Origin of the sequence: Micromonospora vulcania (assembly GCF_042658605.1) — a bacterium.
GTDB lineage: Bacteria > Actinomycetota > Actinomycetes > Mycobacteriales > Micromonosporaceae > Micromonospora > Micromonospora vulcania.
Genome location: NZ_JBHSQS010000005.1, coordinates 339,884 through 455,226, shown reverse-complemented (window position 1 = coordinate 455,226; position 115,343 = coordinate 339,884). Strand labels below are relative to the sequence as shown.

The window sequence follows — 115,343 nt, the reverse complement described above, 5'->3', positions numbered from 1 at the left end:
GAGCCGGCCCGCGCACTGGGCGTCATCCACCTCAAGGACGTCGTCAAGTCCGGCATGCGGGAGCGGTTCGACGAGATGCGCCGAATGGGCATCCGGACCGTGATGATCACCGGCGACAACCCGCGTACCGCCAAGGCGATCGCGGACGAGGCCGGCGTGGACGACTTCCTGGCCGAGGCGACGCCCGAGGACAAGCTCGCGCTGATCAAGAAGGAGCAGGAGGGCGGCCGGCTGGTCGCGATGACCGGTGACGGTACGAACGACGCTCCGGCGCTCGCTCAGGCCGACGTCGGGGTGGCGATGAACACCGGTACGTCGGCCGCCAAGGAGGCCGGCAACATGGTCGACCTCGACTCCGACCCGACCAAGCTGATCGAGATCGTGGAGATCGGCAAGCAGTTGCTGATCACCCGTGGTGCGCTGACCACGTTCAGCATCTCCAACGACATCGCGAAGTACTTCGCGATCATTCCGGCCATGTTCGCCGGCCTCTACCCGAGCCTGGACGCGCTGAACATCATGCGGCTGGCCAGCCCGGAATCGGCGATCCTGTCCGCGGTCATCTTCAACGCCCTGGTGATCATCGCGCTGATCCCGCTCGCCCTGCGCGGCGTGCGGTACCGGCCGGCCGCCGCGTCGAAGCTGCTCAGCCGCAACCTGCTGGTGTACGGACTGGGTGGCATCATCGTCCCGTTCATCGGGATCAAGCTCATCGACCTGCTCATCCAGTTCATCCCGGGGATTTCGTGATGCGCCTACCCAACTGGCTCGCCCAACACCTCGCCGCCCTGCGTGCCGTACTCGTCTTCACGGTGCTGCTCGGGCTGGTCTACCCGCTGGCCCTGGTCGCCGTCGGCAAGCTGCCCGGCCTGAACGACAAGGCCGATGGTTCGCTCGTCAACGCGGGCGGGACGACGGTCGGCAGCTCGCTGATCGGTCAGCTCTTCACCGACGCCGACGGCAACGCCGTCCCGCAGTACTTCCAGTCCCGGCCGTCCGCAGCCGGCGACGGCTACGACCCGACCTCCACCTCGGCCAGCAACCTGGGCCCGGAGAGCGTGGTGGACACCATCGCCAGCGACCCGGAGGAGTCCAGCGAGAGCCTGCTCACCCAGGTCTGTGGGCGCAGCAAGGCGGTCGGCGAGTTGGACGGCGTCGACGGCCGACGGCCCTTCTGCACCACCGACGGGGTGGGCGCCGTGCTCGCGGTGTTCCGCGCCGACGGGCTGACCGGCCCGGTCACCCGGGTGGTCAGCGTCAACCAGGTCGCCCCGGCCACCCCGTTCGTCGCTTCCTACCAGGGCGTGCCGGTGGAGCTGGCCAAGGCCGACGAGGACTACGTCGCCGCCGGTGGGGTGGTCACCCCGATCCGTGGCGACGCCCCCGCCGACCCGGCCGTGCCGGCCGACGCGGTCACCGCCAGCGGTAGCGGTCTCGACCCGCAGATCAGCCCGGCGTACGCCGAGCTGCAGGTCAACCGGGTCGCGCGTGAACGCGGCGCGGACCCGGCGGCGGTCCGTCGGCTGGTGAACGAGCACACCATCGGACGAGGGCTCGGCTTCATGGGCGAGCCGGGGGTCAACGTGCTGGAGCTGAACCTCGCGCTGGACAAGCAGTTCCCGAAGCGCTGATCGGTTAGGAAGGGCCCCTTTACCCGCACCAGGCGTTAAGAAGGGGCCCTTCCTTTCGCCGACCAGGAAGGATGTTTCCGTGTCACGCGGAGAACTGCGCATCTATCTCGGAGCCGCCCCCGGCGTCGGCAAGACGTACGCCATGTTGGAGGAGGCCCAGCGGCGCGCTGCGCGCGGCACCGACGTGGTGATCGGCTTCGTGGAGACCCACGGCCGCCAGCACACCGCGGCGATGCTCGGTGACCTGGAGCAGGTCCCCCGCCGCACGGTGAGTTACCGGGGTGCCGAGTTCACCGAGATGGACCTGGACGCGGTGCTGGCCCGTCGGCCGGAGATCGCGGTGGTCGACGAGCTGGCGCACACCAACGTGCCGGGATCGCGACACGACAAGCGCTGGCAGGACGTCCAGGAGTTGCTCGACGCGGGCATCGACGTGCTCTCCACGGTCAACGTGCAGCACCTCGAGTCGGTCAACGACGTCGTCGCGCAGATCACCGGCACCACGCAGCGGGAGACCGTGCCGGACGAGATCGTCCGCGCCGCCGAGCAGGTCGAGCTGGTCGACATGACCCCCGAGGCGCTGCGTCGGCGGATGGCCCACGGCAACATCTACCGCCCTGACAAGATCGATGCCGCGCTGGGCAACTACTTCCGGGTCGGCAACCTCACCGCGCTGCGCGAGTTGGCGCTGCTCTGGCTGGCGGACAAGGTCGACGAACAGCTCGACCGGTACCGCAGCCAACAGGGCATCGCCGCTACCTGGGAGGCCCGGGAGCGGGTCGTGGTGGCGCTGACCGGTGGCCCGGAGGGCGAGACGCTGATCCGCCGGGCCGCGCGGGTCGCCGCCCGCAGCAAGGGTGCCGACCTGCTCGCCGTGCACGTCGCTCGCAGCGACGGGCTGGCCGGCGCGGACCCGGCGCAACTGGCCCGTCAGCGGGTGCTGGTGGAGAGCCTCGGCGGCACCTACCACCAGGTGCTCGGTACGGACGTGCCGGCCGCGCTGCTGGACTTCGCCCGTGGCGTGAACGCCACCCAGTTGGTGCTCGGCGCCAGCCGGCGGGGGCGCTTCGCGCAGATCTTCGCCCGTGGCGTCGGGGTGACCACCACCGCGCTGTCCGGTGCGATCGACGTGCACCTGGTCAACCACACCGAGGCCGGGCGGGGCCGGCGGGTGGCGATGCCCGCGGCGCTATCCCGGCGTCGCCGACTGCTCGGCTTCGCCCTGGCCGGGTTCGGTATGCCGCTGCTGACCCTGTTGCTGCTGACGGCGCCCGATCTGACCCTGACCAGCGACATCCTGCTGTTCCTCGCGGGAGTGGTCGGGGTCGCGCTGGTCGGCGGGCTGTGGCCGGCCCTGGTCGCCGCACTCGGCGGGTCGCTGCTGCTCAACTGGTTCTTCACCCCGCCACACCACACGTTGACCATCGCCGAGTTGGACAACCTGCTCGCCCTGGCCGTCTTCGTCGGAGTGGCCGTCGCGGTGAGCTGGGTCGTCGACGTGGCGGCCCGGCGTACCCGGGAGGCCGCTCGCGCCGCCGCCGACGCGCAGACCCTCGCCGCCGTCGCTGGCGGCGTGTTGCGCGGCGAACGGCCGCTGCCGGCGCTGCTCGACCAGCTCCGGGAGACCTTCGGGCTGCGCGCGGTGAGCGTGCTGGAGTTGGCCGAAGAGGCCAGTGGGCGGCCGGCCCGAGCCCGGGAGGAGCACGCCTGGTGCGTGGTGGCCAGCGTCGGCGACCGGCCGGCCTGCACGCCCGACGACGGCGAGACCGCGGTGCCGGTGGACGAGCGGATCACTGTCGTGCTCAGTGGCCGGCGACTGGAGGCGGCCGACCGGCGGATCGTCGAGGCGTTCGCCGCCCAGGCCGCCGTCGCGCTGCGCCAGGAACGGCTCGCCGAGGAGGCGGCCACGGCCCGGCCGCTCGCCGCGGCGGACCGGATGCGTACCGCGCTGCTCGCCGCGGTCAGCCACGATCTGCGTACGCCGTTGGCCTCGGCGAAGGCGGCGGTGACCAGCCTGCGCAGCCAAGACATCGAGTTCGACGAGCAGGATCGTGAGGAGTTGCTGGAGACGGCCGAGGAGTCGTTGGACCGGCTCGCGCGACTGGTCGGCAACCTGCTGGACATGAGTCGGCTCCAGGCCGGTGTCCTCGGCATCACGGCGACCGCGATCGGCCTGGAGGACGTCGTACCCCGGGCGCTGGACGAACTCGGGCCGCCCGCCGCCACCGTCGGTACCGACATCCCGGCCGACCTGCCCGAGGCCACCGCGGACCCCGGCCTGCTGGAACGGGTACTGGTCAACGTCATCGCCAACGCGCTGCGCTACAGCCCACCCGGGCAGCCGCCGACCATCACGGCGAGCACGCACGCCGGTCAGGTCGAGCTGCGGGTCATCGACCGTGGGCCGGGCATCCCCGAGGACCAGTGGGAGCATGTCTTCCTGCCGTTCCAGCGACTCGGCGACCGGGACAACCAGACCGGTGTCGGCCTCGGTCTCGCGCTGTCCCGAGGTCTGGCCGAGGCGATGGGTGGCAGCATCACCCCGGAGACCACCCCCGGTGGAGGGCTCACCATGGTGCTGCGGCTGCCCGCCGCCGCGCAGACCAGCTCGGAGGGGCCGCAGGAATGACGCGCATCCTGGTCGTCGACGACGAACCGCAGATCCTGCGTGCTCTGCGGATCAACCTGCGCGCCCGCCGGTACGACGTGGACGTCGCCGACACCGGTGCCGGCGCGCTGAAGGCCGCTGCCAGTCATCCGCCCGACCTGGTGGTGCTCGACCTCGGCCTGCCCGACATCGACGGGGTGGAGGTGATCCGTGGCCTGCGTGGCTGGACCGCCGTGCCGATCATCGTGCTCTCCGGCCGGGCCGGCAGCGAGGACAAGGTCGCCGCGCTCGACGCCGGCGCGGACGACTACGTCACCAAGCCGTTCGGGGTGGAGGAGCTGCTGGCCCGGATCCGCGCGGTGACCCGGCGGCTGGGCGCCCCCAGTGAGGCGGTGGCCGCGCTGCGGATCGGCCAGCACACCGTCGACCTGGCCGACCACAGCGTGCGGCGGGACGACGGCACCGAGGTCAAGTTGACCCCGACCCAGTGGAGCGTGCTGGAGAAGCTGCTGCGCCACCCCGGCAAGCTGGTCAGCCAGCGCCAGCTCCTGCAGGACGTGTGGGGGCCGGAGTATCAGAACGAGACCAACTACCTGCGGCAGTACCTGGCCCAGCTGCGACGCAAGCTGGAGGACGACCCGGCCCGCCCCCGGCACCTGATCACCGAACCCGGGATGGGCTACCGCTACCGCCCCTGAGCGAACGTGTCCGACCTGGTCAGTCCGCGGCGACCCCCTCAGTCCGCGGCGACTCGGAGCCGCTCGGTCTCGTCCAGCCGGTAGCCGACGCCGTGCACGGTGGTGATGACCGGACCACGTCCGGCCAGCTTTTCCCGGAGCCGACGCACGTGCACGTCGACAGTCCGCGCACCCCGGCACATCTCGTAGCCCCAGACCTCGCGTAGCAGTTGTCCCCGGGTGAGCACCTGGTGCGGGTGGCGGGCCAGGTGGAGCAGCAGGTCGTACTCGCGCCGGGTGAACGTCACCGGCTCGCCACGGAGTTGGGCGGTCCGGCGTACCGGTCGCAGCAGCAGCTCGGGCCGGGCCGGCTGCGGGGCGGTCACCAACCGGCGCGGTGCGGCGGCGTCGTCGCCGAAGGACGCGTCGCTCCAGTTGGCCGGACCGCACTCCTGGTGGAGCACGCCAGCGGCGAGCGCCGAGAGCCGTTCGGTGAACTCGGCCACCTGCTCCGTGGCGGCCACACCGGATCTGATCACGATGGAGATCTCGACCGTGATGACCTGCGGATCGGGTTCGGCAGCGGCCGACGAGCGGCGCGGCGTCGTCGGCAGCACGGTGACCGGGGACAGCATCTGGAGACCTCCGCGGATACGGGCCCGGGTCGACCGGGGGCGGCGGATCCGACGCTACGTCGACCGGCGCGCTCGTGAGCGTTTCGCTACGCGATCGTCACGGCGAAGCCGCCATCAGGTACGCGCCTTTGACGCGACCGATCCGCCGGACCCGATCATCGGCACGGCTCCCCGGTTGACACCCGCCGACGGAGATTGAAGAATTTCGTTCGCAGTCGCAGCGGCGTGCCTCTGTAACCGTCCCGTTCCGGTTACCCCTGGGGAGTCGCCGTGTCCCTGCCCCTGTCCCGCCGTCGCCTGCTGACCGCCGGCGGTTCCGGCCTCGTCCTGGCCGGTCTCGCCGACCCGTTCCGGGCCGGCCCCGCACGGGCCGCCGTCACCACCGCCGACCTGGTCGTCTACGGCGCCACCTCCGGTGGGCTGGCCGCCGCGATCACCATGCGTCGTCTCGGGCGGACCGCCGTCGTACTGGAGCCGACCAGCCACGTCGGCGGGTTGAGCACCGCCGGGCTGGGCGCCACCGACACCGGCGTCCAGGCGTCCATCGGCGGTCTGGCCGCCGAGTTCTACCGCCGGGTGTACGTGAAGTACCACGGCGGGACCCTCACGCCGACCTCGCCACTGCGGATGACCTTCGAGCCACACGTCGCCGCCGCCGTCTTCGCCGACCTGCTGGCCGAGGCGGGCGTGCCGGTGATCAGCAACGCCCGCCTCGCCGGCCTCGGCCGCAGCGGAAACCGCATCACCGAGCTGCGTACCGAGGACGGCTCGATCTACCGGGGCGGGGTGTTCGTCGACGCGACCTACGAGGGTGACCTGCTGGCGATGGCCGGGGTGGGGTTCACCGTCGGCCGGGAGTCCAACGACACCTACGGCGAGACGATCAACGGGGTGCAGTCCCGCAACACCCACCAGTTCGCCTACCCGGTCGACCCGTACGTTACCGCCGGCTCGCCCGGCAGTGGCCTGCTGCCAGGGATCTCCGCGACCCCACTCGCGCCGCAGGGCAGCGGTGACGACCGGATCCAGGCGTACTGCTTCCGGATGTGCCTGACCCAGGCGGCCAACCGGATCCCGTTCGCCAGGCCGTCGGGCTACGACCCGATGCAGTACGAGCTGCTGCTGCGGCACATCCAGGCGGGCTACACCGGCCCGTACTTCACCACCCACTCGATCGGCGGTGGGAAGACCGACTCGAACAACAACGGCGCGGTCTCCACCGATCACATCGGCTTCAACTACGCGTACCCGACGGCGAGCTGGGCCGCGCGGGAGAGCATCATCGCCGAGCACCGCAGCTACCAGCAGGGGCTGATGTGGTTCCTGGCCAACGACACCCGGCTACCGGTCTCGGTACGCGACTCGACCGCGCGGTGGGGGCTGCCGGTCGACGAGTTCACCACCACCGGCGGCTGGCCGCCACTGCTCTACATCCGCGAGGCTCGCCGGATGGTCTCCGGGTACGTGATGACCGAGCACGACTGCCGGGGCCAGGTACGCGTCACCGACTCGGTGGGGCTGGCCAGCTACACGATGGATTCGCACAACTGCCAGCGGGTGGTGGTCGACGGCAGGGTCCGCAACGAGGGAGACGTGCAGATCGGGGTTCCCGCGCCGTACCCGGTGAGCTACCGCTCGATCGTTCCGCTCCAGGCCCAGTGCGCCAACCTGCTGGTGCCGGTCTGCCTCTCGGCGAGCCACATCGCGTACGGGTCGATCCGGATGGAGCCGGTGTTCATGATCCTCGGGCAGGCGGCGGCCACCGCGGCGTCGCTGGCGCTCGCCGGGAACCTGGCCGTGCAGGCGGTGTCCGTGCCGACCCTGCAGGCCCGGCTGCGTCAGGACGGCGCGGTGCTGGAGTGGGGGTCGACCGGCGAGGTGATCCTGGACAACGCGGCGGCCAGCGGGATCACCCGGGCCGGGACGTGGCTGCGCAGCAGCAGCATCGGCGGCTACTACGGCCCGGACTACGAGCACGACGGCAACGTCGGCAAGGGGGTCAACCGGCTGCGGTTCCGCCCGACGTTGCCCAGCTCCGGGTCGTGGACGGTGCAGCTGCGCTGGACGGCGCACGAGAACCGGGCGACCAACGTGCCGGTGGACATCACGTACTCCGGCGGGTTGGCCACCCGGACCGTGGACCAGCGGCAGGCCGGCGGTCAGTGGGTGTCGCTGGGCACCTACCCCTTCATGGCGGGCACCGACGGGAGCGTGCTGATCCGTACCGAGGACACCGACGGCCACGTGGTCGCCGACGCGGTCCGCTTCGTCCGGGCCTGACCGGCGCCGGGTGCGGTGCCGACCGGAACGGTCGGTGCCGCCCGGTCGCCGACGCTCGGGTCGAGCGGCGGGGCCACCAGCAGGGGGTCGACCTGGATCCGGTCGATGCCGAGGGGGCGCAGCATGCCGCGCAACGCGGACTCGCACAGCTCTTCCCACGGCTGGTCGGCGCCCATCGCGGCGACCAGCAGCTCCGGTCGGGTGAAGGCGATGCCCACTCGCTGACCCTGTGGTGACCGGCCGGTCCGTACCGTCCCCATCATCCGTCCCGGCAGTTCGCGCACCGGAACGGCGTAGATTATCGGGGCCTCGTCCATGGTCGGGGCGATCCTTTCCGTTCGTGCCGCCGCTCTGGCGGCGAATCCGACGCTACGGCGGGACCACCCGCCGTAGCGGAGTCCGTGACGCGATCATCACGCCGATGCCGCCGATCGCTACGCGCCTTTGACGGGCACCGGGGAACGGCGGCGGTGGTCACCGGCTGAACCGTTCGAGGTCGCGGGAGAAGCGGCGGATCGCCGCGGCCCGGGCCCAGGACGGCGCCGGCACCGCGACGACCGGTACGGCCGCCCGGGTCACGCAGTACCGGGTGACGTGGCCGTGTGAGCTGCCGAACCGGCCGCGTTCCGGGCTGCCGACGACGAGCAGGTCGGAGTCCCGGTGTGCGTGGTCGACCAGCACCTGACCGGCGTAGCCCTGCGTCACCACCAGTCGTACGGCCACGTCCCGGGGCAGCCCACCGAGCGCCGCGTCGAAGACGCCCTTCAGATAGACCTGGGCAGCCCGGTCGCACTCGTCCTGCCAGCGCCAGGTCAGCGTGCCGGGCCGCCACGTCGGTGCGAAGACCCAGGCGCGTACCGCGTCCAGTTGGGCGTGCTCGCGGCGGGCCAACTGGACGGCGCGGCGCAACGCCTGCATGCCGGCGAACGACCGGTCGACGCCCACCACGATCCGTGGGGCGGTGCACGGGCGGCTCATGCTGCGGGCGCGACCCACGCCGGCGCGGCCGGCGTGGTCAGGTCGAGCGCACGGAGGATGGAGTGTGCGACCACCACTTCCACTCCGGCGCGGCGGCGCAGATCCGCCACGGCGCGGTGCAGCACGGTCATGCTGTCGGCGGAGAGCCGCACCACGGCGTCGACGTCGGCGGCGATCCACCACGCGGCGACCGCACAGGGCTCGTGCCGCAGGTACTCCACCAGGTGACTGCCGGGTGCCGACGGGCCGAGCCGGACGCTGACCAGCGCCTCGTGCCGTCGTTCGGGCTCGGCCGTCCTGGTCGCGCGTGGTTCCGCAGGCTCACCGGCGCTGCCGTCACGCACCGATGGTGCGCCGTCCCAGGCCGGCGGTGTGTCGATGCCGGGCGACAGGTCTCCCCGCTCCCAGCGCGTCATCCGCCAAGGGCTCATCGGCCCATCGTCGCCGCACCATGTCGGCGGATCACCCGTCGATACGCCGTTCTGACGGGCCACGGTCGATTCTTCACGCCCCGTTCACGCGGTCCCGGTCCGGTCTTGCGGCGGGGGTCGCCGGCGCGGCGGGTAGCGTTCCGGACGGACCAACGACTGGCGTACGAGGAGAACCTGGTGCAGACGACGACGGTGGACATCCCGACCGACGACGGGATAGCGGACGCGCGCCTCACCCGGCCGGACGGCGACGGTCCGTTTCCGGCGGTCCTGCTCTTCCAGGACGCCTTCGGCCTGCGCCCGCGCCTGGTGGAGATGGCCGAGCGGATCGCCGCTCAGGGCTACCTCGTGCTGATTCCCAACCTGTTCCACCGGGCCGGCCGGGCACCGCTGTTCGACCTGTCCGGGCTCGCTGATCCGGCCCAGCGCGGCGCGATCTTCGAGAAGATCATGCCGCTGATCGGGTCGCTGACGGCCGACGTGATCAGCCGGGACACCGCCGCGTACCTGGACTTCCTGGCCGCTCGCGACGACGTCCGGCCCGGCCCGGTCGCGATCACCGGCTACTGCATGGGCGGGACGAACGCGCTGCGGGCCATCGAGGCGCACCCGGACCGGATCGCCGCGGTGGCCAGCTTCCACGGCGGCCGGATCGTCACCGACGCGCCGGACAGCCCGCACCTGGGCGTCGGCTCGATCACCGGTGAGGTGTACTTCGGGCACGCCGATGCGGACCAGTCGATGACGGCCGAGCAGATCGCGACGTTGGAGAAGGCGCTCGACGCCGCCGGCGTGCGCTACGGCTCCGAGGTGTACGAGGGCGCGCACCACGGCTTCACCATGGCCGACACCGCGGCCTACGACGAGAGGGCCACCGAGCGGCACTGGACGGCCCTGTTCGACCTGCTGGCCCGGGCCCTGCCGACCGGCTGACCCGCGCTGGCGGGACGGGTCGTCAGCCCAGGCCGCCCGCGTCCCGGTCGGTGCGGGACCGGCCGGGCGTACGGGTGGTGACGCTGAACCGTCCGTCGGCCTCCATCCGCACCTCACGGACGTCCGCGAGGTCGGCGACACCCTGCTCGCGCAGCAGAGTGTGCAGCTCCTCGTTGGTGATCAACTCTCGACGCATGTTGCGGCGCATGATCTGCCCGTCCCGCATCAGCACCAGCGACTCCGGCCGGATCAGCCGGGCGACGACGTGCCAGCGGTAGGCGACGGCGTTCAGCAGGTACGACCAGCCGATGATCACCCCGACCAGCAGCACCCCGTCGGTGACCGAGGTGTAGCCGCCCGACAGGCCGTTCTGCGCCGCGTCCGCGAGCAGCACGATCACCAGCAGGTCGGTGACACCGGTGGTGCCGCTCTCCCGCTTGAGGATGAGCCGCAGGAGAGCGAAGAGCGCGAGGTACATGACGCTGCCCCGGATCGCGATCTCCAGCAGCGGAGTGTCCGGGACGAACACCTCTCTCCAGTCGGCCACCTGACGGGCTACCCGCCGGCCGAGCCGCCATGCCTCCGTTCAGCTGGCGAAGGCGTACGCGATCGGCAGACCGGGGACCGGGACGTCCACCGCGAACAGCGCGCCGTCCGCCGGTCCGGCCGGCGACAGCCCGTGCCGGGCGGTGCCGACGAAGAGCCGGCGCAGGTCGGGGCCCCCGAGACAGATGCCGGCCGGTTGCCTGGCCGGTAGCCGGATCTCCCGGTCCAGCGTGCCGTCCGGCCGGTAGCGGCGTACCGCAGAGCCGCCCCACAGCGCGACCCAGAGGTGACCGGCCGCGTCGACCGTCATGCCGTCCGGGCCACCGTCGGCGGCGGGCAGCCGCAGGAACGGCTCCCGTCCGAGCAGTTCCCCGGTGCGGGGGTCGACGGTGAACCGGTCGACCTCGCCGCGCGGCGAGTCGGCCAGGTACATGGTGGTGCCGGGGGCATCGAACGCCGGACCGTTCGGCACGGTCAGCCCGGTCACCGCCGGCACCGGTGCCGCGCCCGGAGCCAGCCGGTACAGCGTGCCGCCGCCGGGCACCCCGGCGTACGTCATGCTGCCGGCCCAGAACCGGCCGTGCGGATCGGCGACCGCGTCGTTCATCCGAGCCGGCTCGGGATCGTCGGCGACCAGCTCGGCGACCGGCCGGGGCTCACCGTGGGCGGGCAGCAGGGCGACGCCGGTCCCGGCGGCGGCCAGCCAGTCGCCGGGACTCCCGGCCACCGGTGCGACCGCGCCCAATGGGACGTCCAGCCGGCGCGTCTCGCGCAGCGGGCCCGGCCGGTCGCCATCGGTCTCCAACAGGCGCCCGGCCAGCAGGTCGACCAGGACCAGCCGGTCGCCCACCCAGCGCAGCCCCTCGCCGAGCTCCAGACGGTCCCCGCTCCACACGGTGGGTTCGGTCAGCTCCATCTCGCTCCTCCCAGAGTTGTCAGCCCGGCGGTCAGCGCACGGTGCCGCCGGGCCCGTGGTCGAGCAGTGCCAGCTCGGCCCGGTCGGGCAGGCCCTCCCAGTCGCCCCGGGTGGCCACCGCGAACGCGCCGGTGGTGACCGCCCGGTCCAGCCGAGCCGGCACGTCGGCGCCGTCGAGCCAGCCGGAGAGCAGCCCGGCCACGAACGCGTCGCCGGCACCGACGGTGTCCACCACCGGCACCGTGCGCGCCGGGCGGTGCACCGTGCCGAACGCGCTGTGGCTGGTCGCGCCGTCGGCCCCGTGCTTCACGACGACCTCGGTCACGCCGGCCGCGCGCAGTGCCTCGACCGGGTCGGCCGCGTCGGTCAGTACGGCCAGCTCGTCGTCGGACGCCACCACCAGGTCGATCGAGGGCAGCAGCGGCCGCAGTGCCGTGGCGGCGTCGGCGATCGACCAGAGCCGGTGCCGGTGGTTGACGTCCAGGCAGACCGTGCTGCCCGCCGCTCGGGCGAGCCGTACCGCCGCCACCACCGCCTGGTACGGCTCGGCGCCCAGCGCGCAGGTGATGCCGGTGACGTGCACCAGGCGGGGTGGTGGCCCGGGTGCGTCGAAGGCGCGGTTCACGTCGGCCGGGCGCAGCCTTGAGCCGGCCGATCCGGCGCGGTGGTAGGTAACCCGGTTGATGTCGGCGACCCGGGACTCGAAGAGGATCAGCCCGGTCGGAGCCGCCGCGTCGACCCGGGACCAGGTCAGGTCGACACCCTCGGCGCGCAGCGTACGGCGGATCAGCTCGCCGGGCTCGTCGGCGCCGGTCACCCCGACCCAGGCGGCCCGGTGGCCGAGCCGGGCCAACCCGATCGCCACCGTCGACTCGGACCCGGCGACCGAGATGCCGGCGGTGCCGCCCAGCCGCAGCGGACCGGTGGTGCGGAAGGCCGCCATCGTCTCGCCGAGGGTCAGCAGGTCGGTCACGGCGCGACCGCCGCGAGGAAGCCGGCGGCACGTTCGCGCAGGCCCGCCGGGTCGCCGCCCCGGACGGCGTCGCCCAGCAGCGGGGATCCGACGCCGACCGCGACCGCTCCCCGGTCGAGGTAACGCCGCGCGCTGTCCGCGTCGACGCCGCCGACCGGTACGAAGGCGGTGCCGGGGAACGGGTCGCGCAGCGCGCCGAGATAGTCGGGCCCGCCGAGGGAGGCCGGGAAGAGCTTGACCGCGGTGGCCCCGCCACTGCTGGCCTGCACCACCTCGGTGGGGGTCAGCGCGCCGGCGAGCACCGGCAGCCCGAGATTGCCGGCCTCGGCGAGGCTCGGTGCCAGCGCCGGGGTGACCAGGAAGCCGGCACCGGCGTCGGCCGCCGCCCGGGCGTCCCCGACGCTGAGTACGGTGCCCGCGCCCAGGGCGAAGTCCGGCCCGAGCGCGGCCCGGGCACTGCGGATGATGCCGAGTGCATCCGTGCTGGTCAGCGAGACCTCCACCAGCGCGACGCCGCTCTCGGCGAGGGTGAGCACCGCGGTCAGCGCCGCGGCCGGGTCGGGGCCGCGCACGATGGCCAGCAGTCGGTGGGTACGCAGCTCGTCGAGCAGGTTCATCGCGGGCGTCCTCAGTGGAAGCGGTGGGCGGAGATGATAAGCCGCCAGGCGACCTCGCCGGCGGGTGGGACCACTGCCGCGTCGGCCGGGCCGGCGTCGGCCAGGTCGAAGGCGGCGCCGAGCATCGGCTCGACACCGACGCTGCGGTAGGGGGCGGCGGTCGGCCAGCCGCCCAGGTTGCGCCAGAGCGCGGTGCTCCGGGGCTGGTCGGCGCACTCCAGCTCCAGGGTCAACCGGTCGGCACCGTCGATCACCCGTACCCGGGGACAGTCGAGCAGCACCGCCCCGAGTGCCGTCCCGTCGTCCGGGCCGAAGGTGTCCAGCGTCAGCCCGGCCGGGGCCGGCCATGGCCCGGTCAGCCAGGGCTGGTCGGTGGGCCAGCTGCCCGGCGGCAGGAGTACGGCGGCCTCCGGATGCAGCCGGGTCGGCGTGCCGGCGGACGCGTCCAGCCGGGCCGCCGGGGACAGGTCGAGCAGGGCGTGCGCCGCCCAGACGAAGCGATGACCGGGTGCGGCGGCGAGCAGGTAGTCGGCCACCACCGCGCCGGCCTGGTCGCTGATCCGCCTGGTCAGCGTGAAGTCGGGGCGCTCGATGACGCCGGTGCCGGTGCCGGCCACCCGCCACGGCCGGGACCAGACCTCGCCGTGGTCCGGTCGGCCGCGCACCGTGGGCAGGCACTCCTCCAGCCCGCCGGCGTCGACGAAGGCGTCGTCCGGGCGTACCTCGTGTCGGCCGGGCTCCGGGCCGTGCCAGAGCCATTCCCGGCCGCCGCCGTGCAGGCTGGTCCACCGGCCGCCGTGCGCCGCGTCGTACGTCGCCCGCAGCGGCGCCGGCTCCGGCCCGGTCACCATTCGGCGAACGACCCGTCGCGGTGCTGCCAGACCGGGTTGCGCCAGGCGTGCGGCGTACGGGCGGCCTTGCGGACCGCGCCCTCGTCCACCGTGATGCCCAGCCCCGGCCGGTCGAACCGGGCGATGTGCCCGTCCACGAACCGGAACGGCTCCGGGTCGACCACGTAGTCCAGCAACTCGGAGCCGGCGTGGTAGTGGATGCCGATGCTCTGCTCCTGGATCAGGAAGTTCGGCGTCGCGAAGGCCACCTGGAGGCTGGCCGCCAGCGAGATCGGGCCGAGCGGGCAGTGCGGGGCGAGCAGCGCGCCGTACGTCTCGGCCAGCGCGGCGATCCGGCGGACCTCGGAGATTCCGCCGGCGTGCGACAGGTCCGGCTGGACGACGGCGACCCCGGCCTGCAACGGGCCGAGGAACTCGGAGCGGCCGTAGAGGCGTTCGCCGGTGGCCACCGGGATCGGTGTGCCGGCGACGATGTCCCGCAGGTGGTGGGCCTGGTCGGGCAGGACCGGCTCCTCCACGAAGAACGGCCGCAGCGGGGCCAACTCGGGCAGGATCCGGCGCACCGCGGCCAGCCCGGCCCGACCGTGGAAGTCCAGGGCGATGTCCCGGTCGGCGCCGAGCACCTCGCGGGCGGCGGCGACCCGACCGATCACGGCGTCCACCTCGGCGGAGGTGGGGATGGGGGAGAGCCGCCCACAGGCGTTCATCTTGACCCCGGTGAGACCGGCGGCGACCTGCGCGGCGGCGGCGTCGGCGACCTCGTCCGGCTCGTCGCCGCCGATCCAGGAGTAGATCCGGACCTCATCGCGTACGGGGCCGCCGAGCAGCGCGTGCACCGGCGCACCGTACGCCTGCCCGGCGATGTCCCAGAGTGCCTGGTCGAGGCCGGCGACCGCGCTGGAGAGCACCGGGCCGCCACGGTAGAAGCCACCCTTGGTGAGCACCTGCCAGTGCTGCTCGATCCGCAGTGGATCCGCACCGATCAGATACTCGGAGAGCACCTCCACGGCACTGCGCACCACCTCGGCGCGCCCCTCCACCACCGGTTCACCCCACCCGACCAGTCCGTCGTCGGTCTCCACCCGGCAGAACAACCACCGTGGCGCGACCAGGAAGGTCTCGATCCGCTCGATCTTCACCGACTGCCCCTCTGTCCCCGTGCCTTCTCGACGTCCCGGACGGCCTTGTCCAGCAACTCACGCATGGCGGTCTCGGCCGCCGTCTCGTCCCGCGCCCGGAGCGCGTCGACCACCGCGCGGTGGCTGGGTACCGGGTCGTCGTGCGCGGCGCCGCCGTGCACCAGCCGGTCCCGTTCGGCGAGCCCGGTCTCCATCACCACCTCCATCCGCTCCAACAGCTCGTTGTGGGTGGCGGCGAGCAGGGCGCGGTGGAAGGCGAGGTCGGCGGCGACGGCGGCCGCCGGGTCGCCGTTGGCCCCAGCCATCTCGGCCAGCGCCCGGTCCAGGGCGGCCACGTCGTCGTCGGTGGCCCGGCTGGCGGCCAGCCGCGCGGCGGCCGGCTCGATGATGGCGCGTACCTCGTGCAGCTTTTCGAGGAGGTGCTCGTCGGCGCCCTCGGCGAACTGCCACCGGATCACGTCGCCGTCGAGCAGGTTCCAGTCCGCCCGGGGGCGGACGAACGTGCCGCGCTTCTGCCGGGCGTCGACGATGCCCTTGGCCGAGAGCACCTTCAGCGCCTCGCGCAGCGCCGTCAGGCTGACGTCGAACTCCTCCTGCAACGCGGCGATGTTCAGGGTCGCCCCGGCGGCGATCTCACCGGTGAGGATGCGACGGGCGATGGCCTCGACGGTCTGCCCGTGGACGCCGCGGCGTGCGTACTGTGCCAATGCTCTCCTGGCCTTCTCGCTGGTCGGGATCGATCTCTCAGGCCGAGGCTTTCACCGCGGTCCAGCCACCGTCCACCACCAGGCTCGCGCCGGTGACGAATGCGGCGTCCGGTGAGGCGAGGAAGGCCACCGTGGCCGCCACCTCGTCGGGTGTGCCGAACCGCTTCGCCACCGTCTCCGCGACGCTGCGTTGACGGTCCTCTTCGGAGACATCGGCCCAGGCGCCGGTGAGGATCGGCCCGGGCAGCACGGTGTTGACCCGTACCTGTGGGCCGTATTCCACCGCGAGTTGGCGGCCGAGCGCGACCAGACCGCCCTTGGCCGCCGCGTACGCGGGTCGGCCGGGCAGCCCAACCAGCGCGTGCACCGAGGACACCAGCACCACGGCACCGGCCCGGGCACGAAGGTCGTCCAGGCAGGCCCGGACGCCGAGGAACGAGCCGGTGAGGTTGACCCCGATCTGGTGGTCCCAGGACTGCCGGCTGGTCTCGTGCGCCGGCGCGACCTGCACCGCGTACGCGTTGCTGACGAGGATGTCCACCGGGCCGAGACTGTTGCGTACCGCCGTCACGGCGGCGGCCCAGTCGTCCTCCTCGCTGACGTCCGCCACTACGGACAGTGCTCGGTGGCCCTGCGCGTTCAGCTCCTCGGCCAGGGGGCTCGGGTCAGACACGTCGAGCAGCGCGACGGCTGCTCCCTCGGCGGCCAGCCGCCGCGCGACGGCCGCACCGATCCCGCCCATCGCGCCGGTGACCAGCGCGCTCTTGCCTTCAAGTCGGCGCACAGGCTGATCCATCTGACCCTCGCCCTGGTCTCATCTAATCATTAATTACGAAGATATCTTGACAGCCGGCGAGGGCCGATGCAACCTTCTGGTCACACCATTCACATGGCCGACACATTGCGCCGTGACGCTACGTGTCGTAGAGGAAGGACACCTCCGTGAGCGACTTCGACCCCGGTCGCCGGCGATTCCTTGGCCACCTCGGGCTCGCCGGCCTGGGCGCAGTCGGCGCCAGCTCGTTCCTCAGCGCGTGCGCCAGTTCCGCCAGCGGGCCGACGACGGGCAAGGGCTCCGGCGCGGTCACCATCCAGTCCAACCTCTCCTCGCCGCAGGCCAAGGCGGCGATGGAGAAGCTGATCTCGAACTTCAACGGGCAGGGCAAGGGCACGGCGAGCCTCAACACGATCGCCTCGGAGACCTTCCGGACCCAGCTGCCGACCTACCTGACCTCGGCCAACCCGCCGGATCTCTACACCTGGTACGCGGGCTCGGTCGCCAACGACTACGCCGGACGCAATCTGCTGCTGGACGTCTCCGACGTCTGGAAGTCGCTGGGCGACTACCCCCAGTCGCTGCGGACCCTCTCCACCGACGCCAGCGGCAAGCAGATCTTCGTGCCGATGAACAACTACTGGTGGGGCTTCTTCTACCGCAAGTCCAACTTCGCCAAGTGGGGCGTGCAGGAGCCGAAGACCTGGACCGAGTTCCTGGCGCTGTGCGAGACCCTGAAGAGCAAGGGCGTCCCGCCGATCGGCATCGGTCTCGGCGACACCCCGTGGGTGGCCTCGGCCTGGTTCGACTACCTCAACATCCGGATCAACGGCGCCCAGTTCCACCGGGAGCTGCTCGCCGGCAAGCAGCGCTTCGACGACCCCAAGGTCAAGGCGGTCTTCACCCGCTGGCGCGAGGCCCTGCCCTACTTCGACCCCAAGGGCAAGGCGTACCCGTTCCAGGAGGCGACCACCGCGCTGCTGGCCGGCAAGACCGGCATGTTCCTGATCGGCACCTTCTTCGCCGACGCGGCACCCAAGGACGCCCTCGGCGACCTGGACTTCTTCCGCTTCCCGATCATCGACCCGGCGGTGCCGCTGGCCGAGGAGGCCCCGACCGACGGCTTCTTCGCCAGCGCGAAGACCGCCAACCCGACCGGCACCAAGGCCCTGCTCAGCTACCTGGCCTCGGTCGAGGCGCAGGAGGCGTACGTCAAGGCCAGCTCCGGCATCGTGCTGCCGGCCAACCCCAGGGCCAAGGCATCCGACTCACCGTTGGTGGTCAAGGGCAAGGCGATGCTGGACGAGGCCAAGGAGCTGACCCAGTTCTTCAACCGCGACTCCAGCGACGCGCTCCAGCCGACCGCGGACACCGCGCTGACCAAGTTCATCGACAAGCCGGACCAGATCGACGCGATCCTGCGGGAGTGGCAGACCAGCGCCGAGAAGGTCTTCAAGGGCTGACGTGACAGCAACGATCTCCACGACTCCGGTCACCCCCACCCGGCGGCGGCGACGGTCGGCCCGACTGTCGCCGCTGCTGGTGGCGTTCGTCCTGGTGCCGTTCGCGGTCGAGAGCGTCTGGGTCTTCTGGCCGGCGCTACAGGGCTTCTGGTTCTCCCTCACCAAGTGGGACGGGATGTCGCCGCCGGCCTTCGTCGGCGTCGACAACTACGTCGAGCTGGCCGGTGACGCCACCTTCCGGGGCGCGCTGCTCAACACGGTGATCTGGCTGGTGCTCTTCGGCGGCCTCTCCGTGTTGGGCGGCTTCGGCATGGCGCTGGTCCTGCAACGGGAACGGCGCGGGGTCGGCTTCTACCGGGCCGCGCTGTTCACCCCGGTGGTCTTCTCGCTGGTGGTGACGGCGCTGGTCTGGCGGGTCTTCTACCAGCCCGACGGCGTCGCCGACACGCTGCTGCGCGCCGTCGGCCTGGAGCAGCTGATCCGGCCCTGGCTGGCCGACCCGGAGACCGCGCTGTACGCGGTGATCCTGCCCGCGCTGTGGCGGCAGATCGGCTACGTGATGGTGCTGTACCTGGCCGGGCTCAAGGCGATCGACCCAGCCCTGCACGAGGCGGCCCGGATGGACGGCGCCAACTCCTGGCAGCGGCTGCGACACGTGACCATTCCGCAGCTCCGGGGGGTCAACGCGGTGGTGCTCTCGGTCATCGTGATCGACTCGCTGCGCTCGTTCGACATCGTCTGGTCGCTCACCAAGGGCGGGCCGTACCACTCGTCGGAGCTGCTCAGCACCTACATGTACTCGACCGCGTTCCAGAGTCTGCGGCTGGGCTACGCCTCCGCGATCGCAGTGGTGATCTTCCTGCTCGCGCTGGCGGTCATCCTCGGCTACCTCGTGCGCGCGTTCCGGGAGGAAGCGTGATGAACAAGCTCCGCACCGGGGGCTTCCACACCGGCATGATCCTGCTCTCGCTGCTCTGGCTGGCACCGGTGCTCTGGGTCGTGGTGATGTCCACCCGGTCGTTCGACGACATCGCCGCGCACGGCGTCGGCAGCCTGCCCCGGTCGTTCACCCTGGACACCTACCGGCAGGCGTGGACCGACGGCGGCGAGCTACGGGCCCTGGTCAACAGCCTGCTGGTCACCATCCCGTCGGTGGCGCTGAGCCTGGCGCTGGCCGCGGTCGCCGCGTTCGCACTGAGCCGCTACCGGATCCCCGGCCGGCGCACCATCCTGCTGCTGATGCTCGCCGGCAACCTGCTGCCACCGCAGATCCTGCTGATCCCGGTGGCCAAGTTCAGCGAGCTGACCGGCCTGTACGACACGCTCTGGGCGTTGATCGCGGTGCAGGTCGGCTTCGGGCTCGGCTTCTACACCTTCGTCCTGCACGGCTTCATGCGGGACCTGCCGGGCGAGATCCAGGAGGCGGCCACGATCGACGGTGCCGGCCCGGCGCAGATCTTCACCCGGGTGATGCTGCCGCTGACCCGACCCGCGCTCGCCGCTCTCGGCGCGCTCTCCTTCACCTGGATCTTCAACGACCTGCTCTGGGCGATCACCGTGCTGCGTACCGACGACCACATGCCGGTCACCCCGGCGCTGCTCGGGCTCCAGGGGCAGTTCGTCTCGTCCTGGAACGTCATCGCCGCCGGTACGGTCATCGCGGCCGTTCCCACGGTGGCCGTCTTCCTGCGCTTCCAACGGCACTTCGTCTCCGGCCTGGCGCTCGGAGCGGTCAAGTGAGCGCCCCGACGACGGCCGGGCAGCGCTGGACGTTGCGCGGCACGCACACCGAGTACACCGTCACCGTCCCGGCGCACGGGCGCTGGCTGGAGCTGGTCGCGTGGGGCCCGCACGGTGTCTCCGACGGGCCGTCCCCGGTCGCGTACGACGGCCCGGTGCCGTTCCTCACCACCGGTGACGCCGCCCCGATCGAGTACGCCACCGACGCGGACCGGCCGTTCACCGGCGCCGATCTGGTGGTGGAGACCCCCGCCGGGCAGCGCCGGGTGGGTTTCGGTCACACCGACGTGCTGGCCGACGCCGACCAGCGGGAACTGGCCGTCGGCTTCGCCGACCCGGTCACCGGGCTGCGCGCCACCGTGCACTACCGGGTGCCGGTCGGGACCGACGTGGTGCAGCGGTGGGTCGAGCTGACCAACGCCGGCACCGGCCCGCTGCGGGTGGTCCGGGCCGGGTCGGCCGGGTTCTGCGTACCGACGCCGCACGGCGCGCTGCTCAGCCACCAGTGGGGGCAGTGGGCGCAGGAGTTCCAGCTCTCTCACGTCGAGCTGGGTCACGGCACCTTCAGCATCGGCAGCACCCAGGGCGTACCCGGGCACCTGCACGTGCCCTGGTTGGCCGTACGGGACACCGCCGAGCCGGCCGGCCCGACCTGGGGAGTGGCGCTGGCCTGGACCGGCTCGTGGGAGATCAGCGCCGAACGGGACACCGGCGGGCTGACCCGGCTCCGCGTGGGTCGTCAGCTGGTCGACGGCCCGTTGGAGTTGGCTCCCGGCGACCGGCTGACCCTGCCGGTGGTCACCGGTGCCTACAGCCCGGACGGGCTGGACGGTCTGGCCCGCGTCTGGCACACCCATCAGCGCCTGCTCGCCGGTACGCGGCTCACCCCTCGCCCGGTGCTCTACAACTCCTGGGAGGCCACCTACTTCGCGGTCGAGGCGGAGAGCCAGTTGGCGCTCGCCAAGATCGCGGCGGACCTGGGCGTGGAAACGTTCGTGGTCGACGACGGCTGGTTCGTCGGCCGCGGCGACGACACCGCCGGGCTGGGTGACTGGACGCCCGATCCGGCCAAGTTCCCGGCCGGGTTCGACGCGTTCATCGCCGAGGTCCGCGGGCTCGGGCTGAACTTCGGGCTCTGGGTCGAACCGGAGTGCGTCAACCCACGCTCCCGGCTCTACGCCGAGCATCCGGACTGGGTGTACGCCGTCGATGGCCGCCCGCTCACCCCGGTGCGTAACCAGTACCTGCTCGACCTGGGCCGGCCCGAGGTCGCCGACTTCGTGCACTCCACCGTGGACGGGCTGCTCCGGCGGTACGACATCGACTACCTGAAGTGGGACTTCAACCGTCCGCGTACCGAGCCGGGACGGCCGGGCGGGGTCGCGCCGCTGGATCTGGACGGCGCCCACGTGGCCAACCTGCACCGGATCTACGAGCGGCTGCGCCGGGACCACCCCGGCGTGCTGATCGAGGCGTGCGCCGGCGGAGGTGCGCGTACCGACCTGGCGATGGCCGCCCGGGCCGACGTCTTCTGGCCGAGCGACAACACCGGCCCACTGGACCGACTGGCTATCCAGCACGGCTTCCTGCACGCCAATGCCCCGCACCTGCTCAGCTCCTGGGTCACCGACGCGCCCGGCCTGTTCGACCAGCGCCCTCGGACGCTGGCGTTCCGGTTCGTGCTCGCGATGGCCGGTGTGCTCGGCATCGGCGCGGACATCCGGGCCTGGACTCCGGCCCAACGGTCCGAGGCCGCCGGCTGGATCGCCCGCTACAAGGAGATCCGGGACGTCGTCACGCACGGCGAGGCGTACCTCATCGGCGGCCCCGACCAGGCTCGCTGCGCGGTGCAGTACGTCGCGCCGGACGAGCGTCGGGTGGTCGTGCTGGCCTGGCACACCGGCCGGCTGGACGGCGCCGGCTCGCTGCCGGCCCGTCCGGTCCGGCTGCCGCTGCGGGGGCTCGACCCGGCCGCCCGTTACCGGCACGGCGACCAGCACTACTCCGGCAGCCACCTGAGCGCGGTCGGCCTGCCGGTGCAGTGGAGCCCGACCCATGACGCCGACCTCATCGTGCTGCACCGCGACTGAGGCCGGGAGCACCACCGCACCCCACCATCGAGGGACAGGAGTACCCCCCATGCGCCTGAACCGTCCGCTGACCGTCGCTTTGGCCGTGCTCGGCCTGGGCCTGGTCAACCCGCTGCCGGCCCAGGCCGGTCCACCGCACGCCGGCCCGCCGCCGGCCGTCGGCCACGGTGGCCCCGGTCATGGTCACGGTGGCCCCGGTCACGCCCCGGCCGCCACCGGGGCGGAGGACCAGGGGGCCCCGACATACTTCAACAGCGGGCTCGCCCCGACGCCCTATCAGGGCTGGAATACCTACTTCGGCCTCGGTGGCGATCCCACCGAGGCCGAGGTCAGGTCGGTCACCGACTACCTGGTGAGCAGCGGCCTCCGAGACGCCGGCTACACGTACGTCTGGATCGACGGGAACTGGGCCGCGCCCACCCCGCGTGACGAGGCCGGCCGGCTCGTCGCCGACCCGGCCCGGTTCCCCGGCGGGATGACCGCGCTGGCCGCGTACATCCACAGCAAGGGACTGAAGGCCGGCATCTACACCGACGCCGGACCGTACCTGCCGGGGCAGTGCGGACTGGGCAGCAACGGCCACTACCAGGCCGACATCGCCCTGTTCGCCAGCTGGGGCTTCGACGCGCTCAAGGCCGACTGGCTCTGCGGCCGGGCCGCCGGCCTGGACCCGGAGACCACCTTCCGCGAGCTGGCCGACGCGGTACGCCGGTCGCCGCGGCCGATGCTGCTCAACATCTGCAACCCGGTCAGCTCCGACTGGGGCGGTGGTCCGTACACCCCGGAGCAGCTCTCCACCTGGAGCTACACCTACGCGCCCACGGTCGCCGACTCGTGGCGGACCTACACCGACGTCGGGCTCACCGACCCGACGCCGCAGTGGGCGTTCCCGTGGGTGCTGCGCAACATGGACGTCAACGCGTACCACCCGGCGGCCACCGGGCCGGGGCACTACAACGACCCGGACTACCTGCTGCCGATGCGCCCGCTGGCCGACGGCGGGTACGAGCTGAGCCTGGAGGAGTCCAAGACGCAGCTCGGCATGTGGGCCATCATGGCCGCGCCGCTGGTGATCGGCTCCGACCCGCGCGGCCTGCCGAGCGAGATGGTCTCGGCGCTGACCAACCCGGAGATCATCGCGGTGGACCAGGACCCGCTGGTCCGGCAGGGCATCAAGGTCGCCGACACCGGCGTCGACGCGCAGGTCTGGAGCAAGGTGCTCACCGGCTCCGGTCGGCGGGCCGTCGCGCTGCTCAACCGGCACGACACCGCCCAGGAGATCACCGTCAACTTCGCCGACGTCGCGCTCGGCGGCTCGGTCGCGGTCCGCGATCTGTGGTCCCGTAGCACCGTCGACGCGCAGCCGGGCACCGCTGGCGTCCAGCCGTTCACCGGCTCGTACACCGTCCAGGTCGCGGCGCACGGGGTGGCCATGCTCGGTCTGACCGGCACCGACCAGGTGGCCGGCGACAGCCTCGGCGGCACCGCCAGCGCCAGCCCGGCGCTGGTCCGGGTGGACGACACCCACGCCGCGGCCTTCGTCCGTACCGCGCAGGGCGCACTGGCGGTGAACACCCGCACCGGTACGACGTGGGGGACCGGCTGGACCTCGCTCGGCGGCCCGGTCGGCGGCAAGATCCTCGGGCAACCGGCGGCGTACGCCTCGCCGGACGGTCGGCTCGACGTCTTCGTCCGGGGCACCGACAACGCGGCCTGGCAGCGCAGCTACATCGGCGGGTCGTGGCGACCGTGGCGCAGCCTCGGCGGCACGCTGACCGACGGGCCCACGGTGGCCTGGACCAGCCCGACCCAATGGACGCTCGTCGTGCGCGGTGCCGACGGCAAGCTCTGGTCACGCACCCCGAACACCGGCTGGACCGGGATCGGCGCACCCGAGGACCGGCCGATCTACGGTCGGCCGAGCGCGGTCGTCGACGACGCCGGGGTGCTGCACGTGGCGGTCCGCAGCCGGACCGACGAGGTGTGGTGGCGCAGCCGTACCGGCACCACCTGGTCGGCCTGGACCAGCCTGGGCGGCACCACCAGCGGCAGCCCGACCCTGCTGGCCACCTCCGGGCGGGTCTACCTGTTCGCGCTGGCCGCCGACAACCGGCTCTGGCAGCGCAACTTCACCGATGGCGCGTGGGGCGGTTGGTTCCGCCGTGGCGAGTTCGCCACCGACGCGTTCCGAGGCGCACCGGGGGCCGCCGCCGGCGCCAACGGCAGCGCCTGGCTGGCGGTACGCGGCGTGGACGATCGGGTGCACCAGATCGTCCTGTGATCCACCGGTGGCGGGCCGCCGCATCGGCGGCCCGCCACCCACCTCAGCTCAGGCCGGAACGAGTTCCCGGCACCGGCGCAGGACGGCCAGCGCTAGCGGCGCGTCCCGGCCCTCGATACCGGCCGCCAGTTCGGCCACCGCGGCCGCGGCCCGCGCCGGATCGCCCGCCGCCCCGGCGGCCTCGGCCAGCACCAGGACCGCCTCGGCGGCCCACGCCAGGATGCCCTTGCCGCGTACCAGCGTCAGCGCGTCGGTCGCGTGCCGGACGGCCTCGTCCGGCTGCCCGGCCAGGGTCAGCCGGGCCAGGGCCGAGAGCGCCTGCACCAGCGGCCAGATCGCGCCGACCCGTCGGGCGTCGGCCACCACCTCGCGCAGTGCCCGTTCCGCCGTCTCCACCTGGTCGTCGGAGGCGGTGCGGGCCAGCACCGTGGCCAGCTCGGAGCGCGCGTCGAGCAGGGTGACCGGCATCCGCCCGGCGTCGGCCACCAGCCGGGTGAGCCGCCCGGTCAGCCCGTCCAACCGTCCGGCGGCCCGGTCCAACGACAACGCGGTCGCCTCCACCAGCGGGGCCAGCCGCTCGTAGCCGGACTCGTCGACCAGTTCCCGGCCGGCATCGAGGAGCGCCGCGGCCTGGTCCAGGTGCCCTGCGTGCAGCGCACCCTGCGCCCAGTTTAGGCAGGCGCGGGCATGCTCGCGGGGCCGGTCGGCCAACTCGGCGGAGGCACGCAGCTCCGCGATGATCGCCCAGGCCGCCGGGTCGCCCAGCTCCAGCAGCAGCGAGGCGCGGGCGATGCGGACAGCGAGATGCGCCGCCGGGTCGCCGCTGGCCGCCGCGGCGGCCTCCGCCTCGGCGCACCGGGCCAGGTGGTCGTCGACGTGCCGGCCGACCACCGTGTCCGGGGCCGCCAGCACCGCGAGGGCCGGGGCCCGGCGACGCGGCGCACGCAGGTACTGCACGGCACGCTCGATCTCGGCGTACCCGCGCAGTGCCTCGCCCTGCTGGCGCAGCATCCGTCCGAGCACCAGGCCCAGTTCGCCCCGGGCTCCCGGGGGCAGTCGCCGGTCGGCCAACAACCGCTCCAGCACGGGGATCGCCGCCGCCTGGCTGAGCCCGTCGATGGCCGACCGGCCGAGTTTGCCGGCCAGCCGTGCCCGGACCGGTCGGGGCAGTTCGGCGACGTCCATGGTCTGGAGCAGGAAGCTGGCGGCGGTCGCGTCGTCGCCGCGCTCGGTGGCCAGGTCGGCGGCCGCCTCGGCGTTGCGGACGAAGTCCGCGCCGCTGCCGGCCAGCCGGTAGTGGTGCGCCAACTGGGCCACCGGGCGGGGCAACTCCTGCTCCAACACCCGGGCGACACGCAGGTGCAGCCACTCTCGGGTCTCCCGGGGCACCAGGTCGTACACCACCTGTCGGGCCAGGTCGTGGCGGAACCGCAGCCCGTCGTCGGCGTCGTGCAGCAGCCCCGCCCGGTGGGCTGCGGCCAACGCCGTGCTCACCGTCGCCCGGTCGGTGCCGAGCACGGCGGCGAGGACGCGCTGGTCCGGCGCCAGACCCAGGACGGCGGCCGCACCGAGCACCTCCCGGGTGGCCTCGTCGAGCGGGCGCAGTCGCCAGAGCAGCACGTCCCGCAGTACGAAGGGGACACTGTCGTCGGCCAGTGGGTCGCCGCCCCGTTCGGCGAGGGTGCGCAGCACCTCCTCGACCACGAACGGGATGCCGGCGGTGCGCTCCAGCAGGGTGGCGGTGAGCCGTGGCGGCGGCTCGTCCAGTCGCAGCGTCCGGGCGGCAAGTCGGCGTACGTCATCGGCGTCGAGCGGGCCGAGCGGTACGCGGGCGATCGCCCCCGGCGGGGTACGCGCCAGCGTCTCGTGGATCGGCGTACTGCCGCCCGGCGTCGGTGCGCGTGCGGTCAGCACCACGGCGAGTCCGTCCACCGGATGGGTGCTCAGGTAGCCGACGAATTCGCAGGTCGCCGGATCGGCCCAGTGCAGGTCCTCGAGCAGCAGCGTGGCGGGGCTCAACGCGGTCAGGACCGCGGCGACCGCTCGGAGCAGCCGGTGCCGTTCGGCCGCTGGATCGGCCAGCGGCGGCGGTACGGCGGGCAGCGCGGCGGCGAGCTCGGGCAGCAGTGGTGCCAGGGCGCCGGCCACCGGACTGAGTGGACCGAGCCGGTCGCCGCCCGCCCGGATGGCGTCCAGCAGCACGCCCAGCGGGAACGGTTCCGGTACGTCGTCGCACTCGCCGACGAGGTGGCGTCCGGGCAGTTCGGCGAGCAGTTCGGCCACCAGTCGGCTCTTGCCGATGCCGGGCTCACCCTCCAGCAGGACCAGGCACGGAGGAGCCGCGGTGAGTCGGCGCAGCTGGGCAAGCTCCGTCGTACGTCCGACGAACTGGACGGGTCCGCGCAGGCGCGCGGGGCGGGCGGGAGATGAACCCCCGCCGCCCCGCGTCGTGTTCCCGCTGCCGTCGATCACCGTGGGGCGAGCAGATCACCCCTGCGTCGACGGACGGCCGGCCGGCGGACCGATGGTGACCTGAGTCACACACCGGTCCGTCGACCTGGTGTCACCGTCAGGACTGGACGGTGACCGGCACGGTCTTGAGCGAACCGTTGCCGTTGCGGAACTCCAGCACACCGACGTAGCGCTGTCCGGGGGCCAGCCCGAACCAGCGCAGCGTCAGATTCGCCGTCGCGCCCGCCTGTACGCTGCGCTGCTTCGGGTCGATGACGGTCCGGCCAACGGAGGTGCCCGGCGCGCCCGGCAGGTAGGTGGTGACGGTGTACGCGTTGTCCTCGTGCCCCTTTGGCAGGTTCTCGGTGAACTCCTGCTCGACGACGACGATGTAGTCGCCGGGGCCGTCCGGCAGCGTCACCTTGGCGCCGATCCGGGTGCTGGCCGTCGCGGTGACGAACTTACCGGTGGTGTCGTACACGTCGAGGCTGAACTCCGTGCACTCCATCACCCCCTCCTCGTCCTCCCAGTCGATGTGCGAGCAGGTGGGCCGCTCCGACGTCACATGGATCTGCGGGCTACGGGTGCCGGCCGGTACGTGCAGCGTGGTCTTGCTGATCGACGTCGGCAGTGGCACCGGCAGGTTGTTCGACGAGCTCCAGTCCCAGGAGGGGCCGTCGCCGTGCAGGGTGACCGTGCTGGCGGTGCCGGCGGTCAGACCGGAGAGCTGCGAGATCAGCTGACCCTGGTAGCCGACCTCGGCGGCGATCCGGACGCTGCCGAAGGTGCCCGTGCCGGTGATGGCGTCCGGCGCGACCAGCCCGGAGTTGTGCACGACAAGCGGGGTACGCACCTGGTGGTGGAACTGGTCGCGCCAGGTCAACGCGCCGTCGGCCCAGGTGTCGAACGCGGCGCCGGTGTTGGTGACCTCCACCGTGAAGCGGGCGCTCTGGCCGGCACGAACCGTCAGCTTGGCCGGGGTGACCTTGACCTTGTAGCCCTTCGGTGCCTGCACCGACGAGGTGTAGGTGCTGGTCCTGCCGCTGACGTTGGTGACGGTCCGGGTGACCTTCTGCTTGCCGACCATCCGGCCCAGCGCGATCGACGGGTAGTTCAGCTGGGCGGTGTCGATGGCGCCGATCGTGTCGCAGCCCTCCAACTCGCCGAGCCCGAAGTCGCTGCCGCGGTCGGCGGAGACCCCGCACAGATAGCGCAGCCAGTCCTGCCCGTTGGAGTCGTAGACCAGGCCCGGGTCGAAGGCGCTGCCCGGCTTGACCTGCCCGGCTCCGTAGTTCAGCGGGGTGGCGTCGTACGTGCCGATCTTGATCGGCTTGCCCTTGCCGGTGGTGTCCTGCGCGCTGGTCATCAGCGCCGAGCGGACCGCCGCCGGCGACCAGTCGGGGTGCTTGGCCAGCAGCAGGGCGGCGAGGCCGGCGATGTGTGGCGCCGCCATCGACGTACCCGACTCCAGGGCGAAGTCGTTGCCACCCTGCGACGGGGAGAACGCGGCGACGATGTCCTGCCCGGGCGCGCTGATGTCCGGCTTGAGCAGCTCACCGGCGTTGAGGTTCGACGGGCCGGCCGAGGAGAACGCGGCGACCGAGGGGGCGTCGACGATCTCCAGCTTGCTCGGCGAGATGCTCGCCGTGGCGTTGCCGGCCGCGACGTACGCGGTGACCGTGGCCAGGTCGACCTCGTTGATGTGCACGGTCGGGACGGTCTGCACGTCGGCGTTGAGCGAGTTCAGCGAGTCGTTGAACAGCACCATGCCGACTCCGCCGGCCCGGGCCACCTCGATGCTCTTGTCGGTACGCGGGATCTCGCCCCGCAGGCAGAGCACGATCGCGCCCTTGACCTTGGCTGGGTCCAGGGTGTCGTCGGCGCAGAGGTTGGCGCCGTACGTGTCGTTCGGGTCGAGCGCGCTGTCCTTCGCGAAGACCAGCCGCGTCGACCCGACGCCGGTGTCACCCATGCCCGCACCGGTGATGGTGGTGCCGTTGCCGAGGGTCAGCTTCCGGCTGTTCTCCTGGTCGGTGGTGCTCGCGGCCACCGTGGTCACCCACGGGGTGGAGTTGTCGACGGTGTTGGCGTACGGGCCGGAGTTGCCGGCGGCTGCGGACACGAAGACCCCGGCGGCAGCGGCGTTGAAGAACGTCGCGTCGATCGCGCCGAAGTACTCGCTGTCGTCACCGATCGAGTAGTTGATCACGTCGACACCATCGGCGACCGCGTCGTCGATGGCGTGCACGATGTCGATCTCGCTGCCGCTCGCGGAGCCGGCGCCGTTGTCGTACAGCGCCTTGTAGATCGACAGCCGGGCGGCCGGCGCCATGCCGGAGATCTTGCCGAGGTCCTTGCCGGCCTGCTGCGCCGGAACGCCGTGGTTACCGGCGGCGGTGCTGGCCGTGTGGGTGCCGTGACCGTTGCGGTCACGCGGCGAGAGGTAGTCGTCCGGGAAGGCGTCGGCGATTCCGCTGTCGTTGTACCAGCGCGCACCGATCACCTTGTTGTTGCAGGTGACCGGCGCCTCGGTGCCGGCGTCGCAGGTGCCCTTCCACTTGGCGTCGATGATCGCCTGGTCCGGACGCGGAGTGGGCAGCGGGGCGAAGCTCGCGCTCTCCGGCCAGTAGCCACTGTCGATGACCCCGACGATGATGCCCTCGCCGGCGTGCGAGTCTCCGCCGAACTCCTGCTTCCACACTCCACCCTTGCCGGTCAGGCCCAGGTAGTCCGGAGTGTGCGAGGTGGTGGCGTGCACCGTGCGGTTCTCGTACACCGCCCGTACGCCCTTCGTGGCGCGTAGCCGGGCCGCCTGCGGGCCGGTCAGATCGGCGGCGAAGCCGTTGAACGCGGTCTCCAGGGTGACCCGGGTACGGTCGGCCGGCACGCCGACAGCGTCGAGCACCGACGTGCGCTTCTGGCGCAGGTGCTCCCGGTAGGCGTTGGCGCTGCCGGAGGCCCGGTTCAGCTTCCCCCCGGGGGTCGGCTTGGTCGCCGCGATGCCGGGGACGCCGCCGGTGTAGGTGGCCAGCGGCTCCTCGTCGAGCTGGACCAGGTAGCGGGCGGTCGGTCCGCTGCTGGCCGGGGCGGCTGCGGCGCTGCCCGGCAGGCTCGTCAGGCCGGCTGCGGCCAGCGCGAGGGTGGCCAGCATGCTGACCCCGCGTCTGGTCCGTCCGGGCCGATGTGCGTTCGGTTGTGGCACGTCGTTGCCTCCACGTTCGGTGCCGGCCGCCACGGCTGATGACGGTGGCCGAAACGTAGGATCGACATCGATCAAGCAGAAGAACTCGTAACCTGTACGTAATCTTGGAAACAAGCTCGTAACGCAACGGGTACTTTGCGCGTCATTTTGGCCCGCGTTCGGGCCCGCCCCACGCTCTCGGCGACCGGTGACTCGGTGACTCGGTGACTCGGCGACTCGGCGACTCGGCCACCCGGCGACTCGGCGACCGGGCGACCGGGCGACCCGGCGACCGGTGATCGTCGGTTCAGTGCGGATCGTCCGAGCACCCGTCCGGCCGGCGAACCTCTGCATGGATCGTCCGGGGGGCCTGGCGGTCCGAGGCTCCGCCCGCTCCTGCGCGGATCGTCCGGGCAAGGCCGCCGGTCCGAGGTTTCGCCAACTTGTGCGCGGCGGACGGGCATTCCGGTCATCGCGTCGCCCGCCGCCCTGTCCGGACCATCTCCGCACGCCGAGGGTGCCCGACGGCGGCTTGCGAACCCGATCCGAGACGTGGTGCTCGGGTTCGTCGGCGTGATCCGTACTCGATCCAGGATCCAGTGGCATCGCCGTGGCGTTGACGCCACTAGATCCTGGATCGAGCGCGATCACGACGGGGTCTCGGCCGATCACGATCGCGCCGGGCCTCGGTCGGGCGCGATCGCGCCGGGTGTCGGCCGAGCGCGATCACGACGGGTCTCGGCCGATCACGATCGCGCCGGGCCTCGGCCGATCACGATCGCGCCGGGCTTCGGCCGAGCGCGATCACGACGGGCTTCGGCCGATCACGATCGCGCCGGGCCTCGGTCGGGCGCGATCGCACCGGGTATCGGCCCAGCCCGACCGCCGCTGGGTCGCGGTCGAGCTTGAGCATGGCCGGGTCTCGGCCGCCAAGATCCGGACAATTTCCGGGAAAGTGCTGCTTGCGGCGGGTCGGAGGCAGCAACTTCCGGGAAGTTGCTGCCGACAACATGAGTTGTCTTGACAAGAAAAGTTGTCGGTGACAAAGTGGGGGCATGTTCGACATCGCAGTGATCGAGGATCCGGCGGCGGCCGAGGCGTCGCTGGACCCGACGCGGGCCCGCCTGCTCGCCGCGCTCGCCGAGCCGGCCTCGGCGACGATGCTCGCCGCCCGGGTCGGCCTGCCCCGCCAAAAGATCAACTATCACCTGCGGGCGCTTGAGCAGCACGGCCTGATCGAGCTGGTCGAGGAGCGCCGCAAGGGCAACGTCACCGAGCGCGTCATGCGGGCCACCGCAGCGTCGTACGTGATCTCGCCGGTGGCTCTCGCGGCCGTGCGGCCCAACCCGTCCCAGTCGCCCGACCGGCTCTCGGCGCGGTGGCTGCTCGCGCTCGCCGCCCGGCTGGTGCAGGACGTCGGCGCGCTGATCACCGGTGCCGAGCGGGCCCGCAAGCCGGTGGCGACCTTCGCCGTCGACGCCACCGTCCGGTTCGCTTCCGCGAGCGACCGGGCCGCGTTCGCCGAGGAGTTGGCGGCAACGGTCGCCAAGCTCGTCGGCCGCTACCACGACGACCAGGCCCCCGGCGGCCGTGAGCACCGGGTGGTGCTCGCCCTGCACCCCAGCGTCAACCCGAGCGTCAACCCCAGCACCGACACCGCAGCGAAGGAGTCCTGAGATGACCGCCATGACAAGCACGGCCACCGCCCCGATCCACTCGACGGCCCAGGCCCGGAGCACCGCGACCCTGCGCCGTCGGCAGCGCGCCCTTGGCGTGGGTGCCGCGGTGGTCGCGAACAGCGTGCTCTACCTGGCCGCCCGGGCAGCCGGCACGGACTTCACCCTCACCGATCCGGGCGCGGCCCAGTCGCACCCGCTGATCCTGCCGGAGATCGCCGTCTTCAGCCTGGTCTTCGCGCTGCTCGGCTGGGGGGCTCTGGCGTTGCTCGAGCGGACCACCCGGCACGCGCGGGTGATCTGGAGCGTGCTGGCCGGCACCGTGCTGCTGGCCTCCTTTGTCCCGATCTTCATCGAGCAGGCCACCACGGGCACCCGAATCATGCTCTGCGTGCTGCACCTCACCGTGGCCGCGGCGCTGCTGCCGATGCTGCGTCACCGCGCTGACGCGCGTACCCGCTGACGCGGGTACCCACTGACGCGCGTACCCGCTGACGCGGGTACCCACTGACGCGCGTACCCGCTGACCTGACGAGACCGACACCTCACCGACCGAAGGGCACCACCAGACATGGGACACCAATTCGAGCTGCACAAGGACATCGAGCTCGCCGCCACCCCCGAGCAGGTGTGGGAGGCGATCGCCACCGGGCCGGGAATCGACTCCTGGTTCATGGGCCGTAACGAGGTCGAGCCGGGCGAGGGTGGTCGTACCCGGATGACCATCGCCGGGCACACCGAGGAGGCCACGGTCACCGGGTGGGAGCCGGGGAAGCGGTTCAGCTACGGCACCCAGCCCGGGCCGGATGGTACCTTCCTGGCCTTCGAATACCTCATCGAGGGGCGCGCGCAGGGCGGCACCGTGCTGCGGCTGGTGCAGAGCGGCGTCCTCGGCGACAACTGGGAGACCGAGTACGAGGCGATGCAGGTCGGCTGGAACATGTACATCGAGACGCTGGCCGCGTACCTTGCCCACTTCCCCGGCCGGAGTGCCATCCCGGTCACGGTGTTCCGCCCCGGTGCCGGTGCGCCGGAGCAGGTCTGGGCGGCGGTGACCGCTGCCTTCGGCATCACCGGCCCGGTCGCCGAGGGGCAGCCGGCCCGGATCACCGTCGACGGTCTGCCGCCGATCGAGGGCATCGTCGACCTGGTCGCCCTGCCCGCCTACTTCGGCGTACGCACCGACGACGCGCTCTACCGGTTCGTCCACTCCGGCAGTGACCGGGGTGACGCCCTGATGCTCGGGCACCACATCTTCGCCGCCGACGAGGACCCGGCCGCGACCGAGCGAGCCTGGCAGGCCTGGCTGAGTGAGCTGCCGGTCAGCTGACCCGCTCATGCGACCGTGGCCGCTCTCCCGAACGGGGAGCGGCCACGCCGTCGCGTGTCACACGCGTCGGATCAGGCCCGGGCCGGCGGTGATGTCGATGTCGCCGCTGTCGACGTCGTGGCCGGCCGCGCAGCGGAGCACTGCCCGGATCGGCTGGCCGCAGTCGCGGTGCTCGGCGATCACGGAGGGGCCGGTGTCGTCGGCGGCCCAGGTGTCGCCCCAGTTGCGGAGTGCGGTGAGGACGGGCATCAGGTCCCGGCCCTTGCGGGTGAGCTGGTACTCGTGGCGGGTGCGCTGCCCCGGCTCCCGGTAGGGGATCCGTTCGAGCAGGTCGGCGGCGACCATCTCCTTGAGGCGGGCCGCCATGGCGGGCTCACCGACTCCGACTCGGCGCACGAAATCGTCGAAACGGCGCGTACCGAGCAGGGCCTCGCGTAGGACGAGCACGGTCGACCTGCTGCCCACGATGTCCATGGCCCGGGCGATCGAGCAGTTCGCCGACGACCAGGAGTCGCGGTCCTCCCGTAGGTCCTCCATGCCCCCAGCGTACGACCTGACTTGCGCAGACGCTAGCTAGGTGCTTCACTGGGCGGCAGCCTGACTTCGTTATGGATAAGTCAGCCTCCGATGTCAGCCGCCTCTCCGCACGTCGCCGACGCTCGCCGCGTCGGCGTCCGCGTGGATCGACTCCGAGGAAGCCTCGTGAAAGACCAGCTCGCCACGGCCCCGAACGGGCCAGTACGGCCACAGCGTGCAAGCGCGCCGGGGCCGGTCGTGCGCTCATCCGCCCGCGGCTCCCGCGCGGTGACCCTGGTCGCCATGTGCCTGGGCGCGATGATCACGTTCCTGCAGATCACCGCGACCGTCTCCGCGCTGACCACCATCCAGCGGGACCTGCGCGTCGACCCGACCACCCTGATCTGGATCCCCAGCGCCTACACCCTGGCGGTGGCGAGCCTGGTGCTGTCCGCCGCCACGCTGGGCAACCGGTACGGGCCCAAGCGGATGTTCGGTGCCGGCGTGGTCGCCATGATCGTCGGAGGGGCGGTCGTGGCCGGGGCGCCCAGCGTTGCCTGGGTGATCGTCGGGCAGTTGCTCGCCGGTCTCGGCGGGGCCCTGATCCTGCCCAACAGTCTGGCGATCCTCGGCGCGACCTTCACCGATCCGCACCGACGTACCGAGGTCATCACCGCGTGGTCGGCCGCGTCCGGTGTCGGCCTGGCGGTCGGCCCGCTCATCGCCGGAGCCTTGCTGCGGCACTATTCGTGGCACAGCGTCTATGTCTCGACGATCGTTCTGGGCGTGGTCACCCTCGTCGTCGCCGCGATCGGGGTTGCCGAGATCCGGCCCAGCGCGGGCCGACTCGACGTACCCGGCCTGCTGCTCGGCACCCTCGCCATCGCCGCCGCCGTCTACGCCCTGATCCGGGGCGGCCGGGACGGCTACGCCAGCCCGTTGGTGGCCACGACCTGGGTCGTCTCGGCCGCCGCACTGGTCGGGTTCGTGCTGGTCGAATTGCGTTCCAGTGCGCCGATGCTCGACGTACGGCTGCTCCGGTCCGCATCCTTCAGCGCCGTCATGGTCATCGCCGCGGTGTCGCTGTTCGGCTTCACCGGCGTCGCGATCCTGCTCGTCCTGTTCCACGAGCGCGCTCAGGCGCTCAGCCCGCTGGACACCGGCTGGCGGATGGCGGTGCTCTTCGGCGCGTACGTGCTGGTCGCCTCCGCCGCCGGTCGCATGATCCGCCTGACCGGATTCAAGGCGCCCCTCACCGTCGGTCTGGTCCTCGGTGCCGTGGCCAGCTTCGGGCTGGCGGCCCAGGGGCCGACCACCGCGTTCGGTCACCGCTGGCCGCTACTCGCGTTGTTCGGTGCCGCGGCCGGCCTGGTCGTGGCACCGGCGACCGCGGCGGCACTGGCCAGCGTCGCGCCCGCCCAGGCGGCCATGGCCTCGGGTGCGGTCAACGCCGCCCGGCAGGTCGGCTCGGTGCTCGGCTCGTCCCTGTTGGGCACGCTGCTCACCACCACGATGCTGGCCGACCTGCCCGCTCGGCTCGCCGCCCACCAGGTGGGCGAGCCGACCCGTACCGCCGTGCAGGCCGCGGCGGCCGCCGGCGCGACCGGCGGCCAGCCGCTGCCCGGTCCGGTCCGGTCGGCGCTCGCCGAGGCCCTGACCTCCGGCGTGCAGGCGGGGCTGCGGGTCACCGGCATCGTCTTCCTCGTCACCGCCGTGCTGGCGCTCGCGTTCGTCCGCAACCGGCCGCACCGGCGGTGACGGCCGCCCTCACCCGGTGCGCACGGCGGCGGTGACCTCGACCTCCAGCACCGCGCCGTCGAGGAAGAGGCGGCTCACCTCGACCGTGGTGCTGGCGGGCTTGGCGTCCGGGAAACACCGGTCGCGCACGGCCGCGTAGCCCGCCAGGTCGCCGAGGTCGGTCATGAACGTCCGGATGTGCAGCACGTCGGCGAAGGTGGCGCCGTGCGCGGCGAGCAGCCCACCGACCAACTCGAAGATCCGCTCGGACTGTGCCCGCACGTCACCGGGTGCCACCACCGCGCCGGCGTCGTCCACCCCGACCTGGCCGGAGAGCATCAGCAGCGCGCCGCCGGGCAGGTCGAGGCGGGCGACGTGCGCGAACCGGTCGCCGAACGGCGCGGCGACGGTCGTCGGGTTGTCCAGGGTCAGGTTCATCTCTGCTCCTCAGGCGCGGCGTCGGTGAGGCGGGCGATGTCGTCGTGTGGGCGGGGCGCCGCCGCCAGGGCCGAGGCGGCGGCGCGCAGCACGGGCGCCGGCACGTCGCCCAGCACGTCGAGCGCGAGGCGGGCGTCCTTGGCGGCCAGGGCCACGGCGAACGCGGCGTCCGTGGCAGTCGCCCGGGTGACCGCGCCGCCGAGCGGCCCGGTGCCGAGCGCGTCGATCGCCGTACGCCGGTCCACGCCCACGGCGTCCGCGACGGCGAGCGCGTCGGCGACCGCCGTGACCGCGGTGACCAGGGCGGTGTTGAGCACCAGCTTCAGCGCGGCACCGCGGCCGGAGTCGCCGCAGCGGCGTACCGTGCCCAGCGCCTCCAGCAGCGGGGCGACCCGGTCCACGGCCGCGTCCGCGCCGCCGGCCAGCACCACGAGCCGGCCCGCCTCGGCCGCGCCGGCGCTGCCCGCCACCGGTGCGTCCACCAGCGGTACGGCCGATGGCAGCAACCCGGCCAACTCCGCCACGGCCTGTGGGCCGATCGTGGACATCTCGATCACGGCGGTCCCCGGGCGCAGTGTGGACGCGGCGCCGGATTCGACCAGCGCGTCCCGGACCGCGGCCGCGTCGGTGAGCATGGTGATCACCACGTCGGCGTCCTGGACCGCCTCGGTCGGGGTACGGGCGGCTCGGGCCCCGGCGTCGACGAGCGACGCGGTCCTGGCGGCGGTGCGGTTCCAGACGGTGAGCCGGTGGCCCGTGGCCAGCAGGCGGAGGCCGATCGCCGTGCCCATCGTGCCGGTACCCAGCAGTGCGGTCTTTTGCATGGTGCCGACGCTAGGCGGCACCGACCCATGTCACCAACGAATGTTCCGCATCACTGCCATGCTGGGGGAGCATGGCGGCATGCAGCTGAACGCGCTCCAGGTCTTCCGTACCGTCGCCGAGCAGGGCTCCATCACGGCCGCCGCCCGGACCCTGCGTTACACCCAGTCGGCGGTGTCGCGGCAGATCGCCGCGTTGGAGGCCGAGGCCGGGTCACCGCTGCTGGATCGGCTGCCCCGCGGTGTCACCCTGACCGAGCAGGGCCGTTGCCTGCTCGGCCATGCCGAAGCGGTGCTCGATCGACTCGACGTCGCCCAGCGGGATCTGGCCGCGCTGCGCGACGTCACCGCCGGGCGGCTGCGGGTCGGGGCGTTCCCCACCGCGGTCGCCGCGCTCGTGCCGCGTGCCCTGGCGTCCTTCCGGTCCGACCATCCCGGGGTGGCCCTGTCGCTGGTCGAAGGGCTGACGCCGGGCCTGCTGGAGCGCCTGCTCGACGGCGACGCCGATGTCGCCGTGGTGAGCGCCGCCCCCGACCAGCCGTTCGACGGTGACCGCTTCGACCTGCACCACCTCGTCGACGAGGCGCTGCTGGTGGCCGTCCCACGGGAGCACCGACTCGCCCGTCGGCGTACCGTCCGGCTGCGCGACCTGGCCGACGAGGCGTTCATCGCCGGCTCGGCCACCGCCGAGGAGACCCTGCTGCGGGCCACACTCCCGGCGGGTTTCCGACCCCGGATCGACATCGTGGCCGCCGAGTGGACCGGCAAGTTGGGCTGTGTCGCCGCCGGCCTGGGCGTTGCGTTGGTGCCGGCGCTGGCGGTCCGGGCCGCCCCGCCGGACCTGACCCTTCTCCGCCTGCACCCCGACGATGTCCCGGTCCGGCGGGTCTTCGCCGCCACCGTCGCCGGCCGGAGCCGACCTCCGGCGGTACGGCAGTTCCTCACCCACCTCGAACGGGCGACGGACGGGTTGGGCTGACGGTGGCGGGCGTCAGCCGCCGATGGTGTTCAGGTCCTCGATCGCGTCGGCCGGCAGCTTCAAGTCGGCCGCCGCGACGTTCTCCCGCAGGTGCGCCAGGGTCGAGGTGCCGGGGATCAGCACGGTGGTGGGGGAGCGCTGGAGCAGCCAGGCGAGGGCGACCTGCTGCGGCGAGGCGCCCAGCCGGGCGGCCACCGCGTCGAGGGTGTCGGACTGCAGCGGGGTGAACCCACCGAGCGGGAAGTACGAGGCGTACGCGATGTTCTCCGCCGCGCACCGGTCGACCAGGGCGTCGTCCTGCCGGTTGGCGAGGTTGTAGAGGTTCTGCACGGTGACCACCGGTGCGATGGCCTGGGCCTCGGTGAGTTGCGCGGAAGTGACGCCGCTCAGGCCGAGGTGCCGGATGAGGCCCTCCTGGCGCAGCTCGGCCAGGGCGCCGAACTGCTCACCGAGGGGCGCGTCGCCGGTGCCCTCCGCCGAGCCCACCCGCAGGTTGACCACGTCGAGGACGTCCAGGCCGAGGTGCTGGAGGTTCTCCCGGACCTGCGCCTTGAGGTCGCTCGGCTCCAGCGACGGGATCCAGGAGCCGTCGTCGCCGCGGCGCGCGCCGACCTTGGTGACGAGGTGCAGATCGTCGGCGTACGGGTGCAGCGCCTCACGGATCAGCTCGTTGACCACCACTGGGCCGTAGAAGTCGCTGGTGTCGATGTGCCGGACGCCCAGGGTGACCGCCTCGCGGAGTACGGCCAGGGCCTGCTCACGGTCACGAGGGGGGCCGAAGACGTGTGGCCCGGTCAGCTGCATCGCGCCGTAGCCCATCCGGCTCAGGGTGAGGCCCTCGGCGAGGGTCAGGGCACCGCCGGGAACGATCGTGGTCATGTCGTCGTCCTCAAATCCGTTGGTCGAAGGGATTTGCGGCGGTCCGGGGAATCCGGTTGGCCGCGCTCTGACGACTGTGCGTCGTGATCGGCTCGACCGGCAGGGTGAGATGTTCCTGGTAGCGACACACCCAGGCACGGCACCCGTCAGGGCCGGTGCTGGTTCGGGACCGCCGCCGTCGGGATGTGCTCGTAGCGCTTGCGCATGATCTCGCTGGCGGCCGGACCGGCGGCGAAGACGAAGTCGCTGTCGTCGAGCGGGCGTCCGGTGCGGCGATCGACGACGATCGGGTCGGCCTCCACGCCGGTGTGCCGGTCGACCAGGATCATGCTGCGTTCGCTCGGGTCCAGGCGGGAGTTTCCCCAGGCCGCCAGGGCGACGACGACGGGGCGCAGGCTGCGCCCGAGGTCGGTGAGGACGTACTCGTAGCGGTCCGGCCTGGTCTGGTAGCGGCGTCGTTCGAGCAGCCCCTGACCGGTGAGGGTCTTGAGGCGGCTGGTCAGGATGCTGGATGAGACACCCAGATTGGCCTGGAACTGATCGAATCGGGTGTAGCCGTCAAAGGCGTCATGCAAGATCAGGAGCGTCCACCACTCGCCCACGTAGCCCAGTGCGGTGGACAGCGGGCATTCGCGGTCCTCCAACCGGATCTTCCCTGCCACGAATCAGCCCTCTCCCGAGTAGGTGCTAGTGTCGAAGTCAGTAAGTGCTGTTTCAGAAGCAACTATACGGCGTCTCGACGACGCCCGCTTCACGCTGCGACGACAGGAGTAATCGATGGCCGAGACGGTGCCCGCGCGGGACTCACTGCGGGGCCGGCGCGCCCTGGTCACCGGTGGCACGAAGGGTGCCGGCGGGGCGATCGCCGCCCGGCTGCGCGAGGTCGGCGCGGACGTGTGGGTCAGCGCCCGCAGCGAGCCCGAAGGGATCGAGTTCACCGACCGCTTCATCGCCGCCGACACGTCGAGCGTCGACGGCGCGGAGGTGGTGGCGGAGCGGCTGCTCGCCGCCGGCGGTGCCGACATCATCGTGCACGTCGTCGGTGGGTCGCACGCCCCGGCGGGTGGCTTCGCCGCGCTGACCGAGCAGGACTGGATGCAGGAGCTGAACCTCAACCTGCTCGGCGCGGTACGGCTCGACCGGCGACTCCTTCCGTCCATGATCGAGAAGCGGTCGGGCGCGATCGTGCACGTCTCCTCGATCCAGCGCCGCAAGCCGATGTACGAGGCCACCCTGGGGTACGCGGCCGCGAAGGCGGCGCTGACCGCGTACAGCAAGGGTCTGGCCAACGAGGTCGCGCCACACGGCGTCCGGGTCAACAGTGTCGCGCCCGGCTTCATCCAGACCGCCGCCGCCGACGCGCTGGTCGACCGCCTGGCCGCCGGGCAGGGCGTCGACCGCGACGCCGCCCTCGCGGGCCTCATGGACTCGTTGGGTGGGATCCCGCTGGGTCGCCCGTCGCTGCCGGCCGAGGTTGCCGACCTGGTGGCCTTCCTGGTCTCCGACCGCGCCTCGGCGATCGTCGGCGCGGAGCACGTCATCGACGGCGGCACCATCCCGACCGTCTGACCCGACACCGACCGCCCATCCCGGAAAGGACGCCGACCATGACCGACATGCAGACCACGCCGGCCATCATCCGCCGCTACTTCGAGCTGGCCGGCCAGCCCGACAACGAGGACTACTTCGCTCTCTTCGCCGACGACGCCGTCGTCGAGGACGAGTCGACCGAGTACCGCGGCATCGAGGCCATCCGCCGGTGGCGCCGCGAGGTGCCGCTGGTGTCGTACGAGATCACCGAGGTCGAGGACACGCCCGCCGGCACCATCGTGACCGCGACGATCACCGGCGACTTTCCCGGCAGCCCGTTCCCGGGGCTCCGGTACCGCTTCGGCGATTACGACGACGCCCAGATCCGCACCCTGCGCATCGCACCCTGACCGGGAACGTGGCCCGGCGGCCTTGACGGCGAAAGTATGTGAGTGGACACTTACAAACATGCGATCGACCGCCGAGGCCCGCCGGGTCACCGTCCTGAACGCCGCCGTCTCGGCGTTCGCCCGCACCGGCTTCCACGCCACCCCGGTCACCGCCGTGGCCGCCTCCGCAGGCATCTCCGAGGCGTACGTGTTCCGGCTCTTCGCCGGCAAGCTCGGCCTGTTCGTCGCGGCCGCCGGGGCCTGCTTCGAGCGGATCGTCGAGGCGCTCGAAGCGGGGGCGGAGCGTGCCGACGGCACCAGCCCGCAGGAGGTCCTGGACGCGATGGGCGGCGCCTACGCGGAGCTGATCGCCGATCGGGACCTCCTGCTGTTCCAGGTGCAGGCGCAGGCGGTCACCGACATCCCCGAGATCGGCGAGGCGGTACGGGCCGGCTACGGCCGCGTCGCCACCTTCGTGCAAGACCGGTCCGGCGCGAGCGACGGGCAGGTCCAGCAGTTCTTCGCGTACGGCCAGCTCTGCCACCTGATCGTGACCGCGGGCCTGGAGTCGGTGCCCGAGCCCTGGGCTCGGGCGTTGACCGCCGGCATCCGCCACCCCTGACCCCACTCCCACCTCGGGCCGCCAATGGCGGCCCACTTTTCGAACCGACTAAGTGTGTGAGTGCGCACTTACAAACAAAGGAGCGACCATGACGACCGACCTGCTCACCGAAGTGGTGCTGCCCGGCGTGGTGGAGCCGGACGGACTCCGGATCCACCAACGCTCCATGCCCCTCCCCGCCAGCGGAGAGGCGCTCGTCGAGATCGAGGCCACCGGCATCTCCTACGCCGAGCAGGCCATGCGGCGAAACCTGTACCCCGGCCAGCCGAAGTTCCCGTTCGTGCCCGGCTACGACCTCGTGGGTACGGTGCGTGCCGTTGGAAGGGGCGGCGACGACTCGCTGGTCGGCACCCGGGTGGCAGCGGTCACCAAGACCGGCGCCTGGGCCTCGCACGCGGTCGTCGGCGTCGACGAGCTGACCCCCGTACCCGAGGGTCTGGACCCGGCCGCGGCCGAGACCGTCGTCGTCAACGGGGTGACCGCCTGGCAACTGCTGCAACGCGCCGACCTGCGGGCCGGGCAGACCATCCTCGTGCACGGCGCGAACGGCGGGGTCGGGACCGTGCTCGTCCAACTCGGACGCCACCTCGGGCTCCGGGTCATCGGCACCGCCGCCGCACGGCACCACGACGCGCTGCGCGCCCTCGGCGTCGAACCGCTGGACTACCGGGACCCTGGCATGGCCGCACGCATCCGCGAGCTGTCGCCGCGCGGCGTGGACGCCGTCTTCGACCCGGTCGCGGGGCCGGGCGTACGCACGTCGTACCGGCTGCTCGCTCCCGGCGGCAAGCTGATCGTCTACGGCAACGCCGCCGCGCTGGGTTCGGCCCGGTCGATCGTGTGGGTCTTCCTCAAGCTGCTGGCCCGCCTCTACACCTGGAACGCGCTGCCGAACGGGCACCGGGCCGGGTTCTACAACTTCTGGGCCGGGCACCGCACCCGCCGTACGGCGTTCCGTCGCCGGCTGCGTACCGACCTCGGCATCGTGCTCGGCCTGCTGCGCCAAGGCGTGATCGTGCCGCAGATCGCCGCCCGCTTTCCGCTCACCGAGGTGTCCGCCGCGCTGGTGTTCGCCGAGACCCGGAGCCTGCCGGGCAAGGTCGTGCTGGTGCCCTGACCGGCTCCCTACACGGAGGGCGCGGGTGGCTCGGGTGGCCGACCGTGGGCCCGGACGCCGTCCGAGACGGCGACCCCGGCGAGTACGAGGGTCGCGCTGAGACCGGCCACCAGTGCCGGCGCGAAGAGCAGAGCTGGTCCCGCGACCACCAGCACGAGCAGCGCGACGAGCCGGGACGGCGACACCCGGCTGAACACCTCGTACTCGAAGCGGGCGCGTCCGACCAGGAACAGGGCGGGCCCGCCGAGCAGGACACCGACCAGCCAGGGCGTCGCCTGCTCGGTGGGGTGGGCGATGACGACGTCGAATCCGGCGGCGGTGGCGACCACGCCGGCCACCATGAGCAGGTGCGTGTTGGGCGCCGACCGCACGAACCCGCCCGGATCCTGAGCTTCCTCGATGGCGGCCTGCAGCAGGGCCCCGGCGCGGTGGACGTAGATCTGCCACAGCAGCACGGTGGCCGCGAAGCCGACCAGGAGCGCCGCCGTACGGCCGGCCGTCACGTCGTTGTCGGCGTAGGTCAGGGTGGTGGCGAGAATGAGGTCACCGAGGGCGAGAGTGAAGAACTGCTGGTAACGCTCGGCCAGGTGGTCGGCCGCCACCCCGTAGTGGGTTTTCGGGACCCGGCCGATTCGCGGGGTGGGGTAGCGGAGCCAGGCTGCCCCGTAGTTCAGGGCGAGTGCGACCACCCACAGCAGACCCCGTGCCGGGCCGGCCACGAGACCGCCGGCGAGCCACGGCACGGCGGACACGGCGAACCAGAGGACGAATCGGCCGGAGCCCAGCCGTGCCGCCCGGCCGTGCAGCGCGGCGGTGAGGAAGATGCCGCGTCCCACCTGGATCGCCACGTACGCGCCCGCGAAGAGCAGGGCGTGCTCGGTGAATGCTCCGGGCAGCGAACCCGCCAGCAGGATGGTCCCGAGCATGGCCCAGAGCGTCATGGCGAAGATGGGTGGCCGCTGCGCGTTGTACAGGTCGGTCGCCAGCGCGGTGGCGGACCAGACCCACCAGATCGCCATCAGCGACACCACGGTCTGGAAGACCCCGACCCAGTCGAGTTGCCCCGCCAAGGTCCGTGAGATCAGGGCGAGCGCGGCGACGAACACCAGATCGAAGAACAGCTCAAGCAGGGTGGCCCGCTGGGGTCCCTCATCCTCGCGGATCAGCCCTACCGCTTGATCGGTCGTCATCAGGTGCCCGTCCACTGATCCCGGGCTCTTGATGTTAGGTGAGGCCACCACCCTCGTTCTCCCAGATCGCGGAAGAATCGGCGGGCGCCGGCGCTGCCCGGAGTGCGGCCAGGATGTCCGGCGCGCGCCGGAGGTTGCCCGGGTCAGCGGCGGTCGCCATGGCCCACTCGGCCGCTGCGGTCGAGGTGGTGGGCGGCACCACGAGCAGGTCGACCTGGATGTCCTGGCCGGTGGTGATGACCAGCACCGCTGGGTCGAGGCTGTCGAACCAGCCGAGCCGGACCACGTCCGGCCCGACGGTCAACCGGTGGATCCGGCTGTCCCAGCCGTGCAGGTTGAGCATGATGTGCCGGATCCGGCCGTGGCGTTCGGCCAGGGCGACGACGAGGCCGGGGATCTCGGCGGCCGGATCCCAGGATCGCGGCCACCAGCCGCCGTCCAGCACCGTCCGTCCCCGGGCGGTGCCCAGGACGAGCCGAGGTGCGGCCGGCGTCGACGTGTCGGCGTGTCGCGCGGTGACGGACATGGCCGGCTCAGCCTTCCTGACCGGGCGGTGGGGCCTGGGTGATGTCGGTCGTCGCCCGGAAGGCCGGTCGTCCTCCGGAGCGCTTACCGCGCATTCGAAGCTGAAGGATCCGGGCGGTGCCGGGGAGGGCGACGAGCAGGACGCCGATGACCGCGGCCAGCAGTAGTGCCACGCCGGTCGGCAGGGCCACGTGTGCCCCGAGGAAGGCCACCTCGACACGCTGCCCGTTCTGTAGCACGAAGATGAGGAGCAGCAGGAGCACGATCGCGAACACCACGGCCACGATCCACAGATCACCGATCCGCGAGCGCTTCACCCCGAGGCGAAGAGGCGCCGGGTGCGAGGTGGCGGGGCCATCGTGGCCGTTGATGGTCGTGAGTCGGGCGTGTCGGTCTGGGGGTGCGGTCATGACGGACCGTCGCCTTCCGCTGGGTGCCCGGCAGAGCCGGCCGTGGGGGCGGCCAGCGCGGGCGGGGGTGAGGCGGGCTGCGACAGACCGTCGCGGCCCGGGCATTGCCGGTGCGGGGATGGTCCGCCAGCGGCGGACCGTCGGTCACCGGGGTCCCGAGCGACATCCCCAGCGTACGCCTTCGATGTGTGCAGGCAGTTTCCGAAAGAGCCCAGCGATCGTGCGGGTGCGGCTGCCTGCCCGGAGGGCGTACGGTGAGCATGTCGCCCGGGTTCCCCGGTGGCCGCCAGATGCCGTCGCCACCAGCCCACAAGAGGCGTTGACCGATCGTCGTCCCCATCGCCGCAGCAGGTCCGTCGTGGTTGATCACCGGCCACACCCGGCCATCGGACAGACCGGTCACAGCAGGTTCGGGCTCGCCCCGAGGACCGGCGACGCGATCCGACCCCGCGCGTTCACACCGCCGTCCGTGTAATTGATCGTTTCGGATGGCATGACCAGGGAGCACCAGATGAGGATCGCCAGGAACCGAATCGTCGCCGCACTTCGCGAACGTGGCCAGCAGGCCAGGGCGGACTGGGTCGAGCGCGAGCTGCCGGAGTGGGTCGACCCGACCAAACACTCCGGGCTGCTCGCCACCCTGCACCTCGATCCAGCTGATCTCGCCGACGCGTCATCTCCGTGAGGGTTGCGCTGCTCGGGCCGGTCGCCTGGCGCACACCCCCACACCACTACGGCCCCTGGGAGCAGGTCACCGGCCTGCTCGCCGAGGGGCTGGCCACGCGCGGCGTGGACGTGACCCTCTTCGCGACACTGGACTCGGTCACCTCCGCGCACCTCGACGGCGTCTGCCCCCGGGGCTACGCCGACGCCCCGGAGATGGACGGTCGGGTGTGGGAGGCGATGCACGTCTCCCACGCGATGGCCCGCTCGGCGCAGTTCGACCTGGTGCACAGCCACCTCGACTGGCTGCCGCTGGCCTTCGCCGAGCACTGCCGAGCACCGTTGCTCACCACCGTGCACGGCTTCTCCGGCGCGGGAATCCTGCCCGCCTACGCCCGAGCCCGCTCGTCCTACGTGTCGATCTCCGACGCGGACCGCAGCGCCGAGCTCGACTACGTCGCCACCGTGCATCACGGCGTCGACCTCACCGGGCTGCCGTTCAACGGCGCCGCCAGTCCCGGACTGGCCGCACTCGGCCGGATCCACCCCGACAAGGGCACCCACACCGCCATCGAGATCGCCCGCCGCGCCGGCCGGCCGCTGACCATCTGCGGCATCGTCCAGGACGAGCGGTACTTCGCCGAACAGGTGGCCCCGCACATCGACGGCGATCGTGTCGTCTTCCTCGGCTCGGTGGGTCCTCGACGGCGCGCGGAGGTGCTGGGCGCCAGCGCCGCCCTGCTGCACCCGATCGCCTTCGACGAGCCCTTCGGACTCTCGGTGGTGGAGTCGATGGTCTGCGGCACGCCGGTCGTCGCGTACGCCAGGGGGGCCATGCCCGAGGTCGTCGACGAGGGAGTGACGGGATTCCTCGTACGCACCGTCGAGCAGGCCGTCGAGGCGGTCACCCGAGCGGCCGACCTCGACCGCGCCTACTGCCACGCACGGGCTCGACAGCGCTTCAGCGCGGAGCGGATGGTCACCGACTACCTGTCCGTCTACGACCGCCTCATCCGTCAACCGCACCGCTGAACGCCGAACCACCCCAGATCCGTTCCGCCGGCCACACACGCAGGCCGGCGTACGCAGTCACCGCGTGAGGTTCGCCGCCGTACCCCGGCAGGGCCGACAACCGGAAGGCCCGACACCATGCCCAGCTACGGATTCCTCAGCACCCACCCACCGACCCGGTGTGGGCTGGCCACCTTCAACTCCGCCCTGGCCACGCAGCTCACTGCCGACGGCACACGCGGCGGCATCGTGCGGGTCGCCGACCGCCGCGACGACCAGCGGGCCGGGCCGGAGGTCGTGCACACCTGGCCGATGCACGCGCCGGCCGGCTGGCGGGACGCCGCAGCCGCCCTGAACACGTTCGACGTGGCCGTCATCCAGCACGAGTTCGGCATCTACCCCGGCGCCGACGGCGAGGACGTCCTGCCGCTGCTGTACCGGCTCACCGTGCCGAGCATCGTCGTCCTGCACACCGTGCTCCGTCAGCCGTCCGCCCGGCAGAAGTCCCTGCTGGAGCGGATCGTCGCGGCCGCCGGGGCGGTCGTCACGATGACCGACACCGCCCGTGACCGGCTGCTCGTCGGCTACGGCGTCGAACCGGGCAAGGTGACGGTCATCCCGCACGGCGCGGACGACCACGTCGACGTGCCCGTCGACCGCAGAACCCGTCCGCACCTGCTGACCTGGGGGCTGCTCGGCCCGGGCAAGGGCATCGAATGGTCGTTGCGTGCCCTCGCACGACTGCAGGACCTGGAGCCGACACCCACCTACACGGTCGCGGGCCGGACCCACCCGAAGGTGATCGAGCACCACGGCGAGACGTACCGGTCGGGCCTGCACCGGCTCGGTGCCCAACTGGGAGTCGCGCACGCCGTCGACTACCAGGACTTCTACCACGGCCAGTCCGCGCTCGCCCGGTTGATCCGCTCCGCCGACGTGGTCGTCCTCCCGTACGACTCCCCGGAACAGGTCACCTCCGGAGTGCTCATCGAGGCGGTCGCCGCCGGGGTGCCCGTCGTGGCCACGGCGTTCCCGCACGCTGTCGAGCTGCTCACCGGTGGACCCGGTCTGGTCGTACCCCATCAGAACCCCGTGGCGCTGGCCGCGGCGATCCGGCGGGTCCTGACCGAACCGGGTCTGGCGCACCGGCTCGCCGGCCGCGTCCGGCCGCTGGCCGCGCATGTGCGCTGGCCGGCGGTGGCAGCCCGCTACGGCATTCTCGCCGAGCGGCTGACCGAGGTCCGTCCGCCCGCCGTCAGCGCGGCGTCGGCGTGACCGCGACCACCGGCCGGCCCACCGCGCCGGCCGGTCAGCGCTGGAGGACCGCCCCGGCACCGAGCTTCGCGCACCTGATCCGGATGAGTGACGACACCGGCCTCTTCGAGCACGCCCGCCACGCCATCGTCCGCCGCGAGCACGGCTACTGCACCGACGATGTCGCCCGCGGCCTCGTCGTCACCAGCCGCCAGCCGGAGCCCACCGAGAAGGTGGTCCAGCTCTCGGAGCGCTACCTCGCCTTCCTGACGCACGCGCAGCATGCCGACGGCGCCTTCCACAACCGGCTCGGGCACGACCGGCGGTGGACCGACGCGCCCGGGCTCGGCGACTGGTGGGGCCGGGCGCTGTGGGGGCTGGGCACCGCCGCCGCCCGCAGTCCCGCGGCCTGGGTACGGGAGGAGGCGCTGGTCGCCTTCAGCCGGGGTGCCACGCGGCGCTCCCCAGCTCGGCACGCCATGGCGTTCGCCGGGCTCGGTGCCGCCGAGGTGCTGCGCCGCCACCCGGGCCACGTCGCCGCGGCCGCGCTGCTGAGGGACGCGGCCACCGTGGTCGGTGGTCCCGGCCCCGACCCGCAGTGGCCCTGGCCCGGGCAGCAGTTGAGCTATGCCAACGCGGCCCTCGCCGAGGTGGTCATCGCCGCCAGCCAGTTGCGGCACGGTGGCCCGCCGCTGGACACCGGCCTCCGGATGCTGTCCTGGCTGTGGGACGTCCAACTCCGGCACGGCCGGCTGTCGGTGGTGCCCGTCGGCGGTTGGCGCCGCGGCACCGACCGACTCCGGTACGACCAGCAGCCGATCGAGGTCGCCGCCTTCGCGGACGCCTGTGCCACGGCCGCCACGGTCAGCGGTGACCCCGACTGGGAGACCGGCATTCGACAGGCGATCGGCTGGTTCCTCGGCGAGAACGACGTCGGCACGCCGATGTGGGATCCGGAGACCGGCGGCGGCTACGACGGGCTGACCGCGCACGGACCCAACCTCAACCAGGGCGCCGAATCCACCCTCGCGCTCGTCTCCACCCTGCAGTACGCCCAGCGGTGGTCGTGACCGGGCCGCTGGCCGTCCGGCAGGGCCTCACCCTCACCCCGGATCCACTCCGAGTCATCGTCAAGCTCTTCGTCCCGGGTGAGGACGACGCCGTGGTCCGCACCCGCGCGCGGGCGCTGATCGACCGTATCGCCGGTCTCGACGAAGAGGAGACCGGCCGGCTGCTGAGGGACACCTTCGACCGCTTCGGAGCCCGGCACCGAGATCTGGCCGACACGTTCCAGCATCATTACCGCCTGGTCCGGCACCGCGCGGCCCAGGCGCGCGCCCTTTCCCCCACCAGCCGGCTCCTGGTCGGCGCCTACTTCAGCCACGAGTACGCGGTCGAATCCGCAGCCCTGTGCAACCCCTCGATGGTGGCCCACCCCGACCAGACCGACCTGCACGCCGGGCAACTGCGCGTGGCGGTCAGCCTGCGTCAGATCGGCGAGGGCCACCTGTCGTCCATCGGGTTCGCCACCGCGGTCCTCGGACCCGGGCACCACCTCACCGTCGCCGACCGTCGCGGCCCTCTGGTCGTCGGACAGCGGATGGGCGTACGACACCGTCGGGACCTGCTCGCGGCCGGCCTGGCCGAGGAGGACTGCGACAACGAGGTCACCGCCACGGTGCTGGACGCCCTGCCCGAGCGGTACGGCGAGGCCACCTTCGAGCGGGTGCTCGGCGACCTGCCGCCGGACCTGCTCTCCCGCAGCACCGGCATGGGCACCCTGGAACGACTGCGCCGCACCAACGCCGCCAGCTACGCCACCAGCTTCCCCGCCGACACGGCACTGCACGAACGGGTGCTCTGGCCGGCCACCCCGGCCGAGAGCAACGGCATGGAGGACGCCCGGTTCGTCAGAACCGTGGACGAGTCCGGCTCGGTGTACCGGGCCACCTACACCGCCTACGACGGACGGAGCATCGCCACCCGGGCGCTGGCCAGCAGGGACCTGCGGCGCTTCGAGATGACCCCGATGCGCGGACCGGGCGCTCGGAGCAAGGGGGTCGCGCTGTTCCCCCGTGCCGTCGGTGGTCGGCACCTGGCGCTGTGCCGTACCGACGGCGAGACCATCGGTCTGACCTGCCGGGGCGGCGAGAACCGGTGGCAGGCTCCGGTGCCGCTGCACGCTCCCCGGGACGGATGGGAGCTCATCCAGGTCGGCAACTGCGGATCACCCATCGAGACCGACGCGGGTTGGCTCGTACTCACCCACGGTGTCGGCCCGATGCGCCGGTACGCCATCGGCGCGCTCCTGCTCGACCTGCATCGACCGGAGCGTGTCGTGGCACAGCTCCCCGGCGCGCTCCTGGCGCCCGACGACGCCGACCGGAACGGGTACGTTCCCAATGTCGTCTATTCGTGCGGCGGGCTCGTCCACGCCGGCGAGCTGTGGTTGCCGTACGGGGCCAGTGATGCCCGGGTCGGTTTCGCCACCGTTCCGTTGGCGGCCCTGCTCGCCGCGATGGCGGAGTTTCCGCCGCCGAACTCGGGGGACGCGTGAGTGCCAGCCGTCGGGGTTCTTTTCCTTCCTGGGGCCCAATCGGCCCAATCCGGCGTCGCGGGCCCGGCGATCGCCGAGACTGGGGGTGGCCTGACGCGGGAGGACAACGACCGGCGGGAGCAGTCATCGTGAGCGAAACCAGCCTCGGCGTCGACCCCCGACGGGGCAGCGACTACGCGGACCTGTCCCGACAGATCCGAGCGGAGGGCCTGCTCGATCGACGGCCGGGCCACTACGCCGTCCGGACCGGCCTCGTCGTCGGGGCCTTCGTGGGGCTGGGGGTTCTGTTCGTCCGACTGGGTGAGTCGTGGTGGCAGCTCGGTGTGGCGGTGGCCCTCGCGGTGGTCATCGCGCAGGCCGGGTTCCTCGGCCATGACGCCGGGCACCGGCAGATAGCGAGCTCACGCCGGGTCAACGACCTGATCGGCATCGTGCACGCCAACGTGCTGACCGGGATCAGCTACGGCTGGTGGGTGGACAAGCACAACCGGCACCACGCCCACCCGAACACCGAGGGCAAGGACCCCGACATCAGTGTGGCTCCGCTGTCCTTCACCACCGACCAGGCCAGGAGGCGGCGTGGCCTGGGTGCCCTGTTCGCCCGGCACCAGGCGTACCTCTTCTTTCCGCTGCTCCTCCTGGAGGGTCTGCATCTGCACGCCATCAGCGTGGGGGCCGTCCTTGGCCCGCGTCGCATCGCGCGTCGACCGGTCGAAGCCGGGCTGCTGGCCCTGCACCTGGGCGGCTATCTCACCGCCGTCTTCCTGGTGCTGAGCCCCGTGCAGGCGATCGCGTTCATCCTCGTCAACCAGGGTCTGCTGGGCCTCTACCTCGGCTGTTCCTTCGCCCCGAACCACAAGGGCATGCCGATTCTCGGCGCCGAGGACAACCTCGACTACCTGCGCCGGCAGGTCCTCACCTCCCGTAACGTCCGGGGCGGCTGGTTCCTCGACGCGGCGCTGGGTGGCCTCAACTACCAGATCGAACACCACCTCTTCCCGAGCATGCCGTGCCCCAATCTGCGCCGCGCGCGGCCGTTGATCCAGCGGTTCTGCGCCGAGCACGACATCAGCTACCACGAGACAAGTCTCGGCCGCTCCTGGGCGGAGGGCCTGCGCCACCTGCACACCGTCACCTCCGATCGAACGGATGTGGACGCGGCGGTCCGCTGACGGGCCACCTCCGAACAGCGGAGGGTGCGCCCCGGCGGCCGTCACCGGCCGCCGGGGCGCACCGCTCAGGACTCGGTCGTCCGGCGTCGGTAGAGCAGCAGTAGGGCCGCGCCGCTGGCGACGGCGATGCTGCCGATTCCGGTCAGGATGGGCAGCAGGGCGCTACCGCCGCTGCCGCCGGTGACGGGCAGTTCGGTACGGGTGGGCCTTGCCGTGGGCTGGCCGGTCGGCGTGCCGGTGGGCGGTCCGGTCGGCGTACCCGTGGGTGTGCCGGTCGGTGTGCCGGTGGGTGTGCCGGTCGGCTGGGTCGGTGTGCCCGTGGGCTGCAGGCAGACCGGGGCGTTGATGGTGTTGGTCTGCAGGGTGACCGCACCGGTCTGGGCCAGCGCGCGGCCCTGGAGGGTGGCGCCCGTGAGCATGGAGATCGAGGTCTGGGCCAGGATGTTGCCCATGAACCGGGTGCCGGTGCCGATGGTGGCCGAGCTGCTCACCTGCCAGTAGACGTTGCAGGGCGTGGCCCCGTTGATGAACAGGACGCTGCTGTTGGCGGCGGTGACGAGGGTCGAGTCGATCTGGAAGATGAACACCGCCGCCGGGTCGCCCTGGCTGTTGAGGGTCAGGGTCCCGGTCAGTTGTGCGGCGCCGATCCGGTACACGCCCGGAATCAGGGTCGTGCCACCCAACTCCGCGGGCAGGTTGGTGAACGGCGTCCGGCCGGCGGCATCGTTGTAGGCGGTGGTCAGGTCGTTCTTCGCCTGCAACGCGACCGCGTCCCCGAGGTGGGTCTCCCCGGCGACGAGTCCTGGCGGGAAGCCCGGGTTGGTGTTGCCGGGGCTGACACCGAGGCTCTGTGCCAGGAAGCTCGGCCCGGTGTTGGTGACCGTGGTGCCGGCCAGCACGGAGAAGTCGGCTGCCGTGCCCAGGCCGACCGGTGCCTCGGCGGCGCTGGCGCCGGTGCCGCTGAAGATCAGTACGGCGACGGCCAGGCTGCTGGCGGCGACGGCCCCCAGTGCGGACATGGCCGCGCGTCGAGGATGGCGCAATAGGTTGGTTGTCAAGATGTGCCCTTTCGCGAATGCGTTTCACCAGACGCTCGTAAGGGGCGGCGGGGGGAACCGCCCAAATCCGCAGGTGTACGTAATCGGACTTTGGCACACGTAAGCCGGTAAAGTTTGCATAACGGTTCAGATCGGATGTCATAGTCGCGTGAGTGGGATTTTGCACTGACAGTGCACTTGTCTCCCTCTGTGCGGCTGTCTAGCGTCACACCATGGCTGACTCCTGGACCTTCGCCGTGGGCCGCGACGACCTCGGGCGGACCACACTCGCCGACGGCGCGACACCGGACCTGTCCGAGGGTGAGGCGCTGTTGCGGGTGGATCGGGTCGGTCTCACCGCCAACAACGTGACGTACGCGGTGCTCGGCGTTGCGATGCGGTACTGGGAGTTCTTCCCACCCGGCCCTCGCGGGCTCGGGCCGCAGTGGGGGCTTCCGCCACTGTGGGGTTTCGCCGAGGTGGTCGAGTCGACGGTCGCGGGGCTCGCGGTGGGGCAGCGGGTCTACGGCTACCTTCCGCCCGCCGGGCACCTGGTGGTACGACCGGACCGGGTGGACGCGTCCGGGTTCCGCGACGCGAGTGAGCATCGGGCCGCGCTGCCCTCGCCGTACAACGTCTACCGGTCGACCACCGGGGACCCGGCCTACCGCGCCGACCAGGAGGACCTGCTGGTCCTGTTCCGGCCGCTGTTCTTCACCTCCTTCATGCTGGCCGACCAGGTCCTCGACAACGACTGCTACGGGGCGACGTCGCTGGTGCTGTCGTCGGCGTCCAGCAAGACCGCGTACGCCGCCGCGTTCGAGCTGCACGGACGCGGCCCACGCCTGGTGGGGCTCACCTCGCCGGGCAACCTCGCGTTCACGCGGTCACTGGGCTGCTACGACGCTGTCGTGTCGTACGACGACATCGCCACCCTCGACGTGGTCCCGACCGTCTACCTCGACCTGTCCGGTGCGCCCTCGACCCGCACCGCCCTGCGCGGGCGCCTCGGCGACCAACTCGTCCGGGACATCGCGGTCGGGCTCACCAACCAGACGCCGAACGCCGACGCCGCCGAGGAGGTGTTCTTCGCACCGGTGCAGATGCGCAAGCGCAGCCTGGACTGGGGTCGCGACGGGCTCGACCAGCGGTTCACCGACGCGTGGCGACGGTTCGCCGAGGTGGTGGGCGGGTGGCTCGACGTTCGAGCGGGTGCCGGCCCGGATGCTCTGCGGGACGCGTGGCTCGAGGTCCTCGCGGGTCGTACGCCACCTCGGGTGGGACACGTCATCCAGCTGTGAGTGGCTGAGCACCAGGGTCGGCCCGACTACGGGACGATCGCGTCGACGTAGCCGCCGTCGACCCGGACCGCCGCGCCGGTCGTGGCGGAGGCGAGGGGCGAGGCGAGGTAGGTGACCATGTTGGCGATCTCCTCGGGCTCGATCAGCCGCTGAAGCAGCGACTGCGGCCGGTGCTGGCGCATGAACTCCCGCTGCGCCTCCTCCCACGGCAGGTCGTCGCCCACCAGTTCGGCGACGAAGCCCTCGACGCCCCCGGTGTGGGTGGGCCCGGCGAGCACCGAGTTGACGGTCACGCCGGTGCCGGCGGCAGCCTTCGCGAACCCGCGTGAGACGCCGAGCAGGGCCGTCTTGGACACGCCGTAGTGGATCATCTCGGCCGGAATGACGACCGCCGAGTCGCTGGCGATGTACTGCACCCGCCCCCAGCCGCGCTCCATCATCCCGGGCAGGTAGGCGCGGGTCAGCCGTACGCCGGCCAGCACGTTGACCTCGAAGTAGCGCCGCCACTCGTCGTCGGAGATCTCCAGCGCGGGAGTCGGGCCGAAGATGCCCAGGTTGTTGATGAGGATGTCGACGGTGGGCAGCAGGTCGAGCGTCCGCGCCGTGCCCTCGTCGCTGGCCACGTCGGCGTCGATCTCGATCACGTCGGCACCGGGCACCTCGGTGCGCAACGTGTCCGCCGCCCGCCGCACACCGGCGGCGGCACGGCCGTTGACGGCCACCCGGGCTCCGGCGCGGGCGAGCGTGGTGGCGATGGCGGCACCGATTCCCTGCGTCGACCCGGTGACCAGCGCGGTCCTACCGGTGAGATCGATCTGCACGACCATGGGTGTCCTGTTCGTCGGTCCCGGGTGGGGAGGCTGCCGGCGGCACTTTCGACCGTAACGGTGGCGGTCGTACCCGGCAGCCTGGCGCTGAATCGAAATCCCTCCGAGAATTCCGTAATCCGACCCGTCACCGCTGGTCTCCGATCAAGGGGCCGACGGGTACACCGCTTCATCGTCCCGTGACCGAGCGCAGGAGGAGTGAGACCCATGTCGTCGACCGGTCGGGGAGTGCCCGATACCGGGTTGGTCGTCGCGGCCCGGCAGGGCGACCAGCGCGCCCTCAATGATGTCGTGGCGGCGGCGCTCCCGCTGGTCTACAACATCGTCGGGCGGGCGCTTCGCGGCCACGCCGACGTCGACGACGTGGTCCAGGAGACCCTGGTACGGGTGATTCGCCACCTGCCGGCGCTCAACGAGCCGGCGGCGTTCCGGTCCTGGCTGGTGGCGATCACGATCCGTCAGGTGCGCGACTGGGAACAGCGCCGACGCCTCGCCCTCAACCGCGACGCCGGCCTCGACGCGATCCACAACGTGCCCGACCCCGCCTCCGACTTCGCGGGGATGACCATCCTCCGGCTCGGTCTCACCGACCAACGGCGGGAGGTCGCCGAGGCGACCCGCTGGCTCGACCCGGACGACCAGGAACTGCTCTCGCTCTGGTGGTTGGAGGAGACCGGCGCGCTGACGCGTACCGAGGTCGCCGACGCGCTCGGGATCTCGCCCGGGCATGTCGCGGTGCGGATCCACCGGATGAAGGAGCAGATCCAGAGCGCCCGGGCCGTCGTCCGCGCGCTGCGGGCCCGGCCCGGTTGCCCGGAGTTGCGTGCCGCCACCGCCGGGTGGGACGGCAGCGCGAGTCCGCTGTGGCGCAAGCGGCTGGCCCGGCACGTCCGGGACTGCGCTGCCTGTGGACCCCTGGGCACCACCCTGCTGCCGATCGACCGGCTGCTCGCCGGTCTGCCGCTGCTGCCGTTGCCGGCGAGCCTCAGCGCCCACTTCCCAAGCGCGACCCTTCCCCCGACCGGCGCGGAGGCCGCCGGCCATCAGGCCCTGGACCAGGCGGCCGGGCACGGCGCCGGGACGACCTCGTCCGGCGGTGTGCCCACCGATGCGGACGGTGGGCAGAGCCTCGTCAACCTGGCCGTGAACCGACCGCGTGGCCTGCTGCCATCGCTCGCCGTGGGTACCACCGCGGTCGTGCTCGCCATCACCGCGCTGGTCGTGTTCAAGCCGGACGACTCGTCGCCACCCTCGTGGGCCGCCCCGCCGTCGGCGACACCCAACGCCCTGCCGTCCCCGAGCGGGGCGGCGCCCACGCCCAGCGCGCGACCCTCGTCGAAGGCCCCTGCCGTGCCAGCGGTCAGCTCCGGGCGCAAGGGTGTCGGGGTGTGGAACTTCGCCGGGGTCAACCAGGCATTGGCCAACTCGAAGGCCGGCTGGTACTACACCTGGGGGACCGAGCACCCCGGGGTCACCACTCCGCGGGGCGTGACGTTCGTGCCGATGATCCGTAGCGCGGAGAACGTGACCACCGCCGAGCTGGCACGGGCGAAGGCGGCCGGGCCGTACCTGCTCACGTTCAACGAGCCGGACATGCCCGAGCAGGCGAACATGACCGTCGAGCAGGCGTTGGACCTGTGGCCGCGACTGATGGCGACCGGCAGCACGCTGGGCAGCCCGGCGGTCGCCTGGGGTGGCGCGGACCAGCAGAGCTGGCTGGACCGGTTCATGAGCGGCGCAGCCTCACGCGGCTACCGGGTGGACTTCATCACCCTGCACTGGTTCGGCGCCGAATTCGCCACCAGCACCGCCGTGAACCAACTCAAGCAGTACCTCCAGGCCGTGTACCAGCGGTACAAGAAGCCGATCTGGCTGACCGAGTTCGCGCTGATCCGGTTCACCGGCGGCCAGCAGTTCCCCAGCCAGGAGCAGCAGGCGGCGTTCCTCACCGCGGCCACCACCATGCTGGGTCGACTCTCCTACGTGCAGCGCTACGCCTGGTTCGGGCTACCCGCCACCGACAAGGACCGCTCCGGGCTGTTCCGTGGTGCCACCGACGCGACCCTGGTCGGCCGTGCGTTCCAGGCGGCCCGGTGAGCACCGCGGGATCCGCGCGCGGCGCCCGGGCCTGGCGCATCGTCGGCGTCGTCGCGACCCTCGTGACGACGGCCCTGGTCGTCGCTCTCGCACAGGGCTGGGGTCGTAGCGACCGGATCGGGGCACCCCCGCCGACTCCGACGGCGTCGCCGACGCCGCCAGCGCCGACCGCGCCGGTGGTGCTCAACGGCACCGACGACGCCTTCATCCAGCTGCTGATCCCGATGAACGAGGGTGCCCTCACGCTCATCGACTACCTCGACACCCGTACCGCGGACACGGACCCGCCACTGCGAGCCGTCACCGACCAGATCAGGGCCGCGCACCGGACCGAGGTACGCGAGCTGCGTGAGCTGTTGGCAGCCGGCAACGTTCCCGAGCAGAACATCCACGAGGGGCACCAGATGCCCGGCATGGTGACCGACGTGAGCCTCGCCGAGCTGCGGGCCGCGCCCGGCGCACAGGTGCGGTCCCGGGCGGTGGCCCTGATCCGGGCACACCTTGAGCAGATCGTGCTGCTGTGCCGTGGTGAGCAGGACGCAGGCGCCAGCCCGGAACTGAAGGCGCTGGCCGCCCGGATGCAGCAGGCCCGGGCAGCCGAGCTGAGCGCACTGGCCAGCTGACCCGGTCCCGCCACCAGCCCGGTCGACGCTGGCGCGGAACTCGTGTTGGCCGCGAAATCACCCGTTCGTTGCGGAGTCGACCCTCGCCAAGGGTGGTGACGATAGGTAATCATATCGATGCCCTGAGTGTTCGGGGTGGGGGATTACGCCCGCGCCAACCGAGGTCAGCTCTCGTGGCTGTCCCGACCAGGAGGTGAGCCCCGTGACCGAAACCGCCACGGAACCCGGACGTCGTACCCAACAGCAGCCGCGGCCAGGCCCCGTCTCGGCCGAGTCGGTGTTGCCGGAGCTGCGGGCGATGTGGTGGGAGACCGGAGTGCGGGCCCGGGCCGAGGTCGGTGTGTTCGCCGTCTTCGCGGAGCTGCCCCGGCTGGTGCTCGCGGCGGTGGGTATCAGTTGGCGGGCGGACCGGCTGCGTACCAGCGTGGTGGCCGCCGCGACGGTCGGTGCCGGGGTGATGGCCGCATTCGGGCTGCTGGCGGCGCAGCGGGTGCTGGTGGAGCTGTTCGCCGGCGGCCCGACCTCGGACAAGGTGCTCGCCGCGTTGCCCGCGCTGGCGGCCCTGGCGGCGGCGACCGCGCTGCGCGCCGGCATGGGCATCGCCACGGGGTACGCGCAGAACGGCCTCACCCCCCGGGTGAGCCGTGAGGTGGAGCGCGGCCTGTTCGAGGTGAGCACGGCCGTGCGGCTGGAGGCGTTCGACGCGGACTCGTTCGCCGACGACATGGAGCGGGCCTCTCGCGGCACCGAGTCGGCGATCTTCCTGGTTCAGGCGTCGTTCAACCTGCTGGCCGGGCTCGCCGGGTTGCTGGCCGTGGCGGTCGCCGTCATCGTCATCCACCCGCTGCTGCTCCTGGCGCTGCTGGTCGCCACGCTGCCGAACGCGTGGGCGTCGCTGCGGGCGGGGCACCTGCGGTACCGGACGTACACCGCCGGTTCGGTACGGCGACGCAGGCTGTGGCTGCTGCACCGGCTGATGGCCGAACGCGACTCGGCACCGGAACTGCGCTCGTACGGGCTGCGTCGGTTTCTGCTCGACCAGTACGACCGGGTCATGGGTGTGGAGACGGACATCCAGCTCGCCCTGGCCCGCCGGGTCACCACGACCACCACTGTCGGCGCGTTGATCGGTGGTGTCGCGACCGGCGTCGTCTACGTCCTGCTCGGCCTGCTCCTGGTCGACGGGCAGATTCCACTCGCCGCCGCGGCGACCTGCGTGATCGCGGTGCAGTCCGCGCAGCGTTCGCTCGCCGTCGTCACGTTCCAGGTCGACCGCGTCTACACCGAGGGCCAGCACTTCGGCGACTACACCGGGTTCATGAACCGGGCTGTCGACTACCTGCCCGACCGCGCCGACGAATCCTCCTCCCGGGTTGCTGCCGAACGGCTGCGCCGGCTGGTCGTCAACGAGGTCAGCCTGCGTTACCCGGACCGGGACAGCGCCGCCGTCGACGGTGTGACGCTGACGATCGAGGCGGGGCAGACCGTGGCATTCGTGGGCGAGAACGGTTCGGGCAAGACCACGCTCGCCGCGCTGATCGCCGCGCTGCGCGTACCGACGTCGGGCGTCATCGAGTGGAACGGCCGGCCGCTGGCCGAGTGGGACATCGCCGGGCTGCGTAGCCGCATCGCGGTGGTCACCCAGGAATACCACAAGTGGCCGTTCACGGCCGCGACGAACATCGCCATCGGCGACATCGACGCCGAGGCGCGGCAGGACCGGATCGAGGCCGCCGCCGGCCGGGCCGTCGCCCACGACATGATCGAAGAACTACCCCATGGGTACGAGACGCTGCTCGACCGGACCTTCGCTAAGGGGCAGGACCTCTCGGGCGGGCAGTGGCAGCGCATCACCGCTGCCCGGGGCTTCCTGCGCGACGCCGAACTGCTGATCATGGACGAGCCGTCCTCCGCGCTCGACCCGCGCGCCGAGGACGCCCTGTTCCAGGCCATCCGGGATCGTCAGGGCCACGCGACGACGATCCTGATCACGCACCGGCTGGCCAACGTCCGCCACGCCGACCGGATCTTCGTCCTGCACCACGGTGCCCTGGTCGAGGCCGGTGGTCACGACGACCTCATGGCCGCCGGCGGCCGGTACGCCGAGCTGTTCACCCTCCAGGCGGCCGGCTACGACGCCACCCGGACCGAGAGCACGCCGATCCCGCAACCCCGACCGGCCGACTCCTGACCGTCACCGCTTGGCCCACGTCGCGTGAAGGTGGGCGCACTTTCGGGGAAAGTGCCGCATCCCGGTCTGTCGAAACAGCACTTTCCCCGGAAGTTGCGCGAATCTTGGCCTGACTGCGAGACATCGGATGTCCGGGAGGCGACGACGTGCCGGTTACCGACGAGGCGATCGACAAGATCAAGGCGATGATCGTCCAGGGCGAGCTGGGTCCGGGTTCTCGGCTGCCCAGGGAGGCCGACCTCGCCGAACGACTGGGGCTCTCCCGCAACTCGCTGCGCGAGGCGGTGAAGGCGTTGTCGCTGATCCGGGTGCTGGACGTGCGGCAGGGGGACGGCACCTACGTGACGAGCCTCGAACCGGCTCTGCTCCTGGACGCCATCGGGTTCGTCGTCGACTTCCACCAGGACGACACGGTGCTGCAGTTCCTGGAGGTACGCCGTGTCCTCGAACCGGCGGCGACCGAGCTGGCCGCGATCCGGATGACCGACGGTGAGATCGCCGGCCTGCGGACGATTCTCGCCGAGTTGGGTGACACGCCGACGGTCGAGGCGTTGGTGGCGAACGACCTGCGGTTCCACAACCACATCGCGGCCGGTTCCGGGAACAGCGTGCTCTGCTCACTGATCGACAGCCTCTCCGGGCCGACGACGCGGGCACGGGTCTGGCGCGGGCTCACCCAGGAGGGCGCCGTGCGGCGTACGCGGGAGCAGCACGAGGCGATCTGCGAGGCGATCGAGGCACGTCAACCCGAGGTGGCGCGGGCCTGGGCGACGGTGCACGTCGCCGGTGTCGAGCAGTGGCTCCGCAACGCGCTCGGCGGCCCCGAATCGCTACCGCCGGCCTGACCAGGCACCGGCGCCCCTCGGCGGCGACGAGGACGGACGGCTGCGGGGACCTCCGGCCCGGGAGGTCCCCGCAGCCGTGTCAGGCGGAGTAGATGAGCTTGACGCCGTTCAGTGCCAGTGCCGCCGCCGTGGACCCGACGATCCCGCTGTTGAGGTTGCTCCAGCCGTTGTTGCTGGCGGCCTCGTGCACGTAGCCGCCGACGACGGAGTAGATGTGTTTCACGCCGTTGAGGTTCAGTGCGGCCAGGGCGGTGCCCTGTGCGCCGGAGATGCCGGTCCACAGGTTGGTCCAGCCCGCGTTGCTGGCGGCCTCGTAGACCCGGCCGCCGTTGAGGCTGTAAATGATCTTCGTGGATCCCAGGGCGATGGCCGCTACCGCCGACGCCGGGATGCCCGTGTTCAGGTTGCGCCAGGCGTTGGCGCTGTGCGCCTCGTGCACGTAGCCGCCGACGATGCTGTAGACGTACTTGACCCCGGCCACCTGGATCACCGAGATCGAGGAGGAGCCGACACCCGCGATGCCGGTGTTGAGGTTGCTCCAGTCGTTGTTGCTGGCGGCCTCGTGCACGTAGCCGCCGACGACGGAGTAGATGTGTTTCACGCCGTTGAGGTTCAGTGCGGCCAGGGCGGTGCCCTGTGCGCCGGAGATGCCGGTCCACAGGTTGGTCCAGCCCGCGTTGCTGGCGGCCTCGAAGATCCGGCCGCCGTTCAGGCTGTAGACGATCTTCGTGGAGCCGACCGTGATCGCGGTCGCCGCCGTGCCGGTCACCGCACCGGAGCTGCCCGAGATCGGCAGCGGCCGCCAACCGTTGTTGCTGGCCGCCTCGAACACCTGACGCGGTTGTCCCACCGGGTTCTGCTGGATGTAGACCAACGGGCTGATGTACGTGCCGGACGGGTCGATCATGTGCCAGTGCAGGTGCGGACCGGTCGAGCTGCCCGAGCCGGGTGCGCCGGCCGCGCCGCCGGAGAGCCCGACGATCGCGCCCGCGCCGACGCTGGCACCGTTACCGAGCAGGAACTGCGACAGGTGCAGGTACTGGCTGCGGTAGCCGTCCGCGTGATGGATCGTGACGGTGTGCCCGCCATCGCCGTTGTACGGGATGTTCTGGATCGTGCCGGCGCCGCAGGCGGGCAGTGCCGTGCCCACCCCCATGCCGAAGTCGATGCCGCCGCGCGAGCCACGACGCAGGTGGCCCTCCCAGGTGTCCGTGATCGGGTAGGCGCTGAACGGGTTGTAGATGGCCGGTGCCGCGTACGCGGTGCCGGGCCGCAACGCCCCGCCCACGGCCACCGCCCCCGCGCCGAGCGTCGCCGCGCGCAACACCGTGCGCCGACGTACGCCGGGTGGAGGTGCGCTGCCGTTCCCGCAGCAGTCGAGTTCGTCGCCTTGCCTCATTCGCGCTCCTTGTACGGCCGGGTGATCACATCCAACGGCAGACGGGAGGCACGTGGCCCATGCATCCGTAGATGGATGTGGATGTTGCGTCATCCTGCGGCACTGGCGATCGTTAGGCCACTCCCATCGCGGTAAGCGCGGTGACCGATCGAGGGGCCAGTGGGTGCACGTCAGCATGGCGACCAGTGCCGGCACGACCGGCCGGCCGAACGAGGACTTCGTCGGCGCGGTTCCCGGCGTCGTCGTACTGCTGGACGGTGCCGGCATCCCGGGAGCGGAATCAGTCTGCTCGCACGGCGTCGCCTGGTACACCCATCGGCTCGGCGGTGCGCTGCTCGGCCGGTTGTCACGCGGCGACGGGCAGGACCTCGCGGTGATCCTCGCCGCCGCGATCGGCGAGACGGCCGCCCTGCATCGGGACACCTGCGACCTCGCGAACCCCAGCAGCCCGCAGGCGACCGTGGCGATCGTCCGAGCCCACCACGGACGCCTCGACCACCTCCTGCTCGCGGACTCGTTCCTCGTCCTCGACCAGGTCGGTCCTGGCCCGCAGGTCATCACCGACGGGCGTGAGGTCGCCGCCAGACGCGCCTGCTCAGCGCCCCTGGACGGCGTTCCCACCGGAACTCCGGAGTACGACCGCATCCGCGCAGCCTGCGCCGAAGCGCTGCGGGCCCGTCGGAACCAGCCGGGCGGTTACTGGATCGCCAAGGATGATCCGTGTGCGGCGCAGGAGGCGGTGACCGGCAGTCGGCCCCTCTCCGACCTGGACAGCGTCGTGCTGCTCAGCAATGGTGCCAGTCGCATCGTCAGCCCGTACGGCCTGACCGACTGGCCGGGCGTGCTGGACCTGCTCGCCGCCAACGGGCCGGCCGAGCTCATCGGCCGCGTACGTCAGGCCGAAGCCGGTGCCGGTGCCGGTGCGGGAAACCCCGATGACGCCACGATTGCGTACTGCACCGGAATTGCCGACCAGGACGTCCATTTCAGAGCCAGAAACGCCGGAATCAAGCGCTAAACGGTCGAATCGCAGCCTAATTGCAGATTGGATCTCCCGGCGAAAATCTGTCGCCTCGCGTCGTTACGATGACGCGGATCGGCGTCGATCGAGACGCCGTCAGGTGGAGGTACACATCCAGATGAAGCGCATCGGCACCGCGATGCTCGCAACCGCGGTCGGCGTAGCCGCCGTCGTCTTTGCAACCGGCCAGCCGGCCCTCGCCGACACTTCGGTCAATCTACCTCTGTCGAGCTGGGCCTACCTCGACTCGCAGAGCCCGAAGACGAAGTTCGTCAACCCGTCGGTTCCGCCGCCCGTCGGCACGTTGGTCGACAGCGCCGACAAGCCGCACACCTACCGCTCCTACTTCACGTACGACCTGACCCAGCTCAAGGGGTCGGTGGTGCACAACTCCTACCTCTACACCAACGAGGACACGGTCACCGACTGCTCCACCGCCGCGACGATCGAGGTGTGGCGGACGGCCCCGGTCAAGAGCGGGACGTCGTGGAACAACCCGCCGGCAGAGCTGGAGAAGCTGGCCACGGCCAGCCGGGGGGCGGGTGCCTGGTACTGCCCCGACTACCTGGGCTTCAGCATGGTGTCGACGCTCAACGCCGCACTCAGCCGGCACGAGAAGTCGATCACGGTGGAATACCGGATCACCGCGGCCCAGGAAGCGGACCCGCACGCCGGCCGCACGTTCCAGCAGCCGACGCTGAGTTCCAACTTCAACCACCCGCCGACCGTGACCGACCCGCACCTCGAAGGTCCGACCCGACCGTGTGGCACGCTCAGCAAACCGTCGCCGGCGAGTGCGTCGACCGTGTTCAAGGCCACCGCCAACGATCCCGACGAGGGCGACTACGCGACGGTCCTCTACGCGATCTGGCCGGTGGACCACCCGGACCAGCGCCGCGAGTTCTACAGCTCCTACAACTTCGGCACAGACCTGAGCCAGTACGCCGACGGCGAGCTTCTCGCCTGGCAGGCCCGGGCCAGCGACTACTACGACGCCGGCCCGTGGAGCAAGGTCTGCCACGTCATCATGGACAAGACGGCGCCGGCGAACCCACCGGCCGTCACGTCGAAGACCTATCCCGAGGGCGACACGCCCGGCGGTGGCACCGGCATCAAGGGCAGGTTCCGCCTCGACGCGGGCGGCGACCGTGACGTCGTCGCGTTCCGCTGGCGTGACTCGAGCGGTTACTCCGGGCAGGTCCAGCCCCGGCGTCCGGGTGGCGCGGCGATCCTCGAATACACCCCGTCGCGGGAGTGGTTCGAGAGCCTCACCATCTACTCGGTCGACGCGGCGGGCAACCCGAGCCCGGAGACGACCTACCGGTTCTGGGTCGCCGACACCGCACCGAGCGCGCAGATCGAGTTGGGCGGGGTGGGGCTGCCGAGCACGATCACGCTGACCGCGCGGAAGCCCGAGACGACCGCCTTCGGTTATCAGATCAAGGGTGGCCCGGAGACCCGGGTGCCGGCCGTCGACGGCAAGGCCACCGGTCAGCTGACCTTCACCGAAGCGGGTGAGGTCGAGGTCGTCGTCAGCAGCTACGCGAAGAACAAGCTGATCGGTCAGGACACCCTGCGGATCTCGGTGACCGACGCCCCCAGGGTCGAGTCGGCCGAGTTCAACCTCGACAGTGACCAGATCGCCGGCAAGACCGGCTCGTTCACGTTCAGGCCGCGCAACAGTGACGTCGTCGCGTACGAATGGATGTTGGACGGCACCTCGCAGACCGTTCCGGCGGCGGCGGACGACACCGCCGTGGTGCCGTGGACGGCGACCGCGGGATGGCACACGATGGTCGTGCGGTCCGTTCGGGCGGACGGCTCCACGTCGAGGGAGACCTACTACGAGTTCGGCGTCATCGACCCGGTGCCGACCGCATACGCGCCGACGCTCGAATACCTGACGCGGATCGACGGCGTCGGCCTGCCGGTGCACTTCTACCTGCGCAGCCAACTGCCGAACGTGACCGGCTTCGCCTACCGTCTCGACGGTGGTCCGGAGGTCGTCGTGGACGGCGACGGGAGCGCCGAGATCGACGTCACGCCGACGCACACCGGTGACAACACCCTGGTCTTCCAGGCGCTGCTGGCCGATGGCACCCGGTCGCCGGAGAAGAGCTTCACCTGGCAGCCGTTCGAGGCGCCGGTCGTCACGACCGACCCCCCGAACGGCGGTGCGGCGGCTCAGCCGATGACGCTGACGTTCCGCTCGGTGCTGCCGAACACCAAGGAGTTCCGCTACTCGCTCGACTTCGGCGAATACCAAACCATCGCGGCCGGGTCGGACGGCACGGCGACCGTGTCGTTCACCCCGCAGTGGGACGGCTGGTTCTCGGCGAGGGTCACCAGCGTCGCCGAAGACGGGACGACGTCGCCGGAGCGCGAGCTGACCGTCCCGGTCCGCGACACGCGGGTCTCGGTCTGGAGCCCCTACAACGAGTGGAGCCCGACCGGTGGCATCGGCGTCCCCGGTGAGTTCGGCTTCAGCACCTCGTGGACGCCGGAGGTGGTGGAGTACCGCTACCGGCTCAACGACGGGCCCGAGCTGAGCGTTCCCATCGGCGACAGCTGGAACACCCTGATCACGATCGTGCCGGACCGCAACGGGCTCAACATGCTCACCGTGCAGGGACGCACCGCGGACGGCCGGCTCTCGCCGGTCACCGAGTACCCGTTCCAGGTCGGCAACGAGCCGTACGTCTACTCCGAGGTCTACCCGCGGGAGAACCTCGGCGGCGGCGTCGGCGTCGAGGGACGGTTCGAGTTCAGCGGCGGCACGGCCGGGATCACGTCGTTCGAGTACACGATCGGCGGCACCGCAGGCACGGTCGACGCCGACGCTCAGGGCCGCGCGTCGATCACCTGGACGCCGACCGAGGCGACCGGCACCTACCTGGTGGTCAAGGGACGCAAGGCGGACGGCAGCACGACCGCCGAGGTCTGGTACCTGATCCTGGTGCGGTCGAGCTGACAGGTCCGCAGCAGGTGGCCGTACGGCCTCGGTAATCGCACCACTGATCGAGTGACGCCCCGCAAGCCGTTGACGGCCTGCGGGGCGTCACCCGTTCCGGGTCAGACGCAGGGTGTCGGGGTGGTGGGGCGTAGGAGTGGGTGGGCCCAGTGGTGGCGGAGGGTGGCGCGGAGCCGGTCGGCGTCGGGGTGGCCGAGCGAGTCGAGGATGTCCAATGCCCGCAGCCAGGCGAGCCGGGCGGCCTCAGGGTCGCCCGCCGCCCGGTGGCTCTCGCCGGCGTGGGTGAGGGTGTCGGCCTCGTAGTAGCGGTCACCGAGGTCCTGGAACAGCGCCACGGCCCGCTGGTAACAGGCGGTGGCCTGCTGGTGGTCGCCCAGATGGTGGTGGGCGTAGCCGAGGCTGTCCCAGGTGTTGGCCTCGCCGAACCGGTCGCCCACCTCGCGCAGCAGGCGTAACGCCCGCTGGCAGTGGTGCAGGGCCTCACCGTGGTTGCGGAGCTGGGCGTACTGCCAGCCGACCGAGTTGAGGGCGCGGGCCTGTAGTGCGCGGTCGCCGACGGCTTCGAACAGGTCGAGCGCGCGTTGGGCGTGGGCCAGCGCCTCCCGATGACGCCCCTGCCGCGAGCAGACCCACGCGATGCTGCGGGCGGTGTGCGCCTGGCCGGGCACGTCGCCGAGTTGGCCGTACAGGCGGGCCGCCTGCCAGAGTTGGGCGTGCGCCTCGGTGTACTGGCCCAGTTGCGCACGGGCACGGCCGAGGCCACGGCGCACACTCGCAGCGGCCCGGCGGTCGGCGAGCAGGTCGGCGGCGGTCAGGGCGATCTCGTGCGTCGCCGCCCAGTCGTGCCAGTGGCCCTTGCGGTCGAAGAAGTCGGCCAGGGTCCAGGCCAGCCGCCAGGCGTGCCCGTACAGCCCGTCGTCGGCGGCCCGGGTGACGGTGTTGAGCAGCACCGGATGCTCCGCGATGAACCACGCCATCGCCTGCTCGGCGTCCACCGGCTCCACCGCCGCGACACCGGGGAGGGCGGGCTCCAGCTCGATCAGGTCGCGGAACGGCTGAAGCAGCCGCGCACCGGCGTACGCGACGTGCAGGTAGGAGTCGAGCAGCCGGCGCACGGCGTCCTGGCGCTCGCCGTCGCTGTCCAGGTCCTGGATCAGCTCGGTCGCGTAGACGCGTAACAGGTCGTGGAGCGCGTACCGGCCGGGCGCGTGTTCGATGAGCAGGTGGGTGCGGGCCAGTTCGGTCAGCAGCGTCCGGGCCTGGCGCACGGCAATGCCGGCGAGGCTGGCCGCCGCGGGTACCGCGATGTCCGGACCGGGGTGCAACCCCAGCAGCCGGAACAAGCGACCGGCCGCCGGGCTCAGGGCCTGGTAGGACCAGGAGAAGACGGCGCGTACGTCGGTGGTCGGGTCGCCGCCGTCGAAGGCGTCCAGCGCGTCGGCCGCGTCGCGTAGCTCGTCGGCCAGTGCGGCCAGCGGGAAGCCGGGACGGGTGGCGGCCCGCGAGGTGGCGACGGCCAGCGCGAGTGGCAGTCGGGCGCAGCTCTCGATGATCTGGTCGACGGCGGTCGGTTCGCCGGCCACCCGGTCACTGCCGAGCCGCCGGGCCAGCAGGTCCCGGGCTTCGGCCGCGGGCAGCAGGTCGAGGGCGAGCGGCTGGGCGCCTTCGCTGGCGACCAGCGAGGTGAGCTGGTTGCGGCTGGTCACCACGGCAACGCAGCCGGCCGAGCCGGGCAGCAGCGGGCGGACCTGCTCCGCGTCGCGGGCGTTGTCGATCACGACGAGGACCCGCCGGCCGGCCAGCAGGCTGCGGTAGAGCCCGGCCTGGGCGGACAGGCCGGCCGGGATGCGTTCCACCGGAACGCCGAGCGCGGCCAGGAAGCCGCGGATCGCGTCGGCGGGGTCGAGCACCGCCCCACCGGCGTCGAAGCCGCGGAGGTTGACGTAGAGCTGACCATCCGGGAAGTGGTCGGCGACCCGGTGGGCCCAGTGCACCGCCAGCGTGGTCTTGCCCACTCCCGGAGTGCCGGAGACAGCGGCGATGACCATCGTCGCCGGATCGGGCTCACCGGGCCAGCCGAGGCGTTCGTCGAGCCAGCGCAGTTCGTCGCGACGACCGGCGAAGGCGCGTACCGCCGGGGGCAGTTGGGCCGGGACGGAGACCCGGCCTGCGACGGCGACCACCTCGCCGGTCGGCGCGGACCAGGCGAGCGCCGGGTCTTGCGACAGGATCGCGTTCTCCCGGTCGCGTAGCGCCGGGCTCGGCTCGATGCCCAGGTCATCGCGGAGCGTGCGGCGCAGCCGCCGGTACGTCGCGAGCGCGTCGGACTGCCGGCCAGCCCGGTAGAGCGCCACCATGAGTTGTTCGTGGATGTGCTCGTCGAGTGGATATTCCTGGGCCAACTGCTCCAACTCCGGCACGAGTTGCGCGTGCTCGCCGAGCGCCAGCCGGGCGTCGGCCAGTGCCCGGACCGCGACGAGCCGCAGGTGTTCCAGGCGTTCGGCCTGCTCGTGCAGCCAGTCCAGGCTGGCGACGTCGACCAGTGATTGGCCCCGCCACAGTTCAAGGGCGCTGGCCAGCACCGTGCGGGCGTGCTCGTGGTCGGTCGACCGGGTGCCCTCGCGGATGAGCCGCTCGGCCACCTCGACGTCGGTGGCCTCGCCCGGCAGGTCCAGCACGTACCCCGGGGAGCGGCTGGCGATCGCGCTCCGGGCACCGATGGTGCGGCGCAGGTAGGAGACGTGGCTCTGCAGGCTGTTGGGCGCGGTCGCGGGAGCCCGATCCCCCCAGATCACGTCGATCAGACGGTCGGTGCTGACGATCACGCCCGGGTGCAGAGCGAGCACCGCGAGAACGCCCTTGCGTCGCAAGCCGGAGACCGTGCGCGCAGTGGCGTCCACGGTCACGTCGACCGGTCCGAGAAGCCTCACTCGCATTGGTCTGCCCCCGCCTCAACCACAAGATTCAACTCAGGTTATCGACGGAACAAGCGCACCTGGGCGGCTCAGTCGGACACCGGACGGTGCCGGTATTTCAGCGCCACGTCAGTCGCGCGGCAGTGCCCACTGCCAGGGTTTCTTAACTGCAACAGCAGCAATCATCCGCACCTATGCACAGGAGGAAGTCACCATGAGATTCCGAATCCCAATCGCGGTCGGCGGGGCGCTCGTCATGACGATGATGGCGCTGGGTGGCGGTGCCGCCGCCAGCGCGGCCCCGGCCGCCAAGGCCGCCGACAGCTCGGTCGCCAAGTCCGGCGGCATCGGCATCAACGCTGTTCAGCAGTACAAGATCTTCGTGCACACCGCGAACATCAGCGGGGCCGGCACCGACGCCACCGTGAAGATGAAGGTCTACGGCACGCTCGCCGAGTCGCCCGGATATGTCAACCTCGACAACTCGGCCGACAACTTCGAGCGCAACAGCAACGACACTTTCGGGCCATTCTCGTGGTTCGACATCGGACGCCCGGATTTCATCGGCGTCTACAAGGGAAGTAACGGTTCCGAGTGGTACCCGGAGTACGCGCAGATCTACTCGTACGCCACCAGCACGTGGTACTACTGCCCGATGAACGCGTACTACGGCGACGGCGCGGAAACCCGCTGGTTCGACTGCCCGTGACGCCGACTCCGATCAACTGATCGCGGCATCACAAGCACGCCGGCCCGGGACCAAAGTGGTCCCGGGCCGGTGTGTCGCGTACCTGGCTACTTGATCAACTTCCAGGGGCCGTTCTGGTCACCCGGTTGCTGACCCCGGGTCCACCACTTGGCCTCGTAGACGTGACTCTTGAAGGACACCCGGTCGCCGGTGTTGTACACCCGCGTGGCCGTCCAGGCCGCCGGGCTGTTGTCCGGCGGGGTCGGAGCGATCTCCTCCCAGGAACCGTTGCGGTCACCCGGCTTCTGGTTCCGGGTGTACCACTGAGCCCGCCACTTCTTGCCGTCGTACAGGGCGAACTCGCCGGAGTTGAAGATCCGCGAGGCCGTCCAGATCGCGGTGCCGTCCTCGGTCATGGCGATTTCCTGCCATGCGCCGTTGGGGTCACCCGGCTTCTGGTTCTTGGTGTACCAGGAGGCCTGGAAGACCCTGCCCTGGTAGGTGGCCCGGTCGCCGGTGTTGTAGACCGTCGAGGAACTCCACTCGGCCGGCAGGTTCACCGTCAGACTGCCGGTGGCCTGGGCCGGGTCGAGATACTCGCTGCCCGAGTACGACGCGGTCAGCGTGTGCTGGCCACCCGCGAGGCCCACCGGAAGGGTGAACGTCGCGGTGCCGTTGGTGAGGGCCGCCGACCCGCGGACGGTCGTACCCTCGGTCAGCTGCACCGTGCCGGTGACCGGCGTGCTGCCGGCCGTGACCTTGACGGTCGCGGTCGCCGCGGTGCCCCAGTTGGTCGGGGCGGCGGTGACGGTCACCGTCGGCAGCTGCTTGACGGTACGGAACACCGCCGGCTGGGCCACCGCCGTGCCGCCGTCGGCGCTCTCCGCCGAGACGATCCAGCCGTACGAGGTGCCCGGCAGGAGCTTGTCCCAGGTCACCGTGGCGGTGCCGTTCGCGGTCACCTGGTCGGTGCCGATCGTGCCGGACGGCACGTAGGCGGCCAGCGAGTCGGTGACGAACGACGTCTTACGGGTGGTGAGGTCCACCGGGAGGGTCAGGTTGTCCTCCGCGCCGTTGTACCGCGGCTTCGGCTGGCTGCCATCCTGGCGGATGTCGTACTCGGTCGCCCCGAAGTTGTTCAGGTACGGCGAGTACGTGTCGATGTGCATCTCGGCACGGGCCACGTTGAACTGGAGCAGACGCAGGAAGCTCGCGCCGAACTGCAGCCGGTCGGTGGCCTTGTGGTCCGGGGTGCCGTCACCGTTGACATCGATGGTGCCGTCGGCAGCGACCAGCTTCGGCCAGAGCTCCCCGGCGGCGACCGTGTAGAACTGGTAGTCCGCCAGCAGCTCGACGACATCGTGGCTGACGGTGACGCCGACCTTGGACTTCAGGTTGGTGCCGACGCCGTGCTCGTGACCGGCGAGGACCAGGAACACGTTCGGGTTGGCCTCGACGACCTGCTTGTAGAGCGGCGAGCCGTCCGGCGCGGAGAAGTCCGCACCGCGACCGTCGGGGTTGACCGACGGCTTGAGGTAGTCGTGGGAGAGCAGGACGCCGTTCCGGTCCTTGTACCGCTTGAAGATCGAGTCGGCCCACTTGGCCTCGGCCGGCGTCACGCCGTACGACAGACCGACCGCGACGAAGTCCAGACCACCGGCCGAGAAGAGCAGGTAGTTGTTCTGGTTGTCCTTGCCCGGCGTGACGCTGCCGTCGGCGTTGGTCACCTCGTCCCACGCGTGGTATTCGGTGCCCTTCGGCCAGACCTTCGCCGTCTGGTAGTACCGGTCGGCGCTGAAGGTTCGGCTGAACCGCGACGTCGGGCCCGTCTCGGCACCCAACTGGTCGTCGTGGTTACCCGCGATGACCTGGTTGACCACGCCGTTGTCGTCGAGGACCTTCTGGAAGCCGGAGGCGACCGCGAGCTCCTTGTCGACCTGCTCGTTCAGGCCCGGCCGCTTGAGCGTGCCGTCCGAGTTGGTGGCCAGCGGGTCGTAGTAGTCGTTCTCGATGATGTCGCCGGTGTGCGCGGTGTACGCGATCTTGCGGTTGGCCGCGTTGTCGGCTACCCACTGCGTCACGCCGCGGTAACCGGCCGCCCAGATCGCCTGCTCCTCGGCGGTCTCCACGTCCGAGGGCTCGGCCTGACCGTCGAAGTCGTCGTACGTGCCGCCGGCCGCGCCCTCGGTGACGTACTGCGTGTCGGTGAAGTGCACGAGCGAGAAGTCGTACGAGTTGGGATCCTCGAAGTGATCCTTGTCGTTCTGGGCGGACGAGTCGTGCGGCGACAGGTCGTCGGCGAACGGGTCCTCGCCGGTGACCAGCACGTGGACCGCGCCACCATCGCGGTAGCCGGCCTCGACCGGGGCGGTGAGGACGGTGTCCTGCCCGACCTGGCCACGCGAGCTGGTCAGCACGACCCACTTCTGGGTTGCCGGGTTCCACACCCGCAGCGCCACGATCCGTGCCGGGTCGATGGTGCCCGACCAGCGCAGCGTCGGCGTCTCCTTGGTGGCAGCCAGCGGCAGGTCGTACCGCTGGAACACCACGGACCGGCTGGACGGGGTGTCGATCGTCGCGCCGTCGAGCGGACGCAGCGAGCCGACGTCGACGTTCTTGTCGTGCTGGACGTCGAGCGTGGTCGGCACGTCGGCCGCCTCACCCTGGTAGCCGCCGGTCGGCAGGACCACGTCCGCCTTGGTGAAGGTGGCGGTCAGCGCGACGCCGTCCTCGCCCGGGATCCGGGCGGAGAGTTCGGCCGAGAGCGGGTCGGTGCCCTTGACCGTCGCGTCGAGCCCGTTCGGGACGTCCGGGATGCTCGCGCTGCTGAAGCGCACCTCGCGGGTGGCGGTGTTGCCGAGCGCGTCGGTCGCCGTCACCGCGATGGTGTGCGACCCGGCCGGCAGACCGTGGCCGATCTGGTCACCCTGCTTGACGGCCGTGCCGTCCAGCGTGATGGCCGGCGTTCCGACGACCCCGGTCGCGTCCTTGACCTGGATGTTGAGCGCGACGGTCGAGGTCAGTCGCTGCCCGGCGGCCGGGACGCTGCTCTCGACCTCCGGGGCGGTGTTGTCGACGGTGAAGCGCCGCGTCGAGGTCTTGTCGCCGACGACCGCCTTGATGGTGTGTGCGCCGTCCGCGAGCGACGTGGTGTCGACGTCCGCGCGCTTGCCCAGCGCCGGCAACGCCGAGCCGTCCTGCGCGGTGACGTCGAACAGGATCATCTTGTTCAGCACCGCGTTGTAGCCGTTGCCGCAGGTGCCGTCACCGATGTACGTGGTCACCTGCGAGCCGGCCGGGTAGCTGGCCGAGCCGATGGTGACCGTCGACTGCGCGATCTCGCGGGTCAGCTGGGTCGCTTTCGCACCCGCCGGCAGCAGCTGGAAGTCCCGCAGCGTGAAGTCGTCGTAGTTGTCGCAGCCGCCCGGCTTGGCACTGCCGTGGTCGTTACCCGCGACGAACTCCAGGGCGTTGACGCCCGGCACCAGCCACTCGTTCGGGAAGCTGAGGTCGGCGACCTCCTTCTCCCAGATGCCGATGTCCACTGGGGTGCCGTTGACCAGCACCTTGTTGTCGTACCCGTTGTCGCTGCCGTTGCCACCGACGAACACCTTGAGGTGCGCGTCGACGCCGCTGCCGAGGGTCTCGACGGTGCGCGTCGTTGGCGCGTCGGCGACGGTGAAGTGGAACTCGGCCTCCTTGTTGGCCGCGCACGTGCCGTCGCCCAGCGCCAGCGTGGCGGCGGTGGTCTCGGCCTTCGTCACGGTCGTGCCGGTGGTGGTGACGAGGTACGTGGTGCCGGCCGTCACCGTGCCCGCCGTGCTCAGCGTGAGGCTCGTCGCCGCCCGGTTGAGCGTGAAGTCGTCGTGGTTGGCACAGGTCGCGCCGTTCACGGTGCCGTTGTAGTCACCGGTCCTGACCTCGACGACGTTGTCGCCGAGGTGCAGGAACCGGGTCGGGAACGGCAGCTTCACGGCCTCCGCACCGGTGGTGCCGTAGTCGCCCCCGAGGTCGACCCGGTGGCCGTTGACCAGCGCGTAGTTCTGGTAACGCGCCTCGATCGAGTTGCCCGCCTCGACCGCGAGGCCGAGGGTGGCGGTGCCGGCGGCCAGCGTCTCGGCCATCTCGGCGGGCTTGTCGTCGATGGCCAGCGACTCGACGTGGTCCTTGCTGCCGCTGGGCACCGCCGCGATCACCGGGCGGGTCCCCCGTACGCGGGCACCGTCACCGGGGGTGACGGTCGCCGCGCCGGCCGGGGCGTTGTTGACGTCGACCGAGACGGACGCCTTCGCGCCCGACAGGGTGGTCGCGCTGACGGTGTGCGTACCGTTGGTGAGCTTGGTGGTGTCCAGGTCGGTACGCAGGCCGCTGGTGCTGCCCGGCTCACCGGAGATGACGAAGGTCAGGTCCTGGTTGAGCGTCTTCGCCGAACTGCCGCAGGTGCCGTCGCCGAAGTTGTAGCTGAACAGGTTCTGTTCGCCGTCGGCCACCACGCCGAGCAGGCTCAGGCTGATGCTGCTCAGCGCGTAGTCGTCGTAGTTGGGGCAGCGGCCACCCTCACCATTCGGCAGGTCCTCGTAGCCGACCGCGGTCTTGGTGGTCGTGTCGACCCAGTTCGCTCCGGTGTGGACCGAGACGGTGTTCACCCCGGAGTGCAGCCAGTCACCGGCGAAGTCGAGGGTGCCGACCTGCCCGCCCGGGATGTCCGGGAGGAAGACCCGGTCGGCCTCGGCCGTGTGGCCGTTGACGGTGATGTAGTTGTGGTAGCGGGCCTCGGTGCCGTTGCCGCCCATCTCGAAGGCGAAGTGGGCGGTGCCGGCGGTCTTGTCGGCGCTGATCTTGTCGCCGTCGACCGCGAGCGTGGTCACGGAGTCGTTCTCCGTGACCGGCTCGACGATGACAGGGACCTTGCCCTCAAGGTTCTGCCCGGCCGCCAGGTTGATCAGTGGCGTGTTGCCGCTGGTCGGGACCGTCTGCGCCCCCGCCACCGCAGGGCTGAAGGCCGTTGCCGGCCCGGCGACGAGGATAAGCGCCACCGCGGACAGGAGCCCGCGTGTTCGCTTTCTCCGCGCACGTGATTCGTGCGTCATGGCGAGTTTCTCTCCTTCAATTGATGAGGTTGACCGCAGCGACTGCGGTCACGCCGATGCCGAGCACCGTGATGCCGGCTGCGGCGAGCAGGGGGGCCACGCGGGTGGCCAGTCGCAGGACGGCGTGTGAGCGCGCGCCCCGCACGACGACGGAGCTGCCCGCGAGTGCCAGCAGGCCGACTCCGAAGAGCACCACGGCCATGCCGACGCCGAAGGCCAGGACCAGCAGCAGAGCGAAGCCGGCGCGACCGATGAACAGCCCGGTGACCAGCACGAGGAACGCCGCCGGGGAAGGGGTGAGGCCGCCGGACGCGCCGAGCATGAGCAGCCCCGGCCGCTTGCCGTCACCGTGGCTGTGCCCGTGGTCGTGCGGATGGCCGTGGTCGTGGCCGTGCCCGTGTGGGTGGCCGTGCTCGTGTGTGTGGCCCTGGCCGCTCAGGTGCCGGCGGGCCAGCCAGAGACCGGTGGCGACGGCGAGCAGGCCGGCAACGACCTGCAACCCGCCGGTGAGCTGCGGCATCCCGATGACGTCCGAGAGGGACAGGAAGGTCCACGCCACCCCGATCGCCAGCACGGAGAGCGTGTGCATGACGGCGACCGAGCCGCCCAGCCAGGCCGCGTCGCGGACCCGGCCGCGCGACCCGATGAGGTACGCCGCGGCCAGGCTCTTGCCGTGCCCGGGTGCCACCGCGTGCCCCGCCCCGGCGAGGATCGCGAACGCGAACGCCAGCGGCGCCACGCCGGGTGCGTGCAGGTAGCCCTGCAGCCGGTCCGAGAACGACGCGGCGTGGATGACGACCGTCGCGGTCAGCACGCGGCAGCCCGTCGGCGGCGCCACCGGAGCAGCAACAACGCGGCGACCGCGACGATCAGCAGGCCGCCGACGACGGCGGTGATCTGCACGGCGGCGCTACGGCCGAGATCCGTACCGCCCTTCGCGGGTGCGTCCCCGAGCACCCAGTCGTGCGCGTACCGGCCGGACCCGTACACCGCTCGCTCGCCGTTCGGCCCGGTGGCCATCGTCTGGTACGCCGGGTTGAGGTCGGTGAGCATCCGTACCCCGACCGAGACCTTGCCGATCGGCCCCGGACACACGTAGTCGACGGTCACGCCGGAGGCGGCGAGGTCGCTCGGCGGGACGACCGTAGCCGCGCACCTGTCCCCGTCGCTGGTGACCGTGATCTGCTTGCGCAGGTAGCCCGCGAACGGCTCGGACGGCCCGAGGGCAACCGCGTCCGAGGGCTGGAAGAAGACCGCGCCGTCGAGCATGACGCGGTCCTGCGGCAGTACGCCGAGGCGGACCCCGAGCAGCGTGAGGTCGTCGGTGCCGCCGACCTTCCACCGTACGTGCACCACCTCGTGGCGCTGCGGGTCGGCGCTGATGGCCACGGTCTGCGGGGCGCCGAACGGGTGCGCTCCGGCGGGGGTGGCCGGGGCGAACAGGATCAGGCTGAACGCCACCGACATAAGGAGGCTCGCCGCGACACGGCGGGATGTACGTCCGGATGAGGGCAAGGTGGACGCTCCGGTCTACGGGTGCGGTGGCACACCGGCGGGCGTGACCGGCCAGCACCCTGCCGCAGCTTCACGAACTCACCGGGCGAGCCCGGATGAGAGATGGCGATATCGCGGTGAACAGTTGTTGATCATTGGCCGTGTTCAGCGCCTCGCGCCCCCGTCCGCCGTCGGCGATGCTCACCGTCCCCCTGTTGGACCGGATGGGTGGTTTGGCACTCATCAGCACCGATCGGTAGCTGGACCGTGTGGTCTAGTACGGGGGTATGCTGCGGGCATGAGTAGTTCAGCGATCGGCCGGAAAGGAGCTGCCACGCGGCAGCGCATCGTTGCGGGTGCCGCGCTGCTCATCCGCGACCGCGGCGCCGCGCAGACGAGCCTGGATGACGTCCTGGAGGCGACCTCCACCAGCAAGGGGCAGCTCTTCCACTACTTTCCGCAGGGGCGCGCCGGTCTGCTGTCCGCCGTCGCCGAGCACGAGGTGACCCAGGTGCTCGAGGCGCAGCAGCCGTACCTCAGCGATCTGTCGACGCTCGAGTCGTGGGAGCGGTGGCGAGAGGCCGTTCTGACGCACTATCTGGAGCTGGGTGACAAGTGCCCACTCGGTGCGTTGACCACCGAACTCGGTAAGACCTCACCCGAGACCCGCGCCATCGTGTCCCGCCTCTACGGCACCTGGGAAGCGTCGCTCGCGCTGGGGGTCGCACGGCTGCGCGAACGCGGTGCGGTGGCCGGCGCCATCGACCCCGACCACCTGGCGCGCTGCGTCCTCGTCGCCATCCAGGGGGGCGTGACGATGCTGCGTACGACCAGACGCGTGGCGTACCTGCAGGTGTCGCTGGACGCCGCACTCGCGCCCTTGGGAATCTCTGATACGACCGCTGCATAGAGTGGACTTGCCGGTCCACTAATCTCGGCTCTAATGTTGGACCATGCGGTCCGATGGTCTCGGGGTTTCCACCCGTCTGCCAGCAGCGCCAGTGCACGCTGGCAAGAGGGCTCACCCTGGTGCCGCCGTGGTCTCCACCGTCCCTGGAAGCCACTCCGGTCGCCTCGCGTTTTGTTCCCGGTCGAGCGGGAAGCCGCCGGACTCCTGGACCAGCACAAACCATTCTGATCAATCAAGCCTCAAACGGAAGGCCGGATAATGCCCGACAACGCGAGCGAACGCGAAACACGGAACGACGCCCTGATCCGCGAGTTCATGGACACCTTCGAGAAGAAGGACGCGGCGCTGCTGGGAAGGTTCTTCGCCGAGGACATCGTCTTCGAGAACTACGGCGACCCGGAACTGCGCGGTCGGACGAACCTCGTGGACATGTGGGCGAACGTCTTCCGCAACTTTGCGGAGGTCAGGTTCGAGACTGTCAACCAGGCCGTCAACGGGGACCTCGTCATCGCCGAGCAGATCCACGGGCTCGGACTGCCCGGCAAGAAGATCGCACCCATCAAGAACCTCGCGGTCTACGAGATCCGCGACGGCGAGATCGCCGCTTGGCGCGACTACACCAACCCGGAGTACGCCCGCAGCCTCTTCTGAGCGCGGGCGACTGGAGACACGGCACCTGTGAGTGATCCAGTTCCACGACGACCCGCGCATTCGGGGCCAGGCGCAATCCGGCGCCTGGCCCGGTGCCGTTGTGGCGGATGCATCATTCCTGGCCCCTCGCGGCGATTGGACCGTGGTATCCAATTACGTTCCGTCGAGCTATTCTGGGGCGATGGTTGTGCGGTTGACGTCGAGGGGTGCGGCCACCAAGCGGCGCCTCGTCGAGGGCGCGGCGCTGTTGATGCGCGAGCAGGGTGCGGCAGAGACGAACCTGGAGCAGGTGCTGCAGGTGACGGCGATGAGCAAGAGTCAGCTCTTTCACTACTTCCCGGACGGCCGTACGGGCCTCCTGCTGGCAGTGACGGATTTCGAGGCCGAGCAGGTCATGGAAGCACAGCGGCCCCACATCGACGATCTGTCCACGCTTGAGAGTTGGCGGGCGTGGCGCGATGCGCTCGTGCGGCACTACGCCCTGCTGGGCCAGCGTTGCCCGATGGGTGCGCTGACGTCTGAACTGGGGATCTCCTCGCCGGAGGCCCGGCGGGCCGTCAGTGATCTGTTCGACCGCTGGGAAGGTGCGCTGATGGCGGGCGTCCAGTCCGTGCTCGTGGCCGGGCTGGTGCCCGGCGATGTGCCCGTCCGCGACACCGCGCGGTGCATCCTGACCGCTATCCAGGGCGGTGTGGTGATGTTGCGAGCCACCGATCGTCTGTCCTACCTGGAGACGGCGCTCGATGTGGCACTCCGGCCGATTCTCGGTGTGTCCAAGTCGGCTTAGCGCTTCTGGACCATCGAGTTCAGATCGCCGCCGCAGGCCATCTGCTCACGTTCTCCTTCGGGACGCTCAAGGAACTCCGGACCGATCCGGCGGATGAGACGCGGGTCACGCTCGGGCTTTGGCTGCGGGGCGTCGACGCCGCCCCGGAGCACCTGCGGAGACCGGTCCGCGAGCTGGTCGACGAGGCGTTGGCCACCCTGCGGGCGCTGCCCGCGCACACGCAGCTGACCCGGGTCGCCGCCCTGGGGTGCGGGCCGGACCTGTACGACGTGCTCACCGCGCCCTGACGTATGGCGTCATCGGACGGCGACGGTGTTCATTCGGGCGTAGGGGAGACCTTGCGGCGGCGGGACAGCCACGAGGTGAGCTGTGTGACGGCCAGGACGATCACGATCGCCGCCACGACCCCCTCCCACGGCCGTCCGAAGATGCTGCGGCCGAGCAGGCCGATCGCGGCGTACGTCACCGACCACAGCACGCACGCCGCCACGTTCGCGGTCGCGAATCGCCGCCACGGAAGGCCCAACACCGCCGCTGCGAGCAGGACCGGGATCCGTCCGCCGGGCAACAGCCGGGACACCAGCAGCGTGCTGACCGGCCGGTTGAGCAGCCGCTCGCGTACGTTGTCGGCCAGCCGCGCCTGCTGCCGGAGCATGCCCAGGCGGCGGGTCAGGGCCTCGCCGCCGGCGCGGCAGATCGCGTAGGTGGCCGCGTCTCCGGCGTACGCGCCGAGGGCGCCCACCGCGACGACCGCGAGCAGCGCGAACGGGCTGTGGTGCGCGGCGAGGACGGCGGTAGCGGAGACCGCGGCGCCGGTGGGCAGCACCGGGAGGGTGGATCCGGCGGCGACGATGGCGAAGAGCACCGCGAGTGCGCTGAGGACGCCTCCGAACGTCGTCATGAGTCGACCCGGGCCGTGGGCCGCATCGGGCTGAGCGCAGAGCCGACCAGGCCGGTCATGCCGTCGTCAGGCGTTCGCCGGGTGCCAACACGTGAACGGCCGTCCCCGGGGCGAGCCGTGCGGTGTGCTCGGCGAACTCCTCGCCGGGGCGGTGGAACCGGTCCGGTCGGACCCGTCCGAACCCGATCGGCCACAGCGTGCCCCAGTGGATCGGCACCGCCGTGCTCGGAGCGATGATCCGCATCGCCTCCGCCGCACGGACCGGGTCCAGGTGTCGTGCGCCGAGGTTCCAGCCCCAGCCCCACACGGGGACCAGCGCCAGGTCGACCGGGCCGAGCGACGTCATCCCGTCGAACAGGCCGGTGTCTCCGCCGAACCAGGCCGTCGTGTCACCGCTCACGAGGTAGCCGACCGCGATCGCGCGCGTCTTCGATCCGGGCGACCGCCCGCCGTCGTGATCGGCGGGGACGGCCCGTACCCGCAGGCCACCGACGGTGGTGTCGTCGCCGGGGGCCAGCTCGACGTACTCCCGTTGGCCGAGCGTGCGGCGTAGGAACGCTGCGCTGCCCTTCGGGACGATGTACGGGATGGTGGCCGGGAGGGTGCGCAGCGAGGGCAGGTCGCAGTGGTCGCCGTGCAGGTGTGAGATGGCGACCGCGTCCGGTGCGGGGTCGAGGCGGGGCCTCGGTCCGCGGCGACGACGGAGGTGCGCCACGCGGTTGCGAAGCACCGGGTCGGTCAGGACCGTGCTGCCCCGGTCGCTAATCGACACGGTCGCGTGCCCCCACCAGGTGATGTTCACCTGTTCATGATGCCCGACATGATCAGTAGGGTGACCCGCTGATGAGTAAGGTCGACGTTGTGCGTGGATTTCGTGCCACCGGGCGCGACGTCCGCGACGCGGTGTTGGGCCTCATCCCCACGGCAGCAGCTCTGCTCGTCGCCGCGTGGCTCCTCGCGGGTCTGCGGTTGTCCTCGTGGTGGACGGCGTTCCTGATCGCTGCCGCGTTGGCCGTGGCCGACGCCATCAGCCGTCCTCTCCTCCGGGTGCTCGCCACGCGTACCGGGGCGGTGGCCGTACTCCTTCTCGGGGTGGGCACGCAGCTCGCGCTCATCGAGTTCGCGCTGATGGTCGTTCCGGGTGTCTCCAGGACCGGCCTGGGCACCGCGGTGGCGACCCTGGTGAGCGTCGCGCTGGTCCTGACCGTCACGCGTTGGCTGGTCGGCGTCAACGACAGTTCGTACCTCGTCGCCGACCTCGTACGCCGAGGTGCGTCACGGCGTCGCCGCCTGGGCGTCGCCGGTCGCTCCGCACCGGTCCGGCCGCCGGAGGTCGGGGTCGTCGTGGTGCAGGTGGACGGGTTGCCGTTCCCGGTCGTCGAGCACGGCATGGCGGCCGGGATCCTGCCGACGCTGTCCCGGTGGGTGCGCTCCGGCAGCCATGACGCGGTCCGCTGGTGGGCGCGGGTCCCCTCGACCACCCCTGCGAGCCAGGCCGGACTCCTGCACGGCAGCAGCGAGGGCATTCCGGCGTTTCGCTGGTACGAGAAGGAGGCCGGCCGTCTCGTCGTCACCAACCGGCCGGCGGACGCTGCCGACATCGAGTCGCGGATCTCGGACGGTCGTGGTCTGCTCGCCGACGGCGGCGTGAGCGTGTCGAACATGTTCAGCGGCGACGCGCCCACCACGCTCATGGTGATGAGCCGCGCCGGACAGCGCGGTGGGCTCGGCCCGGGCGGTGCCTACGTCCGCTTCTTCGCCAGCCCCTTCGTCTTCGTCCGGGCTCTCGTGCGGACGCTCGGTGAGATCATCAAGGAGCTGTACCAGGGGCGGCAGCAGCGCCTGCGCGGCGTCGAGCCGCGGGTACACCGGCGCGGACCGTACGTGGCGCTGCGCGGACTGACCAACGTGATGCTGCGCGACCTCAACGTGGGGCTCGTCGCCGAGCACATGATCGCCGGCGCGCCGGTCATCTACGTCGATTTCGTCGACTACGACGAGATCGCCCACCACGCCGGCGTCGTACGCCCCGAGGCGCTCGCCGCCCTTGGCGGGCTGGACCAGGTGCTGAGCACGTTGGAGAAGGTCGCTGCGGCAGCGCCGCGGGAGTACCGGTTCGTCGTACTGTCCGATCACGGGCAGAGCCAGGGCGCCACCTTCCTCCAGCTCACCGGGCGCACGCTCGAAGAGGCGGTCCGGGAGCACGCCGACGCGGCCAAGACCGAGACACTGGCCGACACCGGGAACGTCGAGGCCTGGGGACCGCTCAACGCGATGTTGGCCGACGTCCTCGGTGCCGCCCGACCGGTGGCCCGCTGGACCGAGCGGTACGCCGGAGGTCCGGAGGGTTCCGGGGTGCTCATCGGGCCCGACGAGGGGCGCGGGGCAGGGCCGGAGGGCGACCGACCGGAGTTGGTCGTCGTGGGCTCCGGCAACCTGGGGCTCATCTGGTTTCCGCGACTGCCCGGCCGGGTCCCCATCGAGGAACTGGACCGGCGGTTCCCACGACTGATCACCGGTCTGCTCGCCGAGCCGGGTATCGGCTTCGTGGTGGTCGACAGCGCCCGGGGACCCCTCGCCGTGGGCCGGGCGGGCGTGCACGTCCTGCTGGAGGGCGTCGTCGAAGGCGCTGACCCGCTCGGACCGTTCGGACCACGGGCGGTGCCCGACCTGATCCACGTGGCGGCGATGGACCACTGCCCGGACCTGTACGTGCATTCCACCGTGAGTCCGCGCACCAACGAGGTACACGCCTTCGAGGAACTCGTCGGGTCCCATGGAGGGCTCGGTGGTTGGCAGAACGACGCGGTCCTCATCCACCCGGTCGACTGGGCCATCGACGACGATCTGCTGGACCGCAGCGTGGACGGGGAAGCCCTGCTGTACGGCGCGGACGCCGTCCACCGTCAACTCGTACGGTGGCTGGAACGCTGCGGCGTCCGCCGCCGCGCCGCGGACGAACCAGAATCCACCCAGGCCAGCGCTGGCTGAGGCCGGTGACGCCCGGCCGTTGCGTGCGCGCCGGTACTCAGGAGGCCGCCCTGTGCATCGGCTCAGCCGCTCTCGTCCACGAATTTGTAGTAGCTCATCCGGAAGCGTTGCAGTAGGGCACGCATGAATTCCGGACCGGCCTGCGGCGGCACCCGCTCCGCGCCGACCGGCACGCCGTTGTCGTAGAAGTCCTGTGCGAGCGCACCCCACTCGGGGTCCAGGACGGTCAGCGACACGGCTTGGCCCGGCTGCCAACGGAACTCGGCCACCCGCCGGTTGGTGTGCTGGGCGAACGTGTACAGCGCCACGCGGGTCGCCGCCTGCTCGGTCATGCCTGCCTCCTGGTTCACCATGGCTCTTCCGGTCACCAAGGGCTCGGCGGACGGAAGGCGTTCCACGCCTCGCCCGTGATCATGCCTCGACTACGGATCTCGTTGAAGCGGTCCATCGCGCCGGCCAGCGCCTGCTCGCTCAGGCCGGTGCCGCGCAGCCGGTCGGCCAGTGCGGCCGGGTCGGTGGCCTGGATCCGGGCCATCGTCTCCGGGCTGAGCGGCCGGTTCATCTGCTGCTGAACGAAGTCCGAGCGCAGTGGCTCGCCGTTCGAGTCCGGAAACGAGTAGCCGTGATCGATGGCGACCAGGCGGCCGTCGGGGCCGGTCAGGTAGTTACCCATGTGCCGGTCGGTGTTGCCGCTGACGTAGTCGAGCACCGCCATCCGCTCGCTCTCGGCGACAGGATAGGCGCTGGGGGGACGCCCTGGGCTCGCATTCTCCACGAACTCCTGCATCGAACCGGACCCGTGCGGACCGTCCCAGCGGGCGGTCGTCGGCACCAGGTCGAAGCCCAGGTCCTCGTCCAGGCGCGAGGCGGCGACCTCCCGGGCGGCCAGCTGATCCTCCGGAATGGTGGAGCGCACCTGGACGAACTCGTTCTCCGGCACATTCGGCTTGTACACGCCGTGCGTGCCGTCGGTGAACGTCACGTCGTACGCGTCGTTGACGTGTCCGCCGGGGTCGAGTTCGGTCATGCTGTGCACCTCCCTGCCGAGCAGCCGCAATTCGGCCTCGCTGGCATGATCGGGCACCACCGGATCGGTGGTGGACCCGGACTCCGGTGCATCGGGCCCGTCCGGCTCCGGCGGCTCCTCGGCACCCCGCGCCGTACCGCCGTCGTGCGGCGGGCCCGCGGCGGGCCCCGGCTCCCCGGGTGGTCCGCCGTGCGCCGGGCCGCCGCCGACCGGTCCCGGCTCACCGCGTGAGCCGGTGGCCGTGGGCCCGTCCTGCCGGGCCCACGGTGGTGCGCCGCCACCACCTGCGGGATCGTCGTAGCCGCGCACCCCGGGGCCGGGGGCCGGCATGTCGGTGGGGCCCGCTCTGCCGGGGGTACGCCGGAGGCCGCTCAGCGCGGTGCGGAGAGTGTCGAGCAGTTCGCCGAGCTTGGACAGGATCGGCCGGAGCCGGCTGACGCTACGGGCCAGCGCCGTGAGCAACCCGGCGATCTTCGCAGCCCACTTGGCGACCAGCGTGGAGACCTGCGCCGCGACCAGCGGGGTGGCCGCGCCCAGGGTCAGCCCGGCCTCGGCGAGCCACTCCCAGAGCCGGACGGCGAGGATCGAGACGAAGTCGGCGATCAGGTCCCGCACCAACTCTCGGACCAGCGCCACCAGCAGGCCCGCGCCCTCGACGACGGTGCCGATCAGTCCGGTGGCGTCCGCCAGGCCGGCGAGGTGGCGTAGGTGCTGGTCGCTGTAGCGGCGGTACGCCTCGGACGCCGGCCCGGTCCAGGTGGCGATCTCGGTGCGTACCGCCTCGGACAGGGCGGTGACCTGGCCGGTGACCTGCTGGGAGACGTTGCGCCACGTTTGCGCGTACGCGGTGATCTGGTCCGGGTCGCCGGCCAGCCAGTCGAGGGCGTCGGAGAGTGGCTTGACGTGTTCGAGGAGCCAGGCGACCCCCCACGAGACGACCGATCCGATCGGGTCGACGCAGGTCGCCAGCACCTCCATCGACGTACCGAAACCGCCGAGGGTGGTGTCGACCCAGGAGCCGCTCTCGATGCCGTTGCGCAGGTCGACCAGGCTCTCGACGAGGCCGACGCCGCTGTACGCGGTGGTGGAGTCCTGCCGGGCGGCGATCAGCGGGTTCGCCACTGCGCTGCTCATCGGTGCATCTGCCCGAGGGACGCGGAGATCGTCCCGTCCGTCTCGTGGTAGGTGTCCACTGTCGCATCGAGCGCCTCGGCGGCGCTGTGCAACGCCTCCTGCGCCGCGGCGAGCGCGTCCACGGCGGGGTCCTGGAGGAAGTCCAACAAGAAGGGGATCGCCTGGCAGGTCGGCAGTTGGCCGTAGGCGTCGGCGCCCATCCGCACGTACGCCCCCGCGTCGTGTGCGGTGCCGATCGCCCCGGCGATCCGGTCGACGGAGCGGGCGTGCTCGGTCAACGCCGCCGTGGTGACCTCGAACCCAGCCGGCTCAGCGCCCACGGCCACCCCCGGGCTCGTTCTCCTCGGTCACCTCGGGGAAGCGTGTCTCGTAGCTGCTGACGACTGCGCGGGCAGTCTCGGAGTCGGCACCGACCGTCTCCGCCGCGGCCTCCGCCACCTGCGCGGCCAACTGCCCCTGCGCCCGCCGCATCACCGCCAGCACCTCAGCGGCGATCTCGTCCGCCCGCCAGCGCAGCAAACGGTCGTCAAGCCGGAGGTCGGTCATCGCGCCGGACGCGGCGACCGTCACCTGGACCGCACCGTGTGCACCCTCGGCGGTCGCCGACATCGCCGCCACGCGCTCCGACAACTCCTGTGCCTGGGCGGCCCGCTCGGAGATACCCGCCGCCCAGGAGGCGACGAACCGGTCGGTCGACGCGTCGAAATCACCATCGGAAAACTGCGCCATCAGACCTCCCCCGTGTGACGGCTGCCGGCCGCCTCGAAGTGTCATCGGTGCGGCGCGGTGAACGTACGATACGCCCTCACCGTCCGACGTGGAGTCCACCGACAACGGCGGTCAGGGACCGAGGGTTCCGCGTCCGCGCGGGGACCGCCGGTCGCGATCCGGGTTCGGGCGTCGGCCCGGCCTTGTTCGGTACGCCGTCGAGCGAGTCGCCAGGCGAGGCGACCTCGGACTCTCGTCGAGGGCGGCGGCTCCTCGCCCCACTTACGCCGCCTGGCGTACGTCCACAGCCCCTCGGCGATCCCGACCGTTCGCATTGGGCTTGACGGGCATTGGCTAATATAATTAGCCTGTTAGCTATGACAATTAGCTGTGTTGAGCGGGATGGTGGACAGATCGGGTACGACGCACACCGGGAGGGTCCGCTGGTCGTGCTCCCGCGCGGTGGGGGCGAGAGCCTGGCGAGCTTCCGGCACCTGGTGCCGCTACTGGTCGCGGCCGGGTCGGCTCGGTGACCGTGCTCCGGGGGCTCGGGTTGCTGCTGGTCTTCCTGCTGGAACTCGCCGTGCTGGCGATCGGTGCGCGCTGGGGCTGGGCCCTGGACGCGCCAACCGCCGTCCGGCTGCTCGCCGCCATCGCGGTGCCGCTGCTGCTCGCCGGGCTCTGGGGTGTTCTCGGCTCGCCACGGGCCCCGGTGCCGCTGCGCCCACCCGCCAAGCGTGCGTTCCAGGCCAGCTGGTTCGTGCTCGGCGGCGCGATGCTCGTCCTACTCGGGCAGCCGTGGCTCGGCCTCGCCCTGGTCCTCGTCTGGGTGGCCGTCACCATCCTGCTGCGCCGCGCTCCCTGACCCGCTCAAAGCGCGGGTCCGTCGGTGCGGGCCTGCTCGAAGGGGCGACCGCCGCCCGAGCGCCTCGGCGACGACTTCATCGCCGGCATCGTCCTCCACAGCGGAACCTCGATACCGCCGTTCGGCGACAGGCTCCGCGCAATGCCGGTCAGCGCCTTGTGGCAGGTTGCCGCCCCACGAACAGGCTGACTGGGGCACTCGCCGCCGCCGACGTCGCGACCGCGCCCGGCCCGTTGCACCCCAGCCCAGCGAGATCAAGCGGGGTCACCCAGAGATTCGGCGTGTGGCCGTGGGCTGGGGCCGACCCACCGGGTCAACGTGGGTCACTCCCTGCCCACGCGGGTCGGCCCGCCGGTCGTTACACTGGCCACTCGCGCCCCCGTAGCTCAGGGGATAGAGCATCGGTTTCCTAACCCGACGGTCCGCCGGTGTCCGCAGGCCGACGACCTGCGGCTTTCTATTGCCTGCCGCTGCGTGCCGGTCGCTTCGTGGGCTCGCTGCGATCGCTTGCCGAAGATCAGCTGAAGCGCTGTGGGTCCTGCGGGTGCAGGCTTAATTGACGCTGCCGCGAGTCGGGAGCCGAGTCATCCGTCCTTGTCGTCGAGCAGGTCGCGGCGCCACTCCGCGAATCGGCTTCGGAGGTCGTCGAGCGCTGGGCCGGTGACGCCGTACTGGGCGAAGTCGTCGGGATCGAGCTGGGCGACTTGTCCGAGAGCGTCGGCGAAAATGCGCGGTTCGAAGCCACGGTCGGCGCGCTGCGCGAGGGCGAGAAGGCCGTCGCGGGTGTAGCGACCGGAGCTGAGGGTGGCGTCGATGTCGATGAAGTCCCGGGCGAACGCTCGCCCGTAAAGGGCGCTCATCTTGTTCGCGACCGCGTCGTCGGGGTGGAGTACCGGTCCGATCGCCATGAGGATCGGTTCGTTGGCGCGCCAGTCCACGCCGAGTTCGACCTTGGAGATCCGCATGCCGTCGGTGACGGCCAGTCGGGCGAAGGTGTCGTACTGGCGCTCGGTCTCGACGGTGAGGCCGTCGTCTCGGTAGGCGTGCACGACGGCGGTGACCGCGGCGGTGAATTCGTCGCGGCGGTCCCAGGCGGTGAACAGGTCGACGTCCTCGCTGGGTCGCTCTAGGAGTCCGGCGGCCTGAACCGCGTAACCGCCGGCCAGCGCGAAGCCGTATTGATGGGCCGCGCCGAGCCCGGTCCGGGCGAGGCGTTCGTGGAAGGGGTCCACCGCTACGCCGCGTTGCTGCGGGTCGCGGCGAGTTCGGGGAAGGCGTCCTCCCAGCGCCGGCGAAGCTGGGGCGGCAGCCAGAGAGTGGGCCAGAGCCGCCGGAGGAGGTCGGCATCGAGCCAGGTGTTCAGATCCTCGACCGTATTGGCTTCGGTGAGCACCACCTTGTACATGCTGGCCAGGCGCGCGGGCCGGTTCAGGTCGTACTCGGCGTGCCCCGACCAGTCGAGATGACGCGGAAGCGTCAACATGCCCTTGGTGGGGCCGTGCAGCGCGGCGAGGGTTTCGGCGATCACATAAGGCTTCCGGTCACCATATGGCCGGTAGTCCGCTGGCGGCTGGGGTGATGTCCTGCGTCGGTTGATGTTGGTCGCCCGCCGGACTTCCGGTCGGAGTGCCTGACGGATCGTCTCCCGGCTGTACCCGGTAACCCGCTGCAGATCCACCGGCCGCCAACCGGCCGCGTGAAACGCCCGCAGTTGCTCATCCCGCTCGATCAACGCCTGCGCCCGCGTCGCCTCGTACCGGGAGACAACCCCGTGCAGCTCGTCCTCGGAGAACCGGCCCATGGCCGTTAGCCTACCAGGCTAGGCCCAGCACGCTTGGCTTACGTCGTAGCTCTGTAGCCGCAGACCAGTCATAATGATCACGACGGAATGCGCTCATGTCCTGGTGAAGCCGAGGGCCCGGTATCCGGGCATGCGGCGTGGGAGTGAGGCGGCGAGGATTGGTGTGGCCGGGTCGTGGTAGTCGTGGACCTCGGCGAGGTCCTTGCCGGGCGCGGCGCGGATAACGCGGCCGGCGCATTGGACGAGTAGGCCGTCGTAGGAGATCGGGCCGGCGAGGAAGAGGGTGTCGAGGGCGGGGGCGTCGAAGCCTTCACCGATGAACGGTGTGGTGCCGATGACAAGGAGGCCGTCGCCGGCCTTGGCGCCGTCGAGCCGGTCAACGGTGGCCCGCCGTTCGCGGGTGCTCATCGCGCCTTGGAGCACAAGCGCCTGATGTCCGCGTGCGGCGAGCAGGGCGGTGAGTGCCTCGACCTGGGCGACCCGTCGGGTCAGCACGAGGCAGTTGCGGCCGCGGGTCAGGGCTACGGCGACATCATCGGCGATCTGGATGTTGCGGGGCTCGTCGAGGGCCAGTCGCCGGTGCACCTCGGCGAGCGCGCCGGGCGCGTCAAGGTCGACGTCCACGAGGGATGGCTGCCCATCGGAGGGGTGTTCTGGGTGAAGTATCGGACGGATGGCGCGACGTTAATAGAGGTTATGCCCACCAGCCACGCCCGAGCGAGCATGCAGTTCTTCTCAGAGGCGGTCAGGAACTGGGAGATGAAGGAGGACATCGCGGACCACTTCGGTGCAGATCCGTTCGCGTTCGGCGCGCACATGAATCGAGTGGACAAGATGCTGGACGACTTCTGCGAAAGCCACGACGTTTACTACATGAACGCCGACATATTCGCGCCCGACAACGTGGGTATACTCCTGTCCGCCATGGACGCCGCGTTGGACACGACCGCGTCGGGCAGGAGCCCTCGCGGCCGCTACAATGAGGCCGCTCTCCAAAACATTGCTCACCCCGTCCCCTGAGTAAGAGGTGCCACCTTGATTGCTCGACAGGCCAGCGAGCCGCCAATGTTGGATAATTGCCTGACCGACGCGGAATACCGTGAACTGCCGGGCTTCACCCGTAACAAGGTGCGTGACTCCTACCAACTGCCGGATGGGCGACGGCTGCTGATCTCGACCGACCGCCAATCCGCGTTCGATCAGGTTCTGGCTGCGGTGCCGTACAAGGGCCAGGTGCTGACCCAGACGGCCCGTTACTCCTTCGATGCCACCGCAGACGTATGTCCCAATCATGTGATCTCCTACCCGGACCCGAACGTCGTCATGGTCAAAGACCTCGCCATGCTGCCGATCGAGATCGTGGTTCGGGCCTATCTCACGGGTTCTACGAACACCAGCATCTGGCCGATGTACGCCCGAGGTGAGAGGGTGTTGTACGGTCACGAGTTCCCCGATGGTCTGAAGAAGAACCAGCGCCTGCTCAAACCGATCGTCACGCCGACCACGAAGCCCGCTCAGGGCGGGCATGATGTGCCGATCACGGCTGCCGAAATCCTAGAGTCCAAGCTGTTGACGGCCGAACAATGGCACGAGCTGACGCAGAGGAGCCTAGCGCTGTTTGCCCGCGGGCAAGAGCTCGCGGCTCGGAGAGGCCTCATCCTGGTGGATAGCAAGTATGAATTCGGTCTTGACGACGACGGTGCCGTAGTGGTTGCAGATGAGATTCACACACCGGATTCGAGCCGCTACTGGATTGCGGAGACCTACCAGCAGAGGCTCGAGAAGGGTCAGGAACCGGAGAGCCTGGACAAAGAATTCCTGCGTCTGTGGATTGCCCGCCAGTGCGATCCCTACAAGGATCTCATTCCGGAGATCCCCGCCGAGACCTTGATCGAGTTCAGCAACAAATACATCACCCTGTACGAGCGGCTGACCGGTCTGAAGTTCCAGAAGTCAGACCCTGCCATCTCCGTGCGCGCCCGCATCCGCGAAGCGCTGGCCAAGGAACTCCCCGAGTATTTCTGACGGCACTGCCTGTGGCACTCCAGGCCGACGCTACGGCGACGGCCTGGAGTGAGGCCATCAGCTTACGTCGAGGACGATGTTCTTCAGCTCGCCGAGCGCCTCGGTCCGACGGATGGCCTGCGAGAAGTCCTGCATCTTCGTGAAGCCGTTGTGGACGATGACGCAGTCGATGCCGGCAGCGGCGGCTGAGGCGAGCCCTCTGGACGAATCCTCCATTACCGGTGTCTCTTCTCGGGTGGCGCCGAAGCGCTTCAAGCCGGTCAGGCACGGTTCCGGGTGTGGCTTGGCCAGCGTGAAGTCCTCTCGGGCCAGCGCGAAGTCCACGGATTTACATATCTGGCGCTTTTCGTGGATGACTTCGAGGTCCGCCCGCTTCGACGTCGTCACGATGGCCATATGGACGTGCTTCGACAGTTCGGCGAGTGTCTCAACAACGCCCTCGATATCAATGGCCTCGGTTCGCAGATACTCCTGATAGTACTCATTACAGGCCGTACGCAGCCGACTGAGGGCCTGATCATCGATGCCTGCCGCCTTGGCCGGGCGCCAGGTGGCCGAGCCCAGTGCCATATCCCGAAGGCATTGATCTCTGTCCAAGGTGATGTCAACGTCCGCCAGGGCGCGAGCTCCAGGATAGTGTACTTCTTCACTCGCTTGAAGCCTTTCGGCAGCCGGGCCCGGCCACATGCGCTGTCACGAATTACACGGCGATCACTGATAGGTGAACGAACCTATGATGTTGCGTAGGGGCGATCGCGTTCTCCAGATTGATCCCTGGGCCGACGTCCTGAAGGTGACCTGACCTCCTCGTGCGGCAGGCACGTGACGGAGCGCCCGTATGGCCAACGCGATCGCACTCTACGTCCCGGATCCTGTTAGTATGGCCTAACTTGGAAGATGTACAGTTCCTCGTCCTTAATCCCCCATTCGATCTGCACCTTGCGGAAGAACTGACGTTCGAGGTCTACCGCAGTCTTCGCCAACGACTTGAATAGCCTCGCAAGAGGCTCGGTGATGATTGCCGGATACGCGCGGTAGTTGTCCTTGCCGTCGATGACGTCGACCTTCTTGATGTATGAGATCAGCGGAGTGACGTCTCCTTGCATCAGGTGGTACAGATCCCCGGCCATGTACTCGAGCAGCAGATAATCGTAGCCGTCGAATGCGTTGGAGGTCAGGACCACGCCGGAGATGTCTGCGGAGATCATCTCCTGCACCACTACAGACATGTCTCCTTCCGCTCCCCCGTACCGGTTTACCGAATCAGTTCGCTGCGAGGCGTATACGGACTTGGCCAGTTCGATGACCTTGCAAGGATCGCCGGCGTCCACGTTCACGTAGCTCTCGAACAGGCCAGCATATGAGCCTGTGCTGCTGTCCTCGCTCGCGTGGGACGACCGAACCACGACTCGATCGCATTTCAACGAGGCGAGCTTGTTCAGCACGGCTACCTGAACCTGCTCGTCATCGATGCGTCGCATCGCATGACTGGTTATCACGAAGCCTTCCGCAATTCTGGCCGTTTTGTTGATCTTCATCAGGTTCGCCGCCTTGGCGCGAGGTGAGGGCCCGCCTGATAGACCCTCATTGATCTTGGTGATGTGGTCGCCGTGTGGTCTCCAGCGGAGGTCACCCCGGGTCAATCCGCGCCACTTCAGGTTAACCGGGGTCAACGATCATGGGCGCTGCCGCGCCTGGTGTGGTCAGTGTGTGGTCGTCGGTCGGTGCGGATCGCCGGGTCAACGCAGGTCAACGCGGGTCACTCCCTGCCAACGCGGGTCGACCCGCAGGTCGTTACACTGACCACTCGCGCCCCCGTAGCTCAGGGGATAGAGCATCGGTTTCCTAAACAGCACGCATCTTTCAACCGCAGGCTGCTGACCTGCGGTTTCCTGCCTCTGAAGATCAATTATTGGTCGCAAGGCGGTACTGCTGTGATCGCTTGCCGAAAATTTGCGGGTGTGGCGTCTAGCCTGCTCAGTCGCGATGTGGGGCGGTGTGAAACAGCCGGACGGATGCGATCCGTCGGCCACCTGCTCCGTGGCTTCTCGGCGGACGGCGATGGCATCCGGGGGATCCCGTCCTCCAGCTCGCGGTTGCCCATTGGCGAGGACCGTGGACGGAGCCTCCGCCGGACGAGTCCGACCACGCCAGCCGGCAGCCCGGCAGAGGTTCGCCGAGATCAGCGTCTCAGGTGCATGTAGGGCCTTGTCGTCTACTCCTGTCTCCCGCTTTGGTCGGTTGGTGAGCGAAGAAGAGCTGAATCGGCAGGCCGTAGGTGTCATCCCGTAATCCCATGATTGCGTTGCGCTGTCCGTCTTGGAATGCTGTCGGCGAAGGCGTCGGAGGAGGGGGTCCTGTGTCGGATGGTGGGCTGGTTCTGGCAGCTGGCGAGCCTCCGATCAACTTCCGTGCGCACGAAATCCGAGCCGGCAACGTCGCCGGCGCGCGCCACGACTTCGAGCAGATGCTTCGTGAGTTGGTGGAGGCCTGCTACCGGGGTGCGCGCCTGCTCGAGGCCAACCCCGGCGACTGGGGTATCGACGTCGTGCTGGGTGACCTGGCAGGGCAGGTCGTGATTTGGCAGGCGAAATACTTTATGCCTGTGGTGACCGTCTCCCACCAGGGCCAGATCCGCGAGTCCTTCTCGTCTGCCCTGAAGGCTGCAGCGGAGCATGGTCACAAGATCCGCAGATGGGTCTTGTGTGTCCCCGCGAGCATGGACGCCCCGATGGACAAGTGGTGGTCCACGTGGAAGAAGAAGGCGGAGAAGGACTCCGACGTCAGGATCGAACTGTGGCACGAGGGTCAGTTGCGGCAGCGGCTGATCTCGCCGGACGCCGCTAACGTCCGGCGCCACTACTACGATCCGTACCAGACCCCGATGAAGCCAGAGCCGGGCCGCCCCGAGGTGGTCCAGGTCAAGCCGGAGAACGCAACGGCCATGGAGACCGCGCTGTTCGTCCGGCAGCTCCGGGAAGCCGGGCACCAGCAGGTCAGCTCGGCGAAACTGGAGTTCTTCAACGCCGAACTGCTCGCCCGCGAGATCGTCGACAAGGACGTCCCGGCTGAGGTAAACGCGCTCGTTGAGGCCGCTGCGACGGTCCACAGCATTTGGGAGACGTCTTTCAACGAGGTGGCCGAGCTGCATCCCGCTGGCCCCAAGCTGCCGGGTCTGCACGCGTCGGTGATGAGACAGATTCGCGGGATGGGCGACTCGTGGCCGACGGAGCTACGGTCGACGCCCGTGCACCGGTGCGGCATGATGCACCGGATTGTTGAGGACGGCCGTGCAGGCTGGGTTCCTCATTGGGAAAACGTGATTGTGGAGCATCGGGACGACCAGCCGGCGCAAATGCCCGCGCCGGCCCAGCGCAGTCCCGACACCGACTCCGCCGGAGCCCTCACATGACCGCGCCGTCCGGCTCGGCCCACGCCGTCCACCGGTCGCCGGTGGCGGTGCCGGAGGACGACACAGTGTTCCGGCTGGCGCAACTTGTGCTTCTCCTGCACGTGGTCGCCGAGTTCCACCCGGACGGTGTTGAGTTGGAACGGCTCGGCGCGTATGACTTCATCGCGGCGAACCCCCTGCTGATGGCGTCCAGCGATGACGACCCGGACCGGTTCGAGCTGCTCATGGCGGGCTTCGACGACCGGGCGCTGTCCTATGCGAGCGCGGCGCAGAGGTTTGCCACCCGGCGGGAGCGGCTCAAGCACGACCTGGCGCTCCTGCTCGCTTATGACCTGGCGACCACCTCAGTCCGTGGCCTCGTGCTCTACCGGTTGACGGACCTCGGCGTCGATATGGCGATGCGGTTCACCGCCATGTACGCGCGCTCCTACACCACCGCAGCGACCATTGTCGTGCGCAGGCTGCGGAAGATCCGGCCCGGACCGCTCCGGGAGAGGGTGACCGAATGGACTCGCCAGCCTTCGGGCCCCCACTGCATCGACCTGGCCGATCTGTTCGTTGAGCCCGAGGAACTGGACGAGGTGGACGCCCTCGGGCAAGAACGCGCGAGCAGGTCGTCATGACAACAGCCGCGAACTTCGCCTCCTCGCCGGGCAAACGAGGCATCCGAGTCCGCCGGCTACGGCTCGTCGGACCCGAACGCCACTACCAGGTCGACTTCGTCGATCGTCAGACAGGCAACCTGAACTCCTTGTCCGTCATTGCCGGAGCCATCAGCACGGGCAAGTCGAGCGTCCTGGAATTCATCGACTACTGCCTAGGCGCGGGCGACTACCCCCGGCACCCCGAAGTGATCGCGAAGGTCCTACACGCCTTCATCGAAGTGGAACTGTCGGGCACGCCGTACGTCATCGAGCGTAGCCTCGGCGATCAAGCGGGCCACGTCTTCCTACGCCCCGGCAGGCTCGACGACGGCGCTGGCCCCCCGGTCGAACGACGGCCGATCAAACCTGCCGGCAGCCCGGACAGCCTCTCATCACTCCTACTGATGCACTGCGGGCTGGAAGGCGTCCAGCTCCGCGAGGCCCCAACGCAGCCGAACTCCGGCACAGACCCGCTTAGTTTCCGAGACCTGATGGGGCTGTGCTTCCTACCCAACGAGCGCGTGGCCAGCAAATCCTTGCTGTTCGAGACCCAACACATGAAGGCGCTCAAACTGCGCCAAGTCGTCGACGTGGTGTTCGACGTCCACGACGACCGCGCGGTAGACCTCGGACAGCGCATCAAAGACCTGGAGACACGGCTGACCCGGGCCCGGGTGGCATACGAAGCGGCACAGCAAATCGTCGGGGAACAACGACTCGGCGAGCGCTTGGAGCTCGAGATTGCCCGTGACCGGGCGGCCGAGGAGTTGGCCGTCGTTGCCCGGGAACAGGCCGCAATCGACCAGCGCATAGCTGCCGTCGCTGGATTCGCCGAGGCACAGCGGCGGCGGCATCAAACAGCTGCGGAGCAAGCACGTCGCGCTGATGCCGTACTCCGCGACCGCGAGACGCAGCTCCGCCGGATGGTTCCGCTGCGCGCACAGTACGCCGCTGACGTGGCGAAGCTGACCATGCTCACTGAGGCTCATCAACTCTTCGACCCGCTTCAGATCAAGGTCTGCCCAGCATGTATGTCTGCCCTCGGGCGAGCCATCGAAGTCGAAAACGGGGCCTGCGGGTTGTGCCACACCCCGCTCGCGGATGCGGCAGGCACGCTGACTCTCGGCGACGTCGCGCCCCCAGCCGCGCCCGAGCACGAGGGCGCGATCAATGGCACGGCTGCCGGTCCGAGCGGAGGAATGGGTGCTCTGCCGGACGTTGACAGCTCTGTCAGCCCCTTCGACGTAAGCATTGAGCTGCGTGCGACTAAAGCCCGCCTGGCTGAACTGACCAGGTTTGTGGATGACCTGGATGCCGATGTGAGCCAGCTCAAGCAGCGCGTAGAAGCCGCTCGTGCCGCTGAGCAGCAAGCAGCAGCCGACGTTGACCACGTCACCACTCGGGCGATCAGCCCATACCTCGCCGAACGTGACGCTCTTGCGCAGCGGCGCCAGAACGCCACCGCTGCGGCGCAGCTCGCCGCCGCCGGGTTGCAGATGGTCAGCAGCCTCGAAAGACGAGCCAACGACGTGCTGCGCCTGGACACCTCGGTCAAGGCCCTTCGCGAGGAACTCGCTACCGCTGGACAAGACAGGACGGACCGAGCCGCGATCATCCGGACCATCAGCGAACGGTTCGCCGCGATCCTCGCCGACTGGCGGTATCCGAAACTGAGTGGCGCCCGTCTGAACGACGAACTGATTCCATTTGTGCGTGACCTCCGATACACCTCGGCATCCTCCGGCGGCCGGACCCTGCTCTCCCTCGCCTGGATCCTCGCGATTTTCGAGGTCTCCTGGGAGTCGGGTGGCTCCCACCCCGGCTTCCTTTTCCTGGACAGCCCTCAGAAGAACCTCGGCCAAACCGGCGAACGCGACACCGAGTTCGCCGACACCGTCACGATCGCGGACTTCTACAAGCACCTGCACACATGGCTCGCCGGCCTTGGGGCAGGAGCCCAGATCATCATCGTCGACAATGCTCCGCCCGCAGAGGTCGAGAATGATGTGGTCGTGCGTTACTCCGCGCGGGCGGACCAGCCGCCCTACGGCCTCATAGATGACGCGATCGCCTGAAACCCTGCACTGGGTGTCCCACAAGCGCCCGATTGCGTCCTGGGCTTGACCCGGCCAAGCTGGCGTTTCCGCCTCGGGCCAGCCGGTGGGCGGTGGTGCGAAGGTGAGGTTCGGCGCGGTCGGCGGTCAGGTCGAGCAACGCAATCCGGAACGGCTCGCCCGGCCACGGCGGCCTCGGAGCGGGTACGCCGTGGTTGCTCTGCAGGTGTGCATCTCATCGGCGCAGGACTCCTGGTACGCGAGACACGTCGAACTCACTGCGGTCGCCGTGCTACTCGGACCGAAGCTTCCGCACGGAACCGGGTGATCAAGCTTGCTCCGATGCCAGGACCTCCGGCCCACCGGCTGTGGCATGCTGCTGGCATAATCGTCGCGTGACCAGGCGCTCCTTCTACAGTGATCGAACTCGTGGTCGGCCTCTTCGCGATAAGGAAGTCGTCGACAAGGTTGCCTGGCGAGGACTCTTGGCGGTCATCGATAGCCGCACAGAAGACAACTGGCTAGCCAACGAGTTTCCGGAACAATGTCCTGACGGGAACGGAATCTCCGGAACTAATCAGAGTCGCCTTGACGACGTTCTAGCCGCATTCATTCCGGATCTCTCTTGGCCAATCGGTTATGCCGATCGAGACGAGGTGCCCGAGACGCACCAAATTCTTGATTTGGTTGACTTCATTGGCCAGCGCATCGCGAAACCGAAGCCCGGTCCGTACCACTCCTACTACCGGCACAACGAGCTGAACTTCGACGTTCCGGCGGGGCGCGAGGAGTTCCGCCATGAGGTGAACCTACTTTTTGCTCGATCCGGACTGGCCTACGAGGTGAGCCCTGACATGGAAGTGGAGCGCCTCGGGCCCTCAGAGGCCCGACAAACACTGGTTGACCTCGATCCTGATAGCGGGGACGAGATCTTCGACGATCTTGTTCTTGAGGCGAAACGTCGGTTCCTGTCCCGTGATCCAGGCGACCACAGCGTGGGCCTTGAGAAGCTCTGGGACGCCTTCGAGCGGTTGAAAACACTGGGCCCCGGAAAAGACAAGAAGTCTCAGATGAACGCGCTTCTGGATCGCCTATCGTCCGGTAGTTGGCGCGCGCACCTCGACGCCGAGGCAATGCAACTCACCGGCATTGGCAATAGTATGACTATCCGTCATTTTGAAATAGGTAAGGAGTCCCTGCCGGACGGGGCCACTGACTACCTTTTTACGCGAATGGCGTCGCTTATGCTATACATCTTGCGCTCGACCGGCCGGTTGCAAGAATAGTGACGTGCCCAAGCCGCGGGTAAGCCGCGGTGGTAACTCGGCTTATCGCCTGCGAATACCTTGCGTACGGCAACCCATTCTCTCTTCACAGGTAATTGAGCCTTTCCGGCTCGGGTGGCCGCCTCGCTGACCGTTGCGGACGCGGCCAAACGGTGGCTCGACGACGCTTCACGCCCGTATGTGCCGACCGCCGGCTCCGTCCGGCGATTCGCATTCCCGCCGCCACTGCATCCACGGCCGCCTCGTTATTGGCGAAGTCTTCAAGTCACCAACGCGTTCTTCTAGCTCCCGCAGGGCGACGGCCAAGATGTACGACGTCGTCCGCCCCGAGCCGCGCTACCCGAGACATCCCCGCCCACCGCCGGTTAGGTGAGTTCTTCACGTCCGGACTGATCCGTCGACGTATGGGCAGGTGCAAAGGCAGGGGTAGACCCACCGCCTGCTTTAGCCTCAGTACGCACAACCTGATGCAACTCGCATTTGGTGCTGGCGCCATCGGCAAGCGTCCATCCAGATGGGAGGTGGACAGTTGATGTCGCTCGAGCACCAGACATGTCGACGCCGCGTAAGAACTGGGCGCGTAGGTCCGCGTCCTCGTAAAACTGCGTCCCGCGTAAGTCGGCGTAACCGTGGAACGCCGCGTCGCGAAGATTCACTTCGCCATAGAATTTCGTGCTACTTAGCCCCGCGTTTCGGCCGAAGATGGCCATCCTCAGATCCGCATTTTTGTAAAACGCTGACCCGTCGATGTGAGTAAACTTCCCTTGAAACTCTGCCCCGCCCAAGTTGGCGTCATCGTGGAACTGTGTTGAACACAGGTTAACGTTCCCGTGGAACTGCACCCCGAACAGATATGCGTAACCGTAGAACTGTACACCGTGCAGGCTTGCGTCTCCGCAGAATTTCGCTGCACGTGCGTTTGTGCCGTAATAGAAATGCGCCTCGCTTAGGTCGGTGTGGCCGTGGAAGTGTGCCGCGCTAAAGTCCGCGTATCTGTGAAACTGGACCTCGCGCAGCTCGGCCTTGCTGTGGAAGTGCGCCAAGCGCAGGTTCACGTCTCCATGAAACTGAGCCGACGTCAGGTCCGCTACCCCGTGGAATTGTGCTGATTCCGCATTTAGTTGATGTGCGTGACAGGACGCAAGGGTGAAGTCGACGAGGTTGGCACCCACCAGATCGACACTCATCCGTTCACTCGCAGTATCGCGCCAGTATGTGGCTTGCTCAGAATCGTCGGGCTTGTCAGACATCCGTAGGTGCTTCGCGATTAGTCGCTGCGCCGTCAATCGCACCTGAAGCTCCTCGCGCCGCTGCTGATCATCCTCGAGCTTCGGCGCCTCGGCATCCGGTGCGGCGTACTGCGGCGAGCCTTTGACGTTTCTGCGCAGCACCTCCGTCGGCGGTGTGTAGGGCATCCGTAGATATGCGCACCACACCTCCACCACCACTTGACGCAACTTTGAATTATCCTGCCCCAACCGCTCCAAGGCATACAGGCCCGCCAGCCGGACCGCAGCCTTGTCACTGCCCAGTTGTTCGGTTGCGGCCACGTACAACGCCGTTATTCGCTGCTCGACCGCGTCCAGCTGAGTGAACTGTTGCGCCTGCTCGCTCCACGCCTGCCGCCGCATCGTCATCAACAATGTCACCCCAGCAGCCAGCCCAGCTGCCACCGTCAACCCCGTCCTGATCCGATCGAGCCGTAGTCGCTCTGGAGTGGACACGGCCGTCGGGATCGGTGACCAAACGCCCAGCAGCCACATCGCCATCGCCCCACCACCGAGCACCACCACAACAGCCGCCAGAGTCACCGGCCACCAGCGCATCGCCCGCAACGGCTGCTCCATTCGCCGACCGTTATCCGCTCGACCACCACTCATCCACCCGGTCCACGAAGCTCGCACGTCACCCATTGTGATACCGCGGGTCCATCGCGGACGCGCAGCGAGCTACGCCACGACGAAACTCAGCCCAAGACACACGCCGCCCGGCGAACCTAGACGTCGCGGTACCGGGGGCACGCGCTGGTTTGCCTGGATCTCGGCGCAACGGCCGCGAGCCGCGTAGGTTCCGCGGCGCGAGAGGTGAGGTCAGGACGGCGAGGCCTGATCGTCCAGGACACCGCGCTGGCCTACGCCCGGCCACATGAGCTGTGGAACGGCGGCTCCAGCGGGCACAGTCAGAAAGTTGTTGGAACAGAACGACAGGTATGCGTCGTGAGGTAGACCGTGGAGAACAACAACGACATCGAGGTAACGGACATGACCGTGACCAGCGAGCCCAACCAGGGGGGCGACGAGGACTTCGGGCCGCTCATCGACCCGGGGTGTGAGACCGCCGCCCCGGAGGTTTATCCCCGCCTGTGGAACCTGTCCGCTGGCCACATGGTTAAGGGTGTCATCCGGGCTGACGCTCCGGCGCGGCCGGAATACGTGGCCGTGCCGGTCCGGCCAGGGCTCTGGGATGAGGCGAATCTCAAGTTGTCGCTCGCGATCACCAAGTGGAACCTGCTGTGGGAGGCCTCGCAGTTCCGCCGCCGGTTCTTTGACGAGGAGGAGCTGCCGCCGTCGATGAACAAGATCGCCGACCAGGGCGACGTCAACGTCATCTTCGTGCCGCGCACCCAGTCGCGATACCACGAGTACGCGCCGCTGTATCACCTGCTGTCCCGGGCCGCCGTGCAACGGCACGGTCTTCCGCTGCTGCAGCGCGGCCAGTGGCCCTTCGTCACTCAGCTAGATAACATCGACGACTACCTTCCGAGCGATTTCCGGGACCGGCTGGCGCGGGCCTGGGCCGGCACCGTCTGGCGTCACCTCATGCCGCAGCCCCACTCCGGGATCGGCAAGTTCACCAACGACGACCCGATCCGGATCCTGGCTCACGACCTGGACTTCTGGCTTCCACCCGTGACCCAGGTGCTCGAGGACTACCTGCGTGAGTTCCCGGTCGCGAACAACGGCATCGTCCCGGGACCGGTGCCACTGGCAGACGGCTCGGTGCTGCCCGGGGCAACGACCGCCAGCCCGCGAACAGGCGGGGACCTCTGGTGCGGCGAGGAGGAGGCAGCCGACTCTGTGCGGCGCACCGTCGAGGCAGCTGATGACACCGGACGGCTCCGCGGCATCCTGGAAACGGTCCGCTCACACCGCTGCGAGGACGACTTCTCACCCCACTGGAGCAGCGCGCGGGAGGACTTCGAACGCAAGCTGTACCACAAGCGCGCCAAGTTTCGTGTCCGGTTTGTCGAGCTGCCTGACACGATCCCTGTGCACAGTCCGGAAATGGAGGTCGTCGACCAACTCCTGATCGGAGACTTCCTTGCACTCCTGGACACGCGTGACCGCACCATCGTCGTGCTGCTTCGTAGCGGCTTCACCAAGCTGACCGACGTTGCCGAGATCATGGGATACCGGACCCATAGCGCCGTCTCGAAGCGAATGGATCACATCCTCAAGCAGGCGACCCGCTTCGCCCGGACCCTGGACTCGTGATCGCCATGGGGGAAATCCAGGCGGAGACCCGATGACGAAGGCTCCCTGGCTACTCGTGATCATCCTGTTCGCGCTCTTGGTCGGAACCGTTACCGCCTGGATCTGGTCCAGGTCCGGAACGACAAATCTGGAGGCTCTCAGAGCCGGCGGCAGCGCCTGCGCCGGCGCTTTCGGTGCCGGCATCACCACCTTCCACTTCCTTTCCTAATACGCCAGCCGCACCCAGTGAGGTCGGTGTCTTCGCTGGTGGTGGGCGGTTTCGGCGCGGCACTGATATTGGCGCTGCGATCGCGACCACCGGTCGGCGCGGTGGAAGCGATCTGACTCGGCGTAAGCGGGTACACCCCCGAAGCCGCGGAATCGTCCAACGCGCCGCCGGGGTCATCGCGGGGCGAACCGCGGCGACCTCGTCGGCGCCGAGGCACTGATGTCGGCGTTCGGCTCGGAGCGGGCCGATGCCGTCGGCTTTACCTACTGGCCGACTCCGCGCTCGGCATGATCGAGGCGCAGAGTCGCCAGTTGATGCACGACCTGTTCAGATGGTTGTCTCTGCTCCTGGCTGACACCGCCCAGTCACCGCCGGCCTGGCTGCCCGTCGGGTTCTATAGACCTGCGGGTCCCGCCCCTACCGCCGCGAGCCAACCTCATCCACGAACACTCCCGCACCACGCATCAGTGCCTCTGACACCTGCGTAAACCAGGGGAGACCGGTGGAACATCTCGGCGTGGTACCAGCCGGCCCGCCAGGTCCCCCATAGCCGTGCTGGACGCTAGGGGCCCTTCGGGAGGGAATGCGAGTGACCCACACACACTGTCCGCTCCCGGGGCTACGCCCGCCGGGACACTGACTCACCGCGGCTGATGCGAGAAGCCGTGCCCGTGGAAGGAGCCCACCGCCCCAATGGCCCTACACCTGAGCGTCTCCCAGACCGCCAACCCAGCTGCCGCCGACGGGTCGAGCCCACCTCGACCCCGGCCTCCCACGGGCACAGACGCGAGCGACGAGGCCGAACAGCGGCCGTCGTACCCGGGGTGCGCCGACACGGCGGACGCTGCGGCAATGACTGCTTATCCAGCCATCGCCGACCCGGTCTGGTGTGTGCATGGTCATTTCGATAACGACCGGCGCGCTGACCGACGCCACCACAGTGACCCCGTCGTGATGCGTCTGGCGCTGCCTGACGTTGTTGATCGTGGCGATCACTGGCCGCACCCACACCGGTGGGTAACCGCGGCTCTGGTCATCCGATTGACGCAACGCCTTGACGAGATTCAACCCGCGCTAACCCTGTACCGCGATCCCACTGCCACCGACGCGTGGGTGAGATGCACGCCGACGGAGGCAGAACGGCTCGCTGACCTGCTCGTCCGCGCCGCTGAGCTCGCAGAAGCCCCGTTGCCAACAGAGCGCGCCTTGGATGGTCCGTTTTGGCAGGACGCCGCCTGTCCGTCCTGGTGTTCCGGTGGTCATCTACCCGAGGACGCCTACGAGGACCGCACGCATTTCGGCGAACTGCCGTCCGTCGCCGGTGCAGTCCTGATCGATCTGCTGCTCGAGACGGCCGCCGAGGGACGCCCGGAGCAACTTGAGGTTACCGTCGCCCAGCACTACCGCTCCACCACGGCGCGCGTGCACGTCATCAAGTCCGAGCAGGCCGAGCTGCGGCTCACCCCGGCTGAGGCCCGTACCCTCGCCGCGTACCTGCGACAGCTCGTCCAGACCGCAGGTCTCCCCGCCGAGACGACGTGGCCGTGGAAGCCCATCGAGGGCGTGACCGTTGGTGGCGAACCGGCTTTCCCCTGCCCTCACCGTCACCCGTGGTGCCGCGGACACAACAAAACTGAGATCACCGAGTACCGCCAACTGGGCAACCACCTTCTGCACAGCGGCCCCATCACCAGCGCTCCCTTCACCACCTCCGGCAGTCCCGGCAGCATCGACATCTGCATCAACAGCCTCACCGACCGTGAGCAGCCCTTCGCCTACCTGCAACTCCTCGGAGGAGACGGCGGCGCCGAACTAGACGCCACCACCATCGACCAGACCATCGCCGCCCTGCAATTCACCAAGAAGTTTCTCCACGAAGCCCAGCCAGGCACCTGACAAGGAGGTGCGCGTATAGGCCGGTGGGGGGCGGGGCATGGCTCGGTGTGGTCCGCCGACGGTGTGGCTGACGTGTGATGTGCCACCCGCTCCCCGCCCCGCGCACCCGTAGCGATGCACCGCGATGAATTGGCGGACGGTACGAGGCTCAAACCCAGCACCCGATGCCTGCGGCCGCAAATTGCTGTAAGGACACTTGGCGTGGGAGCAGATGCCACCCGCTGCCTCGTTCGTCTGTAGATCCGGTAGACCGCTGACGTGTCCTCGCGACGTAGATCGCAGCCAAGTACGTGCGGCAAGCCGGAACTCCGGACAAGAGCAACACCTACATCCGCCAGCTCTAAAGACGTACCCCTCACTTGCCTGAGAGGAATTACCGGTGGCGAAGCTGTGGATCGGCGTGGACATCGGCAAAACCCACCACCACGTAGCCGTCGTCGACGACGGCGGCCGGCTGGTCTACTCCCGGCGCGTCGCCAACGACGAAGCCGCCCTGCTCACCGTCATAGCCGAGGTGTCGGCTGTTGGTCGACCGGTGTGCTGGGCGGTGGATATCACCACAGGGCTGTCCGCGTTGCTGTTGACCCTGTTGTGGCGGCGCCAGGTTCAGGTTCGCTACGTCTCCGGCGCCGTGGCGTTCCGCATGGCGGCAGCGTTCGCCGGGGAGAACAAGACCGACGCCCGTGACGCCCTGGTCATCGCCCAGACCATCCGCATGCACCCCGACATCCCCGTCCTGGAACCCACCGACCGGCTCATCGCCGAACTGACCGTCCTGACCGGCTACCGCGCCGACCTCGTCGCTCAGCGCGTCGCGACCCTGTTCCGGCTTCAAGAGTTGCTCACCGGTATCAGTCCCGCCCTTGAGCGAGCGGTGAATCTCAACCGCAAAGGCCCTCTGATGGTGCTGGCCCGCTGGCGAACTCCCGAAGCGATCCGGCGCACGGGCCCCGACCGGATCACCGCGCTGCTGCGCCGAGGTCACGTCCGCAACGCTACCGACGTCGCCGACGCCATGGTCAGCGCCGCCAGGCAGCAAACCGTCACCACACCCGGGCACCGTGCCGCTGCGGTCGTCGTCGGGCAGATGGCCACCGAGATCCTCGCCATCGAGCAACGCATCGCCGGTGTCGACGACCTCATCGCCGAACACCTCGACCAACACCCACTCGCCCCGATCGTGAGCAGCCTGCCCGGCATGGGCACCCTGCTCACCGCCGAACTCCTCGTCCATACCGCGGGCATGACCGAATACCGCAGCGCGGCGAAACTCGCCGCCCACGCCGGCCTGGCACCCATCAGCCGCGACTCGGGCAAAATATCCGGCAATCACCGCGGGCCCCGCCGGTACCACCGGAAACTGCGCCACGTCCTCTGGATGGCCTCATTCACGGCCATCAGGCAATGCCCTACATCCCGCGCTTACTACGACAAGAAACGCGCCGAAGGGAAGCAGCACCGCGAAGCAATGATCGCCCTTGCCCGACGACGTGTTGACGTCCTCTTCGCGCTTGTCCGCGACGGCACGACCTTCACCCAATCCACCACTCCCGCCAGCACCCCAGCCTGACCGGCAACCTCCACCGCACGCCGAGCCGCACGGGCCTCCGGCTGCTGTTTGATCTCGAGGGGCTCTCGCTGAGACGCTGGCTCGTCGGCGTGGCGCGCCCAGCCGTGCCGGTGGAAGAAGCCCACCACCCCGATGGCACCGCACCCGAACGTCGCCTGCCGCTTACCCAGCCGCCGCCGACCGGTCGAGTCCGCCCCGACCTCGGCCCGCGGCGAGCGGTGTGCGCGAACGGGTTGGCGCACGCTCAACCGGGCGCCTGCTGAGCACATGGAGGTGCGCGCGTAGTCGGTGGGGAGCGGTCATGGCTCGGTGTGGTCCGCCGACGGTGTGGCTGACGTTGGATGTACCAACCGCTCGCCGCCCCCCACGTACCGGTTGAACTTGCTGAAGATCAATCACTGGTCGCAGGGCGGTGCTGCTGTGATCGCTTGCCGAAGATTTGCGGGTGTTCCCTCCAGCGCTCTAAGTGCCCGGTTTCGGGGCGACCCGCGCTCGGCGCCAGGCGCTTTTGGCCGCCACGGTCGTCTGCCTCGAACCCGACATCGACCGGCAGCCCGTGCCGACCGCCGCTGCGGCCTGGCCGAGCCACACCGCCTGACCCACTACTCAAGGTCGATGGTTGGGGCTGACCGGCGAGGGTACGGAGCTGCGGAGAGCGCCACCATCAACGTAGGAGGCTCCATGGGTATCGACGACAAGATCAGCAACGCCTCCGAGGAGGCTGCCGGCAAGGTCAAGGAAGGTGCCGGCAAGGCCACCGACGACGAGAAGCTCGAGGCTGAGGGTCGCGGCGATCAGACGAGCGCCAACGTGAAGCAGGCTGGCGAGAAGGTCAAGGACGCTTTTAAGAGCTGACCGGGCGCGCGCCGGGCGCGGCACGGTGGGCTGACCAAACGGCCACGACGGTATCTCCGTCGTGGCCGTTGTCTGTGATTGGTCGGCGTAGCAGGCGGTCACTCGCACGAGGATCGCCATCTTGCCGCCGGGGAGGCCCCGTCGTCTCCACTTCGTGGCACAACGACCGCTGACGGCGCGGCGTGACTGGTTAGGTGTCGACGCCGCGTGAAAACTCTCAGCCGGCGTTGACAGTTAGGCGTTGTCCGCTGGCTGGAGATACCCACGCGTTGGTGGCCGAATGGGTTGGGGTGAGTTCGTCCGGCGGGTTGCGGTGGCGAGGAAGCGGTGCGGCGGGTCGTGGCGCGGGGCGCCGTTCGCTGCCCAAGCCTGGTCCACTCGCCGCCGGCGCGCAGACGGACTCTCCCTTGAACCGCCCGGCGGCTGCTGGATCGGCTGTGTCGCGTTCGCCTGTTCGTATCAGGTTGATGTCGCGCTGGTGCCGGAGGAAGCAGGCCGGCGCTGCGCCCTCCACCGGTTCCGGCATACGGCGCAGGTAGCGACGTGTTGATTGGTATGCCTGTGGGGTGGGGGAGCGAGCCGACAACGAGCAGCCCGGCGTAGGCGAGGGGCAGGCGGGCACCGATGAATCGGTGCCGCACCGAACGTTCGCGGATCGTCGGTCGGCGGGATTCGGTTTGGCCCTGGGCGCGTTGGGTGTGGTGTACGGCGATATTGGGACAAGCCCGTTGTACGCGTTGAAAACGGTGTTCACCCTTGACCGTGGCCTGGTACCGACGGCGCCGGATGTGTTGGGCGTGATCTCGCTGGTGTTCTGGTCGATCATCCTGGTCGTGTCGGTGAAGTACGTCATTTTCATCCTGCGGGCCGACAACGAGGGCGAGGGTGGGGTGATGGCCCTGGCCGCCCTCGCTGGGGGAGTGTTGGCCAGGGCCAGCCAGAGGCGTGCCGCCAGGGTGCTGGCGCTGGGGGCGCTGGGCGCTGCTCTGTTCTACGGCGACAGTGTGATCACCCCGGCGATTTCGGTGCTGTCAGCGGTGGAGGGGCTTGAGGTCATCTCTCCGGGGTGGGCGGTGGTGGTGCTCCCGTCGTCCGCGGTGATCCTCACCCTGCTGTTTGCCATCCAACGATGGGGCACCGGGCGGGTCGGGGCGGTGTTCGGACCGATCATGCTGCTCTGGTTCGCGACTCTGGGCGTTGCCGGCGCGGCTGAGGTGGTGCGCCATCCCAGTGTGCTGGGCGGGTTGTCGCCCAGTTATGCGGTCCTGTTCTTCGTGGAGCACCCCGTCATCGCGTTTATCGCGATGGGCGCGGTGGTGCTGGCCATCACCGGCGCCGAAGCGCTCTACGCCGACATGGGACACTTCGGTCGCGCCCCGATCCGCCGGGCCTGGTTCGCGGTCGTGTTTCCCGCGCTGACGCTCAACTACCTCGGCCAGGGCGCATTGATCCTCCGCGCGCCCGAGAGCCGGGAGAATCCGTTCTTCCTGCTGCTACCAGACTGGGCGCAGCTGCCGATGGTCCTCCTGGCCACCGTGGCCACCGTCATCGCGTCCCAGTCGGTGATCTCCGGGGCGTTCTCGGTGTCTCGAGAGGCCATGCGGCTGGGCTTCCTGCCGCGCCTGCGTATCCGGCAGACCTCGCGCCACCAGTACGGCCAGATCTATGCGCCGGGGGTGAACTGGGCCTTGTTCGCGGCAGTGCTGCTGGTTGTGTTCGCGTTCGGCTCATCCACGAACCTCGCCGCCGCGTACGGGGTGGCAGTCACCGGCACGTTTCTGATCACCACGACCCTGTTCCTCGTCGTCGCGCGGCTGCGGTGGCGCTGGAGCACCGGGAAACTGGTGATTTTCGGGGCCGTGTTCGGCAGCCTCGAGTTGACATTCTTCACCGCGAACCTTGCCAAGGTCACCCACGGCGGGTGGTTGACGCTGCTCATCGCGGTCGTCCTGTTCACGCTCCTGTTGACGTGGCGGCGCGGAGCCGAACTGGTCACCGCGCGGCGGATCGAGCGCGAAGGCCCTCTGCGCGATTTCATCGACGCCCTGCATGCCGCGAACACCCCGCGGGTGCCGGGCACCGCCGTGTTCCCCCATCCGAACAAGGAGACAACCCCGCTGGCGCTGCGGGCGAACGTCGCGCACAACCACATCCGCCACGAGAAGATCGTCATCGTCACCGGTAGCACCGCGAACGTCCCCCACGTCCCGTGGGATCAGCGCCTCACCATCAACGATCTCGGCGACCCGAACGACGGCATCATCCATGTCACCGCCGTCTTCGGCTTCCAGGACCTAACCGACTTTCCCGAGGTCCTGCGCCACGCCGCCACCCACCCCCTTGCCGAAGGAATCGACGCCGAGCAGGTCTCCTACTTCGTTTCGCGGATCACGCTGCGCCGCACCGGTGCCCCGGGAATGGCCACCTGGCGTAAACGCCTGTTCATCGCCCTCGCCCACAACGCCGCCAGCCACGCCGAGTTCCTTCAGCTCCCAGAGGAACGCACCATCGTGCTCAGCGCCGAAGTTCCGGTCTGAGCGGGCGGCTTCACCACCATCGGCCCACACCGCTCGGCGGCCTTGGATCGGTGTCGATCACGGTGCTCGGTCCGGATGAACGATCGACTGGGTCCTCCAACACCAGAACCACCATCTCGGCAGCCTTGCTCAGTCCATGCCGGCGGTCGCTCTGCACGGGCGGTCTCAACTTCATGCCGACCATGGTGGACGAACGCCGTCCACCTCATTGAGCCTTTTCCAAGCTGATTTCTGCAGCTCAGGGCGGGTGTGGCGAGCCCGGGAATCGATGAGGGCGAGGGCCGGGTAGGACAGCATTCGACCAAGATCCGATGCCTCGACCGGGAGCCTCGCCTGTGCTGTCTTATCCGTCCACGATCCCGTTGTCCAGCCGCACTCTGAACCACCTCGCTGACCTCATCCGGGCGCATCGCAACCAGCATCGATCCCGGTGGCGGCGCCTTGACCCGGGCCGGCAGGCACTGCTGGCTCTGGCCCATCTGCGCAACGGTGACACCTACACCCGCCTCGCCGCCGGGTTCGCCGTCGGCGTCGCCACGGCCTGGCGGTACGTGCAGGAAGCGATCGTGCTGCTCGCAGCGGTCACCGAGAACCTGGCCACAGCGATGGGGCGCATCCGTCGACTGGCGTACGCGATCCTAGACGGCACGCTGATTCCGATCGACAGGGTGGCAGACCAGAGGCCGTACTACTCCGGCAAGCACAAGCGCCATGGCATGAACGTGCAGGTCATCGCCGACGCCGCCGGCCGGCTCGTCTGGGCCTCACCGGCACTACCGGGCTCGACGCACGACCTCACCGCCGCCCGCGTCCACGGCATCATCGACGCGCTGACCAGCGCGGAGGTGATGACCTTCGCCGACAAGGGCTACCAAGGCGCCCGGGGCAGCGTGCGCACGCCGTTCAAGCGACGCCGCCACCGGCCGAAGCTCTCGCGCCGGCAGAAGACGGTCAATCTCGCACACGCCAGAATCCGCGCTCGCGGCGAACGCGCCATCGCGACGCTCAAGACCTGGAAGATGCTGACCAAGCTGCGCTGCTGCCCGCTCCGCGCCACCGAGATCGTGCAGGCCATCCTCGTCCTGCACCACGTCGAAGCGAACCGCTACGCATGATGAGAAACATCCCCGATGGTGGAACTCGGGGGCGGCTGCGGACAGGTACAGGTGTGACAGCTGAGATGCGGGTCCGAATCCGGGCCGGAGACACCGATGCGTTCGGTGAGCTCTTCGATGAGCATGCCGATGCGGTTCATCGGCATGCGGTGTGGAGTGGAGGCGATCCGGTTCAGGCCGAGGATGTGGTGTCGCTGACCTTCCTTGAGGCGTGGCGAATCCGCGAATCCTTGCATCCGGATGGAGACAGCTTGCGGCCGTGGCTGCTCGGGATCGCTACCAATGTGCTGCGCAATCGCAGGCGGGCGGCGCGCCGGCACCGGGAGGCATTGCGGCGATTGCCCGTACGCGACACCATCCCGGACTTCGCTGACGAGGTGGTCGCCCGGATGCACGATGCCGACCAGGTGGCTGCGGTCATGGCGGGACTGCAGGCGCTGCGCCGGGCGGACCGGGAGGTGTTCCTGCTCTGCGTGTGGTCGCAACTGGACTACGCGGCGGCGGCCGAGGCGCTGGGTGTTCCCGTCGGGACCGTGCGTTCGCGGCTGTCGCGGGCCCGGACCCGGCTGCGGGTGCTGGCACAGCAGGAGATGGCGCGTACCCGAATGATCCCCGTCGAGCAGGGAGAGTACCGATGAGCGAGCCCACCGCCCCCCAGGTGCCGGCCATGCCGGCGCTACGCCGCCAGGCACTACGGCATCATCTGATGAACGAGATCGATCGGCCGGCCCGTCGGCCACGGCGGATGCTGGTGCTCGCGCCTGCGGCCGGCGTGCTGGCGGTCGCGGTTTCGGCCGGGGCGATCGCTCAGCCCTGGGCGCCGGACAGCGCGCCCCTGATCGTGACGGTTGAGCAGGGCGAACGCAGCGGCGCGACGTTGTTGCTCAACCGGATGGCCGCAGTGGCCGTCGACACGCCGGACCCATCGTCCGGCGAGGGAGAGTACGTCTACATCAGGAGCCGGGGTGCGTTCGCCGAGCTGGGTGACGGCCCGGCGCGGCTGCAGCCGGTACACGAACGGGAGATCTGGATCCCGCGGAACGAGCGCGGTGACGGCTTGCTCCGCCAGCCGCTCCTCAACGTACCGATCATCGGTGTGATCCCGGAGCGGGAGACGCTCACGGATGTGACGCCGAACGCGGCGCTCGTCGATTTGCCCAGCAATCCGGACGCCCTGCTGGAGAAGCTCTACCGGGAGCGCGACGAGCGTGGCAGAGGCAACAGCCGCGACGGCGCGGCGTTTACCGCGATCGGCGACATCCTGCGTGAGTCGCTGGTACCGCCACAGACGACTGCCGCGCTCTACCAGGCTGCGGCGAAGATTCCGGGGGTCGAGGTGGTCCGCGGGGTCACGGACGCGGCCGGGCGTCGGGGGGTGGCTGTCGCGTACACCGAGCGGAGCCGGCGCAATGAGTGGATCTTCGATGAACAATCGTACGAGTACCTCGGTGAGCGCAGTTACTTCGTGGCGGACACCGCCGACGGGCCGGCGGGGACGGTGCTGGGCACGACTGCGGTGCTTCAGCGAGCCGTGGTGTCGAAGCTCGGACAGCGCCCGGAGAGGTAGCTGCCGAGCAACCGGCGCGATCGATGCTGGTTGCGGTGTTGGCGGACGAAGGTTGGCGAGGTGGTTCAGGTTGCGGCTGAACAGCAAGATCGTGGAGGGGTAAGACAGCACAGGCGAGGCTTCCGATCTTGGCATCGGATCTTGGTCGACTGCTGTCTTACCTGGAGCCTCACCCTCATCGACCTCCGGGCCCGCCGCACCCGCCCTAAGCTGCCGGATCAACTTGGAAAAGGCTCAGTGATGCGCCACCGACGACGGAGAACCGAGGCCGATTGCGGCACCGATCTCCCGTACGGTCGGCGGGTAGCCATGCTGATCCACCCAGCCCTGAATCACAGCGAGGATCCGTCGCTGTCGAGGCGTCGGCGTCGGTAGCGACTCGGGGAGTGTCACACCCGTCACGTTACCGAATGATTAGCTCACTTGTGCTAATTCAGCGGCGTGTCGACCTCCCGAGGGCATGCTGGATCACCAAGGCGAGAGCTTGGCCCGCTGGGCTATCCAGCGCTACAAGAAGGAAATTTCCTGGCACTTGGTGAGGTCGATCGGCCCACCCCCACGAGCGTGGGGAGGCGCGCCACGGTCGCGCCGGTGACGGTGTCCCAGACCGGCCCACCCCCACAGGCGTGGGGAGCACCGTAAGGACTTCCTGATCGGCTGCGCGGTCGGCGGCCCACCCCCACGGGCGTGGGGGTGGGCCGTGGTTCAGGGTCATGGGGATGCCGGTCTCCGTGTGCTCCCCACGCCCGTGGGGGTGGGCCGAGCCCCGGGGTCGTGGCGCGCGAGGCCGCCGGGTGCTCCCCACGCCCGTGGGGGTGGGCCGGAGGGCGACCCAGTGCGCGTCTGGACCAAGGTGTGCTCCCCACGTCTGTGGGGTGGGCCGGCACAGTCCACCGGCCTGTTTTACAAGCGGTTGTGCTCCCCAAGCGGGTGGGGGGCACTCGGAGGACACCACAGCAAATGCCTTCGGGCGTGCTCCCCACGCTAGTGTTGGTGGGTGGCAGCTCTCGCCACCAGCCTGCGCTCGCCAATGTTTCCCACGCCAGTATGGGTCGGGCCGGTGCCGCTGAATACCGGCTCAACTCGGGCAGGAATGCCGAACCTCCGGTGTTGTCACCGATTGGTTGTGTTCGATAGGCGCTCGTCTCTACGCTGCCACGGTTCGGTGTGGACTCTGCGCCGGAGGGTGGCGTGATGTCGCTGACCGACACCGTAATGCCCCGGTCGCCTGACGAAGGGGTGGCGGGAGGGGCGGGTTACGCCGAAGGAGCGCATACCCTCCTCAGCGTCGCGCCGCGCCGCAGTACCTACGCCGGCAGCGCTTCCACGCAGCCGCACGGGGTGCCCCAGGCTGCTTGTACGGGCGATGATGGACGGCGTGCCCGGGTGACCGAGACGGTGACGGGGCCGCCCGCGTGACGTGGGAGCGCAATGTCGGCGAGGCACACGGTGACAGCCGGCCGGCCGTGCAGGCCGGCAACGGAGTGAACAGGGGCTAAAGGGTGACGTCGTCGGTCGGGATGGAACGCCGCGGCGTCGCCGAGGTACAACTCGCTTTCACCAATCTGAACTGGGCGTTTCGGGAGCAACGCGAAGCGGATCAGGGGATCGACGCTCAAGTCGAGCTCGACGGTCTGACAAACCCCACCGGCCGGTACATCGCCGTTCAGATCAAATGCGGGTCAACGTTCTTCAAACGAAGGACCCGGCACGGGTGGCGTTTTCCCGGAAAGCCTCGGCATCTCAACTACTGGCTGGCCAACCTGATGCCCGTGGTGCTCGTCATCGTTGACCCGAAGACCCGAGTCGGATACTGGGTTCAGATCACCGCCGACGCGGTGCACGAGACCGACCGCGGCTGGTCGATCGAGGTGCCGTCCGCGAACGTCCTCGACGCCTCATCGCATGCCGCCCTGCGTGACATCGCGCTTGCCGCTCCCTCAGCCAACCCGGATCCTGTCGCGGAGGTTCTACCGCTGTTGCCACCTTCCGCGGTGGAGGCGCTGTCGGCTCTCAGACTGGTCGACCCCGAGGGCGCACGGCGTCTCGCGCGGATGCTCAGCGGGAGCCGCGACGACCCGAGGGCGGTCGTGGAGCCGCTCGTTCAGGCGAGCCGGGGCTGGGTTCACGCGACAGCGGCGCGGCTGGCGACCGTCGGGGCGTACGCCAACGACCACGGCCACCGGGACCTGGCGATGGAAGCGTTCGCGCTGGCGGCCGATCGGGGCCCGGACAACCAGCTACGGCTGCGCGGTGTCGCGGCGATCATGGCCATCACCGTGGGGGACAGGAGCCGAGCCGCCGGCCTTCTCCGTCCGGTCCATGCCCTGCATCAGGCAGGGACGAACCTGCTCATGGACGTCGCCGTCTGCGCGCTCGAAGCTGATGAATCGGGCAGAGAGGATCTGCTGGAGAGACTCCTAAGCGATCGGCCCGATGGCGAGCTCGACGCGGAACCCACCTGCCTGTTGTTCCTCGCCGAGCGCGCTCTTGGCCGGGGAGAGTTCGACCAGGCGCTGGCCCTGTACGAACGCGTCTGCGAACGGCAACCGACCAGTGCCGGTGGCAGACTCGGCCGGGCCCGGGCGCTCATGGAGCGCATGCTGCGTGGGGCCACGGCCTTGCCATTCCGTGACCGGCAGGAGGTGACAGCGCTCGCCATGTCCGTCCGTGACGACGTACGGCGATGGGCTGGGCCGAGCGAGACCATGCATCGCCTTCTCGTGCAGGAGCGCATGCTCGTCGGCGCGTTCACGGAGGTCGTCGAGCTGGCCACGCCCACGGCATTCGGCGGTCAGGCAACCGACCGAGAAGCGGGCGACCCCGTCGTCGCGATCGTGGGCGCTCAAGCCAGCATCGCCTTGGATGACCGCATTCGTGCCGTCCGGTTCGGTGACGCCATGCGCGGCACACCCGCGGAGCCACTGATTCGCGCGCTCGCTGCGGACCCGAGCCAACCCGCCACGGCTACGGTCGCCATGTGGCGCACTGCGCTCGACAACGCGGACACCGCCTTCGCGGCCAGGATCTGTCTGAACCAGCTCGCCTCCAGGGGCGCACTCGACGCCACCGACCTTGACCAGGTGGAGGTGTTGGCGCATCTCGACGACGGCGACCGCGTCGTCTTCACCGCACGTAACGCCGCTGGGAGCGGTGACCCCGACGCAGCTGTCACGCTGCTTCGGTCTGCCTGGTCACCCGCTGCGGGAGAGATCCTGATCGAGATCCTTCGTGAGGCGGGACGCTACGACGCCGCCCTCGCCGTTTGCGACGAAATCTGGGCGGCCTACGGGGCGCTGAAAGCGCTCCAGGAAAAGGTCAACATCCTGGCGATCCGGGGCGACCTCGACGCCGCCGACGAGTGCGCCAAGGATCTACTCGCCACCGGCGAACTTGCAGCCGAGCAACGCAGCACCCTGCACCGCCGGCTCATTGACCGCAGAGCCGCGCGAAACGACTGGGCGGGCCTAGAGGCGTGCTGCCGGGCAGCGCTCAAAGACGAACCAACCAATCAGGATCACGCCTGGGCGCTGATCATCGCTCAACTCAACCAAAACCGGTGGGACGCGGCGTGGACGTCATACCGCCATCTGCGACCCGACGTCACCAACCCAGGCACCGTTCCCGCCTGGGTCGACCTGCACTTACGGTTCGACAACACACCGCAAGCCCGAGACATCGCCACGGCGCTGGCCAGTCGCTTCGCACACGATCCAGACACACTCGCCCGCCTCGAAAGGCTCAACAACCCGGCACCGTGACGACTCCGTGAGCTTTCAGCCACCATGAATGCGGGCCGTGACCGGTGGCCCAACCGGAGAGCCAGTCGCTCTGCTGGAACTCCTTCCAGCCGTAGGTCCTTCGAGTACGTCGTCGATGGGCGTCGTGGATGTGGGGCAGCACTAGGAGGCGCGCAGCTCACCGCCCGTGTCGAGAAAACTGCCGACCGTATGCATACTGTGCGGGTGAATCTGCCCCGAACTGCCGCCGACGAACCTGCCGCGTCTGCGCCGTTGACGTCGCTGGTGACTCTGCGGCTCGCGACGCCGACTGCCCTGCGCAACGGTCTCGCGCTGCTCGGCTTCCGTTGGTCGGCGCAGAGCGATGACCACCACGAGGCTGGGACCGAGGTCGGTCTGTACTGCTGGGTGACTGCCGGGTTCGGGCAAAAGTTGGTCAATCCCATGCAGGGGGCCGCCCTTTACATAGGCATAGGGGCCGGCCGGGTTGGTTGGCGTGGACGGCTGCGGAAGGAGCGGGGCTGGATTGGTGAGGACGCCGACCATGGACACGGCATGGCGATGCATCGGACCGGCGCCAAGGTCGTCGGCGGTCCCGTAACCTACTCGCCCCTACCGGTGGATTGGCTTCCTCGGACAGGGGTAGAGGAAGGGGACAGGGCCGTTCATGGGCTCGTTGGCGATGCCGCCTCTGCCCAGCCGGTTGTCGTGGCCGAGGCGATCGCGATCAGACTTGCCATTCATCTCGGAGACACTGGTGCGCCAGTCAACTCTGCTGGCGCTGGAGCGTGGGCGACGAACAACCCCGCGGACTGGGCTGCCTTCGCCTGCGCCAGGGCGTTGCGCGGCGGCGAGGGGGCGCACGAACCGCCGGTTCCGGCCATGCGGGATCGGCACGACGGACCGGCTGGTGGAAAATGACGCAGGAGCTGGACAGCAAGTCTTCTTCGCTGGCTCGGTGGCGCAGGTCTCAGCCGTTCGTCACCTACCAGGCGCAGGAGCGTGTTGCGGTCTTCATCGACTTCGAGAACCTGGTGTGCGGTGCCGGTAAGGGTTTACCCGGCCAGAGCGACCCCATCCCCGACTCCGCCCTGACCTACCTGTGCCGAGGCTTCCACGGCAACGCATCCATTCGCCGCGCCTACGCTGACTGGGCCAACTCAGGCTTCGGGAAGTATCAGCAGGCGCTGGCCAACAACGGCGTTGACCTCGTCCAGATCGCCCGCATCGGCGGCACCGGCAAGAACTCCGCAGACATTCGGATGGCCGTCGATGCCATGGAGGTTCTCATCACCCACCCAGACGTGGCGGTGTTTCTCCTTGTGACCGGCGACAGCGACTACTCGCCGCTCGTGCATCGCCTGCGGGAATTCGGCAAACACGTCGTCGGCGTCGGTACTCAAGCCAGCGCCAGTCAACGCTTGGTGTCCGTCTGCTCGGAGTACAAGTTCTGGGGCACCATCGTCGCTGCCGTCGAGCCCGCCAGCCGTCCCGCCGTCACCGCAGCCTTCGACATAAAGGACGCTGAGCGCCTTCTCATTCGGGCGTTCGAGCAGATCACGACCGACGCACCGACCGCAGGTACAGTCAAGAACAGGATGCTCGCCCTCGACCCATCGTTCGACCAGGCCAACTACGGATGCCGTACCTTCCGGGACTTCCTTTCGCGGCTCGAACACCGGGTCGTCACTGCGGGTAGATCGGGCCAGGACATCGTCATCACGCTGGTCCCGGACGGCAGGGGCACATGATTGCAGGCGGTGGCTCATCAGCTCAGCTCCTGAATGCCGTCGGGAACGTTCCTTCACGGACGGTAGTTGGGCTTGACGGCAAGTACGGACCCCGCGGAGGTCGTGATCAACACGCTGGCCGGCGCCAGAGTGCCCGGCGGCTTATCGTCGACAGCAACCCACCACACCCGAGTCACGGTCGACCAGGTCATCGACT

The 115,343-nt window shown here is 69.9% G+C and carries 98 protein-coding genes and 2 pseudogenes (1 of these 100 cut by a window edge); 58 read left to right on the top strand and 42 right to left on the bottom strand.

The genetic code is table 11. The annotated features are described in order from the left end of the window. The 4 genes from kdpB to ACFQGL_RS11255 form a co-directional block, all read left to right on the top strand. On the top strand, positions 1–750 hold the 3' end of the coding sequence (gene kdpB, locus ACFQGL_RS11270; RefSeq protein WP_377509515.1) for a potassium-transporting ATPase subunit KdpB. Its footprint begins 1,458 nt before the window's first position; only the last 750 of its 2,208 coding nucleotides appear in the window; its start codon lies beyond the left edge, outside the window; the stop codon is at positions 748–750. Further along, on the top strand, positions 750–1,631 hold the full coding sequence (locus tag ACFQGL_RS11265; protein WP_377509512.1) for a potassium-transporting ATPase subunit C: 882 nt from the start codon (positions 750–752) through the stop codon (positions 1,629–1,631). The genes kdpB and ACFQGL_RS11265 overlap by 1 nt, the downstream gene beginning before the upstream one ends. A gap of 79 nt (positions 1,632–1,710) precedes the next feature. Next, positions 1,711–4,260: a sensor histidine kinase gene (locus ACFQGL_RS11260; RefSeq protein ID WP_377509510.1), complete on the top strand. Its 2,550-nt coding sequence runs from the start codon at positions 1,711–1,713 to the stop codon at positions 4,258–4,260. Continuing rightward, complete coding sequence (locus tag ACFQGL_RS11255; RefSeq protein ID WP_377509508.1) at positions 4,257–4,937, top strand: response regulator; 681 nt, start codon at positions 4,257–4,259, stop codon at positions 4,935–4,937. Before ACFQGL_RS11260 ends, ACFQGL_RS11255 begins: the two co-directional genes overlap by 4 nt. A 38-nt stretch (positions 4,938–4,975) precedes the next feature. Here ACFQGL_RS11255 and ACFQGL_RS11250 read toward each other — a convergent pair whose 3' ends face one another. Further along, positions 4,976–5,551, bottom strand: a complete 576-nt coding sequence (locus ACFQGL_RS11250; protein ID WP_377509506.1) for a winged helix-turn-helix domain-containing protein — start codon at positions 5,549–5,551, stop codon at positions 4,976–4,978. Positions 5,552–5,821: 270 nt separating this feature from the next. Between ACFQGL_RS11250 and ACFQGL_RS11245 the strand changes: the two genes are divergently transcribed. Further along, positions 5,822–7,831: an FAD-dependent oxidoreductase gene (locus ACFQGL_RS11245; protein WP_377509503.1), complete on the top strand. Its 2,010-nt coding sequence runs from the start codon at positions 5,822–5,824 to the stop codon at positions 7,829–7,831. Here ACFQGL_RS11245 and ACFQGL_RS11240 read toward each other — a convergent pair. The 3 genes from ACFQGL_RS11240 to ACFQGL_RS11230 all read right to left on the bottom strand — a co-directional run bounded on the left by ACFQGL_RS11240 (position 7,732) and on the right by ACFQGL_RS11230 (position 9,240). Continuing rightward, complete coding sequence (locus tag ACFQGL_RS11240) at positions 7,732–8,148, bottom strand: SAV_915 family protein (protein WP_377509500.1); 417 nt, start codon at positions 8,146–8,148, stop codon at positions 7,732–7,734. The genes ACFQGL_RS11245 and ACFQGL_RS11240 overlap by 100 nt on opposite strands. 157 nt (positions 8,149–8,305) lie before the next feature. Then, complete coding sequence (locus tag ACFQGL_RS11235) at positions 8,306–8,809, bottom strand: universal stress protein (RefSeq protein WP_377509497.1); 504 nt, start codon at positions 8,807–8,809, stop codon at positions 8,306–8,308. Next, positions 8,806–9,240 (bottom strand): hypothetical protein, encoded by a 435-nt coding sequence (locus tag ACFQGL_RS11230; RefSeq protein ID WP_377509494.1) that lies wholly within the window; start codon positions 9,238–9,240, stop codon positions 8,806–8,808. Before ACFQGL_RS11230 ends, ACFQGL_RS11235 begins: the two co-directional genes overlap by 4 nt. A gap of 177 nt (positions 9,241–9,417) precedes the next feature. Here ACFQGL_RS11230 and ACFQGL_RS11225 point away from each other — a divergent pair, with 177 nt between their 5' ends. After that, positions 9,418–10,173 carry a dienelactone hydrolase family protein gene (locus tag ACFQGL_RS11225; protein WP_377509491.1) on the top strand — a complete coding sequence of 252 codons (756 nt, stop codon included), beginning with the start codon at positions 9,418–9,420 and terminating at the stop codon, positions 10,171–10,173. A gap of 22 nt (positions 10,174–10,195) precedes the next feature. Here the strand turns inward: ACFQGL_RS11225 and ACFQGL_RS11220 are convergent, their stop codons facing one another. The 8 genes from ACFQGL_RS11220 to ACFQGL_RS11185 are packed head-to-tail and all read right to left on the bottom strand — an operon-like array spanning position 10,196 to position 16,718. Then, complete coding sequence (locus ACFQGL_RS11220) at positions 10,196–10,720, bottom strand: DUF421 domain-containing protein (protein ID WP_377509488.1); 525 nt, start codon at positions 10,718–10,720, stop codon at positions 10,196–10,198. Positions 10,721–10,759: 39 nt separating this feature from the next. Further along, positions 10,760–11,635, bottom strand: coding sequence for an SMP-30/gluconolactonase/LRE family protein (locus tag ACFQGL_RS11215; protein ID WP_377509485.1), 876 nt, complete (start codon positions 11,633–11,635; stop codon positions 10,760–10,762). A gap of 31 nt (positions 11,636–11,666) precedes the next feature. Beyond that, positions 11,667–12,608, bottom strand: a complete 942-nt coding sequence (locus tag ACFQGL_RS11210) for a sugar kinase (RefSeq protein WP_377509482.1) — start codon at positions 12,606–12,608, stop codon at positions 11,667–11,669. Beyond that, the gene (locus ACFQGL_RS11205; protein WP_377509479.1) at positions 12,605–13,225 is read right to left on the bottom strand and encodes a bifunctional 4-hydroxy-2-oxoglutarate aldolase/2-dehydro-3-deoxy-phosphogluconate aldolase; all 621 of its coding nucleotides are present in this window, start codon (positions 13,223–13,225) and stop codon (positions 12,605–12,607) included. Before ACFQGL_RS11205 ends, ACFQGL_RS11210 begins: the two co-directional genes overlap by 4 nt. Positions 13,226–13,236: 11 nt before the next feature. Then, positions 13,237–14,076: an aldose epimerase family protein gene (locus ACFQGL_RS11200; RefSeq protein ID WP_377509476.1), complete on the bottom strand. Its 840-nt coding sequence runs from the start codon at positions 14,074–14,076 to the stop codon at positions 13,237–13,239. Then, a complete protein-coding gene (gene dgoD, locus ACFQGL_RS11195; protein WP_377509473.1) occupies positions 14,070–15,215 on the bottom strand; it encodes a galactonate dehydratase in 1,146 nt (381 codons plus the stop codon). Before dgoD ends, ACFQGL_RS11200 begins: the two co-directional genes overlap by 7 nt. Continuing rightward, on the bottom strand, positions 15,212–15,922 hold the full coding sequence (locus tag ACFQGL_RS11190) for a FadR/GntR family transcriptional regulator (RefSeq protein WP_377509470.1): 711 nt from the start codon (positions 15,920–15,922) through the stop codon (positions 15,212–15,214). Before ACFQGL_RS11190 ends, dgoD begins: the two co-directional genes overlap by 4 nt. Before the next feature lie 37 nt (positions 15,923–15,959). After that, positions 15,960–16,718: an SDR family NAD(P)-dependent oxidoreductase gene (locus ACFQGL_RS11185; protein WP_377509467.1), complete on the bottom strand. Its 759-nt coding sequence runs from the start codon at positions 16,716–16,718 to the stop codon at positions 15,960–15,962. A gap of 146 nt (positions 16,719–16,864) precedes the next feature. On the opposite strand from ACFQGL_RS11185, the gene ACFQGL_RS11180 reads away from it, so the two are divergent. The 5 genes from ACFQGL_RS11180 to ACFQGL_RS11160 are packed head-to-tail and all read left to right on the top strand — an operon-like array spanning position 16,865 to position 24,271. Then, complete coding sequence (locus tag ACFQGL_RS11180) at positions 16,865–18,160, top strand: ABC transporter substrate-binding protein (RefSeq protein WP_377509464.1); 1,296 nt, start codon at positions 16,865–16,867, stop codon at positions 18,158–18,160. 1 nt (position 18,161) lies between these two features. Beyond that, positions 18,162–19,079: a carbohydrate ABC transporter permease gene (locus ACFQGL_RS11175; RefSeq protein ID WP_377509461.1), complete on the top strand. Its 918-nt coding sequence runs from the start codon at positions 18,162–18,164 to the stop codon at positions 19,077–19,079. Beyond that, positions 19,079–19,900: a carbohydrate ABC transporter permease gene (locus ACFQGL_RS11170; RefSeq protein ID WP_377509458.1), complete on the top strand. Its 822-nt coding sequence runs from the start codon at positions 19,079–19,081 to the stop codon at positions 19,898–19,900. Before ACFQGL_RS11175 ends, ACFQGL_RS11170 begins: the two co-directional genes overlap by 1 nt. Then, on the top strand, positions 19,897–21,990 hold the full coding sequence (locus ACFQGL_RS11165; RefSeq protein ID WP_377509455.1) for an alpha-galactosidase: 2,094 nt from the start codon (positions 19,897–19,899) through the stop codon (positions 21,988–21,990). The genes ACFQGL_RS11170 and ACFQGL_RS11165 overlap by 4 nt, the downstream gene beginning before the upstream one ends. 49 nt (positions 21,991–22,039) lie before the next feature. After that, a complete protein-coding gene (locus tag ACFQGL_RS11160) occupies positions 22,040–24,271 on the top strand; it encodes a DUF8189 domain-containing protein (protein WP_377509452.1) in 2,232 nt (743 codons plus the stop codon). Between the two features lie 48 nt (positions 24,272–24,319). Here ACFQGL_RS11160 and ACFQGL_RS11155 read toward each other — a convergent pair whose 3' ends face one another. Together ACFQGL_RS11155 and ACFQGL_RS11150 are read right to left on the bottom strand one after the other, a co-directional pair. Then, the gene (locus ACFQGL_RS11155) at positions 24,320–26,743 is read right to left on the bottom strand and encodes an ATP-binding protein (RefSeq protein ID WP_377509449.1); all 2,424 of its coding nucleotides are present in this window, start codon (positions 26,741–26,743) and stop codon (positions 24,320–24,322) included. A 97-nt stretch (positions 26,744–26,840) separates the two neighbouring features. After that, positions 26,841–29,873, bottom strand: coding sequence for a S8 family peptidase (locus ACFQGL_RS11150; protein ID WP_377509446.1), 3,033 nt, complete (start codon positions 29,871–29,873; stop codon positions 26,841–26,843). A 1,085-nt stretch (positions 29,874–30,958) separates the two neighbouring features. Here ACFQGL_RS11150 and ACFQGL_RS11145 point away from each other — a divergent pair. The 3 genes from ACFQGL_RS11145 (at position 30,959) to ACFQGL_RS11135 (ending at position 32,909) form a co-directional block, all read left to right on the top strand. After that, positions 30,959–31,579, top strand: coding sequence for an ArsR/SmtB family transcription factor (locus ACFQGL_RS11145; RefSeq protein ID WP_377509443.1), 621 nt, complete (start codon positions 30,959–30,961; stop codon positions 31,577–31,579). A 1-nt stretch (position 31,580) separates the two neighbouring features. Then, positions 31,581–32,042, top strand: coding sequence for a DUF6069 family protein (locus ACFQGL_RS11140; RefSeq protein WP_377509440.1), 462 nt, complete (start codon positions 31,581–31,583; stop codon positions 32,040–32,042). Positions 32,043–32,150: 108 nt separating this feature from the next. After that, positions 32,151–32,909: an SRPBCC family protein gene (locus ACFQGL_RS11135; protein ID WP_377509437.1), complete on the top strand. Its 759-nt coding sequence runs from the start codon at positions 32,151–32,153 to the stop codon at positions 32,907–32,909. 57 nt (positions 32,910–32,966) lie between these two features. Here the strand turns inward: ACFQGL_RS11135 and ACFQGL_RS11130 are convergent, their stop codons facing one another. Then, positions 32,967–33,446: a winged helix-turn-helix transcriptional regulator gene (locus tag ACFQGL_RS11130; protein ID WP_377509434.1), complete on the bottom strand. Its 480-nt coding sequence runs from the start codon at positions 33,444–33,446 to the stop codon at positions 32,967–32,969. 237 nt (positions 33,447–33,683) lie between these two features. On the opposite strand from ACFQGL_RS11130, the gene ACFQGL_RS11125 reads away from it, so the two are divergent. Then, positions 33,684–35,183 (top strand): MFS transporter, encoded by a 1,500-nt coding sequence (locus ACFQGL_RS11125; protein ID WP_377509431.1) that lies wholly within the window; start codon positions 33,684–33,686, stop codon positions 35,181–35,183. Positions 35,184–35,192: 9 nt separating this feature from the next. Here ACFQGL_RS11125 and ACFQGL_RS11120 read toward each other — a convergent pair whose 3' ends face one another. Both ACFQGL_RS11120 and ACFQGL_RS11115 read right to left on the bottom strand, forming a co-directional pair. Continuing rightward, positions 35,193–35,600 carry a RidA family protein gene (locus ACFQGL_RS11120; protein WP_377509428.1) on the bottom strand — a complete coding sequence of 136 codons (408 nt, stop codon included), beginning with the start codon at positions 35,598–35,600 and terminating at the stop codon, positions 35,193–35,195. Continuing rightward, the gene (locus ACFQGL_RS11115; RefSeq protein ID WP_377509425.1) at positions 35,597–36,424 is read right to left on the bottom strand and encodes an NAD(P)-dependent oxidoreductase; all 828 of its coding nucleotides are present in this window, start codon (positions 36,422–36,424) and stop codon (positions 35,597–35,599) included. Before ACFQGL_RS11115 ends, ACFQGL_RS11120 begins: the two co-directional genes overlap by 4 nt. A gap of 79 nt (positions 36,425–36,503) precedes the next feature. Here ACFQGL_RS11115 and ACFQGL_RS11110 point away from each other — a divergent pair, with 79 nt between their 5' ends. Further along, entirely contained in the window at positions 36,504–37,400 is an 897-nt protein-coding gene (locus tag ACFQGL_RS11110) for a LysR family transcriptional regulator (RefSeq protein ID WP_377509422.1), read from the top strand. 12 nt (positions 37,401–37,412) lie between these two features. Here the strand turns inward: ACFQGL_RS11110 and ACFQGL_RS11105 are convergent, their stop codons facing one another. Together ACFQGL_RS11105 and ACFQGL_RS11100 are read right to left on the bottom strand one after the other, a co-directional pair. Beyond that, positions 37,413–38,279: an oxidoreductase gene (locus ACFQGL_RS11105; RefSeq protein ID WP_377509419.1), complete on the bottom strand. Its 867-nt coding sequence runs from the start codon at positions 38,277–38,279 to the stop codon at positions 37,413–37,415. 146 nt (positions 38,280–38,425) lie between these two features. Then, entirely contained in the window at positions 38,426–38,941 is a 516-nt protein-coding gene (locus tag ACFQGL_RS11100) for a winged helix-turn-helix transcriptional regulator (RefSeq protein WP_377509416.1), read from the bottom strand. 115 nt (positions 38,942–39,056) lie between these two features. Here ACFQGL_RS11100 and ACFQGL_RS11095 point away from each other — a divergent pair, with 115 nt between their 5' ends. The 4 genes from ACFQGL_RS11095 to ACFQGL_RS11080 all read left to right on the top strand — a co-directional run bounded on the left by ACFQGL_RS11095 (position 39,057) and on the right by ACFQGL_RS11080 (position 41,937). Then, on the top strand, positions 39,057–39,848 hold the full coding sequence (locus ACFQGL_RS11095; RefSeq protein ID WP_377509413.1) for an SDR family oxidoreductase: 792 nt from the start codon (positions 39,057–39,059) through the stop codon (positions 39,846–39,848). 38 nt (positions 39,849–39,886) lie between these two features. Continuing rightward, positions 39,887–40,219 (top strand): nuclear transport factor 2 family protein, encoded by a 333-nt coding sequence (locus tag ACFQGL_RS11090; RefSeq protein WP_377509410.1) that lies wholly within the window; start codon positions 39,887–39,889, stop codon positions 40,217–40,219. 58 nt (positions 40,220–40,277) lie between these two features. Then, a complete protein-coding gene (locus ACFQGL_RS11085; RefSeq protein ID WP_377509407.1) occupies positions 40,278–40,820 on the top strand; it encodes a TetR/AcrR family transcriptional regulator in 543 nt (180 codons plus the stop codon). 88 nt (positions 40,821–40,908) lie between these two features. Continuing rightward, complete coding sequence (locus ACFQGL_RS11080; protein WP_377509404.1) at positions 40,909–41,937, top strand: medium chain dehydrogenase/reductase family protein; 1,029 nt, start codon at positions 40,909–40,911, stop codon at positions 41,935–41,937. Positions 41,938–41,945: 8 nt separating this feature from the next. On the opposite strand, the gene ACFQGL_RS11075 is transcribed toward ACFQGL_RS11080, so the two are convergent. From ACFQGL_RS11075 to ACFQGL_RS11065, 3 genes are read right to left on the bottom strand one after another with little or no spacing between them, the layout of a single operon-like run. Continuing rightward, positions 41,946–43,127, bottom strand: a complete 1,182-nt coding sequence (locus ACFQGL_RS11075; RefSeq protein ID WP_377509401.1) for a low temperature requirement protein A — start codon at positions 43,125–43,127, stop codon at positions 41,946–41,948. A 34-nt stretch (positions 43,128–43,161) separates the two neighbouring features. Beyond that, complete coding sequence (locus tag ACFQGL_RS11070; RefSeq protein ID WP_377509398.1) at positions 43,162–43,653, bottom strand: DUF5994 family protein; 492 nt, start codon at positions 43,651–43,653, stop codon at positions 43,162–43,164. A gap of 7 nt (positions 43,654–43,660) precedes the next feature. Then, positions 43,661–44,062 carry a LapA family protein gene (locus ACFQGL_RS11065; protein ID WP_377509395.1) on the bottom strand — a complete coding sequence of 134 codons (402 nt, stop codon included), beginning with the start codon at positions 44,060–44,062 and terminating at the stop codon, positions 43,661–43,663. Positions 44,063–44,573: 511 nt separating this feature from the next. Here ACFQGL_RS11065 and ACFQGL_RS11060 point away from each other — a divergent pair. The 6 genes from ACFQGL_RS11060 (at position 44,574) to ACFQGL_RS11035 (ending at position 50,719) form a co-directional block, all read left to right on the top strand. Next, the gene (locus ACFQGL_RS11060; protein ID WP_377509392.1) at positions 44,574–44,747 is read left to right on the top strand and encodes a hypothetical protein; all 174 of its coding nucleotides are present in this window, start codon (positions 44,574–44,576) and stop codon (positions 44,745–44,747) included. Next, positions 44,744–45,757 (top strand): glycosyltransferase family 4 protein, encoded by a 1,014-nt coding sequence (locus ACFQGL_RS11055; RefSeq protein ID WP_377509389.1) that lies wholly within the window; start codon positions 44,744–44,746, stop codon positions 45,755–45,757. Before ACFQGL_RS11060 ends, ACFQGL_RS11055 begins: the two co-directional genes overlap by 4 nt. A gap of 117 nt (positions 45,758–45,874) precedes the next feature. Further along, positions 45,875–47,011, top strand: coding sequence for a glycosyltransferase (locus ACFQGL_RS11050; RefSeq protein ID WP_377509386.1), 1,137 nt, complete (start codon positions 45,875–45,877; stop codon positions 47,009–47,011). Further along, positions 47,008–48,060, top strand: a complete 1,053-nt coding sequence (locus tag ACFQGL_RS11045) for a glycosyltransferase (protein ID WP_377509383.1) — start codon at positions 47,008–47,010, stop codon at positions 48,058–48,060. Before ACFQGL_RS11050 ends, ACFQGL_RS11045 begins: the two co-directional genes overlap by 4 nt. Continuing rightward, entirely contained in the window at positions 48,057–49,547 is a 1,491-nt protein-coding gene (locus ACFQGL_RS11040; protein ID WP_377509380.1) for a glycoside hydrolase family 130 protein, read from the top strand. Before ACFQGL_RS11045 ends, ACFQGL_RS11040 begins: the two co-directional genes overlap by 4 nt. A gap of 128 nt (positions 49,548–49,675) precedes the next feature. Next, a complete protein-coding gene (locus tag ACFQGL_RS11035) occupies positions 49,676–50,719 on the top strand; it encodes a fatty acid desaturase family protein (RefSeq protein ID WP_377509377.1) in 1,044 nt (347 codons plus the stop codon). Positions 50,720–50,784: 65 nt separating this feature from the next. Here the strand turns inward: ACFQGL_RS11035 and ACFQGL_RS11030 are convergent, their stop codons facing one another. Next, positions 50,785–51,738 (bottom strand): ice-binding family protein, encoded by a 954-nt coding sequence (locus ACFQGL_RS11030; protein ID WP_377509374.1) that lies wholly within the window; start codon positions 51,736–51,738, stop codon positions 50,785–50,787. 251 nt (positions 51,739–51,989) lie between these two features. Between ACFQGL_RS11030 and ACFQGL_RS11025 the strand changes: the two genes are divergently transcribed. Continuing rightward, complete coding sequence (locus ACFQGL_RS11025) at positions 51,990–53,057, top strand: DUF2855 family protein (protein ID WP_377509371.1); 1,068 nt, start codon at positions 51,990–51,992, stop codon at positions 53,055–53,057. Between the two features lie 26 nt (positions 53,058–53,083). Here ACFQGL_RS11025 and ACFQGL_RS11020 read toward each other — a convergent pair whose 3' ends face one another. Beyond that, positions 53,084–53,884 (bottom strand): SDR family NAD(P)-dependent oxidoreductase, encoded by an 801-nt coding sequence (locus ACFQGL_RS11020; RefSeq protein WP_377509368.1) that lies wholly within the window; start codon positions 53,882–53,884, stop codon positions 53,084–53,086. Positions 53,885–54,091: 207 nt separating this feature from the next. On the opposite strand from ACFQGL_RS11020, the gene ACFQGL_RS11015 reads away from it, so the two are divergent. The 4 genes from ACFQGL_RS11015 to ACFQGL_RS11000 all read left to right on the top strand — a co-directional run bounded on the left by ACFQGL_RS11015 (position 54,092) and on the right by ACFQGL_RS11000 (position 59,640). Further along, complete coding sequence (locus tag ACFQGL_RS11015) at positions 54,092–55,981, top strand: sigma-70 family RNA polymerase sigma factor (protein ID WP_377509365.1); 1,890 nt, start codon at positions 54,092–54,094, stop codon at positions 55,979–55,981. Further along, positions 55,978–56,604, top strand: a complete 627-nt coding sequence (locus ACFQGL_RS11010; RefSeq protein WP_377509361.1) for a DUF305 domain-containing protein — start codon at positions 55,978–55,980, stop codon at positions 56,602–56,604. Before ACFQGL_RS11015 ends, ACFQGL_RS11010 begins: the two co-directional genes overlap by 4 nt. A 298-nt stretch (positions 56,605–56,902) precedes the next feature. Beyond that, positions 56,903–58,795, top strand: a complete 1,893-nt coding sequence (locus ACFQGL_RS11005; protein WP_377509593.1) for an ABC transporter ATP-binding protein — start codon at positions 56,903–56,905, stop codon at positions 58,793–58,795. Positions 58,796–58,941: 146 nt separating this feature from the next. Continuing rightward, complete coding sequence (locus tag ACFQGL_RS11000) at positions 58,942–59,640, top strand: FadR/GntR family transcriptional regulator (protein ID WP_377509358.1); 699 nt, start codon at positions 58,942–58,944, stop codon at positions 59,638–59,640. A 79-nt stretch (positions 59,641–59,719) separates the two neighbouring features. On the opposite strand, the gene ACFQGL_RS10995 is transcribed toward ACFQGL_RS11000, so the two are convergent. Continuing rightward, a complete protein-coding gene (locus tag ACFQGL_RS10995; protein ID WP_377509355.1) occupies positions 59,720–61,039 on the bottom strand; it encodes a M23 family metallopeptidase in 1,320 nt (439 codons plus the stop codon). Between the two features lie 175 nt (positions 61,040–61,214). Between ACFQGL_RS10995 and ACFQGL_RS10990 the strand changes: the two genes are divergently transcribed. Beyond that, positions 61,215–62,057 (top strand): hypothetical protein, encoded by an 843-nt coding sequence (locus tag ACFQGL_RS10990; RefSeq protein ID WP_377509353.1) that lies wholly within the window; start codon positions 61,215–61,217, stop codon positions 62,055–62,057. A gap of 121 nt (positions 62,058–62,178) precedes the next feature. Next, the gene (locus tag ACFQGL_RS10985; RefSeq protein ID WP_377509351.1) at positions 62,179–65,031 is read left to right on the top strand and encodes a hypothetical protein; all 2,853 of its coding nucleotides are present in this window, start codon (positions 62,179–62,181) and stop codon (positions 65,029–65,031) included. A gap of 101 nt (positions 65,032–65,132) precedes the next feature. On the opposite strand, the gene ACFQGL_RS10980 is transcribed toward ACFQGL_RS10985, so the two are convergent. Then, the gene (locus tag ACFQGL_RS10980) at positions 65,133–67,961 is read right to left on the bottom strand and encodes an AfsR/SARP family transcriptional regulator (RefSeq protein ID WP_377509348.1); all 2,829 of its coding nucleotides are present in this window, start codon (positions 67,959–67,961) and stop codon (positions 65,133–65,135) included. 199 nt (positions 67,962–68,160) lie between these two features. Between ACFQGL_RS10980 and ACFQGL_RS10975 the strand changes: the two genes are divergently transcribed. Then, positions 68,161–68,655, top strand: coding sequence for a PLAT/LH2 domain-containing protein (locus tag ACFQGL_RS10975; RefSeq protein ID WP_377509346.1), 495 nt, complete (start codon positions 68,161–68,163; stop codon positions 68,653–68,655). A gap of 86 nt (positions 68,656–68,741) precedes the next feature. Here the strand turns inward: ACFQGL_RS10975 and ACFQGL_RS10970 are convergent, their stop codons facing one another. The 3 genes from ACFQGL_RS10970 to ACFQGL_RS10960 all read right to left on the bottom strand — a co-directional run bounded on the left by ACFQGL_RS10970 (position 68,742) and on the right by ACFQGL_RS10960 (position 75,185). Further along, positions 68,742–73,670: a carbohydrate-binding protein gene (locus ACFQGL_RS10970; RefSeq protein ID WP_377509343.1), complete on the bottom strand. Its 4,929-nt coding sequence runs from the start codon at positions 73,668–73,670 to the stop codon at positions 68,742–68,744. Positions 73,671–73,740: 70 nt separating this feature from the next. Continuing rightward, positions 73,741–74,538 carry a HoxN/HupN/NixA family nickel/cobalt transporter gene (locus ACFQGL_RS10965; RefSeq protein ID WP_377509340.1) on the bottom strand — a complete coding sequence of 266 codons (798 nt, stop codon included), beginning with the start codon at positions 74,536–74,538 and terminating at the stop codon, positions 73,741–73,743. Further along, positions 74,532–75,185, bottom strand: coding sequence for a hypothetical protein (locus ACFQGL_RS10960; RefSeq protein WP_377509337.1), 654 nt, complete (start codon positions 75,183–75,185; stop codon positions 74,532–74,534). The genes ACFQGL_RS10965 and ACFQGL_RS10960 overlap by 7 nt, the downstream gene beginning before the upstream one ends. Positions 75,186–75,516: 331 nt before the next feature. Between ACFQGL_RS10960 and ACFQGL_RS10955 the strand changes: the two genes are divergently transcribed. The 3 genes from ACFQGL_RS10955 to ACFQGL_RS10945 all read left to right on the top strand — a co-directional run bounded on the left by ACFQGL_RS10955 (position 75,517) and on the right by ACFQGL_RS10945 (position 77,566). Further along, positions 75,517–76,128 (top strand): TetR/AcrR family transcriptional regulator, encoded by a 612-nt coding sequence (locus tag ACFQGL_RS10955; RefSeq protein WP_377509334.1) that lies wholly within the window; start codon positions 75,517–75,519, stop codon positions 76,126–76,128. Between the two features lie 258 nt (positions 76,129–76,386). Then, positions 76,387–76,779 (top strand): nuclear transport factor 2 family protein, encoded by a 393-nt coding sequence (locus ACFQGL_RS10950; RefSeq protein WP_377509331.1) that lies wholly within the window; start codon positions 76,387–76,389, stop codon positions 76,777–76,779. A 181-nt stretch (positions 76,780–76,960) separates the two neighbouring features. Next, positions 76,961–77,566, top strand: coding sequence for a TetR/AcrR family transcriptional regulator (locus ACFQGL_RS10945; protein WP_377509328.1), 606 nt, complete (start codon positions 76,961–76,963; stop codon positions 77,564–77,566). A 316-nt stretch (positions 77,567–77,882) separates the two neighbouring features. On the opposite strand, the gene ACFQGL_RS10940 is transcribed toward ACFQGL_RS10945, so the two are convergent. Together ACFQGL_RS10940 and ACFQGL_RS10935 are read right to left on the bottom strand one after the other, a co-directional pair. Continuing rightward, positions 77,883–78,467: a DedA family protein gene (locus ACFQGL_RS10940; RefSeq protein ID WP_377509325.1), complete on the bottom strand. Its 585-nt coding sequence runs from the start codon at positions 78,465–78,467 to the stop codon at positions 77,883–77,885. A 55-nt stretch (positions 78,468–78,522) separates the two neighbouring features. Continuing rightward, positions 78,523–79,269, bottom strand: a complete 747-nt coding sequence (locus tag ACFQGL_RS10935; RefSeq protein WP_377509322.1) for an MBL fold metallo-hydrolase — start codon at positions 79,267–79,269, stop codon at positions 78,523–78,525. Between the two features lie 41 nt (positions 79,270–79,310). On the opposite strand from ACFQGL_RS10935, the gene ACFQGL_RS10930 reads away from it, so the two are divergent. Then, a complete protein-coding gene (locus tag ACFQGL_RS10930; protein ID WP_377509319.1) occupies positions 79,311–81,458 on the top strand; it encodes an alkaline phosphatase family protein in 2,148 nt (715 codons plus the stop codon). A gap of 62 nt (positions 81,459–81,520) precedes the next feature. On the opposite strand, the gene ACFQGL_RS10925 is transcribed toward ACFQGL_RS10930, so the two are convergent. From ACFQGL_RS10925 to ACFQGL_RS10910, 4 genes are read right to left on the bottom strand one after another with little or no spacing between them, the layout of a single operon-like run. Then, complete coding sequence (locus ACFQGL_RS10925) at positions 81,521–81,790, bottom strand: hypothetical protein (RefSeq protein WP_377509316.1); 270 nt, start codon at positions 81,788–81,790, stop codon at positions 81,521–81,523. A gap of 32 nt (positions 81,791–81,822) precedes the next feature. Then, the gene (locus ACFQGL_RS10920) at positions 81,823–83,619 is read right to left on the bottom strand and encodes a WXG100-like domain-containing protein (protein WP_377509313.1); all 1,797 of its coding nucleotides are present in this window, start codon (positions 83,617–83,619) and stop codon (positions 81,823–81,825) included. Further along, positions 83,616–83,939: a type VII secretion target gene (locus ACFQGL_RS10915; protein ID WP_377509310.1), complete on the bottom strand. Its 324-nt coding sequence runs from the start codon at positions 83,937–83,939 to the stop codon at positions 83,616–83,618. Before ACFQGL_RS10915 ends, ACFQGL_RS10920 begins: the two co-directional genes overlap by 4 nt. Then, entirely contained in the window at positions 83,929–84,348 is a 420-nt protein-coding gene (locus ACFQGL_RS10910; RefSeq protein WP_377509307.1) for a YbaB/EbfC family nucleoid-associated protein, read from the bottom strand. Before ACFQGL_RS10910 ends, ACFQGL_RS10915 begins: the two co-directional genes overlap by 11 nt. Positions 84,349–84,704: 356 nt before the next feature. Here ACFQGL_RS10910 and ACFQGL_RS10905 point away from each other — a divergent pair, with 356 nt between their 5' ends. The 3 genes and pseudogenes from ACFQGL_RS10905 to ACFQGL_RS10895 all read left to right on the top strand — a co-directional run. Continuing rightward, positions 84,705–84,860, top strand: a complete 156-nt coding sequence (locus ACFQGL_RS10905) for a hypothetical protein (protein ID WP_377509304.1) — start codon at positions 84,705–84,707, stop codon at positions 84,858–84,860. Further along, complete coding sequence (locus tag ACFQGL_RS10900; protein ID WP_377509301.1) at positions 84,857–85,192, top strand: YrdB family protein; 336 nt, start codon at positions 84,857–84,859, stop codon at positions 85,190–85,192. Before ACFQGL_RS10905 ends, ACFQGL_RS10900 begins: the two co-directional genes overlap by 4 nt. A gap of 6 nt (positions 85,193–85,198) precedes the next feature. Continuing rightward, positions 85,199–85,381 (top strand): annotated as a pseudogene (locus tag ACFQGL_RS10895) (hypothetical protein); the annotation flags it as partial. Positions 85,382–85,776: 395 nt separating this feature from the next. On the opposite strand, the gene ACFQGL_RS10890 reads toward ACFQGL_RS10895, so the two are convergent. The 3 genes from ACFQGL_RS10890 to ACFQGL_RS10880 all read right to left on the bottom strand — a co-directional run bounded on the left by ACFQGL_RS10890 (position 85,777) and on the right by ACFQGL_RS10880 (position 87,617). Then, complete coding sequence (locus tag ACFQGL_RS10890; RefSeq protein ID WP_377509298.1) at positions 85,777–86,424, bottom strand: nucleotidyl transferase AbiEii/AbiGii toxin family protein; 648 nt, start codon at positions 86,422–86,424, stop codon at positions 85,777–85,779. Between the two features lie 2 nt (positions 86,425–86,426). Continuing rightward, a complete protein-coding gene (locus ACFQGL_RS10885) occupies positions 86,427–86,993 on the bottom strand; it encodes a hypothetical protein (RefSeq protein ID WP_377509294.1) in 567 nt (188 codons plus the stop codon). 93 nt (positions 86,994–87,086) lie between these two features. Beyond that, positions 87,087–87,617 (bottom strand): DEAD/DEAH box helicase, encoded by a 531-nt coding sequence (locus tag ACFQGL_RS10880; RefSeq protein ID WP_377509291.1) that lies wholly within the window; start codon positions 87,615–87,617, stop codon positions 87,087–87,089. A 33-nt stretch (positions 87,618–87,650) separates the two neighbouring features. Between ACFQGL_RS10880 and ACFQGL_RS10875 the strand changes: the two genes are divergently transcribed. Beyond that, a complete protein-coding gene (locus ACFQGL_RS10875; RefSeq protein WP_377509288.1) occupies positions 87,651–88,013 on the top strand; it encodes a hypothetical protein in 363 nt (120 codons plus the stop codon). Between the two features lie 15 nt (positions 88,014–88,028). Further along, positions 88,029–89,018: a phosphoribosylaminoimidazolesuccinocarboxamide synthase gene (locus ACFQGL_RS10870; protein WP_377509285.1), complete on the top strand. Its 990-nt coding sequence runs from the start codon at positions 88,029–88,031 to the stop codon at positions 89,016–89,018. Between the two features lie 57 nt (positions 89,019–89,075). Here the strand turns inward: ACFQGL_RS10870 and ACFQGL_RS10865 are convergent, their stop codons facing one another. After that, on the bottom strand, positions 89,076–89,705 hold the full coding sequence (locus tag ACFQGL_RS10865; RefSeq protein WP_377509282.1) for an HAD family hydrolase: 630 nt from the start codon (positions 89,703–89,705) through the stop codon (positions 89,076–89,078). Positions 89,706–89,893: 188 nt separating this feature from the next. Next, on the bottom strand, positions 89,894–90,556 hold the full coding sequence (locus tag ACFQGL_RS10860) for a PEP/pyruvate-binding domain-containing protein (RefSeq protein ID WP_377509279.1): 663 nt from the start codon (positions 90,554–90,556) through the stop codon (positions 89,894–89,896). 821 nt (positions 90,557–91,377) lie between these two features. Here ACFQGL_RS10860 and ACFQGL_RS10855 point away from each other — a divergent pair. The 4 genes from ACFQGL_RS10855 (at position 91,378) to ACFQGL_RS10840 (ending at position 96,414) form a co-directional block, all read left to right on the top strand. Then, positions 91,378–92,430: a hypothetical protein gene (locus ACFQGL_RS10855; protein WP_377509276.1), complete on the top strand. Its 1,053-nt coding sequence runs from the start codon at positions 91,378–91,380 to the stop codon at positions 92,428–92,430. Next, complete coding sequence (locus ACFQGL_RS10850) at positions 92,427–93,053, top strand: hypothetical protein (RefSeq protein WP_377509273.1); 627 nt, start codon at positions 92,427–92,429, stop codon at positions 93,051–93,053. The genes ACFQGL_RS10855 and ACFQGL_RS10850 overlap by 4 nt, the downstream gene beginning before the upstream one ends. Then, on the top strand, positions 93,050–95,149 hold the full coding sequence (locus ACFQGL_RS10845) for a coiled-coil domain-containing protein (protein ID WP_377509270.1): 2,100 nt from the start codon (positions 93,050–93,052) through the stop codon (positions 95,147–95,149). Before ACFQGL_RS10850 ends, ACFQGL_RS10845 begins: the two co-directional genes overlap by 4 nt. Positions 95,150–95,523: 374 nt before the next feature. Then, a complete protein-coding gene (locus ACFQGL_RS10840) occupies positions 95,524–96,414 on the top strand; it encodes a hypothetical protein (protein ID WP_377509267.1) in 891 nt (296 codons plus the stop codon). Between the two features lie 365 nt (positions 96,415–96,779). On the opposite strand, the gene ACFQGL_RS10835 is transcribed toward ACFQGL_RS10840, so the two are convergent. Next, the gene (locus tag ACFQGL_RS10835) at positions 96,780–98,261 is read right to left on the bottom strand and encodes a pentapeptide repeat-containing protein (protein WP_377509264.1); all 1,482 of its coding nucleotides are present in this window, start codon (positions 98,259–98,261) and stop codon (positions 96,780–96,782) included. 381 nt (positions 98,262–98,642) lie between these two features. Between ACFQGL_RS10835 and ACFQGL_RS10830 the strand changes: the two genes are divergently transcribed. The 8 genes from ACFQGL_RS10830 (at position 98,643) to ACFQGL_RS10795 (ending at position 109,656) form a co-directional block, all read left to right on the top strand. After that, the gene (locus ACFQGL_RS10830) at positions 98,643–99,908 is read left to right on the top strand and encodes a sigma-70 family RNA polymerase sigma factor (RefSeq protein WP_377509261.1); all 1,266 of its coding nucleotides are present in this window, start codon (positions 98,643–98,645) and stop codon (positions 99,906–99,908) included. Positions 99,909–100,968: 1,060 nt separating this feature from the next. Beyond that, positions 100,969–102,012, top strand: coding sequence for a DUF6907 domain-containing protein (locus tag ACFQGL_RS10825; protein ID WP_377509258.1), 1,044 nt, complete (start codon positions 100,969–100,971; stop codon positions 102,010–102,012). A gap of 379 nt (positions 102,013–102,391) precedes the next feature. Next, positions 102,392–103,582: an IS110 family RNA-guided transposase gene (locus tag ACFQGL_RS10820; protein ID WP_377509255.1), complete on the top strand. Its 1,191-nt coding sequence runs from the start codon at positions 102,392–102,394 to the stop codon at positions 103,580–103,582. 681 nt (positions 103,583–104,263) lie between these two features. Next, complete coding sequence (locus tag ACFQGL_RS10815) at positions 104,264–104,437, top strand: CsbD family protein (RefSeq protein ID WP_377509252.1); 174 nt, start codon at positions 104,264–104,266, stop codon at positions 104,435–104,437. 566 nt (positions 104,438–105,003) lie between these two features. Next, complete coding sequence (locus tag ACFQGL_RS10810) at positions 105,004–106,974, top strand: potassium transporter Kup (RefSeq protein WP_377509250.1); 1,971 nt, start codon at positions 105,004–105,006, stop codon at positions 106,972–106,974. Positions 106,975–107,309: 335 nt separating this feature from the next. Continuing rightward, a complete protein-coding gene (locus tag ACFQGL_RS10805; RefSeq protein WP_377509247.1) occupies positions 107,310–108,089 on the top strand; it encodes a transposase family protein in 780 nt (259 codons plus the stop codon). 53 nt (positions 108,090–108,142) lie between these two features. Continuing rightward, positions 108,143–108,727: an RNA polymerase sigma factor gene (locus ACFQGL_RS10800; RefSeq protein WP_377509244.1), complete on the top strand. Its 585-nt coding sequence runs from the start codon at positions 108,143–108,145 to the stop codon at positions 108,725–108,727. Then, on the top strand, positions 108,724–109,656 hold the full coding sequence (locus tag ACFQGL_RS10795; protein WP_377509241.1) for a CU044_5270 family protein: 933 nt from the start codon (positions 108,724–108,726) through the stop codon (positions 109,654–109,656). Before ACFQGL_RS10800 ends, ACFQGL_RS10795 begins: the two co-directional genes overlap by 4 nt. A gap of 240 nt (positions 109,657–109,896) precedes the next feature. Here ACFQGL_RS10795 and ACFQGL_RS10790 read toward each other — a convergent pair. Beyond that, positions 109,897–110,058, bottom strand: a pseudogene (locus ACFQGL_RS10790) (LexA family protein); the annotation flags it as partial. 1,100 nt (positions 110,059–111,158) lie between these two features. On the opposite strand from ACFQGL_RS10790, the gene ACFQGL_RS10785 reads away from it, so the two are divergent. The 3 genes from ACFQGL_RS10785 (at position 111,159) to ACFQGL_RS10775 (ending at position 115,147) form a co-directional block, all read left to right on the top strand. After that, positions 111,159–113,417 (top strand): DUF4365 domain-containing protein, encoded by a 2,259-nt coding sequence (locus ACFQGL_RS10785; RefSeq protein WP_377509238.1) that lies wholly within the window; start codon positions 111,159–111,161, stop codon positions 113,415–113,417. A gap of 204 nt (positions 113,418–113,621) precedes the next feature. Further along, positions 113,622–114,317 carry a hypothetical protein gene (locus tag ACFQGL_RS10780; RefSeq protein WP_377509235.1) on the top strand — a complete coding sequence of 232 codons (696 nt, stop codon included), beginning with the start codon at positions 113,622–113,624 and terminating at the stop codon, positions 114,315–114,317. Continuing rightward, a complete protein-coding gene (locus ACFQGL_RS10775; RefSeq protein ID WP_377509232.1) occupies positions 114,314–115,147 on the top strand; it encodes an NYN domain-containing protein in 834 nt (277 codons plus the stop codon). Before ACFQGL_RS10780 ends, ACFQGL_RS10775 begins: the two co-directional genes overlap by 4 nt. The last annotated feature ends 196 nt before the right edge of the window (positions 115,148–115,343 follow it).

Excerpts from the sequence above, each read along its gene's own strand:
- ACFQGL_RS11205 (WP_377509479.1), bottom strand. The coding sequence starts at position 13,225 with ATGAACCTGCTCGACGAGCTGCGTACCCACCGACTGCTGGCCATCGTG.
- ACFQGL_RS11120 (WP_377509428.1), bottom strand. The coding sequence starts at position 35,600 with ATGAACCTGACCCTGGACAACCCGACGACCGTCGCCGCGCCGTTCGGC.
- ACFQGL_RS10940 (WP_377509325.1), bottom strand. The coding sequence starts at position 78,467 with ATGACGACGTTCGGAGGCGTCCTCAGCGCACTCGCGGTGCTCTTCGCC.
- ACFQGL_RS10990 (WP_377509353.1), top strand. The coding sequence starts at position 61,215 with ATGGCGACCAGTGCCGGCACGACCGGCCGGCCGAACGAGGACTTCGTC.
- ACFQGL_RS11255 (WP_377509508.1), top strand. The coding sequence starts at position 4,257 with ATGACGCGCATCCTGGTCGTCGACGACGAACCGCAGATCCTGCGTGCT.
- ACFQGL_RS10845 (WP_377509270.1), top strand. The coding sequence starts at position 93,050 with ATGACAACAGCCGCGAACTTCGCCTCCTCGCCGGGCAAACGAGGCATC.
- ACFQGL_RS11240 (WP_377509500.1), bottom strand. The coding sequence starts at position 8,148 with ATGGACGAGGCCCCGATAATCTACGCCGTTCCGGTGCGCGAACTGCCG.
- ACFQGL_RS11015 (WP_377509365.1), top strand. The coding sequence starts at position 54,092 with ATGTCGTCGACCGGTCGGGGAGTGCCCGATACCGGGTTGGTCGTCGCG.
- ACFQGL_RS11075 (WP_377509401.1), bottom strand. The coding sequence starts at position 43,127 with ATGACGACCGATCAAGCGGTAGGGCTGATCCGCGAGGATGAGGGACCC.
- ACFQGL_RS10920 (WP_377509313.1), bottom strand. The coding sequence starts at position 83,619 with ATGAGCAGCGCAGTGGCGAACCCGCTGATCGCCGCCCGGCAGGACTCC.
- ACFQGL_RS10815 (WP_377509252.1), top strand. The coding sequence starts at position 104,264 with ATGGGTATCGACGACAAGATCAGCAACGCCTCCGAGGAGGCTGCCGGC.
- ACFQGL_RS11025 (WP_377509371.1), top strand. The coding sequence starts at position 51,990 with ATGGCTGACTCCTGGACCTTCGCCGTGGGCCGCGACGACCTCGGGCGG.
- ACFQGL_RS11265 (WP_377509512.1), top strand. The coding sequence starts at position 750 with ATGCGCCTACCCAACTGGCTCGCCCAACACCTCGCCGCCCTGCGTGCC.
- ACFQGL_RS10850 (WP_377509273.1), top strand. The coding sequence starts at position 92,427 with ATGACCGCGCCGTCCGGCTCGGCCCACGCCGTCCACCGGTCGCCGGTG.
- ACFQGL_RS11140 (WP_377509440.1), top strand. The coding sequence starts at position 31,581 with ATGACCGCCATGACAAGCACGGCCACCGCCCCGATCCACTCGACGGCC.
- ACFQGL_RS10955 (WP_377509334.1), top strand. The coding sequence starts at position 75,517 with ATGAGTAGTTCAGCGATCGGCCGGAAAGGAGCTGCCACGCGGCAGCGC.
- ACFQGL_RS10860 (WP_377509279.1), bottom strand. The coding sequence starts at position 90,556 with ATGAAGATCAACAAAACGGCCAGAATTGCGGAAGGCTTCGTGATAACC.
- ACFQGL_RS11230 (WP_377509494.1), bottom strand. The coding sequence starts at position 9,240 with ATGAGCCCTTGGCGGATGACGCGCTGGGAGCGGGGAGACCTGTCGCCC.
- ACFQGL_RS10985 (WP_377509351.1), top strand. The coding sequence starts at position 62,179 with ATGAAGCGCATCGGCACCGCGATGCTCGCAACCGCGGTCGGCGTAGCC.
- ACFQGL_RS11105 (WP_377509419.1), bottom strand. The coding sequence starts at position 38,279 with ATGACCACGATCGTTCCCGGCGGTGCCCTGACCCTCGCCGAGGGCCTC.
- ACFQGL_RS11110 (WP_377509422.1), top strand. The coding sequence starts at position 36,504 with ATGCAGCTGAACGCGCTCCAGGTCTTCCGTACCGTCGCCGAGCAGGGC.
- ACFQGL_RS11085 (WP_377509407.1), top strand. The coding sequence starts at position 40,278 with ATGCGATCGACCGCCGAGGCCCGCCGGGTCACCGTCCTGAACGCCGCC.
- ACFQGL_RS10905 (WP_377509304.1), top strand. The coding sequence starts at position 84,705 with ATGACAATTAGCTGTGTTGAGCGGGATGGTGGACAGATCGGGTACGAC.
- ACFQGL_RS11095 (WP_377509413.1), top strand. The coding sequence starts at position 39,057 with ATGGCCGAGACGGTGCCCGCGCGGGACTCACTGCGGGGCCGGCGCGCC.
- ACFQGL_RS10930 (WP_377509319.1), top strand. The coding sequence starts at position 79,311 with ATGAGTAAGGTCGACGTTGTGCGTGGATTTCGTGCCACCGGGCGCGAC.
- ACFQGL_RS10975 (WP_377509346.1), top strand. The coding sequence starts at position 68,161 with ATGAGATTCCGAATCCCAATCGCGGTCGGCGGGGCGCTCGTCATGACG.
- ACFQGL_RS11250 (WP_377509506.1), bottom strand. The coding sequence starts at position 5,551 with ATGCTGTCCCCGGTCACCGTGCTGCCGACGACGCCGCGCCGCTCGTCG.
- ACFQGL_RS11030 (WP_377509374.1), bottom strand. The coding sequence starts at position 51,738 with ATGTCCGCACTGGGGGCCGTCGCCGCCAGCAGCCTGGCCGTCGCCGTA.
- ACFQGL_RS11215 (WP_377509485.1), bottom strand. The coding sequence starts at position 11,635 with ATGGAGCTGACCGAACCCACCGTGTGGAGCGGGGACCGTCTGGAGCTC.
- ACFQGL_RS10795 (WP_377509241.1), top strand. The coding sequence starts at position 108,724 with ATGAGCGAGCCCACCGCCCCCCAGGTGCCGGCCATGCCGGCGCTACGC.
- ACFQGL_RS10865 (WP_377509282.1), bottom strand. The coding sequence starts at position 89,705 with ATGTGGCCGGGCCCGGCTGCCGAAAGGCTTCAAGCGAGTGAAGAAGTA.
- ACFQGL_RS11005 (WP_377509593.1), top strand. The coding sequence starts at position 56,903 with ATGTGGTGGGAGACCGGAGTGCGGGCCCGGGCCGAGGTCGGTGTGTTC.
- ACFQGL_RS11185 (WP_377509467.1), bottom strand. The coding sequence starts at position 16,718 with ATGGATCAGCCTGTGCGCCGACTTGAAGGCAAGAGCGCGCTGGTCACC.
- ACFQGL_RS11130 (WP_377509434.1), bottom strand. The coding sequence starts at position 33,446 with ATGGAGGACCTACGGGAGGACCGCGACTCCTGGTCGTCGGCGAACTGC.
- ACFQGL_RS10885 (WP_377509294.1), bottom strand. The coding sequence starts at position 86,993 with ATGGGCCGGTTCTCCGAGGACGAGCTGCACGGGGTTGTCTCCCGGTAC.
- ACFQGL_RS10775 (WP_377509232.1), top strand. The coding sequence starts at position 114,314 with ATGACGCAGGAGCTGGACAGCAAGTCTTCTTCGCTGGCTCGGTGGCGC.
- ACFQGL_RS10945 (WP_377509328.1), top strand. The coding sequence starts at position 76,961 with ATGGTTGTGCGGTTGACGTCGAGGGGTGCGGCCACCAAGCGGCGCCTC.
- ACFQGL_RS11160 (WP_377509452.1), top strand. The coding sequence starts at position 22,040 with ATGCGCCTGAACCGTCCGCTGACCGTCGCTTTGGCCGTGCTCGGCCTG.
- ACFQGL_RS10835 (WP_377509264.1), bottom strand. The coding sequence starts at position 98,261 with ATGGAGCAGCCGTTGCGGGCGATGCGCTGGTGGCCGGTGACTCTGGCG.
- ACFQGL_RS10995 (WP_377509355.1), bottom strand. The coding sequence starts at position 61,039 with ATGAGGCAAGGCGACGAACTCGACTGCTGCGGGAACGGCAGCGCACCT.
- ACFQGL_RS11145 (WP_377509443.1), top strand. The coding sequence starts at position 30,959 with ATGTTCGACATCGCAGTGATCGAGGATCCGGCGGCGGCCGAGGCGTCG.
- ACFQGL_RS10925 (WP_377509316.1), bottom strand. The coding sequence starts at position 81,790 with ATGACCGAGCAGGCGGCGACCCGCGTGGCGCTGTACACGTTCGCCCAG.
- ACFQGL_RS11135 (WP_377509437.1), top strand. The coding sequence starts at position 32,151 with ATGGGACACCAATTCGAGCTGCACAAGGACATCGAGCTCGCCGCCACC.
- ACFQGL_RS10825 (WP_377509258.1), top strand. The coding sequence starts at position 100,969 with ATGACTGCTTATCCAGCCATCGCCGACCCGGTCTGGTGTGTGCATGGT.
- ACFQGL_RS11050 (WP_377509386.1), top strand. The coding sequence starts at position 45,875 with ATGCCCAGCTACGGATTCCTCAGCACCCACCCACCGACCCGGTGTGGG.
- ACFQGL_RS11070 (WP_377509398.1), bottom strand. The coding sequence starts at position 43,653 with ATGTCCGTCACCGCGCGACACGCCGACACGTCGACGCCGGCCGCACCT.
- ACFQGL_RS10910 (WP_377509307.1), bottom strand. The coding sequence starts at position 84,348 with ATGGCGCAGTTTTCCGATGGTGATTTCGACGCGTCGACCGACCGGTTC.
- ACFQGL_RS11080 (WP_377509404.1), top strand. The coding sequence starts at position 40,909 with ATGACGACCGACCTGCTCACCGAAGTGGTGCTGCCCGGCGTGGTGGAG.
- ACFQGL_RS11115 (WP_377509425.1), bottom strand. The coding sequence starts at position 36,424 with ATGCAAAAGACCGCACTGCTGGGTACCGGCACGATGGGCACGGCGATC.
- ACFQGL_RS11065 (WP_377509395.1), bottom strand. The coding sequence starts at position 44,062 with ATGACCGCACCCCCAGACCGACACGCCCGACTCACGACCATCAACGGC.
- ACFQGL_RS10950 (WP_377509331.1), top strand. The coding sequence starts at position 76,387 with ATGCCCGACAACGCGAGCGAACGCGAAACACGGAACGACGCCCTGATC.
- ACFQGL_RS11020 (WP_377509368.1), bottom strand. The coding sequence starts at position 53,884 with ATGGTCGTGCAGATCGATCTCACCGGTAGGACCGCGCTGGTCACCGGG.
- ACFQGL_RS11060 (WP_377509392.1), top strand. The coding sequence starts at position 44,574 with ATGAGGATCGCCAGGAACCGAATCGTCGCCGCACTTCGCGAACGTGGC.
- ACFQGL_RS11235 (WP_377509497.1), bottom strand. The coding sequence starts at position 8,809 with ATGAGCCGCCCGTGCACCGCCCCACGGATCGTGGTGGGCGTCGACCGG.
- ACFQGL_RS11200 (WP_377509476.1), bottom strand. The coding sequence starts at position 14,076 with ATGGTGACCGGGCCGGAGCCGGCGCCGCTGCGGGCGACGTACGACGCG.
- ACFQGL_RS11150 (WP_377509446.1), bottom strand. The coding sequence starts at position 29,873 with ATGCTGGCCACCCTCGCGCTGGCCGCAGCCGGCCTGACGAGCCTGCCG.
- ACFQGL_RS11090 (WP_377509410.1), top strand. The coding sequence starts at position 39,887 with ATGACCGACATGCAGACCACGCCGGCCATCATCCGCCGCTACTTCGAG.
- ACFQGL_RS11170 (WP_377509458.1), top strand. The coding sequence starts at position 19,079 with ATGAACAAGCTCCGCACCGGGGGCTTCCACACCGGCATGATCCTGCTC.